Origin of the sequence: [Actinomadura] parvosata subsp. kistnae (genome assembly GCF_900323885.1) — a bacterium.
Classification (GTDB): domain Bacteria; phylum Actinomycetota; class Actinomycetes; order Streptosporangiales; family Streptosporangiaceae; genus Nonomuraea; species Nonomuraea composti.
In genome coordinates, this window is the sequence record NZ_OOHJ01000036.1 from 1 (window position 1) to 115343 (window position 115343).

96 protein-coding genes and 3 pseudogenes (1 of these 99 running past the window's edge) are annotated in these 115343 nt (G+C 73.4%); 48 read left to right on the plus strand and 51 right to left on the minus strand.

Features of this window, described 5'->3' with window-relative positions; genetic code table 11:
• Positions 1-82: 82 nt before the first annotated feature.
• Positions 83-1165 (minus strand): Dot/Icm T4SS effector Zinc-dependent metalloprotease LegP, encoded by a 1083-nt coding sequence (legP, locus tag KIS93_RS62250; RefSeq protein ID WP_155127974.1) that lies wholly within the window; start codon positions 1163-1165, stop codon positions 83-85.
• 307 nt (positions 1166-1472) lie between these two features.
• Between legP and KIS93_RS62255 the strand changes: the two genes are divergently transcribed.
• Positions 1473-2084 (plus strand): SAM-dependent methyltransferase, encoded by a 612-nt coding sequence (locus tag KIS93_RS62255; protein ID WP_080046929.1) that lies wholly within the window; start codon positions 1473-1475, stop codon positions 2082-2084.
• A gap of 18 nt (positions 2085-2102) precedes the next feature.
• On the opposite strand, the gene KIS93_RS62260 is transcribed toward KIS93_RS62255, so the two are convergent.
• The gene (locus KIS93_RS62260; RefSeq protein ID WP_155127977.1) at positions 2103-3032 is read right to left on the minus strand and encodes a D-alanyl-D-alanine carboxypeptidase family protein; all 930 of its coding nucleotides are present in this window, start codon (positions 3030-3032) and stop codon (positions 2103-2105) included.
• A 110-nt stretch (positions 3033-3142) separates the two neighbouring features.
• Here KIS93_RS62260 and KIS93_RS62265 point away from each other — a divergent pair, with 110 nt between their 5' ends.
• The 8 genes from KIS93_RS62265 to ptsP all read left to right on the plus strand — a co-directional run bounded on the left by KIS93_RS62265 (position 3143) and on the right by ptsP (position 9740).
• Entirely contained in the window at positions 3143-3904 is a 762-nt protein-coding gene (locus tag KIS93_RS62265; protein ID WP_080040376.1) for a DeoR/GlpR family DNA-binding transcription regulator, read from the plus strand.
• Positions 3901-4869 (plus strand): 1-phosphofructokinase, encoded by a 969-nt coding sequence (gene pfkB, locus KIS93_RS62270; RefSeq protein WP_080040377.1) that lies wholly within the window; start codon positions 3901-3903, stop codon positions 4867-4869. The genes KIS93_RS62265 and pfkB overlap by 4 nt, the downstream gene beginning before the upstream one ends.
• Before the next feature lie 64 nt (positions 4870-4933).
• A complete protein-coding gene (gene mtlA / locus KIS93_RS62275; protein WP_080040378.1) occupies positions 4934-6034 on the plus strand; it encodes a mannitol-specific PTS transporter subunit IIC in 1101 nt (366 codons plus the stop codon).
• A 3-nt stretch (positions 6035-6037) separates the two neighbouring features.
• Positions 6038-6346, plus strand: a complete 309-nt coding sequence (locus KIS93_RS62280; RefSeq protein WP_080040379.1) for a PTS sugar transporter subunit IIBC family protein — start codon at positions 6038-6040, stop codon at positions 6344-6346.
• Positions 6339-6767: a PTS mannitol transporter subunit IIA gene (locus KIS93_RS62285; RefSeq protein WP_080040380.1), complete on the plus strand. Its 429-nt coding sequence runs from the start codon at positions 6339-6341 to the stop codon at positions 6765-6767. Before KIS93_RS62280 ends, KIS93_RS62285 begins: the two co-directional genes overlap by 8 nt.
• Complete coding sequence (locus tag KIS93_RS62290; RefSeq protein WP_080040381.1) at positions 6764-7768, plus strand: zinc-dependent dehydrogenase; 1005 nt, start codon at positions 6764-6766, stop codon at positions 7766-7768. The genes KIS93_RS62285 and KIS93_RS62290 overlap by 4 nt, the downstream gene beginning before the upstream one ends.
• A 12-nt stretch (positions 7769-7780) precedes the next feature.
• Complete coding sequence (locus KIS93_RS62295; RefSeq protein ID WP_080040382.1) at positions 7781-8062, plus strand: HPr family phosphocarrier protein; 282 nt, start codon at positions 7781-7783, stop codon at positions 8060-8062.
• Between the two features lie 91 nt (positions 8063-8153).
• Entirely contained in the window at positions 8154-9740 is a 1587-nt protein-coding gene (gene ptsP / locus KIS93_RS62300; RefSeq protein WP_230466327.1) for a phosphoenolpyruvate--protein phosphotransferase, read from the plus strand.
• A 24-nt stretch (positions 9741-9764) separates the two neighbouring features.
• On the opposite strand, the gene KIS93_RS62305 is transcribed toward ptsP, so the two are convergent.
• Positions 9765-12254, minus strand: coding sequence for an ATP-dependent Clp protease ATP-binding subunit (locus KIS93_RS62305; RefSeq protein WP_080040384.1), 2490 nt, complete (start codon positions 12252-12254; stop codon positions 9765-9767).
• 84 nt (positions 12255-12338) lie between these two features.
• The gene (locus KIS93_RS62310) at positions 12339-12980 is read right to left on the minus strand and encodes an SDR family oxidoreductase (RefSeq protein WP_080040385.1); all 642 of its coding nucleotides are present in this window, start codon (positions 12978-12980) and stop codon (positions 12339-12341) included.
• Between the two features lie 23 nt (positions 12981-13003).
• Between KIS93_RS62310 and KIS93_RS62315 the strand changes: the two genes are divergently transcribed.
• Together KIS93_RS62315 and gndA are read left to right on the plus strand one after the other, a co-directional pair.
• The gene (locus tag KIS93_RS62315; protein ID WP_080040386.1) at positions 13004-13696 is read left to right on the plus strand and encodes an HAD family hydrolase; all 693 of its coding nucleotides are present in this window, start codon (positions 13004-13006) and stop codon (positions 13694-13696) included.
• Between the two features lie 101 nt (positions 13697-13797).
• Complete coding sequence (gndA, locus tag KIS93_RS62320; protein ID WP_080040387.1) at positions 13798-15222, plus strand: NADP-dependent phosphogluconate dehydrogenase; 1425 nt, start codon at positions 13798-13800, stop codon at positions 15220-15222.
• Positions 15223-15253: 31 nt separating this feature from the next.
• Here gndA and KIS93_RS62325 read toward each other — a convergent pair whose 3' ends face one another.
• A complete protein-coding gene (locus KIS93_RS62325) occupies positions 15254-16018 on the minus strand; it encodes an acyl-CoA thioesterase domain-containing protein (protein WP_230466328.1) in 765 nt (254 codons plus the stop codon).
• A 106-nt stretch (positions 16019-16124) separates the two neighbouring features.
• A complete protein-coding gene (locus KIS93_RS62330) occupies positions 16125-17063 on the minus strand; it encodes a helix-turn-helix transcriptional regulator (RefSeq protein ID WP_080040388.1) in 939 nt (312 codons plus the stop codon).
• A 50-nt stretch (positions 17064-17113) separates the two neighbouring features.
• Here KIS93_RS62330 and KIS93_RS62335 point away from each other — a divergent pair, with 50 nt between their 5' ends.
• The 4 genes and pseudogenes from KIS93_RS62335 to KIS93_RS62350 form a co-directional block, all read left to right on the plus strand.
• Positions 17114-18208: an epoxide hydrolase family protein gene (locus KIS93_RS62335; protein WP_155127980.1), complete on the plus strand. Its 1095-nt coding sequence runs from the start codon at positions 17114-17116 to the stop codon at positions 18206-18208.
• Between the two features lie 54 nt (positions 18209-18262).
• Entirely contained in the window at positions 18263-18694 is a 432-nt protein-coding gene (locus tag KIS93_RS62340; protein ID WP_080040390.1) for a type II toxin-antitoxin system PemK/MazF family toxin, read from the plus strand.
• Between the two features lie 37 nt (positions 18695-18731).
• A complete protein-coding gene (locus tag KIS93_RS62345) occupies positions 18732-19052 on the plus strand; it encodes a hypothetical protein (protein ID WP_080040391.1) in 321 nt (106 codons plus the stop codon).
• Positions 19053-19414: 362 nt separating this feature from the next.
• A pseudogene (locus tag KIS93_RS62350) lies at positions 19415-20080 on the plus strand (aminoglycoside phosphotransferase family protein); the annotation flags it as partial.
• Here KIS93_RS62350 and KIS93_RS62355 read toward each other — a convergent pair.
• Complete coding sequence (locus KIS93_RS62355; protein ID WP_230466329.1) at positions 19998-21065, minus strand: hypothetical protein; 1068 nt, start codon at positions 21063-21065, stop codon at positions 19998-20000. The pseudogene KIS93_RS62350 and the gene KIS93_RS62355 sit on opposite strands and share 83 nt — an antisense overlap.
• A gap of 59 nt (positions 21066-21124) precedes the next feature.
• Between KIS93_RS62355 and KIS93_RS62360 the strand changes: the two genes are divergently transcribed.
• Entirely contained in the window at positions 21125-21601 is a 477-nt protein-coding gene (locus KIS93_RS62360; protein WP_080040392.1) for a MarR family winged helix-turn-helix transcriptional regulator, read from the plus strand.
• Between the two features lie 49 nt (positions 21602-21650).
• On the opposite strand, the gene KIS93_RS62365 is transcribed toward KIS93_RS62360, so the two are convergent.
• Both KIS93_RS62365 and KIS93_RS62370 read right to left on the minus strand, forming a co-directional pair.
• The gene (locus KIS93_RS62365) at positions 21651-22991 is read right to left on the minus strand and encodes a 6-phospho-beta-glucosidase (RefSeq protein ID WP_080040393.1); all 1341 of its coding nucleotides are present in this window, start codon (positions 22989-22991) and stop codon (positions 21651-21653) included.
• A 23-nt stretch (positions 22992-23014) separates the two neighbouring features.
• Positions 23015-23773 carry a DeoR/GlpR family DNA-binding transcription regulator gene (locus KIS93_RS62370; RefSeq protein WP_080040394.1) on the minus strand — a complete coding sequence of 253 codons (759 nt, stop codon included), beginning with the start codon at positions 23771-23773 and terminating at the stop codon, positions 23015-23017.
• A gap of 111 nt (positions 23774-23884) precedes the next feature.
• Here KIS93_RS62370 and KIS93_RS62375 point away from each other — a divergent pair, with 111 nt between their 5' ends.
• Genes KIS93_RS62375 through KIS93_RS67155 form a run of 5 tightly spaced genes read left to right on the plus strand, consistent with a single transcriptional unit; the run spans position 23885 to position 31406 of the window.
• On the plus strand, positions 23885-25120 hold the full coding sequence (locus KIS93_RS62375) for a carbohydrate kinase family protein (protein WP_080040395.1): 1236 nt from the start codon (positions 23885-23887) through the stop codon (positions 25118-25120).
• Between the two features lie 4 nt (positions 25121-25124).
• On the plus strand, positions 25125-26513 hold the full coding sequence (locus tag KIS93_RS62380; protein ID WP_230466330.1) for an extracellular solute-binding protein: 1389 nt from the start codon (positions 25125-25127) through the stop codon (positions 26511-26513).
• A gap of 2 nt (positions 26514-26515) precedes the next feature.
• Entirely contained in the window at positions 26516-27394 is an 879-nt protein-coding gene (locus KIS93_RS62385; protein WP_080040397.1) for a carbohydrate ABC transporter permease, read from the plus strand.
• 13 nt (positions 27395-27407) lie between these two features.
• Positions 27408-28208: a carbohydrate ABC transporter permease gene (locus KIS93_RS68210; RefSeq protein WP_080040398.1), complete on the plus strand. Its 801-nt coding sequence runs from the start codon at positions 27408-27410 to the stop codon at positions 28206-28208.
• Positions 28209-28223: 15 nt separating this feature from the next.
• Positions 28224-31406 (plus strand): sugar-binding protein, encoded by a 3183-nt coding sequence (locus KIS93_RS67155; RefSeq protein WP_246005578.1) that lies wholly within the window; start codon positions 28224-28226, stop codon positions 31404-31406.
• 136 nt (positions 31407-31542) lie between these two features.
• Here the strand turns inward: KIS93_RS67155 and KIS93_RS62405 are convergent, their stop codons facing one another.
• The 3 genes from KIS93_RS62405 to KIS93_RS62415 all read right to left on the minus strand — a co-directional run bounded on the left by KIS93_RS62405 (position 31543) and on the right by KIS93_RS62415 (position 35059).
• Complete coding sequence (locus tag KIS93_RS62405; protein ID WP_155127983.1) at positions 31543-31695, minus strand: hypothetical protein; 153 nt, start codon at positions 31693-31695, stop codon at positions 31543-31545.
• Positions 31696-32077: 382 nt separating this feature from the next.
• Positions 32078-34219, minus strand: coding sequence for a prolyl oligopeptidase family serine peptidase (locus KIS93_RS62410; protein WP_186405192.1), 2142 nt, complete (start codon positions 34217-34219; stop codon positions 32078-32080).
• Between the two features lie 39 nt (positions 34220-34258).
• Positions 34259-35059 carry a MerR family transcriptional regulator gene (locus tag KIS93_RS62415; RefSeq protein WP_080040401.1) on the minus strand — a complete coding sequence of 267 codons (801 nt, stop codon included), beginning with the start codon at positions 35057-35059 and terminating at the stop codon, positions 34259-34261.
• A gap of 165 nt (positions 35060-35224) precedes the next feature.
• Between KIS93_RS62415 and KIS93_RS62420 the strand changes: the two genes are divergently transcribed.
• The 3 genes from KIS93_RS62420 (at position 35225) to KIS93_RS62430 (ending at position 37694) form a co-directional block, all read left to right on the plus strand.
• Positions 35225-36157, plus strand: a complete 933-nt coding sequence (locus KIS93_RS62420; protein ID WP_222108202.1) for a zinc metalloprotease — start codon at positions 35225-35227, stop codon at positions 36155-36157.
• A gap of 120 nt (positions 36158-36277) precedes the next feature.
• A complete protein-coding gene (locus KIS93_RS62425) occupies positions 36278-37165 on the plus strand; it encodes an AfsR/SARP family transcriptional regulator (protein WP_080040403.1) in 888 nt (295 codons plus the stop codon).
• Between the two features lie 103 nt (positions 37166-37268).
• On the plus strand, positions 37269-37694 hold the full coding sequence (locus KIS93_RS62430; RefSeq protein WP_155127988.1) for a hypothetical protein: 426 nt from the start codon (positions 37269-37271) through the stop codon (positions 37692-37694).
• Positions 37695-37707: 13 nt separating this feature from the next.
• Here the strand turns inward: KIS93_RS62430 and KIS93_RS62435 are convergent, their stop codons facing one another.
• The gene (locus KIS93_RS62435) at positions 37708-38619 is read right to left on the minus strand and encodes a hypothetical protein (RefSeq protein WP_080040405.1); all 912 of its coding nucleotides are present in this window, start codon (positions 38617-38619) and stop codon (positions 37708-37710) included.
• A gap of 148 nt (positions 38620-38767) precedes the next feature.
• Here KIS93_RS62435 and KIS93_RS62440 point away from each other — a divergent pair, with 148 nt between their 5' ends.
• Positions 38768-40000 carry an NAD(P)/FAD-dependent oxidoreductase gene (locus KIS93_RS62440; protein ID WP_080040406.1) on the plus strand — a complete coding sequence of 411 codons (1233 nt, stop codon included), beginning with the start codon at positions 38768-38770 and terminating at the stop codon, positions 39998-40000.
• 93 nt (positions 40001-40093) lie between these two features.
• Positions 40094-40933, plus strand: a complete 840-nt coding sequence (locus KIS93_RS62445; protein ID WP_246005579.1) for a DUF3152 domain-containing protein — start codon at positions 40094-40096, stop codon at positions 40931-40933.
• Here the strand turns inward: KIS93_RS62445 and KIS93_RS62450 are convergent.
• Entirely contained in the window at positions 40822-41394 is a 573-nt protein-coding gene (locus KIS93_RS62450; protein ID WP_222108203.1) for a TetR/AcrR family transcriptional regulator, read from the minus strand. The two genes, KIS93_RS62445 and KIS93_RS62450, sit on opposite strands and share 112 nt — an antisense overlap.
• Positions 41395-41517: 123 nt before the next feature.
• On the opposite strand from KIS93_RS62450, the gene KIS93_RS62455 reads away from it, so the two are divergent.
• The 3 genes from KIS93_RS62455 to KIS93_RS62465 all read left to right on the plus strand — a co-directional run bounded on the left by KIS93_RS62455 (position 41518) and on the right by KIS93_RS62465 (position 44598).
• Positions 41518-42306 (plus strand): SDR family oxidoreductase, encoded by a 789-nt coding sequence (locus tag KIS93_RS62455; RefSeq protein WP_080040408.1) that lies wholly within the window; start codon positions 41518-41520, stop codon positions 42304-42306.
• Between the two features lie 91 nt (positions 42307-42397).
• Positions 42398-43519 (plus strand): MBL fold metallo-hydrolase, encoded by a 1122-nt coding sequence (locus KIS93_RS62460; protein WP_080040409.1) that lies wholly within the window; start codon positions 42398-42400, stop codon positions 43517-43519.
• A gap of 26 nt (positions 43520-43545) precedes the next feature.
• Entirely contained in the window at positions 43546-44598 is a 1053-nt protein-coding gene (locus tag KIS93_RS62465; protein ID WP_230466332.1) for a pirin family protein, read from the plus strand.
• 340 nt (positions 44599-44938) lie between these two features.
• On the opposite strand, the gene KIS93_RS62470 is transcribed toward KIS93_RS62465, so the two are convergent.
• The 6 genes from KIS93_RS62470 to KIS93_RS62495 all read right to left on the minus strand — a co-directional run bounded on the left by KIS93_RS62470 (position 44939) and on the right by KIS93_RS62495 (position 55061).
• The gene (locus KIS93_RS62470) at positions 44939-47689 is read right to left on the minus strand and encodes a serine/threonine-protein kinase (protein ID WP_080040410.1); all 2751 of its coding nucleotides are present in this window, start codon (positions 47687-47689) and stop codon (positions 44939-44941) included.
• 281 nt (positions 47690-47970) lie between these two features.
• The gene (locus KIS93_RS62475; RefSeq protein WP_080040411.1) at positions 47971-48924 is read right to left on the minus strand and encodes an ABC transporter permease; all 954 of its coding nucleotides are present in this window, start codon (positions 48922-48924) and stop codon (positions 47971-47973) included.
• Complete coding sequence (locus KIS93_RS62480) at positions 48921-49892, minus strand: ABC transporter permease (protein ID WP_080040412.1); 972 nt, start codon at positions 49890-49892, stop codon at positions 48921-48923. The genes KIS93_RS62475 and KIS93_RS62480 overlap by 4 nt, the downstream gene beginning before the upstream one ends.
• Positions 49885-51414 (minus strand): sugar ABC transporter ATP-binding protein, encoded by a 1530-nt coding sequence (locus KIS93_RS62485; RefSeq protein ID WP_080040413.1) that lies wholly within the window; start codon positions 51412-51414, stop codon positions 49885-49887. Before KIS93_RS62485 ends, KIS93_RS62480 begins: the two co-directional genes overlap by 8 nt.
• A 1-nt stretch (position 51415) precedes the next feature.
• Entirely contained in the window at positions 51416-52483 is a 1068-nt protein-coding gene (locus KIS93_RS62490) for an ABC transporter substrate-binding protein (protein ID WP_080040414.1), read from the minus strand.
• A gap of 61 nt (positions 52484-52544) precedes the next feature.
• Positions 52545-55061 carry a PA14 domain-containing protein gene (locus KIS93_RS62495; protein WP_222108204.1) on the minus strand — a complete coding sequence of 839 codons (2517 nt, stop codon included), beginning with the start codon at positions 55059-55061 and terminating at the stop codon, positions 52545-52547.
• Between the two features lie 163 nt (positions 55062-55224).
• On the opposite strand from KIS93_RS62495, the gene KIS93_RS62500 reads away from it, so the two are divergent.
• From KIS93_RS62500 to KIS93_RS68690, 3 genes are all read left to right on the plus strand, one after another.
• Positions 55225-56025 (plus strand): DeoR/GlpR family DNA-binding transcription regulator, encoded by an 801-nt coding sequence (locus KIS93_RS62500; RefSeq protein WP_222108205.1) that lies wholly within the window; start codon positions 55225-55227, stop codon positions 56023-56025.
• A 65-nt stretch (positions 56026-56090) separates the two neighbouring features.
• Positions 56091-57584, plus strand: a complete 1494-nt coding sequence (locus tag KIS93_RS62505; protein WP_230466333.1) for a sugar ABC transporter ATP-binding protein — start codon at positions 56091-56093, stop codon at positions 57582-57584.
• Positions 57585-57632: 48 nt separating this feature from the next.
• Positions 57633-58865 carry a glycosyltransferase family 2 protein gene (locus KIS93_RS68690; RefSeq protein ID WP_222108206.1) on the plus strand — a complete coding sequence of 411 codons (1233 nt, stop codon included), beginning with the start codon at positions 57633-57635 and terminating at the stop codon, positions 58863-58865.
• Here KIS93_RS68690 and KIS93_RS68695 read toward each other — a convergent pair.
• Positions 58829-58951: pseudogene (locus tag KIS93_RS68695) on the minus strand (hypothetical protein); the annotation flags it as partial. The gene KIS93_RS68690 and the pseudogene KIS93_RS68695 overlap by 37 nt on opposite strands.
• A 153-nt stretch (positions 58952-59104) precedes the next feature.
• Between KIS93_RS68695 and KIS93_RS62520 the strand changes: the two are divergent.
• Entirely contained in the window at positions 59105-59845 is a 741-nt protein-coding gene (locus tag KIS93_RS62520) for a class I SAM-dependent DNA methyltransferase (protein ID WP_080040416.1), read from the plus strand.
• Between the two features lie 6 nt (positions 59846-59851).
• Here the strand turns inward: KIS93_RS62520 and KIS93_RS62525 are convergent, their stop codons facing one another.
• From KIS93_RS62525 to KIS93_RS62550, 6 genes are all read right to left on the minus strand, one after another.
• On the minus strand, positions 59852-60967 hold the full coding sequence (locus KIS93_RS62525; RefSeq protein ID WP_080040417.1) for an iron-containing redox enzyme family protein: 1116 nt from the start codon (positions 60965-60967) through the stop codon (positions 59852-59854).
• Positions 60968-61094: 127 nt separating this feature from the next.
• Positions 61095-62057, minus strand: coding sequence for a coiled-coil domain-containing protein (locus tag KIS93_RS62530; RefSeq protein WP_230466334.1), 963 nt, complete (start codon positions 62055-62057; stop codon positions 61095-61097).
• Positions 62058-62149: 92 nt separating this feature from the next.
• Positions 62150-63850, minus strand: coding sequence for a serine/threonine-protein kinase (locus KIS93_RS62535; RefSeq protein WP_080040419.1), 1701 nt, complete (start codon positions 63848-63850; stop codon positions 62150-62152).
• A 138-nt stretch (positions 63851-63988) separates the two neighbouring features.
• A complete protein-coding gene (locus tag KIS93_RS62540) occupies positions 63989-65047 on the minus strand; it encodes an NAD(P)-binding domain-containing protein (protein ID WP_080040420.1) in 1059 nt (352 codons plus the stop codon).
• 43 nt (positions 65048-65090) lie between these two features.
• Positions 65091-66113, minus strand: a complete 1023-nt coding sequence (locus KIS93_RS62545; protein WP_080040421.1) for a LacI family DNA-binding transcriptional regulator — start codon at positions 66111-66113, stop codon at positions 65091-65093.
• Positions 66097-68529, minus strand: coding sequence for a beta-xylosidase/alpha-l-arabinosidase (locus tag KIS93_RS62550; protein WP_080040422.1), 2433 nt, complete (start codon positions 68527-68529; stop codon positions 66097-66099). The genes KIS93_RS62545 and KIS93_RS62550 overlap by 17 nt, the downstream gene beginning before the upstream one ends.
• Before the next feature lie 409 nt (positions 68530-68938).
• Here KIS93_RS62550 and KIS93_RS62555 point away from each other — a divergent pair, with 409 nt between their 5' ends.
• From KIS93_RS62555 to KIS93_RS62565, 3 genes are read left to right on the plus strand one after another with little or no spacing between them, the layout of a single operon-like run.
• Positions 68939-70264, plus strand: a complete 1326-nt coding sequence (locus KIS93_RS62555) for an extracellular solute-binding protein (protein WP_080040423.1) — start codon at positions 68939-68941, stop codon at positions 70262-70264.
• Positions 70261-71172: a carbohydrate ABC transporter permease gene (locus KIS93_RS62560; protein WP_080040424.1), complete on the plus strand. Its 912-nt coding sequence runs from the start codon at positions 70261-70263 to the stop codon at positions 71170-71172. Before KIS93_RS62555 ends, KIS93_RS62560 begins: the two co-directional genes overlap by 4 nt.
• 3 nt (positions 71173-71175) lie before the next feature.
• Positions 71176-72078: a carbohydrate ABC transporter permease gene (locus tag KIS93_RS62565; RefSeq protein WP_080040425.1), complete on the plus strand. Its 903-nt coding sequence runs from the start codon at positions 71176-71178 to the stop codon at positions 72076-72078.
• Here the strand turns inward: KIS93_RS62565 and KIS93_RS62570 are convergent.
• Positions 72056-72844, minus strand: coding sequence for a phosphotransferase (locus KIS93_RS62570; RefSeq protein ID WP_155127994.1), 789 nt, complete (start codon positions 72842-72844; stop codon positions 72056-72058). The genes KIS93_RS62565 and KIS93_RS62570 overlap by 23 nt on opposite strands.
• Before the next feature lie 101 nt (positions 72845-72945).
• Here KIS93_RS62570 and KIS93_RS62575 point away from each other — a divergent pair, with 101 nt between their 5' ends.
• Both KIS93_RS62575 and KIS93_RS62580 read left to right on the plus strand, forming a co-directional pair.
• On the plus strand, positions 72946-73671 hold the full coding sequence (locus KIS93_RS62575) for a response regulator transcription factor (RefSeq protein ID WP_080040426.1): 726 nt from the start codon (positions 72946-72948) through the stop codon (positions 73669-73671).
• The gene (locus KIS93_RS62580; RefSeq protein ID WP_080040427.1) at positions 73668-75269 is read left to right on the plus strand and encodes a HAMP domain-containing sensor histidine kinase; all 1602 of its coding nucleotides are present in this window, start codon (positions 73668-73670) and stop codon (positions 75267-75269) included. The genes KIS93_RS62575 and KIS93_RS62580 overlap by 4 nt, the downstream gene beginning before the upstream one ends.
• 131 nt (positions 75270-75400) lie before the next feature.
• Here KIS93_RS62580 and KIS93_RS62585 read toward each other — a convergent pair whose 3' ends face one another.
• The 4 genes from KIS93_RS62585 to KIS93_RS62600 all read right to left on the minus strand — a co-directional run bounded on the left by KIS93_RS62585 (position 75401) and on the right by KIS93_RS62600 (position 78273).
• Positions 75401-75550: a hypothetical protein gene (locus KIS93_RS62585; RefSeq protein WP_155127997.1), complete on the minus strand. Its 150-nt coding sequence runs from the start codon at positions 75548-75550 to the stop codon at positions 75401-75403.
• Between the two features lie 236 nt (positions 75551-75786).
• Complete coding sequence (locus KIS93_RS62590) at positions 75787-76734, minus strand: hypothetical protein (RefSeq protein WP_186405193.1); 948 nt, start codon at positions 76732-76734, stop codon at positions 75787-75789.
• A 2-nt stretch (positions 76735-76736) separates the two neighbouring features.
• Positions 76737-77504, minus strand: a complete 768-nt coding sequence (locus KIS93_RS62595; protein ID WP_186405194.1) for a bestrophin-like domain — start codon at positions 77502-77504, stop codon at positions 76737-76739.
• Positions 77505-78114: 610 nt separating this feature from the next.
• Positions 78115-78273 carry a hypothetical protein gene (locus KIS93_RS62600; protein ID WP_155128000.1) on the minus strand — a complete coding sequence of 53 codons (159 nt, stop codon included), beginning with the start codon at positions 78271-78273 and terminating at the stop codon, positions 78115-78117.
• A gap of 164 nt (positions 78274-78437) precedes the next feature.
• On the opposite strand from KIS93_RS62600, the gene KIS93_RS62605 reads away from it, so the two are divergent.
• From KIS93_RS62605 to menC, 6 genes are all read left to right on the plus strand, one after another.
• The gene (locus KIS93_RS62605) at positions 78438-81299 is read left to right on the plus strand and encodes an ATP-binding protein (protein WP_186405195.1); all 2862 of its coding nucleotides are present in this window, start codon (positions 78438-78440) and stop codon (positions 81297-81299) included.
• Between the two features lie 138 nt (positions 81300-81437).
• A complete protein-coding gene (locus KIS93_RS67170) occupies positions 81438-82046 on the plus strand; it encodes a cation:proton antiporter domain-containing protein (RefSeq protein WP_246005580.1) in 609 nt (202 codons plus the stop codon).
• Entirely contained in the window at positions 81995-83017 is a 1023-nt protein-coding gene (locus KIS93_RS62610; protein ID WP_246005581.1) for a cation:proton antiporter domain-containing protein, read from the plus strand. The genes KIS93_RS67170 and KIS93_RS62610 overlap by 52 nt, the downstream gene beginning before the upstream one ends.
• Positions 83018-83095: 78 nt before the next feature.
• On the plus strand, positions 83096-83647 hold the full coding sequence (locus KIS93_RS62615; protein ID WP_080040431.1) for an acyclic terpene utilization AtuA family protein: 552 nt from the start codon (positions 83096-83098) through the stop codon (positions 83645-83647).
• A 126-nt stretch (positions 83648-83773) separates the two neighbouring features.
• Positions 83774-84517, plus strand: a complete 744-nt coding sequence (locus KIS93_RS62620) for a GNAT family N-acetyltransferase (protein WP_080040432.1) — start codon at positions 83774-83776, stop codon at positions 84515-84517.
• Entirely contained in the window at positions 84514-85614 is a 1101-nt protein-coding gene (gene menC / locus KIS93_RS62625; protein ID WP_186405196.1) for an o-succinylbenzoate synthase, read from the plus strand. The genes KIS93_RS62620 and menC overlap by 4 nt, the downstream gene beginning before the upstream one ends.
• Here menC and KIS93_RS62630 read toward each other — a convergent pair.
• The 10 genes and pseudogenes from KIS93_RS62630 to KIS93_RS64275 all read right to left on the minus strand — a co-directional run bounded on the left by KIS93_RS62630 (position 85604) and on the right by KIS93_RS64275 (position 95978).
• On the minus strand, positions 85604-86269 hold the full coding sequence (locus tag KIS93_RS62630) for an ABC transporter ATP-binding protein (RefSeq protein ID WP_080040433.1): 666 nt from the start codon (positions 86267-86269) through the stop codon (positions 85604-85606). The genes menC and KIS93_RS62630 overlap by 11 nt on opposite strands.
• Positions 86269-88320, minus strand: a complete 2052-nt coding sequence (locus tag KIS93_RS62635) for a dipeptide/oligopeptide/nickel ABC transporter permease/ATP-binding protein (RefSeq protein WP_246005582.1) — start codon at positions 88318-88320, stop codon at positions 86269-86271. The genes KIS93_RS62630 and KIS93_RS62635 overlap by 1 nt, the downstream gene beginning before the upstream one ends.
• Entirely contained in the window at positions 88317-89258 is a 942-nt protein-coding gene (locus KIS93_RS62640; RefSeq protein ID WP_230466337.1) for an ABC transporter permease, read from the minus strand. Before KIS93_RS62640 ends, KIS93_RS62635 begins: the two co-directional genes overlap by 4 nt.
• Positions 89259-90833: an ABC transporter substrate-binding protein gene (locus tag KIS93_RS62645; protein ID WP_155128003.1), complete on the minus strand. Its 1575-nt coding sequence runs from the start codon at positions 90831-90833 to the stop codon at positions 89259-89261.
• 91 nt (positions 90834-90924) lie between these two features.
• A complete protein-coding gene (locus KIS93_RS62650; protein ID WP_335673951.1) occupies positions 90925-91335 on the minus strand; it encodes a PucR family transcriptional regulator in 411 nt (136 codons plus the stop codon).
• Between the two features lie 3 nt (positions 91336-91338).
• A pseudogene (locus KIS93_RS68700) lies at positions 91339-91524 on the minus strand (PucR family transcriptional regulator); the annotation flags it as partial.
• Positions 91440-92753 (minus strand): CdaR family protein, encoded by a 1314-nt coding sequence (locus KIS93_RS67175; protein WP_246005583.1) that lies wholly within the window; start codon positions 92751-92753, stop codon positions 91440-91442. The gene KIS93_RS67175 and the pseudogene KIS93_RS68700, both read right to left, overlap by 85 nt.
• A gap of 62 nt (positions 92754-92815) precedes the next feature.
• Positions 92816-94126 carry a serine hydrolase domain-containing protein gene (locus KIS93_RS64265; protein ID WP_230466338.1) on the minus strand — a complete coding sequence of 437 codons (1311 nt, stop codon included), beginning with the start codon at positions 94124-94126 and terminating at the stop codon, positions 92816-92818.
• Positions 94090-95736, minus strand: a complete 1647-nt coding sequence (locus tag KIS93_RS64270; RefSeq protein ID WP_222108207.1) for a S9 family peptidase — start codon at positions 95734-95736, stop codon at positions 94090-94092. The genes KIS93_RS64265 and KIS93_RS64270 overlap by 37 nt, the downstream gene beginning before the upstream one ends.
• On the minus strand, positions 95676-95978 hold the full coding sequence (locus KIS93_RS64275; protein WP_222108208.1) for a hypothetical protein: 303 nt from the start codon (positions 95976-95978) through the stop codon (positions 95676-95678). Before KIS93_RS64275 ends, KIS93_RS64270 begins: the two co-directional genes overlap by 61 nt.
• 190 nt (positions 95979-96168) lie before the next feature.
• Between KIS93_RS64275 and KIS93_RS62660 the strand changes: the two genes are divergently transcribed.
• Both KIS93_RS62660 and tuf read left to right on the plus strand, forming a co-directional pair.
• The gene (locus KIS93_RS62660; RefSeq protein WP_080040435.1) at positions 96169-97464 is read left to right on the plus strand and encodes a UDP-glucose dehydrogenase family protein; all 1296 of its coding nucleotides are present in this window, start codon (positions 96169-96171) and stop codon (positions 97462-97464) included.
• A gap of 224 nt (positions 97465-97688) precedes the next feature.
• Positions 97689-98861 carry an elongation factor Tu gene (tuf, locus tag KIS93_RS62665; protein WP_080040436.1) on the plus strand — a complete coding sequence of 391 codons (1173 nt, stop codon included), beginning with the start codon at positions 97689-97691 and terminating at the stop codon, positions 98859-98861.
• Between the two features lie 48 nt (positions 98862-98909).
• Here the strand turns inward: tuf and KIS93_RS62670 are convergent, their stop codons facing one another.
• From KIS93_RS62670 to KIS93_RS62685, 4 genes are all read right to left on the minus strand, one after another.
• The gene (locus KIS93_RS62670; RefSeq protein ID WP_080040437.1) at positions 98910-101699 is read right to left on the minus strand and encodes a glycoside hydrolase family 2 TIM barrel-domain containing protein; all 2790 of its coding nucleotides are present in this window, start codon (positions 101697-101699) and stop codon (positions 98910-98912) included.
• A 167-nt stretch (positions 101700-101866) separates the two neighbouring features.
• Entirely contained in the window at positions 101867-103138 is a 1272-nt protein-coding gene (locus tag KIS93_RS62675) for a M20 metallopeptidase family protein (protein ID WP_222108209.1), read from the minus strand.
• A gap of 136 nt (positions 103139-103274) precedes the next feature.
• Entirely contained in the window at positions 103275-104417 is a 1143-nt protein-coding gene (locus tag KIS93_RS62680; RefSeq protein WP_080040439.1) for an amidohydrolase family protein, read from the minus strand.
• A 90-nt stretch (positions 104418-104507) separates the two neighbouring features.
• Entirely contained in the window at positions 104508-107906 is a 3399-nt protein-coding gene (locus KIS93_RS62685; protein WP_230466340.1) for a phosphodiester glycosidase family protein, read from the minus strand.
• 105 nt (positions 107907-108011) lie between these two features.
• Between KIS93_RS62685 and KIS93_RS62690 the strand changes: the two genes are divergently transcribed.
• The gene (locus tag KIS93_RS62690; protein WP_080040440.1) at positions 108012-109175 is read left to right on the plus strand and encodes a cytochrome P450; all 1164 of its coding nucleotides are present in this window, start codon (positions 108012-108014) and stop codon (positions 109173-109175) included.
• 6 nt (positions 109176-109181) lie between these two features.
• Here KIS93_RS62690 and KIS93_RS62695 read toward each other — a convergent pair whose 3' ends face one another.
• Genes KIS93_RS62695 through KIS93_RS62715 form a run of 5 tightly spaced genes read right to left on the minus strand, consistent with a single transcriptional unit; the run spans position 109182 to position 114656 of the window.
• A complete protein-coding gene (locus KIS93_RS62695) occupies positions 109182-110717 on the minus strand; it encodes a hypothetical protein (RefSeq protein WP_186405198.1) in 1536 nt (511 codons plus the stop codon).
• The gene (locus tag KIS93_RS62700) at positions 110618-111484 is read right to left on the minus strand and encodes a hypothetical protein (RefSeq protein ID WP_186405199.1); all 867 of its coding nucleotides are present in this window, start codon (positions 111482-111484) and stop codon (positions 110618-110620) included. The genes KIS93_RS62695 and KIS93_RS62700 overlap by 100 nt, the downstream gene beginning before the upstream one ends.
• Before the next feature lie 59 nt (positions 111485-111543).
• Positions 111544-112395 carry a sugar ABC transporter permease gene (locus KIS93_RS62705; RefSeq protein WP_230466341.1) on the minus strand — a complete coding sequence of 284 codons (852 nt, stop codon included), beginning with the start codon at positions 112393-112395 and terminating at the stop codon, positions 111544-111546.
• Positions 112392-113366, minus strand: a complete 975-nt coding sequence (locus KIS93_RS62710; protein WP_080040443.1) for a carbohydrate ABC transporter permease — start codon at positions 113364-113366, stop codon at positions 112392-112394. The genes KIS93_RS62705 and KIS93_RS62710 overlap by 4 nt, the downstream gene beginning before the upstream one ends.
• Positions 113367-113369: 3 nt before the next feature.
• Positions 113370-114656 (minus strand): extracellular solute-binding protein, encoded by a 1287-nt coding sequence (locus KIS93_RS62715; RefSeq protein WP_080040444.1) that lies wholly within the window; start codon positions 114654-114656, stop codon positions 113370-113372.
• Positions 114657-115022: 366 nt separating this feature from the next.
• Between KIS93_RS62715 and pulA the strand changes: the two genes are divergently transcribed.
• A protein-coding gene (gene pulA, locus KIS93_RS62720; RefSeq protein ID WP_230466342.1) for a pullulanase-type alpha-1,6-glucosidase crosses the window boundary here: on the plus strand, positions 115023-115343 show its beginning. 2361 nt of this gene lie beyond the right edge of the window; the window shows 321 of its 2682 coding nt (coding positions 1-321); it begins with the start codon at positions 115023-115025; its stop codon lies beyond the right edge, outside the window.

Consider the following 115343-nt stretch of genomic DNA (forward strand, 5'->3'; position numbering starts at 1 on the left):
CCCGCGTCGATGGCGTCGGCCCATTCGGTCGTCCCTGCCTGATCGGTGGGGATCACGGAACGTCCTCCTCTCTCAAGTGCCCTCAGGTGGCGCTGAGGCTCCAGCCGAGCACGTCGTAACGCGCCTCGATCTCGATCTGCCCCGATGTCAGGTTGGTGATCGCCAGGAAGTACTTGAGCAGCCCGCCGGACTGCCGGGTGACCTGGACGTTCCACGAGACCTGCGCGGGGCCGTCGACGACCGGGGCCGTGGGGGCGACGGTCCAGATGACGTACCACTGCGCGGGCCAGCTGTGGGTGAACCACCGGCTGGTCGCGAACGCCTCGATCTTGGCGGAGAACTGCGTGCCGGAGAAGCGGGCCGTCGGCTCGAGGTTGCTGTACATGGTGCGCACGGCCCGGCAGTCGCCCGGGCTCAGCCCCTGCCGCTGCCCGATCTCGACGTTCTGCAGCGGCACGATCGTGTCCTGGCCGTTGCTGGAGAACGCCCAGCGCGGGTAGTGCATGATCGAGTGGTAGTCGTAGGAGCCGACGTCGTCGCCGTCGGTGATGTGCTGGTTGAAGTTGTGCGCCTGGGCTTGCAGGATGTTCTGCCAGTTGATGCGGACGAACTGGTCGCGGTCCTCGCGGCTCTGCTCGTGCCACAGGCCCGTCGCGTGCCCGATCTCGTGGATGGTGGAGCCGGTGTCGCAGCCGCCCTCGAGGGTGATGTTCTGCTGCCCGGTGGTCCGGCCGACCGCGGAGCTGCAGCCGGTGCCCGGCCGGAACATCACGAAGTCGGGGAACTGCGCCTGGTTGGCGGCGGTCCGGCGGACGAACCGGATCCGGGTATTGCGCTCCCAGTGCGCGATGGCGTCGGTGACCCGGCCCTGGTTCGGCAGGGCGGGGTCGATGTCGTACGGCACCGTGCCGTTCGGCCAGCGGAACTGCGTGCCGGGGATGATGACCCCCGCCTGCTCCTCGGCCACCGCGGCGTTCTCCACGTCGCCCGGGCCGATCAGGGCGAGCTCGATGTCCCCCTCGAAGAGCGGGCGCCCGTCGACCATCGTGTACTGGACGGCTTTCGGCCCTTTCGTGGCCAGCCGCACCAGCCCCGTCTCGACCGTCGGACCGACATGGAATTGACCGAACCCCATCGTTTGCTGTGCGCCATTGTTTTCTGGCATGCGGCCTCCTTGTGATGGCGCGGTGCACGTGCGACGCGAAAAGAGACCAGGCCGTTCCGGAATGGCCGCGCGGAATGCCCGGGACCGTTGCCTCAATTTCCCCGCCGCAGCTCTGACCTGCTCCGCCATGATGTACCCGGGCTGATAGGCGGTCAAGGGGCCGCGTGCCGTCCCCATAATGATTTTTCCCGGACGAGCGGCGAGAATGATCGCCGCCCCCCGCATACGGCATATTGAGCGGTGGGCGGAATGTTCATGATGCCGGAATACTTGCTCTTTTCCCCGATCTTCGCGAGGATCGGTGATCATGACGCGACAGGATTGGATGCAGTGGCACGACGCCTACGACGAGCCGGGCTCCTCACTGAAGGATCGCCTCGACGTCGTCCGCGCGTGGGTGGGCAGGGCGCTCGACGAGGGCGCGTCGCGCGTGGTCAGCATGTGCGCCGGGCAAGGGCGCGACCTGCTGCCGGTGCTCGCCGCGCACCCCAGGCGCGGCCAGGTGCGGGCCCGGCTGGTCGAACTGGACGAGCGCATCGCCGCCACCGCCCGGGCCGCCGCCCCCGAGGGGGTCGAGGTGGTGTGCGGGGACGCGTCCGTCACCGACGCGTACGCGGGCGCCGTCCCGGCGGACCTGGTGCTGGCCTGCGGCATCTTCGGGAACATCACCGACGACGACATCCGCCGCACGGCCGCCACCCTGCCGCGGCTCTGCGCTCCTGGCGCGATGGTGATCTGGACCAGGGGCCGGCACGCGCCCGACCTGGTGCCGGCGATCTGCGGGTGGTTCGAGGAGTGCGGGTTCGAGCGGGTGGCCGTCGAGGGCGAGGGCACGAAGTACGGGATCGGCGTGCACCGCTACGCCGGGCCGCCGGTGGCGCTGGAGCCCGGCACGCGGATGTTCACTTTCGTCCGTTAGCCGCCGCGGTGGTCGCGGTCAGCGGGTGACGGTGCGGTACAGGTCGCGGGTGAGCGTGGTGGTGCGCTTGACCGAGGAGCTCCACGTGCCGCCCGCCGGGTGTGCCGTGAGCACCGCCATGATGTAGCGGTCGCCCTGACCCACGAGGCCGGTCGTGTGCAGGACGGGGCGGCCGTAGTCGGGGACGCCCGAGCCGGTGGCGTGCTGGGCGATCCACGAGATGGGAGCCCCGATCGCCTTGGCGTCGCTCGTGTAGGAGAACACCGCCGGGCTCGTGTTGCGGGACGCGGCCGTCGCCGTTCTGGCGTCGCACCTGACCGGCGGCGTCGTGCCGAAGCCCGACCAGCCCTGCTTGACCGCCCACGGCCGGGGCACGCCGTCGGGGATGCCGAAGGTCTGGTCGAAGCCGTCGGTGCCGCACGGCGTGGAGCGGCGCAGGTGGCCGAGGATGGTGTCGCGGACCCGGGGCTCGGCCCGGTCGAGCAGGTAGCGGTAGGTGCGCACGATGTCGTACGCGCTCAGCGAGGTGTAGCCCCAGAACCCGGGCTTGGAGGCGGGCGGCGGCGCCGTGTCGGACAGGCCGAGCCGGCGGGCCTGCCGCACGATGATCTGCCCCTTGCCGAGGCGGTCCCAGAAGGCGGAGGCGGCGTCGTCGTCGCTGGAGCGCAGCATGACCTTCAGCAGCCTGGCGTCGGCGGCGGGCACGCTCGTGCGCCCCTCCAGGTAGTCGATCGCGATGAGGATCTTGACGACGGAGGCGGAGCGGTACTTCCGGTGCGCGTTGCGGGTGGCGACGATCTTGCCGGCCTGCCGGTCGAAGACCACCCAGGCCGCGGTCGTGCCGGCGGGGACCCGAGGGGGCGCGTCGGCACGGGTGGCGGCGTGGGTGGCGGCGTGGGCGGGGGCCGCCAGGGCGGCCACGGCGATGGGGACGACGGCCAGGGGCATGATTCGCACCCGCTATAACTACCAGATTTCGCCGGCCCACCCTTGACCAACCAACGAAAACGGGTATAAACACAGAAGAAACCAACCCGAAACGGCGGTGAACCAACATCATGTACGCCGAGGAGCGGCAGCAGGAGATCCTGCGGAGAGCGCGGGCCTCGGGCCGCGTCGACGTGGTGACGCTGGCCGCCGAGCTCGACGTGACCACCGAGACGATTCGCCGCGACCTGACGGCGCTGGAGCGGGCGGGCGTGCTGCGCCGCGTGCACGGGGGCGCGATCCCTGTGGAGCGGCTGGGGTTCGAGCCCGCGCTGGCCACCCGCGACGAGGTCATGACGGCCGAGAAGGAGCGCATCGCGAAGGCGGCGCTGGCCGAGCTGCCCGAGGACGGGTCCGTGATCATCGACGCGGGCACCACGACGGGCCGCCTGGTGCAGGTGCTGCCCGCCGACCGGGAGCTGACCGTCGTGGTCAACTCCCCGCCGCTGGCCACCGTGCTGGCCGCCCGCCCCAACCTGCACGTGATCATGCTGGGCGGCCGGGTGCGCGGCAAGACCCTCGCCACGGTCGACGACTGGGCGCTGCGCCCGCTGGCCTACCTCAACGTGGACGTGGCGTTCATGGCCACCAACGGCTGCTCGGCGACGCGCGGCCTGACCACGCCCGACCCGGCCGAGGCGGCGATCAAGCGGGCCATGGTCAAGGCGGCGCAGCGCAGCGTGCTGCTGGCCGACCACACGAAGTTCGGCGACACGTACCTGTCCACGTTCGCCGAGCTGAGCGAGATCGACGTGGTGATCACCGACACCGGGCTGGACGCGTCGCTGGCCGCCGACCTGGCGGCGGCCGGGCCGGAGGTGATCAGGGCGTGATCCTCACCCTGACGCTCAACCCGAGCCTCGACCGCACGATCGAGATCGCCTCCCTCGATCGGGGCGCGGTGATCCGCGCCGCCGCCGCGCACCTCGACCCCGGCGGCAAGGGCGTGAACGTCTCGCGCGCCCTGCTGGCCAACGCCGTCACCAGCCGCGCCGTGGTCCCGTACGGCGGCGACGAGGGCAGGCAGCTCATCCGCCTGCTGGCCGCCGAGGGCCTCGACATGGTCACCGTCCCGGTGACGGGCCGCACCCGCTCGAACGTCACGCTCGCCGAGCCCGACGGCACCATCACCAAGATCAACGAGCCGGGCACCGCGCTGTCGCCCGCCGAGCTCGACACGGTCGCCGAGGCCGTGCTGGCCGCCGCCCACTCCGGCGGGCACGAGGCCGACTGGGTGGTGGCGTCGGGGAGCCTGCCGCCCGAGGTGCCCTCCGACGTGTACGCGCGGCTGTGCCGCAGGTTCGCCGGCGCGGGCATCCACGTGGCCGTCGACACCAGCGGCCCCGCGCTGTCCTGCGCGCTCGGCGCCGCGCCCGCCCTGGTCAAGCCGAACCTGGAGGAGCTGTCGGCGGCGACCGGCATGCCGATCCGCTGCCTGGGCGACGTGGCCGGGGCGGCGGCCAAGCTGCGGGCGGCCGGGGCGCGTACCGTGCTGGCCAGCCTCGGCGCCGACGGCGCGGTGCTCGTCGAGGACGGCGGCAGCTGGTACGGCGAGGCGGCCGTGACCGAGCCGCGCAGCTCCGTCGGCGCGGGCGACGCCATGCTGGCCGGCTTCCTCGCCGCGGGCGGCCACGGCCCGGAAGCCCTCCGGCAGGCGCTGGCCTGGGGCGCCGCCGCCGTCCGCCTGCCCGGCAGCCGCATGCCGGGGCCGGGCGACATCGACCTCGACGCCGTCACCGTCGGCCTGCCCGACCCCGAACGCCCGCTCTCGACCGCCCTGCCCGCCCCCCTCACCTGACCCTCCCGACCCCGGCGTTTCCCCACAGAAAGCGGCTGCTCGACCCCCCAGAAGGAGCACGTCCATGGCCGACACCTACACCCCTCCGGTCACCGGGACCGGAGTCAAGGCCACCATCCAGCGCATCGGCGGCCATCTGGCCGGCATGATCATGCCGAACATCGGCGCGTTCATCGCCTGGGGCCTGATCACCGCCCTGTTCATCCCGACCGGCTGGCTGCCCAACGAGTCGCTGGCGAAGATGGTCGGCCCGATCATCGGCACCCTGCTCCCGGTCCTCATCGCCTACACCGGCGGCCGGATGGTGCACGGGCAGCGCGGGGCGGTCGTCGGCGCGGTGGCGGTGATGGGCGTCGTGGTGGGCACCGAGTCCCCGATGTTCCTCGGCGCCATGATCATCGGCCCGCTCACCGCCCTGATCCTGAAATATGTGGACAGGTTCACGGAGGAGCGGACCAAGGCCGGGTTCGAGATGCTGGTGGACAACTTCTCCGCAGGCATCGTGGGCGGCGCGATGGCCGTCGTCGGCTTCTACGGCATCGGCCCGATCGTCCAGGCCGTCACCACCGCCGCCGGCAACGCCGTCGAATGGCTGATCACCAACAACCTGCTGCCGATCGCCTCCGTGCTGATCGAGCCGGCCAAGGTGCTGTTCCTCAACAACGCCATCAACCACGGCGTGCTGAGCCCGCTCGGCGTGGCCGAGGCCGCCGAGTCGGGCAAGTCGATCCTGTTCATGCTGGAGTCGAACCCGGGTCCGGGCCTCGGCCTGCTCCTGGCGTTCCTGCTGTTCGGCCCGCGCGCCATGCGGCCGAGCACGCCCGCCGCGATGATCATCCACTTCTTCGGCGGCATCCACGAGATCTACTTCCCGTACGTCCTCATGAAGCCCCGCCTCATCCTGGCCGTGATCGCGGGCGGCGCCGCCGGCGTGTTCACGTTCATGGTCACCGGCGCCGGGCTGGTCGCCACGCCCTCGCCCGGCAGCATCTTCGCCTACCTCGCGGTCACCCCGAAGGGCGGCTGGCTCGGCTCCAGCCTGGGGATCCTCGTGGCGACCGGCGTGAGCTTCGCCGTCGCCGCCGTCCTGCTGGGCTTCGGCAGGGGCGAGAAGGCCGAAGCGGCCGAGACGGAACCCATCGCTGAAACCACCAAGGAGAGCTGAGCCATGGCAGGCATCGACAGCAAGGACATCCGTAAGGTCATCGTGGCCTGCGACGCGGGCATGGGCAGCAGCGTCATGCTCGCCTCCACGCTCAAGAAGCAGCTCAAGGGCACCGGCGTGACCGTCGAGCACACCCCGGTCAACTCCATCCCGGACGACGCCGACGTGATCCTCTGCCACGCGGGCCTGGCCGCACGTGCGAAGGCGGCCGCTCCGGGGAAGGTACTGGTGTCGTTCCAGATCTTCCTCGGCGACCCGGCGGTGACCCGGCTGGTGAACACCATCAAGAACGGCGGCACGGTCGATGCGTGACGACCTGCTCGACCCGCGCGCCGTGCTGCTGCACGAGAGCGCCCCCGACCGCGAGGCGGCCGTGCGCCGCTGCGGCCGGGCGCTGGCCGACGTGGGCGCGGTCGCCGAGCCGTACGTCGAGGCGATGCTGGAGCGCGAGCGCTCCCTGTCCACGTACGTCGGCGAGGGCGTCGCCATCCCGCACGGCACGAACGCCTCCAAGGGGGACGTCCTGCGCGACGCCATCTGCGTGGTCCGCTTCCCCGGCGGAGTCGACTGGGACGGCGAGCACGTCACGCTGTGCGTCGGCATCGCCGCCAAAGACAACGGTCACGTGCCGCTGCTCGCGGCGCTGGCCGAGATCCTGCTCGACCCCGACCGGGCGCGGGCACTGCGCGAGGCCACCGAGGTCTCTGACGTGATCAAGGAGTTGACGGCATGAAGGTCGCGCGTTTCCACGCGCCCGGCGACATCAGGATCGAGGACGCCCCCGAGCCGGTCGCCGGCCCCGGCGAGCTGAAGATCCGCGTACGCAACTGCTCCACCTGCGGCACCGACGCGAAGATCTACAAGTTCGGCCACCACCACATCGTGCCGCCGCGCGTGATGGGCCACGAGATCGCCGGCGAGGTGGTCGACACGGGCGCCCGGGTGCAGGTGATCGCCGCCATCCCGTGCGGCACCTGCCCCGACTGCCTGGCCGGCCGCCGCACGGTGTGCCCGAACCAGGAGTCGATGGGCTACCACTACGACGGCGGGTTCGCCGAATACATGATCATCCCGGCGAAGGTGCTGGCCGTGGACGGCGTCAACGCCATCCCCGACGGCGTCGGCTTCGCGGAGGCGTCGGTGGCCGAGCCGCTGGCGTGCGTGCTCAACGGCCAGACGCTGGCCCGCGTCGGCCCCGGCGACGACGTCGTCGTGATGGGCGCCGGCCCGATCGGCTGCCTGCACGTCCGGCTGGCGCGGGCGCGCGGCGCCAACAGGGTCTTCCTCGTGGACGTCAACGCCGAACGCCTCGCGATGGCCGCCGAGCTCGTCCGTCCCGACGCGGCCATCGACGCCGACCCCGTCGAGCAGGTGCTGAAGCTGACCGGCGGCCGCGGCGCCGACGTGGTGATCACGGCGGCGGCGTCGGGCGCGGCACAGGAGCAGGCGGTGCGCATGGCCGCCCGCCAGGGGCGCGTCAGCTTCTTCGGCGGGCTGCCCAAGGACGATCCGATCATCTCGCTCGACTCGAACCTCGTGCACTACCGGGAGCTGACCATCGTCGGCGCGAACGGCTCCAGCCCCGCCCACAACGCCGAGGCGCTGCGGCTGGTGGCCGAGGGCGCCGTACCGGTGTCGGACCTCATCACCCACCGGCTGCCGCTGCCGCGCGTGCTGGACGGGATCGACCTGGTCAGCCGGGGCGCGGCCATCAAGGTCACCATCGAACCCTAGGAGGAGGGCGTCATGGCGCAGCGAACGGTGGTCGTGGCCTCGGCCAGCGGCCTGCACGCGCGGCCGGCGAAGCTGTTCGTGCAGGCGGCGGTGAAGGCGGGGGTGCCGGTGACGATCCGGGCCGGGGAGAAGGCGGTGCCGGCCAAGAGCATGCTCGGGGTGCTGTCGCTCGGCGTCGTCCAGGGCACGGAGGTCACGCTGGAGGCGGACGGGCCGGGGGCGGAGGAGGCGCTGGACACGCTGGCCGCGCTGCTGTCCCGCGACCTGGACGCGGAAGAGGCCCTCGATGCCTGACCGCAGCCGGGGGGAAAGGCCACCGACGCCTGACCGCGGCCCGAGGCCCCCGGCGTCTGACGGCGGACCCTGGGAGGGGGCCGCCGGGCGGTTGAGCGGGCTCGGGGTCAGCCAGGGGCGGGCGGCCGGGCCGATGATCCGGCTGGCCGACCCGCCCGAGCTGCCCGCCCCGCGCCCCGTCGCCGACCCGGGCGCCGAGGCGGCCACCGTGGCGAAGGCGCTGGAGGCGGTGGCCGCCGAGCTGAACCGGCGGGCGCTGGCGGCCGGCGGCGAGGCGGCCGAGATCCTGGAGGCCCTCGCCATGATCGCCGAGGACCCGATGCTGCTGGAGGAGGCCGAGCGGCTCACCGGCGACGGCCACGACGCCGCCCACGCCCTCGACGCCGCCTTCGCCAAGCACCGCGAGGCCCTGGCCGCGCTCGGCGGCTACCTGGGCGAGCGGGCCGCCGACCTCGACGACCTCAGGCACCGCGCGATCGCCGCCGCGCTCGGCCTCCCCATGCCGGGCCTGCCCTCCCCCGGCCATCCGTACGTGCTGGTCGCCACCGACCTCTCCCCCGCCGACACGGCCGGTCTCGGCCCCGACGTGCTGGCCCTGGTCACCGAGCACGGCGGCCCCACCAGCCACACGGCGATCCTGGCCAGAGGCAGAGGGCTGCCCGCCGTCGTGGCCTGCGCGGGCATCATGGACCTGGCCGACGGCACGGTGATCGGCGTGGACGGCGGCACCGGCGAGATCGCGATCGGCCTCACCGAGAGTGAGACGGCCGAGGTCGGCCAGGTGGAGGACGCCCGCAGGGCCCGCCTCAGGACGAGCCGCGGCCCGGGCCGGACCGCCGACGGGCACCCGGTGCGGCTGCTGCTCAACATCGGCTCGGCCGCCGACCTGGAGCGGGACGCGGCGCAGGCCGACGCCGAGGGGGTGGGGCTGTTCAGGACCGAGTTCCTGTTCCTCGACCGCAAGCAGGCGCCGTCGTTCGAGGAGCAGGTCGCGGCGTACGCCGACGTGTTCTCCGGCACTGAGCACGTGGTGGTGCGCACGCTCGACGCCGGCACCGACAAGCCGCTGCCCTTCCTCGGCCTGCCGCAGGAGCAGAACCCGGCGCTGGGCGTGCGCGGCCTGCGCGTGGACCGGCTGCTGCCCGGCGTCCTCGACACCCAGCTCGACGCGATCGCCGAGGCGGCCCGCCGCACCGGCGCCGAGCCGTGGGTGATGGCCCCCATGGTCACCACCGTCGGCGAGGCGAGCGACTTCGCCCGGCGCGCCCGCGCCAGGGGCATCGGGCGGGTGGGCGTGATGGTGGAGGTGCCGGCGGCGGCCCTGCGCGCGGGCCGGCTGCTGCAGGAGGTCGACTTCCTCAGCATCGGCACGAACGACCTGGCCCAGTACACCTTCGCCGCCGACCGCCAGCACTCCGCCCTCGCCGACCTCCTGGACCCGCGCCAGCCCGCCCTGCTGGAGCTGATCGCGCTGTGCGCGGAGGCGGGCCGGCGGGCGGGCAAGCCGGTCGGGGTGTGCGGCGAGGCGGCGGGCGACCCGCTGCTCGCGCCGCTGCTGGTGGGGCTGGGCGTGACGAGCCTGTCCATGGCGCCGGTGTGCGTGCCGGCGGTCAGGGAGGCGCTCGCGGGCCTCACGCTGGACGAGTGCCGCGACCGCGCCCAGGCCGCCCTCGACTGACGACGGCGGCGCGCAGCGGGCGGGTCAGGTGGCGGGTTCGGGGTTGTGGGCGCGCAGGCGGAGCCGGTCGTCCTCCACGTCCACCGTCACCTTCCCGTGCTCGGCCACCTCCCCGGTGAGCAGCATCGTGGACAGCCGGTTGTCCAGCTCCCGCTGCACCGTCCGCCGCAGCGGCCGGGCGCCGAACTCGGGCTGGTAGCCGCGCCCGGCCAGCCAGTCCTTGGCCGCGTCGGTGACCTCCAGCGTCACGTCCTGGCCGCGCAGCCGCTGCCGGGTGCGCTCCAGGAGCAGGTCGACGATCTGGCGGAGCTGGTCGCGTTCGAGCCGCTTGAAGACGATCGTCTCGTCGATGCGGTTGAGCAGCTCGGGCCGCAGGGAGCGCCGCAGCAGGTCCATGACCTGCCGCTCGATGTCGCCGGTGGCCTCCAGGATGAGCTGGGCGCCGATGTTGCTGGTCATGATGACGATGGTGTTGGTGAAGTCGACGGTGCGGCCCTGCCCGTCGGTGAGGCGGCCGTCGTCGAGCATCTGCAGCAGGATGTTCATGACGTCGGGGTGGGCCTTCTCGATCTCGTCGAGCAGGATCACGCCGTGGGGGCGGCGCCGCACGGCCTCGGTGAGCTGCCCGGCCTCCTCGTAGCCGACGTATCCGGGCGGCGCGCCGATGAGCCGGGAGACGGTGTGCCGCTCCTGGAACTCGCTCATGTCGATGCGCACCATGTGGTCCTCGCCGCCGAACAGCGCCGCCGCGAGGGCTCTGGCCAGCTCGGTCTTGCCGACCCCGGTGGGCCCGAGGAACAGGAAGCTGCCGATCGGGCGGTTCGGGTCGGACAGGCCGGCCCGGGCGCGGCGGACGGCCTCCGCGATGGCGGTGACGGCCTCGCCCTGGCCGATGACGCGCTCGTGCAGGTGCTCCTCCAGCCGCATGAGGCGGTCGCGCTCCTGCTCGGTGAGCTGGGTGACGGGGATGCCGGTGCGCCGGGAGACGACCTCGGCGATGTCCTCCACCATCACCTGGGGTGCCTCGTCGGTGCCGTGCCTGGCCCGCTCCAGCTCGGGGCGGAGCTTGTCGATCTGGGTGGTCAGCTCCTTGGCGCGGTCGAAGTCGTCGCGGGAGACGGCCTGGTCCTTGTCGCGGCGCAGCGCGTCGAGGCGTTCCTCCAGCTCCCGTACGTCGCTGCCGGGCGTGCGGGAGCGCAGCCGGACCCGGGCCGATGCCTGGTCGACGAGGTCGATGGCCTTGTCGGGCAGGAACCGGTCGGAGATGTAGCGGTCCGACAGGGCGGCCGCGGCGTGCAGCGCCTCGTCGGTGATGCGGACCTGGTGGTGCGCCTCGTACGCGTCGCGCAGCCCGGCCAGGATCTCGACCGTCTGCTCGACGGTGGGCTCGGGGACGAGGATCGGCTGGAAGCGGCGTTCGAGTGCGGCGTCCTTCTCGATGTTCTTGCGGTACTCGTCGATGGTGGTGGCGGCCACGACGTGCAGCTCGCCGCGGGCGAGGGCGGGCTTGAGGATGTTGGCGGCGTCCATGCCGCCCTCGGCGGAGCCGGCGCCGACCAGGGTGTGGACCTCGTCGATGAAGACGACGATCTCGTCGGCGTGCGCCCGCACCTCGTCGATGACCTTCTTGATGCGTTCCTCGAACTCACCCCGGTACTTGGAGCCGGCGACCATGCCGGTCAGGTCGAGCGCGACGACGCGGCGGTCCTTGAGCGTGTCGGGGACGCTGCCGTTCACGATGCGCTGGGCGATGCCCTCGACGATCGCGGTCTTGCCGACGCCGGGCTCGCCGATCAGGCACGGGTTGTTCTTGGTGCGCCGCGACAGCACCTCGATGCACTGCTCGATCTCGTCCTCGCGGCCCACGACCGGGTCGATGCGGCCCTGCCGGGCCTCCTCGGTGAGGTCGCGGCCGTACTCGTCGAGCGAGGGGGTGTCGGTGGCGCGGCGGCCGTCGCCGCTCCCGACGGGTCCGGACATCAGGGCCTGTTGCAGCTCGTTCGCCGAGACGCCCTGCTCGCGCAGGAGGCGGGCGGCGGTGGAGTCGGGGTTGGCGGCCAGCGCGAGCAGCAGGTGCTCGGGGCCGATGTACGACGACTGGAGGGCCCGCGAGATGCGCTGGGCGTCGAGGATGGCCCGTTTGGTGGCCGGGGACAGCGTGGCCGGCGGCTCCGTGGCCTCGCCGGGCCCGGCGGTGGCGTCGATGCGGTCGCGCAGCCGCCCCGTGTCCACGCCCGCGGCGCGCAGCAGCGCCTGCCCGGTGCCGGTGTCGATCAGCGCGTCGAGCAGGTCGAGCACGTCGAGGTCGGCGGCGCCGCGCTGCCCGGCGCCCTCGACGGCCCGGCTCAGCACCTCCCTCGCCTCGGCGCTGAGCAGCTTGCCGACGTCGACCCGCTGGATGCCGGGCCGGGACGGCGGCCAGCCCTCCATCCCGCCGAACACCCGGCCGGTGAGCTCCTCGAACCCGCGGAACGGGTCCCCGCCGAAGAACGATCTGAACGGCATGTCCGACATAACGTGTCCCCCTCGTGCTCAGGGGACATCTAGCCGCCGCCACCGCCCATCATTGCCAGCAATCGGCAAAGCCTTGCGCGGGCCTCACTCCGTCGCGACGAGGTCGATGATCGGCGTGTCGCCGGAGACGAGCTCCAGCGTGCGCCGCGCCGTTCCGGGGTTCTCCAGCAGCGCCATGATGACGGCGGCCACGTCGTCGCGCGGCACCGCGCCCGGCGGCACCTCGGGGGCCAGCCGCACCAGCCCGGTGCCGGGCTCGTCGGTCAGGCGGCCCGGCCGCAGGATCGTCCAGGCCAGGTCGCGGGCGCGCAGGTCCTCCTCGGCCTCGGTCTTGGCCCTGATGTAGGCGGCCCACACCTCGTCGCGGCCGGGCGCGGGCGGCTTGCCGGCCCCCATCGAGGAGATCTGGATGAAGCGCCGCACGCCGGCCCGCTCGGCCGCGTCGGCGAGCAGCACGGACGCGCCCCGGTCGACGGTGTCCTTGCGTGCCGCGCCGCTGCCGGGGCCCGCGCCGGCGGCGAAGACGACCGCGTCGGCGCCCTCGACGATCCGGGTGACCTCCTCGACGCTCGCCCGCTCCAGGTCGCACAGCACGGCCTCGGCCCCGGTCGCCTCGACGTCGGCGACGTGCGCCGGATTGCGTACGATGCCGACCGCCCCCGACTTGAGCCGGGCGGCCAGCCGCAGCGCGATCTTGCCGTGTCCCCCCGCGATGATGATCCGCATGGGAGTCATGGTGTCATGGACGCATGCACGACTTCCCGGAGGCACCCACGCCCGCGTTCCTGTTCGACCTCGACGGCACCCTGATCGACAGCGTCTACCAGCACGTGGTGGCCTGGCGGCAGGCACTGTCCGGGATGGGCATCGACCTGTCGGTGTGGCGCATCCACCGCCGCATCGGCATGAGCGGCGGGCTGTTCGTCAGCGCGCTGCTGCGCGAGACCGGGCTCAAGCTGACCCGGGAGCAGATCGACGAGCTGCAGACCCACCATGCCGACGCCTACGAGCAGCAGGTCCACTCGGTCAAGCCGCTGCCCGGCGCGACGGAGCTGCTGGGCGAGCTGACCGCGCGCGGCGTCCCGTGGGCGATCTGCACCAGCGGGTACGCCCGCACCGCCCGCCTCGCGCTCGGCATGCTGGACCTGCCGGAGGACACCCCGATGGTGACGCGTGACCTGGTGCGGCGGGCCAAGCCCGACCCCGACCTGTTCCTCGCCGGAGCGGCGCTGGTGCGGGTGGACCCGGCGCACGCCATGGTGGTGGGCGACAGCGTGTGGGACCTGCTGGCCGCCCGCCGGGCCGGCGCGCTCGGCATCGGGCTGCTGTCCGGCGGGTATGGCAGGGACGAGCTGGAGCGGGCGGGCGCGTTCCGCGTGTACGCCGACCCGGCGGACATGCTGGACCGCCTCGACGAGCTCGGCGTCCGCCAGAGCGACTGATCAGGACGACTGAGCAGGGCGACTGAGCAGGGTCACCGTCACGGGAATATCCCCGCGAACCCCCGAGCTGGATCATGCGTATTCCCCGAAGAGGAGCTGAGATGGACTTGGCAGACATCGGCGTCACCGGTCTGGCGACCATGGGGCGCAACCTGGCCAGGAACCTGGCCAGGCACGGCTACGCGGTGGCCGTGCACAACCGCTCGCACGGCCGTACCGAGCAGCTGGTGAAGGAGTTCGGCGGCGAGGGCACGTTCATCCCGTCGGAGGACCTCGCCGCGTTCGTGGCGTCGCTGAAGCGGCCGCGGCGCGCGATCATCATGGTGAAGGCGGGCGCCGGCACCGACGCGGTGATCGACCAGCTCGCCGACCTGATGGAGCCCGGCGACATGATCGTCGATGGCGGCAACGCGCACTTCGAGGACACGCGGCGGCGCGAGGCGGCGCTGCGCGAGCGCGGCCTGCACTTCGTCGGCACCGGCATCTCCGGCGGCGAGGAGGGCGCGCTGAACGGCCCGAGCATCATGCCGGGCGGCTCGAAGGAGTCGTGGGAGGCGCTGGGCCCGATCCTCCAGGACATCGCGGCCAAGGTCGACGGCGTGCCGTGCTCGGTGCACGTGGGCCCCGACGGCGCCGGGCACTTCGTGAAGATGGTGCACAACGGCATCGAGTACTCCGACATGCAGCTCATCGCGGAGTCGTACGACCTGCTGCGGCAGGCTCTGGGCGCGACGCCGGCGGAGCTGGCCGAGGTGTTCAGGGAGTGGAACCGCGGCGAGCTCGACTCCTACCTGATCGAGATCACCGCCGAGGTGCTCGACCAGGTGGACGCCGAGACGGGCAAGCCGTTCGTGGACCTCGTGGTGGACCAGGCGGAGCAGAAGGGCACCGGCCGCTGGACCGTGCAGAGCGCCCTCGACCTGGGCGTGCCGGTGACGGGCATCGCGGAGGCCACGTTCGCGCGGGCGCTGTCGGGCCACCCGGAGCAGCGGGCCGCGGCGCGCTCGCTGGCCGGCCCCGACCTGTCCGGGGTCGGCGGGCGCGAGCTGATCGAGGACGTGCGGCAGGCCCTGTACGCCTCCAAGATCGTCGCCTACGCGCAGGGCTTCGACCAGATGGCGGCGGCCTCAAAGGAGTACGGCTGGGACCTCGACCTGGGCGCCATGGCCACGATCTGGCGGGGCGGGTGCATCATCAGGGCCAAGTTCCTCGACCGGATCAGGGCGGCCTACGACGCGAACCCGAACCTGCCGACGCTGCTGGCCGACCCGACGTTCGCGGGCGCGCTGGAGGCGGCGCAGGAGTCGTGGCGGCGCGTGGTGACGACGGCGGTGCAGATCGGCGTGCCGACGCCCGGCTTCTCCTCGGCCCTGGCCTACTACGACGGGCTGCGCCGCGACCGCCTCCCGGCGGCGCTGGTGCAGGGACTGCGCGACTTCTTCGGCGCGCACACCTACCGGCGGGTGGACAAGGAGGGCACCTTCCACACCGACTGGTCCGGCGACCGTACGGAGCGGCCGGCGTAGCCCCCGTCCGTCAGCAGGTCCGCCTGAAGAGTCAGCGCCCGCCGATCACCGGGTTGGCGAGCGCGGTGACCACGCAGAAGCCGAGCGGGCCGGCGGTGTCGTGCATGGTCACCTGGCCGGTCGCGACGCCGTCGGCGCTCACGTGCCCGGTGGCCTCGACCCCGATCAGGTCGCTCTCGGGGAGCCTGGCCAGCGTCAGCGTGTAGTCGGCGTTGATGAAGCGCAGGCCGCCGGGCTGGGTGTTGGCGAGCGGGCTGGCGAAGTCGGCGGCCAGCGCGGCGCGGACGAACGGGGTCAGCGGCTCGTCGTCCACCAGCGGGTGCTTCTCGCGCATCCAGGCGCGCCCCGGCGCGGCGAAGGGCGTCACCCACCACAGGTCGAACGGCGGGCGCCAGCCGTCGCCCTCGACCGGCGGCGCGGCGGGCGGCGCCTCGTCCCAGGCGGGCGTGACGAGCGAGCGCTCACCGTCGGGCTGCTCGCTCTCGCGCAGCAGCACCGCGCTCGCGCGCGCGATCACGCCCTGCTCGGTGGAGAGCACGGCGTCGGCCACCCGGATCCGGCGGCCGTTCCTGACCAGCGTGGTCTCGACGGTGACGGGCAGCATCGGGCTGTTGCGGAACAGGTCGACGGTCAGGCGGGCGAAGCGCAGGCCGGGCTCGGCGTGGTGCTCTTCGAGGCTGCGGGCGGCCAGCCCGCCGAGCAGGCGGCCGTGGAGCATGTCGGGGGACCAGGGGCCTCGGGCGTGCGGAGCGGGGACGAGCTCGTCCCGCTTGCGCGTGAAGAACGCTGACGTCACAGAACGATATTCTAGTCAGAGATCGGCGCTCCCGTCAGCGGCCGGCAGTCCGGGCAGCGGCCGGCAATTCGGACAGCGGCCGGCTCTTCAGACGGTGATCGGCCTTTTAGACGGCGCTCAGGCGGCTGCCGAGCGCGCGCAGCCGTTCCTTCAGCTCGACCGGCTCCAGCACCTCGAAGTCCACGTCGAGGAAGGCCACGACGACGGCCATCGTGTGCGGGTCGTCGCCGCGCAGGGTCAGCAGGCACCGCTCGCCGTCCAGCGGCTCGACGGTGCCGGAGACCCGGCCCGCCACCCGCTCGGCGGGCGCGTGCAGCAGGAAGCGGGCCTCGACCGGCCACATCTCGTGCGCCAGCCGGCGCTGCACCCACGCGGCCACGTCGGGCTCGGGCGGCTCGCGCGGCGCGAAGCGGGGGCCGTTGGGGGTGCGCAGGCGCATCCGGTCGGCGCGGAAGGTGCGCCAGTCGCGGCGGTCGGTGTCCCACGCGACGAGGTACCAGCGGTTGCCCTTGCTGACCAGCCCGTACGGCTCCGCGCTGCGGCAGGCGGCCACGCCGTCGTGACCGGTGTAGTCGAAGCGCAGCTGCTCGCGGTCGCGGCAGGCGGCGGCGACGCGGGTCAGCACCTCGGCGTCCACCGTGGGGCCCTCCCGGTTGATCCGCACCGTGTGGGTCTGCAGCGTGTTGACCCGGTGGCGAAGGCGGGCCGGCAGCACCTGCTCCAGCTTGGCCAGCGCGCGCAGCGAGGTCTCCTCGATGCCGGTCACGGTGCCGTTCGCCGCCGTCCGCAGCCCCACCGCGACCGCCACGGCCTCCTCGTCGTCGAGCAGCAGCGGCGGCAGGTCGGCGCCCGCGGCCAGGCGGTAGCCGCCCGCCACGCCCGGCGCCGAGTGCACCGGGTAGCCGAGGGCGCGCAGCCGCTCCACATCGCGCCGCACCGTCCTCGGGGCCACGCCCAGCCGCTCCGCCAGGTCGGCGCTCGACCAGTCGCGCCGGGTCTGCAGGAGGGACAGCAGGCGCAGGAGTCGCGCGGACGTGTGCAGCACGCGTCCATTGTGGCCCGTAACTGGCCGCGATGCCGCCTACCGTGCTCCGCATGAACCCCTTCGTCATCGACATTCCCCAGGACCGGCTCGACGACCTGCGCGAGCGCCTGGAGCGCACCATCTGGCCCCATGCGATCGAGGACAGCGCCTGGTCGTACGGGGTGCCGCCGCGGGCGGTGCGCGAGCTGGCCGCGTACTGGCTCGACGGCTACTCCTGGCGCGCCCACGAGGCGCGGCTGAACGCGCTGCCGCAGTACACGACCGAGATCGACGGGCAGCCCGTGCACTTCGCGCACGTCCGCTCGGCCCGCCCCGGCGCGCTGCCGCTGCTGCTCACGCACGGCTGGCCCAGCACGTTCGCCGACTTCGCGCGGGTGGCCGGGCCGCTCAGCGCGGACTTCCACCTCATCATCCCGTCCATCCCCGGCTTCGCCTTCTCCGGGCCCACCCGCACCCCCGGCTGGGGCGTGCGGCGGGTGGCCGCCGCGTGGATCACGCTGATGGACCGGCTCGGGTACGACCGGTTCGGCGTGCAGGGCGGCGACTTCGGCTCGCTCATCTCGGCCGCCGTCGCCAGGGCCGCCCCCGGCCGGGTCGCCGGGGTGCACCTGAACGCCTCGGTGACCGCGTTCCCCACCGACGACCTGTCCGGGCTGACGGAGGAGGAGCGGGCGCGCGCCGCCGGCGTCGCCGAGTGGCAGGAGCACTCCGGATACGCCGTCATCCAGGGCACCCGGCCGCAGACCCTCGCCTACGCCCTCACCGACTCCCCCGCCGGGCTGCTCGCCTGGAACCTCGACGCGTTCGCCTCCTGGGGCCAGGACGACGGCGGGCTCTCCCCCGACGACATCCTCACCAACGTGGCCATCTACTGGTTCACCGGCACCGCGGGCACCGCCGGCCGCCTCTACAAGGAGAGCGCCCCCGACTGGGCGCCGCCCGCCGCACCCGACCCGACGCCCACCGGGATCGCCGTCTTCCCCGGCGACACCACCGTGCGGCGCTACGCCGAGCAGGTGCACAACGTGGTGCACTGGTCGGAGCCGCCGCGCGGCGGCCACTACGCCGCGCTCCAGGCGCCCGACCTGTTCGCCGCGGACGTGCGGACGTTCTTCACCGGGCCGGGCCTGACGGGCCGGGCCTGACGCGCTTTCCTGTCCGGCTTTCCTGCCGGGCGGCGGGTCCGTATGCTCCGGTGGATGCGCGATCTAGGAGAGGACCCCCGGCCGGTCCGGGGAGCGGTACGCGAGATCCACTCACTGCGGGAGGCCGTCACCCTGGCCTACTCCCCCGACCTCGACGGCCTGGCCGACCCCGGGGAGATCGTCTGGGCGTGGGTCCCGTACGAGGAGGACCCGTCCCGGGGCAAGGACCGGCCGCTGCTGGTCGTGGGCCGCACGGGCCGCCGGCTGCTCGCCATGATGCTCTCCAGCAAGGGCGACGACGGGCCCGACTGGCTGGAACTCGGCGCGTGGGGCCGCGACGGGCGGGTGTCGTACCTGCGGCTGGACCGGGTGTTCGTGCTGGACGAGGACGACATCAGGCGCGAGGGCGCGGTGCTCGACGGCGACCGGTTCGCCCGGGTCGCGGCCCGGCTCATGAAGACGCACGGCTGGGGTGCGGACCGGTGAGGCTCACGCCGCAGGACGCACGGGCGGGGGCGGACCGGTGAGGCTCACGCCGCGGGCGCGCTCGTTCGTGGCCGGGCTGCTGGTGGCCAACAGCGCTCCACACCTGGCCACCGCCGTCACCGGGCACCGCCACCTGACGCCACTGGCCGGGCGCGGCTCCGGACCGGCGGTCAACCTGCTGTGGGGCGCGGCCAACCTGGCCGGCGGGCTGGCGCTGCTGCGCTCGGCGGCCCGGGCCGAGCGGCCCGGCGACACGTGGGACTCCCGGCTGGTCGCCTTCGAGAGCGGCTGCGTGACGTTCGCCGCGTGGATGGCGCTCACGGAACGGTTCTTCCCGATGAACCACGGCGAGTCTTGACCGGGACGGCTCTTCCCCGCGCCTCGCGGCGGGTCGTGAGAGGTCCCCGCCGGTGATCCGGGTGCCGGAGGCGTTCGCGCAGGCGACGGTCGAGCGGGAGGGCCAGGCCGGCGCGGACTGGGTGGCCGCGCTGCCCGGGATCGTGGCGGAGCTGCTGGAGCGGTGGGCGTGCGTGCCCGGCGGCGAGGTGCGGCACGGCGGCGTCGGCGTGATCGTGCCCGTGCGGCGGGCGGGCGGCGACGACGCCGTGGTCAAGGCCGTGATCAAGGTGTCGTTCCCGCACCCCGGCAACGTGCACGAGCCGGACGCCTTCGCCGCCTGGCGCGGGCGCGGCGCCGTCCGGCTGTTCGAGCGCCGACGAGCGCTACGCCATGCTGCTGGAGCGGGCGCGCCCGGCCACCCTCGCGGAGTGCGGCGACGTGGAGGAGATGGTGACGGTGGCGGGGCGGCTCAGCCGCCGGCTGGCGATCCCCGCGCCGCCCGGCCTGCCCCGGCTGCGCGAGCAGGCCGGCGAGTGGGAGGAGGAGCTGCTCAAGGACGCCGCGGAGCTGCCGCACGCGCTGCCCGCCCATGTGGTCGGGGCCGCCGTGGCCACCGCCCGGGAGCTGGGCCCCGCGCAGCCGGACCTCCTCGTGCACGGCGACCTGCACCCCAGGAACATCCTGCGGGCCGATCGGGAGCCGTGGCTGGCCGTCGATCCCAAGGGGCACGTGGGAGATCCCGCCTACGACGGCGGCACGCTGCTGAAGGCGCTCGCACTCAGGCTCGTGGAGACCGGCGACCTGGCCGCGGCCGTGCGCCGCGCTCTCGACGGCTTCGCGGAGGCGGCCGGGCTGGATCGCGGGCGGGTGGGGCGGTGGGCGCAGTTCCACGCCGTGCGGGCCGGGTTCTGGGGCCGGCGCCACGGGTTCCGCCTCGCGCGCGGCGGCCCCGGCCTGGACCGGCTCACCCGCCTCGCGGACCGCCTGGCCGAGCTGCTGACGGAGCCCCTGCCGACGCCTCCGGCGAAGCGGCCGCGGGCGTCCTGAAGAACGCGGCGACGCGCAGGCCGAGCCAGATCAGCAGGGCGAGCACGCCCACCAGCAGGTACTCGATGACGGGGATCCTGACGATCTCGCCCGCCGCGCCGGCGAGCTCGCCGCGCAACCCGTACACGAGCATGACGGCGCCGGCGTAGCAGGCGGCCAGCACCCACCGGACGGCGGCCGGCAGGCCGAGGCCGTGCATCTGGGTGACGACGAACACCCCCAGGAAGCCGAACAGGAACATCGGCCAGATCCCGCCGGGGCCCGAGGTCATGACGGCCACCAGCGTGCCGTGCACGGCGACGGTCGCCTCCAGGGTGAACGTCCACCAGCGGTTGGTGTGCGCCCTGGTCAGGAAGAGCGAGCCCTGGAGGAGCAGCAGGAACATGTAGAAGAAGCCGATCAGGTGGCCGGAGGTGGCCTCGGCCGGGTGGTACCAGAAGGTGTAGACGGCGGCCCAGCTGAACAGGTAGCCGTGGTAGCGGCGGGCCAGGTCCACGACGGCCCGGCCGAGCGGCACGGGCCTGCCGAGGAGGAGTCCGCGCCGCCGGTTCTCCATGAGCAGCACGACGACGAGCAGCAGGATCACCGAGCCCTGGGAGCTGTAGATGGACACGTCCTGCGCCAGCCCGTCGTAGAACAGGTGGGTCTGCAGGACGTGCAGGGCGACGAAGCCGGTGTTCACGGCGAGGGCGGCGACGTTGACCGGGTGCAGGCCGTTCGTGTAGCGGCGGACCCTGGTCTGCGCGTAGTGGATCAGCCACCAGAACGCGAGCTGGTGGGCCGCGTAGCCGAGCCAGGCCGACAGGCGGGTCCACAGGGTGGGGTGCGGGAGCTTCCAGTAGTACCAGGACGCGCCCTGGTCGGGCAGCAGCTCGACGCCCCGCAGCCGCCCGCCGAGCAGCCAGATCAGGCCCGTCATGGCCGCGCTTGCCGCCACGCCGATGAGCAGGGCGCGGCCCGCGCCGACGTTCCGCAGCGCCGTCATGGGGGCTCCGTCCAGGTATTTCCATCATGGAATGTTTCTGTCATGGAATGATAATCGGCATGACGGACGAAGGGGACGCGCCCGGCGCGTTCGAACTGATGGTGATGATGCGGGCGCTGAACGTGGAAAGCGACCGGTTCGCCGAGCGCTTCGCCGCGCAGCACGGGCTGCACCGCACGGACCTCAACGCCCTCGTCGTCATCCTCGACGCGGCCCGCGCCGGCACGCCGCTCACCCCGGGCGGCCTCGGCGCCGCGCTCAACCTCAGCCCGCCCGCCACCACCGCCCTGATCGACCGGCTGGAGCAGGCCGGGCACGTCGAGCGGCGGCGCAGCGCCACCGACCGGCGCAAGGTCGAGGTCACGCTGAACGAGCAGGCCGCCCGGCTGGCCCGCCGCTTCTTCGCCCCGCTCGGACGCCACCTGACGGAGGCGATCGAGACGTTCACGGACGAGGAGCGGCAGGTCATCGGGCGCTTCCTCGACCTCGGCATCAAGGCGACGGCCGCGGCCAGGGCGGAGACGGCTTCCCGATGAGCACGACCGTCGTCACGTGCGGCACGCGGGGCCTCGGCCCCTGCCGCGGTCAGGACGGGAAGACGGCGGCCAGTTCGGGGATGCGGGCGCGGTAGCCGTCGAGGAGCCGCTGCCCCGTGCTGACCGAGTCCACCAGCGGGTGCAGCGCGAACGCCGCCACCGCCAGCCGCGACGACCCCGTCAGCGCCGCTTCGACGGCCGTCTGCTCCACGGCCTTGACCTGCTGCATCAGCCCCAGGAAGCGCCCGGGCGGGGCGCCGGCGGCCAGGGGCCGCACGCCGGCGCCGTCCACCATGCAGGGGATCTCCACGACGGCGTCCGGCGGCAGCCCCGTCACCGCCGTGCCGTTGCGCACGTTGAGGATCATGGTGGCGGGCTCGCCGCGCGCGATCGCGGCCATGAGCGCCAGCGCGATGCCTTCGTACCCGCCCGCCTCCAGGTCGGCCGCCGACCGCTCGCCGGCGCCGGTGGCGTCGCGCTCCTCCGCCATGTACGAGGTGTCGCGCTCCTTGCGGGCCCGCGCCCACGCGTCCGGCGCCTCGGCGGGCCGGGCCAGGGCGGCGGCGTAGAAGCGGTCCTGCTGCTCGACCAGCGACTCCCCCCGGGTGCGCCCCGAGGTCGACGCCACCGCTTCCCGGGTGAAGTAGTAGTAGTACAGGTACTCGTTCGGCAGCGCCCCCAGCGTCCGCACCCAGTCGGGCCCGAGCAGGCGGGCCTCCTCGACCTGCCGCAGCAGGGCGTCGTCGGCGAGCAGCCGGGGCAGCACGTCGCGCCCCTCGTACGTCAGGCCGCGCAGCCAGCCGAGGTGGTTGAGCCCCACATAGTCGGGCGAGACGCGGCCGGGGTCGAGCCCGAGCGCGGCGGCGGCCCGCCGGACCAGCCCGATGGGCGAGTCGCAGATGCCGACGACGCGGTCGCCGAGCACCCGCTGCATCGCCTCGGTGATCATGCCGGCGGGGTTGGTGAAGTTGATCACCCAGGCGCCGGGGGCGAGCGCGGCGACGCGTTCGGCGACGTGGACCGCGACCGGCACCGTGCGCAGCCCGAAGGCGACGCCGCCGGGCCCGGTGGTCTCCTGCCCGAGCAGGCCCAGCTCCAGCGCCACCCGCTCGTCGGCGACGCGGCCCGCCAGCCCGCCGACGCGGATGGCGGAGAAGACGAAGGCGGCGTCACGCAGCGCGGAGTCGAGGTCGGTCGTGGTGCGGACGAGGGGCGGGTCGTCGTGGCCGGCGGCCAGGCCGCGCAGCACGTGGGAGACGGCCTCCAGCCGCTCGGGCGAGACGTCGTACAGCACCACCTCCCGCACCCGCGGCTCGGCGGTGTCGCGCAGCAGCGCGCCGTACACCAGCGGGACGCGGAACCCTCCGCCGCCGAGAACGGCCAGCCTCATCCTCTCCCCTTACGTCCGAACCTTCACGCGAGCAGCACCTCGACGCCGGCGGCGGTGCAGGCGCGCAGCGTGGCCTCGTCGGCGCCGTCGTTGGTGACGAGCACGTCGATGTCCTCGGGCCCGCACACCCGCAGCGCGCCGGTGCCGGGGAACTTGTGCCGGTCGACGAGCAGCACGACCTGCCCGGCGGCGGCCATCATCGCGCGCTTGAGCGGCACCTCGGCCAGCGTGGTGTCGACGAGCTGCCCGTCGGGGCGCACCCCGCTGGCGCCCAGGAACACGCGGTCGGCCACCACCTGCCCGAGCGCGGCCTCGGTCAGCACCCCGACCAGCGAGTGGTAGGGCCGCCGCACCATGCCGCCGAGCAGCAGCAGCTCCACGTCGGGGTCGGTGCGCAGCACGTCGAGGACGGCGAGGCTGGAGGTGACGACGGTGACGCGGCGCCCGCGCAGCCGCCGGGCCAGCCGCATCGTGGTGGTGCCGATGTCGAGCAGGACCACGTCGCCGTCGGCGACGAGCCGGGCGGCGCGGGCGGCGACCGCCTCCTTGTCCTGCCCGTCGGTGCCGGCCACCTCCGCGAACGGCCGGTCGGTGTCGGCGTCGGCGCAGGGCAGCGCGCCGCCGCGCACCCGGCGCAGCGTGCCGTCGCGGTCGAGCACCTCGAGGTCCCTGCGGATGGTGGACGGGCTCACGCCGAGCTGACTGGCCAGATCACGCACGCTCGTGGCGCCCGACGTGCGGACGCGGCGCATGATCTCGGCATGCCGGAGGCGCTGGAGCACAGCGGGATCCTATCAGTCAAATTCGCGCAGAAGTGAGCATCGCACCCTTGAAGTGTTCGAGCAAACGTGCAAGATTGCGCACAACCGGTGTGTCGAGGAGGTCTTGCTCTCGTGTCTGCCCAGGCGTACGACCCTCTCGCCGGCGAGCGCACCCCGGAGGGTCCGCAGTTCGACGTGTTCCTGGCCGGGACTGTCTTCCTGGACATCATCTTCACCGGCCTGCCGGCGATGCCCGCGGCCGGCACGGAGATCTGGGCGGAGGGCATGGGCTCCTGCCCGGGCGGCATCGCGAACCTGGCCATCGCGACCAGCAGGCTGGGGCTGCGCACGTCGCTGGCGGCCGCGTTCGGCGACGACGACTACGGCGACTTCTGCTGGCGCACGCTGGAGCAGCAGGAGGCGGTGGACCTGTCGAGGTCCAGGCGGTTCGAGCACTGGCACTCGCCGGTGACGGTGTCCATGGCGGTCGACCGCGACCGCAGCATGGTCACGCACGGCCATCCCGCCCCGATGCCGGCCTCCGAGATGATCGGCAAGCCGCCCCGCTCCCGCGCGGTGATCGTGAGCCTGTCGGCGGAGGAGCCGCTGGGCGAGCCCGGCAGCGCGTGCAACTGGGCGGAGCTGGCGCACCGCGAGGGCTCGCTCATCTTCGCCGACGTCGGCTGGGACCCGTCGGGCGTCTGGTCCCGCTCCGTGCTCGACCAGTTGGAGGTCTGCCACGCGTTCATGCCGAACGCGACCGAGGCCATGGCCTACACCGGCACCGAGACGCCGAGAGACGCGCTGTACGCGATCGCCGACAAGGTGCCGCTGGCCGTGGTGACCGACGGCGCCAACGGCGCCATGGCGATCGACTCGACGACGGGCGAGGAGGCGTTCGTGCCGGCGCCCCGGGTGACGGCGCTCGACCCGACGGGCGCGGGCGACGTGTTCGGCGCCGGCATCGTGCTCGGCACGCTGTGCCACTGGCCGCTGACCGACCGGCTGGCGTTCGCCGGGGTGTGCGCGGCGCTGGCGGTGCAGCAGTTCGGCGGCTCGCTGGCCGCGCCCGGCTGGGGCGACATCGCCGACTGGTGGCACGAGGTGCGGGCCGCCGCCGACCACAGTGGCGCCTACGGCACCGCGCTGGCCCGCCGCTACGCCTTCCTCGACCGGCTGGTGCCGTCGGTGCCGGTGGGGGCCGTGCGCCGCGCCGCCGCCACCATCGCCCGGTACGCCGACGTGGGCATGGCGCCGCCCGTACCGGGTAAGCGGCCGGACCGGACCGTGACCCACCCCGCCGCCGAGGCGCCCGCCCTGGAGGACGGGGGCCCGGATGCGCCGCGCGCGCCCGTGCAGAAGGAGTAAGCCGTTGACCGTACAGAAGCGTCAGCCGCGCGGTGTCAGGGCGCTGGCCCTGCTCGCCGCGAGCGCCGTGGCCGCCTGCGCGGCCGGGTGCGCGCCCGGCTCCTCCGCCCCTCCCGCCGCCTCCTCCCCGCAGGCGAGCGCCACGGCCGTGCGCACCGACGCCGCCGGGCTCGGCAACGTCACCCTGACGGTCTGGGACCAGGAGGTGCGCGGCGGCCAGGCCGCCCAGATGGAGAAGCTGAACGCCGCCTTCCAGGCCAAGTACCCCAACATCAAGCTCAACCGGGTCTCCCGCTCCTTCGACGACCTGAACACCACGCTGCGCCTGGCCCTGAGCGGCAACGAGCCGCCGGACGTGGTGGAGGCCAACAACGGCCGCTCCTCCATGGGGGCGTTCGTCAAGGCGGGCCAGCTGCGTCCCCTCGACGCCTACGCGCAGGCGTACGGATGGAAGAGCCGCTACCCGGAGTCGGTGCTGCGGTACTCGCGCTACAGCGCCGACGGCAAGCTCTTCGGCGAGGGCAACCTGTACGGCCTGCCGCAGGTCGGCGAGGTCGTCGGCATCTTCTACAACGCCGCCAAGCTGAAAAAGCTCGGGCTGCGGCCGCCCAGGACGTGGGCCGAGTTCGAGACCGCCCTCGACCGGGCCAAGACGGGCGGCGAGGTGCCCCTGCAGTTCGGCAACCTCGACAAGTGGCCGGCCGTGCACGTGTTCGGCACCGTGCAGGGCCGCACCGTGCCGCCCTCCCAGATCGGCACGCTCGCCTTCGGCCGCAAGGGCGCCTCCTGGACCACGCCCGAGAACGTCAAGGCCGCCGAGCAGCTCGTGAGCTGGGTGGACAAGGGTTACTTCGCCAAGGGCTTCAACGGGCAGGGGTACGACGCGGCGTGGCAGGCGTTCGGCAAGGGCCAGGGCGTCTTCCTCATCGCGGGCACCTGGCTGCTGGCCGACCTGCGGAAGGCGCTCGGCGCGGACCTCGGGTTCATGCTGCCGCCCGGCGCCACGGCCGACGCCGCGCCGGTGGCGACCGGGGGCACCGGGCTGCCGTTCGCGATCACGGCCAAGAGCCCGCACCCCGACGCGGCGGCCGCGTACATCGACTTCATCACCAGCGAGGACGCGATGAAGGTGCTGACCGAGACCGGCAACCTGCCCGTCGCCGACACCGGCGAGCAGACGGTCGCCGACGGGCCGCAGCGGGAGGTGTTCACCGCGTTCGGGACGGTGACCGCCAAGGACGGGCTGGTGCCGTACCTCGACTACGCCACCCCCACCTTCGCCGACACGCTCGGCGCGGCCCTCCAGGATCTGCTGGCCAAGAAGGCGGCGCCCCGCGACTTCCTCGCCACGCTGGAGAAGGACTACAAGACCTTCGCCGAGAGCAACGGCTGAGGATGGCGGCACCCCCCGGCGAGCCCCGTCGCGTCGCCTACCTGTACCTGCTGCCCGCCTTCGCCGTCTATGCGGTGTTCCTGCTGTACCCGATCGGCCGGGCCGTGCAGATCTCCCTGTACGACTGGGACGGCCTGTCCCTCGGCACCTGGGCCGGCCTCGACAACTACGTGGCCATCGTCGCCGACGAGGGCCTGCGGGCCGCGTTCGGGCACGCCCTCGTCCTCATCGTCTTCTACGCCGCCGCGCCGCTGGTCATCGGCCTGGCGCTGGCCGCGATACTCAACCACGCCAAGGTGCGCGGGCTCGGCTTCTTCCGTACCGTCGTGTTCCTGCCGCAGGTCATCGCCATGGTCGTGGTGGCGGTCGCGTGGCGGCGCGTCTACGCCCCCGACGGCTCGCTCAACGCGCTGCTCGGCGCGCTCGGCCTCGACGCGCTGACGCGCGGCTGGCTGGGCGACTACACCTTCGCACTGCCGGCGGTGGGCGTGGTCGGCACCTGGTTCGAGACGGGGCTGGTGACCGTGCTGCTGCTGGCCGGGATGAGCCGCATCCCCCTGTCGCTGTACGAGGCGGCGCGCCTCGACGGGGCCGGGGCCGTGCGCGAGTTCTTCGCCGTCACGCTGCCGTCGGTGCGCGCGGAGATCGCGGTCGCGCTGACGCTGACGGTGATCGCCGCGCTGCGCACCTTCGACCTCGTGTACGTCACCACGCGCGGCGGCCCCGGCGACTCCACGTCCGTGCCGTCGTACGAGGTCTACCACCGGGCCTTCGGGCTGGGCCAGGTCGGCTCGGCGGCGGCCATCGGCGTCACGCTCACCGTCGTGATCTTCGTGATCTCGTTCGGGATCAACCGCTTCGCCGACAGGAGGACCTCGTGAACGGGAGGATCCGGTGATCTCGCGCGGGGAACGGGCGGCCAACTACATCATCCTGTCCCTCTTCGCCGCCTTCGCCCTCTACCCCGTCGTCGTCATCCTGGCCGCCGCGCTCGGCCCGGCCCGGCGCGGCGGCACCGCCGGGCTCGCCAACTTCGCCGCCGCCTGGGAGATCGGCCGGTTCGGCTCCTACCTGCGCACCAGCCTCGCCGTGTCGGTGTTCGTCGTGGTCGTCAGCGTCGTGCTGTCCATCATGAGCGGGTACGCGTTCGGCACCATGCGCTTCCGCGGCCGGTCCCTGCTGTTCTACCTGTTCATGCTCGGGATCATGATGCCGAGCGAGGCCGTCGCCGTGCCGCTCTACTTCGACCTACGCTCCCTCGGGCTGATCGACACGTTCTGGTCGATCTCGCTGCCGCAGGTGGCGCTGTCCGTGGCGTTCGGCACGTTCTGGATGCGGGCCTACTTCCTCGCCTCGAACCGCGCGATCGTCGAGGCGGCCCGCATCGACGGCGCGTCGAGCTGGCGCATCCTCTGGCAGGTCCTGCTGCCCGCCGCCCGGCCGGCCGTGGTCACGCTGACCGTGCTCGTGTTCATGTGGACGTGGAACGAGTTCCTCATCCCGCTCATCATGGTGACCAGCGAGTCGCTGCGGACCGCGCCCTTGGGACTGGCCTTCTTCCAGGGGCAGTACACCTCCGGGTTCACGCTGCTGGCGGCCGGCTCGGTCATCGTGGCCACGCCCGTCGTGATCTTCTACCTGTTCCTCCAGCGCCACTTCGTCCGCGGGCTGCTCCAGGGGGCGGTCCGCGAGTAAACCACCGGAGGTTCGATGCGTACCAGACCCGCCAGACCGGCGGCCGGGCCCACGGCCACCGCCCGCTCTCCGCTCGCGACCCGGGCGCTCGCCGCCGCGGCCGCACTCACGCTCACCCTCGCCCTCGCACCCACCACCCCCGCCGCCGCCGGCACCGGGGCCGCCGCGGCCGTGGACCTCGACGCCCTGTTCATCGGCGCCCACCCCGACGACGAGGCGTTCACCCTGTCCACGCTCGGCCAGTGGAACGAGGACCACGACGTCCGCACCGGCGTCGTCACCGTCACCAGGGGCGAGGGCGGCGGCAACGCCGTCGGCCCCGAGGAGGGCCCCGCGCTCGGGCTGCTGCGCGAGGCCGAGGAACGCTCGGCCGTCGGCAAGGCGGGCATCGGGGAGGTGTTCAACCTCGACGACGTCGACTTCTACTACACCGTCAGCGCGCCGCTGACCGACCAGGTGTGGGGCGGCGACACCCTGGAGAAGGTGGTCCGGCTCGTCCGCACGACCCGGCCCGAGATCCTGCTCACCATGGACCCGGCCCCCACCCCGGGCAACCACGGCAACCACCAGGAGGCCGCCCGGCTGGCCGTGGAGGCGTTCTACGCGGCGGCCGACCCGAAGAGGTTCCCCGAGCAGATCAGCCGGGAGGGACTGCGCCCGTTCGCGCCCGCCCGCCTGCTCACCGGCGGCGCCCGCGGCACCTCGCAGCCCGGCCCCGATTGCGCTTCGACCTTCCGCCCCACGAACCCCGCACAGAACGTCTACGGCGTGTGGAGCGGCCGCCCCTCGCCGAGCCGCGGCAAGACGTGGGCGGCCGTGGAACGCGACGCACAACGCGTCTACGCCTCCCAGGGCTGGGCCGGCTTCCCCGACGTACCGACCGACCCGGCCCAGCTCACCTGCGACTTCTTCACGCAGGTGGACGCGCGCGTCCCCTTCCCCGAGCCCGGCACCCCGGCCGCCGCCGCCCCGACCGCCATCCTCGACGGCGCCCTGACCAGGCCGAACGGCAGCGCCCCGCTCGGCACCCGGCTCAGCCTGCGCACCAGCACGTTCGACGTCCGCCCCGGCACGCCGTTCACCGTCGAGGTCACTGCCCAGGCACCACCCCGCGAACCCCTCGGCCGCTCCTCCGTCACCCTCCGCCTCCCCGAGGGCTGGAAGGCCGACCCGGCGAACGCGAACGACGCCCAGGCCACCAGCCCCGCGAACACACCCGACCCCCAGGCGAGCACCACGGACACACCTGAGGCACAGGCCAACACCACAGACACACCTGACGCACAGGCCAACACCACGGACACACCTGACGCACAGGCCAGCACGACGCAGACCTCCGGCGCACCCACTTCGCCAGACCCAACCGACCCCTCGCGCCCTGACCCCTCGCGCCCTGACCCCTCGCGCCCTGACCCCTCGCGCCCTGACCCCTCGCGCCCTGACCCCTCGCGCCCTGACTCCTCGCGCCCTGACCCCTCGCGCCCTGACCCCTCGCGCCCTGACCCCTCGCGCCCTGACTCCTCGATCTCTGGCTCTTCGCACTCGACCAGCACCCCAGCCTCAGCCGGCTCCCCGAGCCCCGGCTCCTCGCGCGCGGTCACGGCGCCGGGCACCATCGACCTGGGCAAGCTGTCGGCGGGGCGCAGCGGCACGGCGACGTTCACCGTGACGCCGCCCTCCCAGGCACCCCTGGGCCGCGCCCGCATCGGAGCCGTGCTGACGACAGAGCGCGGCGGCGGCTACACGGACCGGCAGGTCGAGGTCGGCCGCTCCGTACGGGCCGCACAGCAGCCCCTCCCCCAGGTGGCCCAGTTCGAGAAGTGGACCGGCGAGGTGGGCGTGCCGCAACTCCGCGGCCTGGTCACCCCCGTGCTCACCCTCCCGTCCGGCGGCACCCGGCAGGTCGGCGTCGTGGTCACGAACGTGAGCGACACGCCCCGCTCCGGCACCGTACGCATGGACCTCCCGCCAGGCTTCACCGCCGACCGCACCGAAGCCCCGTACACGAACCTCGCGGCGGGAGCCTCGACGACGCTCCCGTTCACCGTCACCAACGCCGACCCCACCCTGAAGACCTCGAACGAGGGCGGCGACTACACCTACACCCTCACCACCACCGCCGAGGACGGCACCACCACCAGCCGCCCCGCCCTCGAGCTGGTGCCCGCCACGTCGGTGCCGCAGGCGTCCGCCGCACCCACCGTGGACGGCGCCGAGTCCGACGGCGAGTACGGCGGCGCCGCCCTGGACATCTCCCGCCTCTGGGAGGGCACCGCGTGCTCCTCGGCGGCCGACTGCTCCGGCACGGCCAAGCTGACCTGGCACGACGACACCCTGTACGTGCTGGTGCACGTGCGTGACGACGTGCTCGGCACCCGCCTGGCGGCCTCCGACTGCAAGCGCCACTGGCGTACGGACTCGGTGGAGATCACCCTCGACCCGCGCGGCACGTCCGAGAACACCTCAACCACCTTCAAAACGGCCGTGCTCCCGGTGACCGCCGAAGGCCCGCCCTGCCACCTCCGCGACGCCGACAACCGCCAGGGCCCCGGCGAGGAGACCGCCCCGGGGATGCGGGTCGCCTCGAAGGTCTCGACCGGCGCGTACACGGTGGAGCTGTCCATCCCGATGGAGGTCCTGCCCGGCGCGGTCGACCCCGCCCACCTGGGCCTGAACATCCTCGTCTACGACTCCGACACCCAGGACAGAACCGGCCAGACCCGCATCGGCTGGTCGACGTGGGGCGGCGTCCAGGGCGACCCGTACCGCTGGGGCGTGGCCACCCTCCCCGGCTACCAGCCCCCACCCGACCGCCCCACCACCCCACCGACGCCGATCATCCCGAACACCGCCCTGTCCAGCCTCGACTCACCGCAGTCCCTGGAACAGTCGGTCCGCATCCACGTCCCACCCTCCGGCCCCGCCGCCCCACCCACCCAAACCGCCCACACCCTCGCGGCCTCCGCCGCTCGCGACACGGTCCGGGTCACCCTCCGCACCACCTCCCGCGGCGAGGCCCACCTGTTCGTCCGAGACACGCAGGGAACGGCAGGCAGCCGCGTCGTCAAAATCCCGACCAGGGGCACCACCACCGTCACCATCCCCCTGACCCGCCCCCTCAGCACCAACCCCACGGTGGTAACCGGCTGGCAGGCCCCCAACGGCGGAACAGCCGCCTCCCAGGTAGCAGTGCGATGACCACGGATTAGCCGCACCCAGGGCCGGGCAGCCCCACCGCAAGCCGCTCGAACGGGGCTGCCTGCCCACCAGCCGATCGAATGGGGCCGCCCGCCCACCAGCCGCCCCAGCCTCACGCCCATGCCCTCGCCCACGCTCAGTCGTCGTCGGACCGGTACGTGAGGATCAGAGCGACCAGGATGACGCCGGCCACCGCGATGCTGAACGCCTCCATCGAGATGAATGCCGCCCCCAGGCACACCACCCCCGCGGCAATGGACAGCACGACCACGAGCGTGTTCCGGCTCATCCGGGCTCGTTCCGGCTCAGGAGGCGGGACGACGGCGGTCAGCGGCAGCGGCTCCCATAAGATGCCGCATTCCGGACACTGCCACGGCTGGTGGCTCATGGAGTCGGGACGCATGCACTGGTGCTTCACTCGGCGCTTCCTCCGCGATCTCGTCACTGCCCGGGCTCCCCCGCCCCACCACAGGCGCCCACGGCCCGTACGGCGGGTTCTCTCGGCCGTACGGTAGAGCATCGGAACGACAGGACGATCACCGTCGAACCGCCTCGCCGAGGCGACACGCCCATCGGACCAGCTCACCGAGCCACGCGACCAGCCATGCTCCTCTCCCGTACGACCCGCCACGATCCTCCCCATGCGTCGCGCCGAAGCCCTTCCAGCGCGGTCAGCCTGTCACCGGAACCAGGCCCAGTTCGCGCATGACGAACGCCAACCAGTACGTCTGCTGCTCCACGATCGTGCTCCAGTTCGCCCCGCCGTGCCCCGCGCCCTCCCACACCCGCAGCAACACCGGATGGGAGGAGGTCGTGGCGGCCTGGGCGCGGGCGGCGAACTTGCGGGCGTGCCAGGCGGGGCAGCGGGGGTCGTTGGCGCCGGCGTCGAGGAGGATCGCCGGGTAGGGGGTGCCGGGCTCGATGTGGTGGTAGGGGGAGTAGGACATGAGGACGGGGGCGTCGGCGGGGTCGTTCGGGTTGCCGTATTCGGGGAGGGTCGCGGCGGTGCCGAGCGGGTCGCGGGCGACGCGCATCAGGTCGAGTTTCGGTGCCTGGCACACCGCCACCCGCCACAGCGCCGGCCGTTGGGTGGCGGCGACGGCGGCGAGCAGGCCGCCGTTGGAGGCGCCCTGCACGGCCAGCCGGTCGGGGGTGGTGATGCCGTCGGCGATGAGCTGGTGGGCGATGGCGTAGAGGTCGTCGAAGCTGTTCTGTTTGGCGTGCAGGCGGCCGGCCTCCCACCATTGGAGCCCGAACTCGCCGCCGCCGCGCACGTGGGCGTGCGCGTACACGCCGCCCGCCTCGACGAACGCCGCCACCGGGCCCAGGTAGGAGGCCAGCTCGGCGATGTTGAAGCCGCCGTAGGCGTGGATGAGGGTGGGGTGGGGGCGGGAGCGGTCGAGGTCGGCGCGGTGGACCAGGGTGCAGGGCACGGGGGTGCCGTCGGCGGAGGTGGCCAGGATGCGGGTGGTGACCAGCCCGGGCAGGGTGTGGCCGGCCCCTTGCAGCTTGGTGAGCGTGCCGGTGCGGAGGGCGTAGTGGTGGACCGTCGGGGACTGGGTGTAGGAGGTGTAGCCGAAGGTGATGGCGTCGTCGCAGCCGATGACCTGGTCCATCACGCCGAGGGCGACGACGCCCTGGGCGACCGAGCTGACCGTGCCGGGGCCCGGCAGCGGCACCTCGCCGACGTCTTCGCCGTCGAGGGTGAGGACGCGGATGCGGGAGACGATGCCGGACGGGGTGTCGGCCAGCTCGCCGAGCACCAGCCGGTCGCCCGCCTGCGTCACGCCGGTGAGCACGGAGTCGCTTCCGGGGATCAGCTCGCTCCAGGTGGCCTGGTCGCCGGGGGTGTCGAGCGGGATGCGGACGAGCCTGCCGCGCGGGGCGCCGGCCGTGGTGACGGCGAGGTAGGAGTCGCCGACGAGCACGCCCTTGTAGAGGTGCTCGGTGTCGGTGATGAACTCGCGCCACTGCCAGGACGGCTCGCCCTCGCCCTGCGGCTCGTCGAGGCGGGCCAGGAAGTGGGGCCGGGGCCGCAGGTGGTCGACCTGGAGGAGGGCCCATCGGCCGTCGCGGGAGATCTTGGGGATGGCGTACATGTGCGGGATGTCGAGTGGCTCGGGCTCGGTGGGCGGGGGCTGGCCGATGCGGTGGAAGAACAGCCGCCAGCGCAGCGGCGACGGCGGCGCGGGTTTCGCACCCGCACCGGGCGCGGCGGCGGCGGTGGCGGGCGGGGTGTGGTTGGCCATGTAGAAGAAGCCGGTGCAGTCGGGGAGCCAGGCGACCAGGCCGGGGCGTTGCTGGGGGACGCCGTCCAGCAGGACCTTGCCCGTGTCGATCTCGATGACCTTGAGCTCGGGCAGCTCCCGCCCCGACGCGTCGAGCGAGTACGCCAGCAGCCGCCCGTCAGGTGAGGGCTGCGGGCTCATGCGCAGCGGGGTGCCGTCGGTGGACAGCTCGTTGAGGTCGAGGACGGGCCGCCAGGGGCCGGTGACGTCGTCGGCCGTCTCGAGCACCATGAGGTCGCGCCCGTCGGGGACGCGGGCGCGGAACCATCGGGGGCCGTGGCGGACGGGGACCACGAGGTTGCGGGCGTCCATCTGCTCGACGAGCTCGCCGACGCGGGCGGCGAGGCGGTCGTAGTGGGGCCAGGCGTGCACGTAGGAGCGGGCCAGGTCGTCCTGGGCGCGCTGCCAGGCGGCCACGCCGTCGCCGTCGTCGTCCTCCAGCCATTGGTAGGGGTCGTCGAACACCAGCCCGCCGACCTCGTTGCGCTCCGGCCGCCGGGGGGCGGCGGGATAGGTGATGCTCATGGGGGTCCTTTCGGAGAAGAGGGATGAGGCCGGGCGCGGTCAGCCGCTCTCCAGCACCTTCCTGGCGCGCTGGAGGTAGTCGATGACGGCGGGCAGGTCGTCGGCCTCCAGCCACTCGATCTGGCGGCTGATCTCGGCGCTGAGCTGGGGGCCGGCCCTGCGCCACAGCGCCATGCCGGCGTTGGTGAGCTGCTCGTTGACCTCCCGGTCGCCCACCTGGAGGCCGGCCGCGAGGTCCGCCCAGCGCTGGGTCACCTCCTGCACGAGGGGGTCGTCGACGGGGGTGCCGGCCAGCATGAGCCGCCGGGCCTCGCGCAGCAGGGCGAGCCATTCGGTGCGGTAGTCGTCCATGCGGACCTGGCCGAGCTCGGCCCTGCGCCGCGCCAGATGGTCGCGCAGCTCCTGGTCGAAGTAGGACTCGTAGACGGAGTGCAGCTCCAGCGCGGCCATGACGCGTTCGGGGTCGGGCATGACGGCGTGGTCGAGCAGCTCCACCAGGCCGCCGATCCGCTCCCTGAGCTGCCCGATGCGGACGGCCTGGAGGTCGAGCTCGGCGAGCTGGGCGCCGAGCAGCGCGCGCAGCGCCGTGACGTCGTCGGCCGAGCGGTCGAGGACGCGGCCGATCTCCTCCAGCGTCAGGCCGAGGCCGCGCAGCGCTCGCACGCGGTAGAGCCGGCGCAGGTCGGCCTCGGTATAGCGGCGGTGGCCCGACGCGGTGCGCTCGCTCGCCGGGACCAGGCCGATCTCCTCGTAGTGGTAGAGCGTGCGGATGGTCACGCCGGTGGCCTTGGCCAGCTCACCGATGCTCCAGCGGCGCTCGCCGTCGTCGTTGCGGGTCACGGGTACGACGGTAGGACCTCCCGTGGCGGGAGGTTCAAGTCCTGACTCTCCGTGATTGAACGACTACGCAACGGGTAGGGGTGCAGAAAGCCAACACCCCAGCGGGGTGGTGCGGCGCCCCCATCCCCTGCCCCGACGCCCCCGCGCCATCGAAAGGGAGCCCCCGTGCCCAGAGCCGATCGTTGCGCGACCATGCCCGTCCACCACCAGCTCATCGCCTCCTCCCCCCGCTACGCGGTCGCGCTGGCCGCCATCGAGAACGAGACGTTCGCCAGGAAGAACGCCAGGACGGCGGCCCGTGAGGAGGTGGTGACGATCCCCGTCGTGGTCCACGTCGTCCACCACACCCCCGAGCAGAACATCGGACAGGAGCAGATCGACAGCCAGTTCAAGGTGCTGAACGAGGACTTCAGGCGGGCCAACCCCGACGTCGACAAGGTGCCCGAGGTGTGGAAGGACCTCGTGGCCGACGCGCGGCTGGAGTTCAAGCTCGCCGACACCGACCCGAACGGCAAGCCCACCTCGGGCGTCGTCCGCGTGGAGACCTCGGTCGAGTCGTTCGAGCCGGACCACGGCGTCAAGTACGGCGACCGGGGCGGCTCCGACGCCTGGCCCGCCGACCGCTACCTCAACCTGTGGGTGTGCGAGCTCAAGGGCGCGCTCGGGTACTCCACGTTCCCCGGCGGGCCCGCCGAGATCGACGGGGTCGTGATCCTGCACAGCGCGTTCGGCACCACCGGCACGGCCGCGGCCCCGTACGACGGCGGGCGTACCGCCACCCACGAGATCGGGCACTGGTTCAACCTGCGCCACATCTGGGGCGACGACGGCGACGGCTGCTCGGGCACCGACTTCGTCGACGACACCCCCAACCAGGGCGGCAACAACCGCGGCACCCCCGACTTCCCCAAGGTGAGCTGCGACAACGGGCCCAACGGCGACATGTTCATGAACTACATGGACTACGTGGACGACGCCGCCATGTTCATGTTCACGAAGGGGCAGTCGGAGCGCATGGACGCGGCGCTGGCCGGGCCGCGCTCGTCGTTCCTGTCGCCGCGGGTCAGGGAGAGCATGCGGCTCGGGACGTCCGTCTGAAGGCGGCCGGACACACGCCCTGAGGCGGTCCCCGGAGCGCGGCCGCTACGGCGTGCGGCGTAGCGGCGCGCGCGCCGAGCGGCGGATGCCCGGCCACGGGCGCGGCGCGACAGTGGACGCATGGACGGACGGATGCACCAGCGCACGGACCGGGACCAGTTGAGCATCGCGTTGCTCGGGCCTCTGGAGGTGCGGCGGGGCGGGGTGCCGGTCCGGATCACCGCCGGCAGGCTGCGGGCGTTGCTGGCCGTGCTGGCGGTGTCCGCGGGTGAGGCGGTGACCGTGGAGCGGCTGGCGCTGGCCCTGTGGGGGGACGAGCTGCCGGGGAACGCGCGGCGCAGCGTGCAGACGTACGTGACGCGCCTGCGCCGGGCGATCGGGCGGGCGGCGATCCGCACGACGCCGGACGGTTACCTGCTGGACGTCGATCCCGGGCAGGTGGACGTGCCGCGTTTCCGCGCGCTGGTGGCCGAGGCGGGCCGGGCGCGCGGGACGGCGGCGGAGCGGTCCCTGGTGGAGGAGGCGGGCCGGCTGTGGCGCGGCACGCCGTTCGAGGGGGTCGGCTCCGACTGGCTGCGCGCGGCCGTCACGCCGGCGTTGCAGGAGCTGCACCTGAGCGCGGTGGAGCGGCGGGTCGATCTGGGGCTGGCCGAGGGCCGGCACGGCGAGCTGGTCGCCGAGCTGCTGGGGCTGGCGGCCGGGCATCCGCTGCGGGAGTCGTTGTGGGGGCGGCTGCTCGTGGTGCTGGGGGCGTGCGGGCGGCAGGCCGAGGCTCTGGCCCTGTACGAGCGGCTGCGCCGCCGCCTGGCCGACGAGCTGGGCACCGACCCTTCGCCGGAGCTGCGCCGCATCCACGCCTCCCTGCTGCGAGCCGGCCCGCGTCCTCGCGGGACGGCCGGCGTGGCGGTGTTCACGGGCGTCGTGGAGCCGCGCACCGAGCTGTTCGTGGTCTCCGGGACGGCCGGCGAGGGCCGCGGGTTCCTGGCGCTCGTGTGGAGCCCGGTGTAACCGCGGGCACAGGCAGGCGGGTGACCTCCGTTCAGGATGGGTGATCGGAATCCCCCTCACACAACGGAAAGGTGATGTCGTGCGCCTGCTCGCAGGTTTGACGATGACTGCCGTGCTCGCCGCCGGGCTGCTGGCCGCCTCGCCCGCCTCCGCGGCCGAGGCCGTGCCGTTCGCGGCGGACTCGGGCGACACGTGCCGCCGCGGGGTCGCGGAGGGCACGCTCGAACGGTACGACGGCCCCGTCCTGCATCCCGCCGTCGACGTCGAAGGCATACTCTCCGACGAGGCACTGCCGACGATCTGCTTCCCCGACGACATGCACTCCACGGTCACGTTCAGCGGCTACCGGGGTGCCGATCTCGTGGACTCCGAGACGTACAAGGCGGATGACGAGCAGGTCAAGTTCGCCTTCGAGCTGTCGAACGGGTTGCTGAGCATCGACCGGGTGGTCGTGCAGGTGTGCCGGTTCAGCAACTCGCCCGTGGGGATCAGCTACTGCGGCAAGGCGCAGGAGTACAAGATCCCCTGAGCGTACCCCCAGGTCAGGGTGCGGGCGTCACGATGAGGGCGCCGGGCGGCCCTTCGGGGAAGACCCAGACGTGCCGGCCCGCCGCGATCATCAGCGCGGGCGGCGCGTCCAGCCCCAGCCTGACCACGCGCAGCGCGGCGCCGGCGGCCGGGGCCAGGACGAACAGGTCACGGCCGCCGCCCGCCAGCACCCCGTTCGCGCACACCAGGAACGGCACCGGCCCCTCCGGCGCCCGCACGAGCCGGCCCGGTTCGCCCGACCACGCCGACACCCGCAGCAGCCCGCCCGTCACGCTGATCCACAGGGATCCGGCGCAGACGGTCATGGCGCCGCGCCGGCGCCGTCCGAGATCCACCTCCTGGGGGCCGCCGCGCAGCACGTCGTCGCGCTTCGACGTCCACCACAGGCGCTCGCCCTCGACGGCGCACGCGTCGAGCGCGGGCAGCTCCAGCGGCTCCCCCAGCTCTCCGGGCCCGGTCAGGCGGCGGGCGACGCCGTCGCCGACGGCCCAGATCGCGCCGCCGCCCGCGACCACCCGGCCCTCGAACGGGGCGGCGGCGACGGGCCCGCCGGACGCGTCGAGCCAGTGGACGCGGTCCCGCGCGGCGCCCGCCAACATACCGCCGGACAGCGGGCCGTCCCTGTGCAGGGTCTGCCCCGGTGACCCCGCGAACGACCTGGGCACCACCACGGTCTCGGCGAGCGTGCCCGGCACCGCGCCGACGGCGGGCACCGTGCCGGGCACCGCCGCCAGCGAACGCAGCGCCGGCGGCTCCCGGCTCAGCAGCGTGCCGCCCTCCAGGAGGCGGCCCGACGGCGTGTAGACGCGTACCCCGTCGTCCGCCGCGCACCAGACGGTCGAGCCGTCGGAGGCGACCGCGCGGACCGGGTGCGGCAGCTCGATCCTGGTGACCGCGACGTCCATGCGCTGAGAGTAGACCCGCGCAGGACCGGCCGGACAGTCATGATCCGGATCCCGTCCCAGGCACGGGGAGTACGGCGGCGGGTAAACCGCGCGGCAAGTGCAGGATCCGGTCGTCGGCGCAGGTCACCCCTGATGCGATCATTTGTCCATGCGTGCAGTGGTGATCGGGAGCGGCATCGTGGGGGCCGGCGCGGCCTACCACCTGAGCCGCCGGGGCGCGGCGGTGACGGTGGTGGACGCCTGCTGCCAGGGCGGGGCGACGCAGGCGGGCGCGGGCATCGTGTGCCCGTGGGTGGACCATCCGGAGGACGACGACTGGTACCGCCTGACCCGCGAGGGCGCCCGCGCCTACCCGGCGCTGGTCGAGGAGCTGGGCGAGGACATCGGGTACGCCAAGGTGGGCGCGCTGCTGGTGGCCGAGGACCCGGTGGACCTGGAGCCGGTGCGCACGCTGCTGCGCCGCCGCCACGCCGAGGCCCCCGAGATGGGCGACGTGGTGGACGTGGACACGCCGACCGAGCTGTTCCCGCCGCTGTCCGACGGCCTGAGCGCGCTGCTCGTGCCGGGCGCCGCCCGGGTGGACGGCCGCTCGGTGCGCGACGCGCTGCTGCGGGCCGCCGCGGCGCGGGGCGCGCGGCTCCGTACGGGCATCGCGACGCTCACCGGGGACGGCGAGGTGCTGGTGTACCAGGCGGACACCGAGCACGGCACCCGGTGGAGCCCGGCCGTCGCGGCCGCCGCGGCGGGCTCCGGGGCGGATGGGAGCGAGGCCACGTCGTGGCGGCAGTCCGCGCCGCTCGCCTCCGCCCCGGAGCCCGCCGCGCCCGCGAGCCCGGAGGCGTTGCGGCTGACCGGCGAGGGCGTCCCCGTCGAGGCGGACGTGGTGATCGTGGCCGCCGGCGCGTGGACCGGCGAGGTGTGCCGGCCGCTCGGCGTCGAGCTGCCGGTCTTCCCCCGGCGCGGCCAGATCCTGCACGCCACCATGGAGGGCGTGGACACGGCGTGGTGGCCGATCATCCTGCCCAGGATCGGCCCGTACCTGCTGGGGTTCCCCGACTCGCGCGTGGTGGTGGGCGCGACGGTCGAGGACGTCGGGTTCTCGCCGCGGATCACCATGGGCGGCCTGGACGAGGTGATCGAGGCGGGGCTGCGGGTGGCGCCCGGGCTGTTCAACGCGACGGTCACGGAGACCAGGGTCGGGCTGCGGCCCGTGTACGCCCCGGGCCGGGCGCTGATCGGGCCGCTGAGCGAGCGGGTCGTGGTCGCCACGGGTCTGAGCGCGTACGGGCTGACGGCGGGGCCGTTCACGGGCGAGATCGCGGCGGCGCTCGCGCTCGGCGAGACCCCACCCATCGACATCGCCCCTTATGCGCCCGCGTAAATCGGACTTTCAATACCCCCGACCCCTTTAGCGGGGCAAGCGGCAACGTAGCATCGGATACCTCCCCACCGTTGACGACGTGGGGAGGCCGCCTTGCCGCTGCTCGCACTGCTCCTGCTGCTGCTCCTGGCCGCCGCCGGCTGCGCCACGAGCCCGCCCGCGGCACCCCGGCGCCTGCCGTCCGCTCCGCCTCGGAGCGCGATTCCGCCCAAGCCGCTCGCGCCCGGCCGGGAGAAGGTGCGGGTCCCGCACTCGGCCTCGGGCCGTTACGCGGTCGTCCGGGGCGGGGCGCCCGCGCGGCGGGGTCGTGGCGAGGTGGTGCGGTACCTGGTCGAGGTGGAGCGCGGGCTGCCGTTCGACCCGGCGGAGTTCGCCGCCGAGGTGCATCGCACGCTCAACGACGTGCGCGGCTGGGGCCGCTTCGAGCGGGTGGACCGGGGGCCGGTGCGGGTGCGGGTCGCGCTGTCCAGCCCCGGCCTGACGATCCGCCAGTGCCTGCCGTTGCGTACGGGCGGCGAGCTGTCCTGCTGGAACGGCCGCCGCTCCGTCATCAACGCGCTGCGCTGGGCCGAGGGCGTCCCGCAGTACGGCGGCGACCTGACCGCCTACCGGCGCTACCTGATCAGCCACGAGGTCGGCCACGGCCTCGGCCATCACCATCGCCGCTGCCCAGGCCCGGGCGGCCGGCTCCGGTCATGGTGCAGCAGTCAAAGTCGCTGGGCCGCTGCCGGCCGAACCCGTGGCCGTTCCCCCACCGGGGCCCGGACAAGCGCTGACCAGCACCTTCACAGGCCGCGCGCGGCACCCTTCCAGCGCCGGCGCTACAGGCCCTGCCCCGCGCCGACCCCGCGCAGCAGCGTGTCGACCAGGCGGGTGGCCATGGCGTCGGGGTCGCCCTCGCGGTCCTGCGCGGCCTCGTGGCACAGCGCGTAGTAGACCCGCTTGGCCCAGACCACGTCCACGTCGGCCCGCAGCACCCCCGCGTCCTGGGCCCTCCTGAACAGCTCCTCGCAGCGCCGCTCCACGTCGGAGTGCACCCTGGCCACCTCGGGGTCGTCGGACAGGGCGCGGCTCATCGCGAAGCCCCAGTCGATCTTCACGCGGAGCACGTTGGCGGTGGCCTGGTAGAGCGCGACCAGCGGCGGCGTGCTGTCGGTGTGCGCGGCGTCCATCGCCTCGGCGAACTGCCGGGTGGCCCACGCCGCCATCGCGTCCACCAGCGCCTCGCGGGAGGCGAAGCGCCGGTGCACGGTCGTGCGCGCCACCCCGGCCGCCTCGGCGATCTGCTCCATGGTGGCCGCCGGGTTCCTGCTGAGCACGCGTTCGGCGGCCTCCAGGATCGCGCGCACCGTGCGCTCTGCGTCGGACCGCAGCGCTCGCGTCGTCTCACTCACACCTCACAGGGTACGGCATCGTCCCCTTTATCCCCGAACTTGCGTCATCGATGTTGCAGGTTCTAGATTAACGGCGACATCGCCGACGCGACTGATCGTCGCGACTGATGAAGGAGATCCGTCATGGACATGCGACTCACCGGCAAGACCGCCGTGGTGACCGGCGCGAGCAGGGGCATCGGGCTCGCCGTGGTGCGGGCGCTGGTCGCCGAGGGCATGCGGGTCGCCGCCGCCTCGCGCACCGTCACCCCCGAGCTGAAGGAGACCGGCGCGGTCATCCTGACCGCCGACCTGTCCACCCCCGAGGGGCCCGCCGAGGTGATCGAGCGGGCCACGGCCGAGCTGGGCGACCTCGACGTGCTGGTCAACAACGTGGGCGGCGGCGACTCGGGCACGGAGCTGGTCGGCGGGTTCCTGACCGTCAGCGACGAGGTGTGGCGCGAGGTCCACGACCTCAACCTGCTCAGCGCCGTGCGCGCCACCCGCGCCGCCCTGCCGAGCCTCCTGCGGCGGGGCGGCGCGGTGGTCAACATCTCGTCGAACGGCGCGCGCATGCCGGCCGTCGGCCCGATCGCGTACACGACCGCCAAGGCCGCGCTGACCGCCTTCGGCAAGGCCCTGGCGGAGGAGTTCGGCCCGCAGGGCGTGCGGGTCAACACCGTCTCGCCCGGCGCGGTGCTCACCGCGATGTGGGAGTCCCCCAGCGGCTACGGCGCCGCGGTGGCCGAGGCCCACGGCGTGGAGCACGAGCGGTTCCTGGCGGGGCTGCCGTCGAACGCCGGAATGACGACCGGTAGGTTCATCCAACCGGACGAGGTCGCCGCTCTGGTGACATGGCTGGCATCGCCGCACGCCGCAAGCGTCTGCGGCGCCGACTACGTCATCGATGGAGGGGCGATCAAGACCGTCTGACCTATCGCGATATATCGTAGAAAACGGGAACACCGGGGAGTCCCGTCCGGTTGGGACGGGACAGACGAGACATTCCAGGGGAGAGTGGGCGATGGCAGGATTGCGGACGGCACGGCGGATCCTGGTGGGCGGCGCGACCCTCGCCGCGGCCGGGTGGGCACTGCGCGAGGTGCCCGCCGAGCTGGGCGTGCGACCCTTGACGTCAGGACCGGAGCGAGCGGCGCGGATCCGGCGCTCGCCGCAGTTCAGGGACGGCACGTTCGTGAACACGATGCCCGAGCGGACCACCCTCGTCAGCGGCCCGCCCGTCGGGCTGCTCGGCGAGCTGGCCAAGGACAAGGAGCAGCGCCGGCCCGCCGGCCTGGTCCCGATGCGCGTCCCGCCGTCCACCTCGCCACCCGCCGACGGGGTGCGCGCCATCTGGTACGGCCACGCCTCCACGCTCGTGGAGATCGAGGGCAAGAGGGTGCTGTTCGACCCGGTGTGGAGCAAGCGCCCCTCCCCCTCGCAGCTCGTCGGCCCCAAGCGGCACCACCCTGTGCCGGTCGCGCTGGGCGAGCTGCCCCAGGTGGACGCCATCGCCATCTCCCACGACCACTACGACCACCTCGACATGGCCACCGTGCGCTCCCTGACCCGCACCCAGAAGGCGCCGTTCCTGGTGCCGCTGGGCATCGGGGCGCACCTAGAGCGGTGGGGCGTGCCCGCCTACCGGATCATCGAGCTCGACTGGGACGAAGAGGCCGAGGCCGGCGGGCTGCGCTTCGTCGCCACCGCCGCCCGCCACTTCTCCGGCCGCTCCCTCACCCGCAACGACACGCTGTGGGGCTCCTGGGTCGTCGCGGGCAAGACCAGGCGCGTCTTCTACGCGGGCGACTCCGGCTACTTCGAGGGCTACCGCGGCATCGGCTCCGCCCACGGCCCGTTCGACCTGACGCTGATGCCGATCGGCGCCTACAGCCCGGCCTGGCCCGACATCCACATGACCCCCGAAGAGGCCGTCAACGCCCACCTCGACCTGGGCGGAAAGCTGCTGCTGCCGGTCCACTGGGCCACCTTCACGCTCGCCCTGCACCCGTGGGCCGAGCCGGTGGAACGGCTGTGGCGGGAGGCCAAGGCCCGCGACGTCAAGATCGCCGTACCCCGCCCCGGCGAGGCCGTCGACGCCTCGGCCGCTCCGGCGGTCGAGGGCTGGTGGGAAATGCTGCACTGACGTTCCCGGCGCGTACAGTCTTTGCCGTGAGCAACCTGGAGCTTGACCCTCGCGAGATCCACTGCGGCACCGCCGCCAGTGCCGGTGACAATGCCGACGCCAGCGCTGGCGGCAGCGCTGGCGGCAGCGCCGCTGCCGACGCTGGTGCCGGTGCCAGTGAGGCCGGCGCCGGTGCTAGTGGCACCAGGGCCGACGGTGGTGCCGTCCGCGAAGTGCTGGAAGGGCGCGAGGTGCTGGAAGGGCGCGAGGTGCCGCTCGGCGGGCCGCGCGCGATGGCCGTCAGCAGGACGCTGCCCGGCGTCCACCGGCGCATGATCGGCGCCTGGTGCTTCGTGGACGCCTACGGCCCGCAGCGGGCCACGATGCGGGTGCCGCCGCACCCGCACACCGGGCTGCAGACGGTGAGCTGGCTGGTCGCGGGCGAGGTACTGCACCGCGACAGCCTGGGCACCCTCCAGGAGATCCGCCCCGGCCAGCTCAACCTCATGACCGCCGGCCGGGGCATCTCCCACTCCGAGGAGTCGCCCGAGACGGTGCTGCACGGGGTACAGCTGTGGGTGGCGCTGCCGGAGGCGTCCCGGCACGTCGAGCCCGGCTTCGAGCACCACCCCACGCTGCCGGTGCTGTCGGGGCCCGGCTTCGAGGCGACCGTCGTCATGGGAACGCTCGGCGGTGTCACCTCACCCGCCACCGCCTACAGCCCCCTCGTCGGAGCCGAGATCGCGGTCGAAGGGTCCTGCGAGGTGCCGGTGAACCCGGCGTTCGAGCACGGCCTGCTCCTGCTCGACGGCGAGATGACCGAGGTGGAGCGAGGGCCGCTGGTGTACCTGCCGCCCGGCCGCTCCGGCGTGCGGCTGTCGGGCCGCGGTCGGGTGCTGCTGATCGGCGGGGAGCCGTTCGGCGAGGAACTCGTCATGTGGTGGAACTTCGTCGGACGCTCCCACGACGAGATCGCCGCCTTCCGCAAGGAATGGATGGAGGGCGAGACCTTCGGCACCGTCGAGGGCTTCGACGGCGCGCCCCTCCCCGCCCCCATCCTCCCCGGCACCCGCCTCAAGCCACGGGGCCGGGTCCGCTAGCCGCGACGAGCATCCCGCCCCTGGCCGCGGCCGACGTTCCGAACGCTGTTGGCGGCCGGTATCCCGGCGCCAGTCGCGGCAGGCGTCCGGCCCCTATCGCGGCCGGTGTCCTGGACCGTAGTCGCGGCCAGTGTTGCGGGGGCTGGTTGCGGACAGTGTTCCGAGCGCTGATTGCGCTGGTGTTTCGGGCGCCGGTTGCGGGCAGGCATGCCGAACGTGATCGCGGCCGATGTTCCAGACCCTGATCGCCGTCGGCGTGCCGAACCCTGGCCGTGGCAGGCATTCCGGACCCTGGTCGCGGCCGATCTTCCGGGCCCTGATTGCGGCCGGTGTTGTGGGGCTAGTTGCGGCGGGTGAAGGTGTAGATCATGTCGAGGTCGGGGGCGCCGGTCGGCACGTCGGCCATCGTTCGTACCGCCGCGCCGTCGAAGTCGATCACCTGCACCTGCTGGTGGCCGCTGCCGCCGCCCCGGTTCACCCAGCAGACCAGGTGGTTCTCGTCGTACCACGTGGCCATGCCGTAGCAGGGCGTCACGACGCGTATCACCTCGGCGCCGGTCGCCGACTCGTAGACGCAGCTGTTGCCGTTGCCGAGCCCTGGGCAGTCGGTGACGAACCGCTTGCCCGACGGCGAGAACATCATGTCGGCGATGCCCCCGCCCACGTTCGGCACGCTACGCACGCGCCGGCCATCGGCGTCGAAGAAGCGCAGCGTCTGCTGCTGGGCGTCGAGGGCCAGGGCCACCACGCCCACGTCGTTGTGGTCGAAGCCGTACCTGATGTCCTTCAGCGAGCCTTCGCGCAGGGACGCGAGCGTGGCCTCCCGCTTGATCACGTCCACGATGGCGAAACCCGTGGACTGCCAGGTGTCGCCCGACGGCTTGCCGACGTTGACGAGCACGCGGGTGCTGTCGCGCGACCACGCCTGTACGTACGCGCTGAGCGGCTCCTTCGAGGTACGGATCTCGAACCGCTGGGCCGTCACCTTGTCGGTGATCTCCACGCTGTCGTAACCGTCCACATAGGTCTTGCCACGCTGGGCCAGGTAGCGGCCGTCCGGTGAGAGCATGCTCTCCCACATGTTCTTGAAGGGCGTGAAGGAGCCGGTGAGGGAGTCGCGCGTGTAGTACACCCAGTCGCCGGACTTGGCGTCCTTGAGGAGGTATGTGGTGAGCTTGATCGGGTCGGCAGGGCTCTCGTAGATGGTGGCGGTGGTGTCGGGAAGCCGGACGCTGGTCAGGCCCGCCGTGGGGATCGGGGACGAACTCGGGCTCGGGCTCGGTGTCGCCGGGATGGACGTGAGCCGGGTCGGCTGCGCCAGGGGGTCGGCCGGCCGGTTGACGACGGTGACCACGACGACGGCGATGGCCGCGAGCAGCGCCACGGCCGCGACACTCGCGCCGATCACCCAGTTCCTCCCGCTGCGGCGCGGCGGCGGCTGCGGGGACGGCCAGGTCGCCTGCCGCCCGAACTCCGACCCACCGGGCGGCTGGTAGGACGGTGGCTGGAAGGCGGGCGCCTGGTAGGGAGACGAAGGCGCTTGGAAGCCGGGCGCTTGAAAAGCGGGCGGCTGCGTCTGCTGCCCGAAGCCAGGCGCGCCACCTGGCACCTGCGCACCCGGCGCGCCGCTCGGAGGGAGCGGCTCCGCGGAGAGCGACGCGAACGCGGACGCCGCCCCGGACGGCGGCGACCACAAGACCGCTGGCTGAGGCTGCGGGCCTGAGCCCGCAAGCTGCGGCCCCGAGTTCGGAGCCGACGAGCCGGGAAGCTGTGGCTCCGAGCCCGGCATGCCGCCCGGCGCCTGTGCGCCCGGCGCGCCGCTCGGCGGGGGCCACTCCGCGGAGGGCGGTGCGAATGCAGGCGCTGCCCCGGACGGCGGCGACCACAAGGCCGCCGGCTGAGACTGCGGGCCTGAGCCCGGAAGCTGCGGCCCCGAACTCGAAGCCGACGAGCCCGGAAACTGCGGGCCGGTGCCTGGAGCAGGCGCGCCCGGAAGCTGCGGCTCCGAGCCGGGAGCCGACGGGCCCGGAAGCTGCGGCTCCGAGACCGGCATGCCGCCTGGCGCCTGTGCGCCCGGCGCGCTGCTCGGCGGGGGCCACTCCGCGGAGGGTGGCGCGAACGCGGGCGCCGCCTCGGACGGCGGCGACCACGAGGCCGCTGGTTGCGGGTGCGGCCCCGAGGCTGGTGTGCTGTCCGCACAGGGCGGGGGCGTGCTCGGGGGTTGCCATGGTGGCTGGCGGGGGCCGCCGGCCAGGGAGGATGCCTGGGGGGTGGGTGCGGGGGTGGGTCCCGGTTGTTCCAAAAGGCGGACGAGCACCTGTTCGGCCGTTGGGCGGAGAGCGGGGTCCTTGGAGAGGCAGGCGGTGGCAATGTCGTGGAGGGGGGTGGGGAGGTCGGTGAGGTGAGGTGGGGTGTGCAGGACTCGTTGGATGATGTCCGGGACGGTTGCGGCGTCGAACGGGCCGCTTCCGGTGGCCGCGAACACCATCGTGGCGGCCCACGCGAACAGGTCGGCCGCCGGCCCGATCGGGTGGTCGAGGATTTGCTCGGGTGCCATGAAGGCGGGTGTGCCCACCGGCATGGAGGTGATGGTCGAGGTCGCGTCCAGTGCTCTGGCGATGCCGAAGTCGATCACTCGGGGGCCTTCCGCGCCGAGGATGACGTTGGCGGGGCTGAAGTCGCGGTGCACGATGCCGGCCTGGTGGACGGCGGCGAGGGCGGTGGCGGTGCCGACGGCCAGGCGGCGCAGGGAGGCTCCGGTGCGGGGGCCCTGCTCGGCGACGGCTCGGGCGAGGGACGGGCCGTCCACGTACTCGCTGATGATGTAGGGCCGTTCCTCGTGCACGCCGGTGGCCAGGACGCGTGCGGTGCAGAAGGGTGCTACGCGCTGTGCGACCGCCGTTTCCCTGGCGAAGCGTTCGGCCGCCACCGCGTCGCCGGCCAGGTGGGGGCGCAGCCACTTGATCGCGACCCGTTCGCCTTGGTCGTTCACCCCCAGGTAGACGACGCCCTGCCCACCCTCTCCCAGACGTGCGCGTACTTCGTGGCCTCCGAGAACGGCGGGGTCTCCTGCTCTCAGCTCAGTCGGCATATGCGCAGTATGGGCGTTGTGAGTTGCAGCCCGCTTTCACGTGCTGACCGGCGATGGCGCTCCAAGGTGAAGGGTTGCTCCCGGGCGACGGGCGCCTCGCGGTGAAGGGTGCCGGCAGAGTGAAGGGTGCCGGCAGAGTGAAGGGTGCCGGCAGAGCGAAGGGTGCCGCAGAGCGAAGGGTGCCTCGCAGTGAAGGGTTGCTCCACGGCACAAGGTGCTTCTCCGGAGGGGCTCCACGGCACAAGGCGCTTCTCCGCGAAGGGCTGTCCCACGGCCGAGGGTCAAGTGAGGCGTTGGGCCTTGCTCAGCAACCTCTGCGCCACCACCACGAGTGCCAGGAAAGCACCGCTGACCACCTGCTGGAAGGCGGAGGTGAGGCTGCCGACCTGGTTGATGATGCTCTGGATGACGCCCAGCAGCAGCACCCCGGCCACCGACCCGCTGATGCCGCCGGCGCCGCCGGTCAGGAGGGTGCCGCCGATGACGACGGCGGCGATGGCGTCGAGTTCGAGGCCGATGCCGAGGATGGTCACGCCGGAGGAGAGGCGGGCGGCGTTGAGTGCGCCGGCGAGGCCGGCGAGCAGGCCGGACATGACGTACACGTACACCTTGGTGCGGGCGACGGGCACGCCCATGAGCGCGGCGGCCTGCTCGTTGCCGCCGATGGCGTAGACGTTCTGGCCGAAGCCGGTGCGCTGGAGCAGCACCATGGCGGCCAGGGCGAGGGCGATGGTGACGTAGACGGGGTAGGACAGGCCGAGGAGCTCGTTCTGGCCGAGGGCGGCGAAGGTGCGGTCCTCGACGAGGTACGTGGTGGCGCCCTCGTCGGAGATGGCCAGCATGAGGCCGCGCACGCCGAGGAGCCCGGCGAGGGTGACGATGAACGGCGCCATCCCGGTCCGGGCGATCACCAGGCCCTGGAGCAGCCCCACGATCCCGCAGACGGCCAGCGGCAGCAGCAGGGCGGCGAGCAGCCCGTGGCGGGAGCCGTAGGCGGCGAGCACGCCGCCGAGGACGAACAGCGAGCCGACGGACAGGTCGATGCCGCCGCTGATGATGACGAACGTCATGCCGATCGCGATGATCGCGAGGAAGGAGGAGGACACGACGACGCTGGCGGCGTTGGCCGGGGTGGCGAAGGAGTCGAAGGCCAGGCTGCCGACGATCACCAGCAGCCCGAGCACCATGACGGCGCCGTGCTGCTGGAGCAGGCGGCTGGTCTGCTCGCGGTTCATCTCGTGCCCCGCTTCCTGGTGGCGTAGACGGCGGCCAGGATGATGACCGCCTGGACCATCTGGGTCCACGACTGCGGCAGGTTGTGCTTGATCAGCGTGGCCGCGAGGAGCTGCATGAGCAGCGCGCCCATGACGGTGCTGAGCACCCGGATGCGGCCGCCGGTCAGGGGGGTGCCGCCGACGACGACGGCGGTGATCGCCGACAGCTCGATGAACAGGCCGAGCGAGGTGGGGTCGCTGGCCTGGAGCCGGGCGGTGGCGAGCACGCCGGCCAGGGCGGCGAGCAGGCCGGAGATCACGTACACGGTGAGCAGCACCCGCTTGACGGGCAGGCCGGACAGCTCGCTGGCGGAGCGGTTGCCGCCGATGGCGACGACCTGCCGGCCGAACGTGGTGCGCCGCACCACGAACAGCACGATGACGGTCAGGGCCGCCGCGATGAGCACGATGACCGGGATCCCGGCGACGGAGCTGCTGCCGAGGGCGATGAGGCCGGGGTTGCGGAACTCGACGAGCTGCGGCACGAGCACGTTGGCCAGGCCGCGCACGCCGACGAGCAGCGCGAGGGTCGCGACGATGGGCTGCACGCCGACGTAGGCGACCAGTGCCCCGCCCGCGGCTCCGACGACGGCGCCGCCGATGACGGCGACGATGAGGGCGGGCAGCCAGCCGTATCCGAGGTAGAGCACGGTGAGGGCGGCGGCCAGCGCCATCACGGAGCCGACGGACAGGTCGATGCCCTGGGTGCCGATCACGAGCGCCATGCCCAGCGAGACGATCACGATGGGGGTGACCTGGACGAGCTGGGTGCGGAAGTTGGAGGCGTCCAGGAAGTGGGGGGTGAACAGCACGTTGAACAGCAGGAGCGCCAGGACGGCGGCGTACACGCCGTAGTCCTGCACCCAGGCGTAGACCTGTGGCTTGCGCACGGCGACCCGGCCGCCCTGCCTGGATGTCAGCTCAGCCATCGGCCTGCTCCGCGATCGTGGCCATGATCCTCTCCTCGGTCACCTCGTCGCCCGACAGCTCGCCCACGACCGCGCCCTCGCGCAGCACGAGGATGCGGTCGGCGCCCTCGACCAGCTCCTCCAAATCGGAGGAGATCAGCAGCACGCCCAGCCCTTCTTCGGCCAGCTCGTCGATGAGCGCCTGCACCTCGGCCTTGGCGCCGACGTCGATGCCGCGGGTGGGCTCGTCCAGCAGCAGCACCTTGGGGCGCACGGCCAGCCAGCGGGCCAGCAGGACCTTTTGCTGGTTGCCGCCGGACAGCTCGGAGACGAGCTGGTGGGGTGAGGCGGCCTTGATCCTCAGCCGCCGCATGAAGATCTCGACCACCCGGTCGATCTTCGCCTCGGACACGACGCCCGCCCGGCCGAGGGCGGGCAGCGCGGCCAGGGCGATGTTCTCGCGCACGGACAGGGTGGGGATGATGCCCTCCGCCTTGCGGTCCTCCGGCAGGAGGCTGACGCCGGCCCTGATCGCGGCGGCGGTCGAGCCGGCCCGCAGGGGCGCGCCGGCCACGAGCACCTGCCCGCCGTCCAGCGGCAGCGCGCCGACGATGGCCTTGGCCGTCTCGGTACGCCCGGCGCCGAGCAGGCCGCCGAGCCCGACCACCTCGCCCGGCCGGACGCTGACGTCCACGCCGTCGAGGACGTGCCGCCGGGTCAGGCCGCGCGCCTCGACGACCGGGGCCTGCCCGTTGCGGTGCGGCTCGCCCGCGTGGTCGCGGGAGAAGCTGGTCAGGCCGTCGGAGCGGACCTCGTTCAGGTCGCGGCCGAGCATGAGCGAGATCAGTTTGAGCCGTTCCAGCTCGGCCAGCGGCCCGGTGTGGGCGAGGCGGCCGTCGCGCAGCACGGTCACCCGGTCGCACACCTGGTAGAGCTCGTCGAGGCGGTGGCTGACGTACATGACGGCGATGCCGCGCTCGCGCAGCTTCCTGATCACCCCGAACAGCGTCTCGACCTCGCGCGGCTCCAGCGACGAGGTGGGCTCGTCCATGATGACCACGCGGGCGTCGACGGACACGGCCCGCGCGAGGGCGACCATCTGCTGCGCGCCCACGCCGAGGGTGCGCAGCGGGCGGCGGACATCGGTGTCGACGCCGTAGCCGGCCAGCACGCGTTCGGCCTCGCCGTACATGGCGGCGGCGTCGATCACGCCGAACCTGCCGCGCGGCTCGCGGCCGAGCAGCAGGTTGCGGGCCACCGACATCATGGGGACGAGGTTGACCTCCTGGTAGATCGTCTGGATGCCGGCGCGCTGGGCCTCCATGGGGGTGGCGAAGGCGGCGGGGCCGCCCTGGTAGCGCAGCTCGCCGCCGTCCGGCCGGTAGACGCCGGTGAAGACCTTGATCAGGGTGGACTTGCCCGCGCCGTTCTCGCCGACCAGCGCGTGCACCTCGCCCGGGCGCAGGGCGAGGGACACGTCGTCGAGGGCGAGCACGCCGGGGAAGCGTTTGCTGATCCCCTTGGCCTCGAGTACGGCTTCCAACTCAGTACGCCTCACCGAGGGAGTCCTTGGCGTTCTCGCCGGTGTAGTCCCGGTCGGAGATGATCACCTTGTCGGGGATGGCCGCGCCGTCGAGGAACTTCTGAGCGGTCTCGAAGGCGAGGGGGCCGAAGCGCGGGTTCGACTCGATGACCGCGTACAGCCAGCCGTCGGCGATGCCCTGGACGGCGCTGCGGGTGCCGTCCACCGAGACGATCTTGATGGTGCCGGGCTCCTTGCCGGCGCCCTTGAGCGCGGTGACCGCGCCGAGCGCCATCTCGTCGTTCTCGGCGTAGATGCCGTTGATGTCGGGGTTGGACTGGATGAGCTGCTCGGTGACCTGCTGTCCCTTCTCGCGGGCGAACTCGCCGGTCTGCTCGAAGGAGATCGTGATGCCGGGCGCCTTCTCCTTGACGCGGTCCTTGAAGCCGTTCGTCCGCTCGGTGGTGACGTTGTTGCCGGGCGCGCCGAGCAAAATAGCGACCTTGCCCTTGCCGCCGAGCGCCTCGATCATCCGGTCGGCGGCGCGCTTGCCCTGCTCGTAGAAGTCGGAGCCGATGAACGTCAGGTAGTCGCTGCACGCCTTGGCGTTGATCTTGCGGTCGACGGTGATGATGGGGATCTTCTTGGCCGCGGCCTGCTGGAGCACCGGCTCCCAGCCGTCGGAGTTGAGCGGCGCGATGACGAGGAGCTGCACGCCTTGGGCGATGAGCTGCTGCACGTCGGTGATCTGCTTGGAGAACTGCGACTGGGCGTTGGTGACCTTGAGGTTGGTGATGCCCAGCTTGGCGGCCTCGTCCTTGATGGACTTGGTCTCGGCGATGCGGAACGGGTTGGCCTCCTTCTCCGACTGGGAGAAGCCGACCACGGCCGTCTTGAGGTCGAACTTCGTGCCGCCGAACTGCTGCAGCGTGCAGGTCGGGCCGGCGGAGCCGCTGGGGCTCTGGACGACCTGCTGCCCGGCGGTGCCGGTGGCGGCGGGCGCGGCCTGCGGCTCCTCCGCCTTGGCGCAGGCCGCCGCGGTGAGGAGGACGGCCAGGGCCAGGGCGGCCGTCCGGAGGTGGGGGGTCATCGCGGGTCCTTCCTATCAGGTGCCGCGCCCGGGGCACGAGGGCCCCGGGCGCGGCGGTGGATCAGCTGCAGGTGGGGTTGATCGCGCTCGTGAGCGCCTTGTGGGCGTCGTGGACGCGCTTGACGTCGGGCTTGGTGATCGCCCTGTCGTACGTCATGAGGCCGTTGATCTCGGTCTCGACGTCGGTCGTCTGGGTGTAGATCGCGGCGCTGAGCTGCTCACAGGCGTGCAGCTTCTCCAGCTCCTTGACCATGCCCACGTAACGGGTGGTCAGGGACTCGGGGTCGGGCTCGACCGCGTAGCCCCAGCCGCCGCCGGACCAGGTGTGGCCGACGATGGGCAGGGCCAGGCCGCCGTACTCGCCGATCACGTTGGCCCGGCTGCCGGACGGTTTGCCCGGGTTGCCGGGGCCCGGGTAGATGTGGAAGTCCTTGACGTCGCCGTTGCCGCCGTCCACGGCGCCGCAGCAGTTGACGCCGCTCATGTTGTTGACCAGGCGCGAGGGGTCCCAGCTCTTGACCAGGTTGGCGATGCGCGCCTGGTCGTACTGGCCCCAGCCCTCGTTGAACGGCACCCACATGATCACCGAGGGGCTGCTGCGGTGCTGGTCCACCATCTCCTTCAGCTCGGCCTCGAACTGCGGCCGGTCGGTGGTCTTGAACGCGGCCGGCATGTCCTGCCAGACCAGCAGGCCGAGCTTGTCGGCGTGGTAGTACCAGCGGTCGGACTCGACCTTGGTGTGCTTGCGCACCGCGTTGAAGCCGAGCGCCTTGGTCTGCTCCAGGTCGTAGCGCAGGGCCTCGTCGGTCGGCGGGGTGTAGATGCCGTCGGGCCAGAAGCCCTGGTCGAGCGGGCCGATCTGGAAGACGGGCCGCCCGTTGAGCAGCATCCGCCAGCCGGAGACGGAGATGGAGCGCATCCCGAAGTACGACTCCACCTTGTCGTTCTTGAGCCGGACCTCCAGGTCGTACAGGTGCGGGTCGTCGGGCGACCACAACTTCGGGTTCGGGACGGGCAGGCGCAGCTCCTTGCCGGTCTCGCCGCGCACAGTGCCGACGATCCGGCCGCCGTCCCTGGCGGTCACGGTGGCGGTGCCGGGCGAGCCGTGCACGGTCACGTACAGGGCCTGGCCGCGCAGGTCGGGCTCGGTGTCCACGCGCTCGATGTGGTCCTTGGCGACCGGCTCGATCCAGACGGTCTGCCAGATGCCGGACGCCGAGGTGTACCAGATGCCGCTCGGGCTGAGCCGCTGCTTGCCGATGGCCTGGGCGCCCTCGTCGGTCGGGTCGAACACGCCGACCACCAGCTCCTGCCGGCCGGAGCCCTTGAGCGCGTCGGTGACGTCGGCGCTGATCCGGTCGTAGCCGCCCTTGTGGGTGGCGACCTGCTTGCCGTTGACGTAGACGGTGGCGTCCCAGTCGACGGCGTCGAGGTGCAGCATCAGGCGCTCGCCGCGCCAGCCGCGCGGCACCTCGAACGTCCTGCGGTACCACATGCGCTCCTCGTGCCGCCCGATCCCGGACAGCTGCGACTCCACCGGGTACGGCACCACGATCTTCTCGGCCAGGTCCTTGCCGATCGGCGCCGCCTCGCCCTCCTTGGCCGGCGCGAACTGCCAGATGCCGTTGAGGCTGCGCCAGCGCTCGCGGGCGAGCTGCGGCCTCGGGTACTCGGGCAGCGGGTTGTTCCTGTCGACCTGGTCGGCCCACTTCGTCTTGAGCACGTACGTGGAGGCGTTGACGACGTGCGCGAACGGGTAGGCGGGCAGCGGGGTGCCGTCGGCGTAGGTGATGCCGCCGTTGCCGTCGTAGGAGGTGCGCACGGTGCTGCCCGCCTTCGCGGGGACCTGCGCGCCCAGCTTGAGCTCGACGGTCTCGGGGCTCTTCTGCGTCGCGGAGGTGACCGGCCAGGCGGCGGCGCCGACGGTGACGGCGAGCTTGCGCGCGGCGTCGGCGGGCAGCGCGGCGAGCGGCTTGGCGTAGGTCAGGGTGACGAGGTCGCCGGTGGTGTTGAGCCGGGCGTCGTACGGGCCGTCCGGCTGGAAGTCGGCGGGCACGGTCAGCGCCTCCATGGGCACGACGGCCTTGGGCTGGCTGGGGCTCTGCCAGCGCAGCCGCAGGTTGGCGCCGCCGTAGTGCTCGAAGTACTCGACCTTGATGTCGTACTTCTTGTTCGCCTCAAGGGCGATGGGGGTGCCGACCTGCTCCTTGTCCCAGTCGTCCACCCAGTGGTCGATGACCGGCTGCCCGTTCACCCAGAGGCGGAAGCCGTTGTCGCCGATCATGGAGAAGGTGTAGGTCTCGGAGTACTTGGGGGTGATCTGTCCCGTCCATCGGACGGTGACGTCGTCCTCCCGGCCGGTCAGCAGCTTGAACGTGGGGTTCAGGTCGGCGAGGTCCAGGTTCGGGTCGATGATGCTCGCCTTGAGCTCGGCGAAGTCGAACGTGCCCGCCGCCGAGGCGAGGTAGTAGTCGCCGCGCAGCCCGTTCCGCTCGGGAAGGGCTGCCGAGGCGGGGGCCGGCATCTGCCATAACACGGACATCAGTACGGCCAGCAGCAACGCGAGGCGCTTACGCACGGGGGGTCCTTTCGCAACGCAGCCGATCAGGTTCGGACAGCTTTTGACCCTGACACGCTCCAAAGTAAGCACCAGCGGACGCAGCCGGTCAAGATTTCCGATCAGATTCGTTCTCGTTCGGTCAGAGGTGAACGCGCCGGTCGCGATCGACTATGATCGGGTCGTGAGCGACACGCAGAGTGACGGACGCAGGCCCGTGTTCGCCGCCGAGCGCCGGCAGCGCATCCTGGAGCTGGTGCGTGCCAACGGCGCCGTGTCGCTGCGCGAGCTGGCGCAGGCGGTGCACTCCTCCGAGGTGACCGTCCGCCGCGACCTGCGCGCGCTGGAGTCGGAGGGCCTGCTCAACCGCCACCACGGCGGCGCCACCCTGCCCGGCGAGCTGTCGCGCGAGGCCGGCTACGCGCACAAGGTGTCGCTGGAGGCGGCCGAGAAGGGCGCCATCGCCGACCTGGCCGGCGCGCTCGTCGAGGACGGCGACGCCATCGTGATCGGCCCCGGCACCACCACACAGGAGTTCGCCCGCCGCCTGACCAGGCACGCCGAGCTGGCCGTGGTCACCAACTCGCTGCTGGTCGCCCAGGTGCTGGCCGGCTCGCCGCGCATCGAGGTGATGCTCACCGGCGGCACGCTGCGCGGCCCGATCCTGGCCCTGGTGGGCAGCGCGGCCGAGCAGTCGCTGGCCGGGCTCCGGGTGCGCCGCGCGTTCATCTCCGGCAACGGGCTGACCGCCGAGCGCGGCCTGTCCACCCCCAACATGCAGGTGGCCGGCGTCGACCGGGCACTGGCGGCGGCGGCGGAGGAGGTCGTGGTGCTGGCCGACCACACCAAGGTCGGCGTCGACACGATGGTGCAGACCGTGCCGCCCGACCGCATCGACCACCTGGTCACCGACGACGCCGCGCCCCGCGACGTGCTCGACGACCTGAGCGCGCGGGGCGTTCGCCTGCACGTCGCCCAGTTCTGATCGAATGTGACAGTGCCGTTACTGGATTGTTTCCTTTCTCGACCACGATCGAGGCGGAGGCAACCGTGCTACAGGTCGCTGGCGTTCTCAAGGCGTTCCAGGGTGTCACCGCCCTCGACCACGTCACCATGTCCGTGCGCACCGGCGAGGTGCACGCCCTGGTCGGGGGCAACGGCGCGGGCAAGTCCACGCTCGTGAAGGTGCTGTCGGGCGTGCACCAGCCCGACGCGGGCGAGCTGCGCCTGCTGGGCGAGCCCGTCAGGTTCGCCGGGCCCGCCGACGCCCGGCGGGCCGGGATCGCCACCATCCACCAGGAGACGAACCTGGTGCCGACGATGAGCGTGGCCCGCAACCTGCTGCTGGGCAGGGAGCCGCGCAACCGCCTCGGGCTGATCGACGCCGGGGCCGTGCACGCCCGCGCCGAGGAGGTGCTGGCCGCGTACGGGCTGGAGGTGGACGTGCGCCGCCCGCTCGGCTCGCTCGGCGAGGGCGCCTGCCAGATCGTGGCGCTGGCCCGGGCCGCCTCCGCCGACGCCCGCCTGGTCATCATGGACGAGCCCACCACCGCGCTCGACCACGCCGAGCTGCGGACCCTGTTCGCGGCCGTGGCCCGGCTGCGCGAGCAGGGCCGCTCGGTCATCTACGTCACCCACCGCATGGAGGAGCTGTACGGGATCTGCGACCGCGTCACCGTGCTGCGCGAGGGCCGCGTCGTGCACACCGGCCCGCTGGCCGGGCTCGACCGGCTGCGGCTGGTCTCGCTCATGCTCGGCCGGCCCTTCCACCACCCGGCTGGGGCCGCGCCGCAGGCGGGCGAGCCGGACGTGCCCGCCGACGCGCCCGTCCTGGAGGCCAAGGGGCTGACCCGCCACCACATGCTGGACGGGGTGTCGCTGGAGATGCGGGCCGGCGAGGTCGTCGGCCTCGGCGGGCTGCTCGGCGCCGGCCGCAGCGAGACCGCGCGCGCCATCGCCGGCGCGCTGCCGGTGGACGCCGGCCAGGTCACCGTGGCGGGCGCGCGGGCCCGCAAGTGGTCGGTCAGGAGCGCCGTACGCGCCGGGATCGGCCTCGTGCCGGAGAACAGGAGGACCGAGGGCATCGTGCCGACCCTGTCGGTACGCGACAACATCGCCCTGGCCGCGCTGCCCCGCCTGTCCCGGGCCGGCATCGTGTCCGACACGCAGGTCGACAGCATCGTGGCCACGTTCATGCGGCGGCTCGGCATCAAGGCCGTCTCGCCCCGCCAGCCGGCCGGCGAGCTGTCGGGCGGCAACCAGCAGAAGGTGCTGCTGGCCCGCTGGCTGGCCATGCACCCCAAGGTGCTGCTGCTCGACGAGCCCACCAGGGGCGTGGACGTGGCGACCAAGCTGGAGATGCAGGCGCTGCTCGACGAGCTGGCCGTGGACGGCCTGGCCATCCTGCTCATCTCCTCCGACGTGGCCGAGCTGGTCGAGAACTGCGACAGCGTCGTCGTGCTACGCGACGGCGCCATCACCGAGCAGCTCACCGGCCCCGAGGTCACCGAGGACCGCCTGCTGGCCGCCCTCGCCAAGGACTAGCGCGCCCCCGTACGGGCAGGTCGTCAGGGGGAACGGGGGCCAGCCTGCATGATCGACTACGTGCTCCCCCTGCGCTGGGAGGACGACTCCGGCCTCGGGGAGCTGACCGCCTACCTGCGCGAGGTGAGCCGGCACGCGCGGGTGATCGTCGTGGACGGCTCACCCCAGGAGCTGTTCGAGCGGCACGCCGCCGCCTGGCGCGGCCTGGCCGCGCACGTCAGACCGGCCGCCGACCTGCGCTTCGCCAACGGCAAGGTGAACGGCGTGCTGACCGGCCTGCGGCTGGCCCGGGCCGAGCACGTCGTCATCGCCGACGACGACGTCCGCCACGACGAGCGCACCCTGGCCAGGATCGACGCCCTCCTCGGCGAAGCCGAGCTGGTCCGCCCGCAGAACTACTTCGACCCCTCCCCGTGGCACGCCCTCTGGGACACCGCGAGGACCCTGCTCAACCGCGGCCTCGGCGCCGACTACCCCGGCACGTTCGGCGTGCGCCGCTCGTTCTTCCACCACATGGGCGGCTACGACGGGGACGTGCTGTTCGAGAACCTCGAGCTGATCCGCACCGTGCGCGCGCACGGCGGGCGCGAGCTGCGGCCGCTCGACCTGTACGTGCCGCGCCGGCCTCCCGACGCCCGGCGCTTCTGGAGCCAGCGCGTCCGGCAGGCGTACGACGACCTGGCGCAGCCCTGGCGGATGGCGCTGTTCCTGCCCGTGCTGCCCGCGCTGGCCGCCTGCGCGGTGCGGCGCCGCTGCGCTCCCGTGGCCGCCGGCGCCGGCGCGGCCGTGGCGCTGGCGGAGCTGGGGCGGCGGCGGGCGGGCGGCCGGCGCGTCTTTCCCGCCACGGCGCCGCTGTTCGCGCCCGTCTGGGTCCTGGAGCGGGCCACCTGCGGCTGGCTCGCCCTGGGGGCGGCGCTGTGCGGCGGCGTCCCGTACGCCGGGCGCCGGCTACGCCGCGCGGCCCACTCCGCCCGCTCACTGCGCCGGGCGGCCGGCTCCGCACGGCCGTCGCTCTTCGCCCGCGCGCTGCGTGGCGCAGCCCGATCCGCGCGGTCGTCGCTGCGCCGCGCAGCCCGATCCCCGCGGCCGTCGCTGCGCGCCGCAGCCCGCTCCGTGCGGTCGTCGCTCCGGATGGTTCAGTCAGGGCGGCGGTCGGGCTCGCTGGAGGCGCGGAAGCCGGTCGCCTTGTGCGAGCCGTCGCAGAACGGCTTCGTCGACGAACGCCCGCAGCGGCACAGCGCGACGGTCGCCCGGCCCGCGGGGATCACCTCCCCGTCCTGAGTCACCAGCTCGAACGGGCCCCGCACCAGCAGCGGCCCGTCCTCGCACGGCGTCACCGTCACCCTGACATCCCCCTGATGCGACATGCCTGTCCTCCTTCCCCGCGCGAACCCCGCTTCACCTGCGGGATTGGCGCGCGGGCCGGCCGGGTAACAGAACCGGTGCCCCCGCCGTCACTCGCGAGGAGCCGCCGTGCGCCGATCGTCCCGCCCGTCCCGCTCAGGCGCAGGAGGCCGGTGATGGCCCCCGCGTTCGACCCGTCGGCGTACGGGCGGAGCATCTCCGACATCTACGACGCCACGGTGGAGCACCTGCCCACCGACGCCACCGTGGAGCAGTTGCGGCTGCTGGCCGGCGACGGGCCCGTGCTGGAGTTCGGCATCGGCACGGGCCGGCTGGCGCTGCCGCTGGCCGAGCGCGGGCTGGAGGTGGCCGGCATCGACGGCTCGCCCGACATGGTGGAGGTGCTGCGGGCCAAGCCCGGCGGCGAGCACCTGCGGGTGGCCGTGGGCGACTTCGCCACCACCCGGGTCGAGGGCCGGTTCAGCCTGGTCGCGCTCACCACGAACACGATCTTCGCGCTGCCCTCGCAGGACGCCCAGGTCGCCTGCTTCCGCAACGCCGCCGCGCACCTGCGGCCGGGCGGCCGGTTCGTGGTGGAGGCGTGGGTGCCGGACCTGGCGGCCTTCCACCGGGGCGCGTTCCTGCGGCTGCTGTCGCTCGGCGAGGACGTGGTGGTCGCGGAGGCGGCCAGGATCTCGCCCGCCGAGCAGCACATGGCGACCACCAAGATCCGGCTGACCGGTGAGGGGGTGCGGCTGCTGCCCGCCAACCACCGCTACGCCTGGCCGGCCGAGCTGGACCTGATGGCCCGGCTGGCGGGGATGGAGCGCGAGCACCGGTGGGCCGACTGGCACCGCGCGCCGTTCGGGGACGACAGCCGCACCCACGTCACCGTCTACCGCCTCCCGGCGGACTGACGGCGGTCATCGCGGGACGCGGGCGACCGCGGGCCGGTCGCGGGCCGGCTCGGCGGGCCGGCCGTCCAGCGGGCCGGCCAGCGAGGTGATCCCCTGTTCCCAGCGGGCCAGGACGTGGCCCGCCCACCGACGTTCCAGCTCCAGCGCGCAGGCGGCCCCGTACAGGACGTCCCCGGCGGCGGACAGGTGCGCGGCGGCGAAGGCGCCGCACAGGTCGTGCGCGGCGATCTGCTCGTGCACGGCGTCGGCCTGCACGTGCTCGTCGTAGAAGCGGACGGCGTCGGCGTCGCCGCCGAGCCGGCGCAGCGCGTCGCCGTAGCGGCGGTTGGGCAGGGACGAGGTCATCTCCAGCGCGGCCAGGTGCCCGACCAGGGCGCCGCGCAGCCGCCGGTGCAGGCCGAACAGCGACATGACGTTGGAGATGGCGAGCGTGACGCCCGGGACGCGGTCCAGGTAGGCGCCGTAGGAGTCGTCGAGGCCCAGGCCGCGCAGGGTGGCGCGGAACAGCTCGGAGTGCATGCGCTCGCGGCGGCCGCCGCCGTACTCGTCGGACTGGATCTCCACCAGCGCCGCCTTCGGGCCGCCCGCCAGCCGGGGGATCGCCCACGTGTGCGGGTCGGCCTCCTTCAGGTGGTAGATCGAGCGGTGGATGACGAACTCCTCGAACTGGCGGCGGTCGGCGCGGCGGGCCAGGTACCCGGACAGCGACGGGCCGTCGTCGGCGGCGACCAGCTCGTTGAGCGCGCGCCGCACCCCGTGCGGCCCGTCCAGGGGCGGGCGCGGCACGGCCCGGGCGAGCGCCTGCTCGAAGCGGGCCTCCAGCAGCGCCCGCGCAGCCAGCAGCGACGGCTCCCACTCCCACTGGTCGTCCACGTCGTCGAAGCCCTGGTAGTGCAGCTCGTAGCAGGCGAACAGGGCGAGCTGGAAGTCGTCGTCACCCAGCACGGCATCCCCTCGCAGGGCGTCGCCCAGCACCGCGTCCCCTGGCAGGGCGTCGCCCAGCACCCCGTCCCCTGGGAGGGCGGCGCGCAGGGCCGTCCCCAGGGCGTGCTCCGCGGGCGGGCGGGTCAGGTGGGGGAAGAGCGTCGCGGTGATGGGCCCGCGCGGCGCAGGAAGTCTCATCGCGGGCTCCTGCCCGCCGCCTTCTCCCCCGCGCGGCAGTGTCCTTGACCGGCAGCAGCCGTTCTCACGAGTGCCCCCCTTCTCGCTCCCTGCGAGTGCCCTCGGGCGGGCGGCGCAAACCCGCAGGTCAGTAGACCGAGATGTGCGGGTGGTCGTAGTGGTTGGCGGTGGTGCCGCCCCGGTCGGACATGGTGCGCCAGGAGCCGGTCCTGACGTGCCAGATCCGCTGCCGGTAGATGACGTACATGATGCCGAGCCGCCGGGCGTTCTTGATCGCCCAGGCGGCGATCTCGTCGCCGCGCCGCTGCTCGGCGGGCGAGGGGAACGAGCCGCCCCGGCTGAGCATGAAGTCGCAGGCCCGCCCGAGCGGGTGCTCCCCGCCGTCCTGGATGGCGCGGTAGCAGCCGATCCCGTACGGCACCTCGAACCGCTCCTGGATGAGCTTCTTGACCAGGGCCATCCGGGGCGTGATGTTGTCGGCCCCCTGGGGGAGCTGCGGGACCCAGGTGCCGTCGGGCCGCCGGATGCCGGGCGCGGTGTAGAGCAGGTCGATCCTGTCCTTGATCTTCTCGATCTGCTTCTCGGCCTTCTTCTTGCGTTCCTCCAGGTCGCCGAGCGTGCGCTCCAGCTCCTCGGCGCGGGCGGCGGCCTCCTGCTCGGCCTGCTTGCGCGCGTCCCTGACCTGGGCGTAGCCGCGCAGCATGGCCTCCTCCTCGTCGATCACCTGCTGGGTGAGGGCCATGCGGCTGAGCAGGGTGGAGGGGTCCTGGCCGCCGCCGAGCAGCGCCATCGGGCCGGGGTCGCCGCCCATGTAGCGGGCGACGGCCATGGCGCGCAGCTCGGTGGAGTGGCGGTCGTAGACGTCCTGGGCGGCGGCCAGCTTCTCGCGGGCGGCCTTCTCGGCCCGCTCGGCCTTCTGGTGGGCGACGCGGCTGTTGTAGTAGTCGGTGATGAGCTGGTCGGAGCCCTTCTGCAGGCTCGCCAGCTCCTTCTTGAGCTGCTTGACACTTGGCTTGGGCTCGGCCACGGCGGGAGCTGCGGCGAGCACGATCACCGCGACGATCACGGCGGCGGGGGACGCAACCGCCACGCTTCTCCTTAGCCCGAGCCGCAGGGCAGGTTCCGGTCATGGAGAAATCAGGCCCGGGGGATGCCCTCTATTCGACGCACGATAGTAGAGGATCACCCGTCCTCGTGCGCAACTTCCGGCTTTTCCGCTTGGCGGCGTCTGCGTACCCGGCGGGCCACGATCTGCCGGCCGGCCAGCGCCGATCCGGGCACCAGCACGAGGCCCAGGAGGCTGGAGCCGAGGCCGAGGCCGACGTCGGCGTCCACCAGCTTGTCGCCGTCGCCGCCGAGCAGCGGCAGGCCGAGCGACACGCTGACCGAGACCGAGATCAGCGGCTCCTTCACCTTGGTGGGGGCCAGGTCGGGCGCGCGGGTCGTCGGGGCCTGCGTGGTGGCGGGCGGGTCGTCGTCCTTGGGCGGCGGGTTCTCGCTGGAGGGGTCGTCGCGGGGCGGGCTCTCGGGGCGCGAGGTGGCGGGCGGCCGGGTGGCCGGGCGGGTGGTCGGGCGGGTGGTCGGCGACGGCGCTCCCGTGCTGGTCGGCCGCTCGGTGGGGGCCCTGGTCGGCTCACGGGTGGGGTCGCCGGTAGGCCGCTCCCCGCTCGGTGAAGGCCGGGGGGCCGGCGGCTCCCCGTACGTGATCGGCGGCGTCACCACGATCGGCTCCTCCGGCGTGGGCACCGGCGGCGTCGTCGGCGTCCCGGGGGTCGGCGAGCCGGGCACCATCGTGGGCGGCCCGCTGGACGGCCCGCTGGACGGCAGGGCGAGGGGCGGGCCCGACGTGGCGGGCGGCAGCGCCGTGCCGCTCTCCGGCTCCGGCCCGCCGCCCAGGATCACGAACGCCGACGCCACCGCTGCCGCGGTCGCCAGCACGAGCCCGCCGGTCACGGCCAGCTTGCTCACGGGCGAGAGCACGTTGTGGAACAGGGTCGTGGCGGTGCCGGCGTCGGTGACCGCCTGCGGCCTGGGCAGCAGCGCGGCCAGCGGCAGCGTGAGGATGCCGAGGCCGGTGCGCCCGCGCAGCTCCCAGTCCTCCCCGTACGCGGCGCGCGCGGCCTCCTCCATCTCGGCGAGGAACGCCTGAGCCGACTCGGGCCGCTCGGCGGGGTCCTTGGCCAGGCCGTGCTCGACCAGCGGGCGCAGCGGCTCCTCGACGTCGTCCAGCGGGGGCGGCACGTGCTGGTGCTGGTAGGCCAGGGCGGCGACGTTCTCGGCGTGGAAGGCGCGGTGGCCGGTCAGGCACTCGTAGAAGACGAGGGCGGCGGCGTACACGTCGGTCTGCGGCCCGGCGGGGGCGTCGTCCCACTGCTCGGGCGCCATGTAGGAGGGGGTGCCGGACAGCTCGGCGGTCTCGCCGACGTGGGCGGCCACGCCGAAGTCGACGAGCTTGCTGTCGCCGTCCTGGGTGATCAGGACGTTCTCGGGCTTGAAGTCGCGGTGCACGACGCCGTGCCGGTGCGCCTCGGCCAGGCCGAGCAGCGCCCCCTTCAGCACGGTGAGCGCGGCCTCGGGGCCGGTGGCGCCCTCGTGCTCCAGCAGCCGCCGCAGCGTGACGCCCTCCACCAGCTCCATGATGATGGCGGCGTCGTCGCCGGTCTCGGCGTAGTCGAGCACGCGGGCGGTGTGCGGGCTGTCGATCTCTTTGATGACCAGGGCTTCGGAGCGGAAGCGGGTCAGGAAGGCGGTGTCGTGGCGTAAGGCGTCGGATAAGTGCTTGACGGCGACGGCCAGGCCGTCGGAGTCGCGGACGGCGAGCATCACCCGGCCGGTCCCGCCGTGGCCGAGTTCCCGGATCTCCGTGTAGCCGGGAACCTCCATGCTGGGACCTCCTGACCGGATATAGATCCTGATGTCGGGACGCTATCCCGGCGTCACCGCTCGTGTCGAGTCCCTTCGCGCGAGTAACCGGAACCGTGCCACAATCGGCATGTCTACTATGCGGGCTAGGAGGAAAGCTCAGGCGGCGAGGCGGCCGGACAGGAGGGCGCGCACGTTGCGGGCGGCCTCGCGGCCGGCCCGGTTGGCGCCGATCGTGCTGGCCGAGGGGCCGTAGCCGACGAGCTGGAGGCGGGGCTCCTTCACCACCTGGGTGCCGTCCACGCGGATGCCGCCGCCCGGCTCGCGCAGGCGCAGCGGGGCGAGGTGGTCGAGGGCGGCGCGGAAGCCGGTGGCCCAGATGATCACGTCGGCGGGCACGCGGGTGCCGTCGTCCCACGCCACGCCGTCCTCGGTGACGCGGCCGAACATCGGCAGCCGGTGCAGCGCACCCTTGTCCATCGCCTCCCGGACGACGGTGCTGTAGGTCAGGCCGGTCACGCTCACGACGCTCTGCGGCGGCAGGCCCGCGCGGACGCGGGACTCGACCATGGCCACGGCCGCGCGCCTGGCCTCCGTCCCGAAGTCGTCGTCGCGGAAGACGGGCGGCCGGCGGGTGACCCACACCGTGGCGGCGGCCACCCCGGCCAGCTCCGACAGCACGTGCATCGCCGACGCCCCGCCGCCGACCACGACCACGCGGCGCCCCGCGAACTCCCGCGGCCCCCGGTAGGCGGCGTAGTGGAGCTGCCGGCCACGGAAGCCGGCGGCTCCCGGGTAGTACGGCCAGTACGGGCGCGTCCACGTGCCGGTCGCGTTGACCACGGCCCTGGCCTGCCACTCCCCCGCGTCCGTCTCGACCGCCAGCCGCCCCCGCGCGCCCTCGCGCACGGCGGTGACCCGCACCGGGCGCACCACGCGCAGGCCGGTCGCGCTCTCGTAGGAGGCGTAGTACGCGGGCACCACCTCGGCGGCCGGGCGCCCGGGCTCCCCGCCCGCCTCCTGCCGCCCCAGGCCGGGCAGGTCGAAGACGCCGTGCACCTTCTCCATGGTCAGCGTGGGCGAGCGGTGCCGCCAGGCCCCGCCCGGGCCGTGGCCGGCGTCCAGGACGACCGGCTCGATGCCGTACCTGCGCAGGAAGTACGCGCTCGACAGGCCCGCCTGCCCGGCGCCGATCACCACGGCCTCGCTCAGCTCCACGTCAGGCTGCAACCGTGATCGGCCGCCGCCTCTTCCCTGGAGCTCAGCCGCGATCGGGCACCGGCGCGGTCGAGCCGCGCACGACCAGCTCGGTGGCCAGCTCCACGTGGTGGGAGTCGACCTTCTCCCCGGCCGCCAGCCGCAGCGCCGTGCGCAGGGCGACCCCGCCCATCTCCCGCAGCGGCTGCCGGACGGTCGTCAGCGGCGGCGAGGTGAGCTGCGCGATCTGGGTGTCGTCGAACCCCACGATGCTCAGGTCCTCGGGGATGCGCAGCCCGCGCGCCCGCGCCGCCTCCATGACCCCCACGGCCACCTCGTCGCAGCCGGCGAAGATCGCCGTCGGGGCGTGCGGCAGGTCGAGCACCGCCGCCCCGCTCGCCATGCCGTCGTGGTAGCGGAAGTGCCCGGACCGGACGTATCCGGGTAGCACCGGCGCCCCCTCCGCCTCCATCGCCGCCCGGTAGCCGTGCAGCCGCGCCTGGTTGCAGGCCGCGGCGGGGGGCCCGCCGATGTAGGCGATGCGGCGGTGCCCGAGCGAGAGCAGGTGCTGGGTGGCGGACAGGCCGCCGGCGAAGTTGGTGGAGCCGATGCTGGTGACGCGGGTGCGCGGCAGGTTGAGCGGGTCGATGAGCACGAGCGGCAGCCGCGCCCTGGCCAGCGCGGCGGGCTGCCCGGAGGTGAGCTCGCCGGTGACGGCGATCAGCGCCCGCCGCCCGGCGGCCACGAGCTGGCGGGCCCAGGCGGTGGTGCGGGCGGTGCCGCTCCTGATGCTGACGACGATCCCGATGCCGGCCTCCGCGCCCGCCGCCACCGCGCCCTGGATGATCTCGGTCGAGTACGCGTTGAGGTCGGCGTCGAACTGCAGCTCCACCGTGGCCAGCCCCGGCGGCTCGCGGCGCGGCGCCGGAGCGACGTAGTCGTGCTGCTGCAGCAGCGACTGCACGAGCGAACGGGTCGCGGGCGAGACGTCGCTGCGGCCGTTGAGCACCTTGGAGACGGTCGCGACCGACACTCCGGCGGAGGCCGCGACCGTGGCCAGCGTGGCGCGTCTAGGACTGGATGGCATCCGCACCCCCTCGCCCCCGCACCTCTGCGGGAGTGACGAGCCGCCGGTCGTGGCCGACGTGCCTGGCCGGGCCGGTCAATCGTACGACGCCGCGGCACGGCAGGTCCGCCGCCGACGTGCCGGCCAGCACCTCGACGTCGCCGGGCTCGACGACGCGGCGCAGGTCGCGGCCGGTGAAGGCGGTGCGGTCGGCGTGCACGAGGAAGGCCACCTCGGCGCTCTCGCCCGGCTCCAGCCGGACCCGCGCGTAACCGGTGAGCTGCCGCACGGGCCTGGTGACCTGGGCCAGGAGGTCGTGCAGGTAGAGCTGGACGACCTCTTCCCCGGCCCGGCCGCCGGTGTTGCGGACGGTGACGGTCGCGGTGAACTCGCCGTCGGTGGGCACCTCCTCGGCGCTCAGCCGCAGGCCGGTGACCTCGAAGGTGGTGTAGGAGGCGCCGTAGCCGAAAGGGAACAGCGGCGTCGGGTCGAGGTTGCTGATGCCGTGGCTGTCGGTGCCCAGCGGCGGCTGCAGGTACGTGCCCGGCTGCCCGCCCGGGTGGCGCGGGATCTGCACCGGCAGGCGGCCGACCGGCTGGACCCGGCCGGACAGCACGCCGGCGATGGCCGCGCCGCCCTCCTCGCCGGGCATGAACGCCTGGACCAGCGCGGCGGCGTGCTCGTGGATCTCGCCCAGCGCGTACGGGCGGCCCGAGACGACGACCACGACCAGCGGCGTGCCGGTGGCGGCCAGCTCGGCCAGCAGGTCGGCCTGCACGCCGGGCAGCCGCAGGTCCTCGGCGTCGCAGCCCTCGCCCGACGTGCCGTGCCCGAACAGGCCGGCCAGGTCGCCCACGACGGCCACGCACACGTCGGCGTCGCGGGCGGCCGCCACGGCGTCGGCGAAGCCCGAGCGGTCGTCGCCGCGCACGTCGCAGCCCTTCGCGTAGCGGATCTCCGACTGGGGCAGCTCGGCGGTGAGCGCGTCGAGCACGGTGGGCGCCTCGATGCCCAGGCCGAGGCCGGGGTGGCGGGGCAGCACGTGGTTGGGGAAGGCGTAGCAGCCCATGAACGTGCGGGGGTCGTGCGCGGCGGGCCCGACCAGCGCCACCCGGCGCGGTGCCGTGCCGCCGTGCTCCTCCAGGAGGGGCAGCGCGGTGCCCGCGTCGAGGAGGATGATCGACCGTTCGGCCAGCTCTCTGGCCAGGGCCCGGTTGGCGGGCGAGTCGAGGTCCACGGACTCGGCGCCGGCGACGGAGCCCTCCGGCGTCCAGCCGGGGTCGAGCAGCCCGAGCTGGGCCTTCTGGGTGAGCAGGCGGCGCACCGCCCGGTCGACGACGGCCTCCGGCAGCTCGCCGCGCCGCACCCGCTCGGCCAGGTGCTGCCCGAAGCCGAGCGTGTCGGGCAGCTCGACGTCGATGCCCGCGCCGAGCGCGAGCACGCCCGCCTCCTCGTGATCGGCGGCGACCAGGTGCATGCTGGCCAGGAACGGCACGGCCCAGTAGTCGGAGACGACGGTGCCGGTGAACCCCCACTCCTCGCGCAGCACCTCGGTCAGCAGCCACGGGTCGGCCCCGGCGGGGACGCCGTCCACGTCGGCGTAGGAGTTCATCACCGAGCGGGCGCCGCCCAGCGCGATGGCGGTCTCGAACGGCGGCAGGATCATGTCCATCAGCTCGCGCCGGCCCATCGGCACGGGCCCGTGGTTGCGGGCGGCGCGCGAGGCGGAGTAGCCGGCGAAGTGCTTGAGGGTGGCGATGACGCCGGCGCTCTCCAGGCCGCGCACGTAGGCGGCGCCGAGCGTGGCGACGACGTACGGGTCCTCGCCCATGGTCTCCTCGACCCGCCCCCACCGGTAGTCGCGCACCACGTCGAGGACGGGCGACAGCCCCTGGTGCACGCCCACGGCCCGCATGTCGCGGCCGATCGCGGCGGCCATCCGCTCGACGAGCCCGGGGTCGAACGTGGCGGCCCAGGCGATGGCCGCCGGGTAGACGGTGGCGCCGTAGGCGGTGAAGCCGGTCAGGCACTCCTCGTGCACGATGGCGGGGATGCCGAGCCTGGACGCCGCGACGACGGCGTGCTGCTGGCGGACGACCTCGGCCGCGCCCTGTGCCGGGGTGACCGGGGCGCTGCCGTGCACGCGGGTCAGGTGGCCGAGCCCATGGCGGACCGCCTCCTCGAGCGGCACGGTGCCGGAGGCGGCGAACACGTCCTGCATCGGCGCCACGTTCAGCGGTTCGGCGCCGGGCTCGGGCTCCGGCTCGTCACCGGAGCTCATGTCGTTGCCGAGCCACCGGCTGCCGAGCTGGCCGATCTTCTCCTCAAGGGTCATCTCGGCAAGGAGGGCTTCGACTCGGTCGGCCACGGCGAGCGCCGGGTCCTGCCACGGGCGCACTGCCCGCTCCGCCGTCGGGGTCCGATCAAGAGCCGTCATGTGGTGCGCTCCTTAAAGAGGTGCTGTGCTGCCGCAAGTTTTCGAAATGTTTCGACACCGATGGGCAACCTCCGCGCAAGCCTTCCGCTCTGGCACGGAGCAGGTGAAGACTGGCGGAAAGTTACCTTACACGTGGGCTCCAGGAAATCCACCCGTTTCCTGATCGACAAGGTCTTGACACCCTTATTGCCGAAACCTAGATTGGCGAACCCCGCGGTCATGTCGAAAATGTTTCGATGAGCTGACTTTAGGAGGAGTGGAAAGTGGCATCGCGAGATGCCGATCCACGACCGCCGGCCATCGAGTCCGATGATCAACGCGCCGCGACCCCAGCCCGCGGCATACAAGTACGGAGATCAGCGTGGAGTCCAGGACAACCTCTCGCCGCAATTTCCTCAGCCTCGTCTCCATGGGTGTCCCCCTAGGAGCAGCACTGGCCGCCTGTGGCGGCACGGGGCCCACCCAGACCGGCGCCGGTGGCGGCTCGGGCAACGCCACCGCCAGCACGGGTGGCGGCGGCGGTAAAAGTGCCACGTACTGGTACCTGTCGACGCAGCCGCAGGAGGGCGTGCGCACCAGGACCGTCGAGCGGCACAACAAGGCCAACCCCAACGGGACGATCCAGGGCACGACGTTCCAGAACGACGCGTACAAGACGAAGATCAAGACGGCCATCGGCGCCGGCCAGGCCCCCACCCTCATCTGGGGCTGGGGCGGCGGCACCCTGCGCAGCTACGTGCAGGCGGGCCAGGTCGAGGACCTGACCTCGTGGTTCGACCAGAACCAGGCCGTGAAGGACAAGCTGTTCCCGTCCTCCTTCGGCGCGGCCACCATCGACGGCAAGATCTACGCGATGCCGTGCGAGACGCTGCAGCCCATCGTCCTCTACTACGACAAGCGGGCCTTCGACAAGATCGGCGCGCAGCCGCCCCAGACGTGGGGCGACATCCTGGACCTGGTGCCCAAGTTCAACGCCAAGGGCATCGCCCCGTTCTCCCTCGGCGGCCAGTCCCGCTGGACGAACATGATGTGGCTGGAGTTCCTGTTCGACCGCCTGGGCGGCCCCGAGATCTTCCAGGCCGTCTTCGACGGCGAGAAGGACGCCTGGAACAACCCGCTCGCCATCCAGGCGCTGGGCGAGGTGCAGAAGCTGGTCAAGGCCAACGGTTTCGTCAAGGGCTTCTCCTCCATCACCGCCGACTCCAACGCCGACCAGGCGCTGCTCTACACCGGCAAGGCCGCGATGATGCTCCACGGCGGCTGGACGTACGGCAGCATGTCGACCGACGGCGGCGACTTCGTCTCCGGCGGCAACCTCGGCTACATGAACTTCCCGCCGATCGACGGCGGCAAGGGCGACCCCGGCAACACCGTCGGCAACCCCGGCCAGTACATCTCGATCTCCTCCAAGGCCACGCCGGAGCAGAAGGAGATCGCCAAGAAGTTCTTCGCCGGCGCGCTGATCGACCAGACCGCGGTCAAGGAGTGGGTCGGCACGGGCGCCGTCCCGATCATCAAGGGCGCGGACGCCGAGTTCGCCGCCTCCAAGGACAAGGACTTCCTGACCTTCGTCTACAACATCGCCGTCAACGCCAAGTCCTTCGCCCAGTCGTGGGACCAGGCGCTCAGCCCGACGGCCGCCGAGGTGCTGCTGGACAACATCTCGAAGCTGTTCCAGCTGTCGATCTCGCCGCAGGAGTTCGCCACGAACATGAACGCGGTCATCGGCAAGTGAGCGCGGTCACGACCACCGCCAGGCCCGCCTCCCGGGCGGGCCGTGGCGGCTCACTCGGGTGGATGACCGTCCCGGCGCTGGTGTTCTTCCTCGGGTTCGCCGTCATCCCGCTGATCGGCGTGCTCGCGCTGAGCTTCGCGCAGTGGGACGGGCTCGGCGAGATCGGCGTCGCCGGGTTCGCCAACTGGGGCGCGATCCTGAGCGACCCCGGCCTGCCGCACGCGCTGTGGATCACCTTCCTCGTCATGGCCGTGTCGTGGGCGGTCCAGACACCGGCCAGTATCCTCATGGGGGCGTTCCTGGCCGGGCACCAGCGTTACCGGGCGGTCCTGTCGGTGGTGTTCTTCATCCCGCTGCTGCTCAGCTCCGCGGCGCTGGCGATCACGTACAAGGCGCTGCTCGACCCGAACTTCGGGCTCGGCGCGGGTCTCGGGATCCCCCTCCTCGTCCAGGACTGGCTGGGTGACCCGGTGCTCGCCTTCGGCGTGGTGATCTTCGTGGTGTCCTGGCAGTACATCCCGTTCCACTCGCTCATCTACCAGGGCGGCGTCCGGCAGATCCCGCGCTCGATGTACGAGGCCGCGGAGCTGGACGGAGCGGGCCGGGTGCGCAGGTTCTTCAGCATCACGCTGCCGCAGCTCAAGTACACGATCATCACGTCGTCGACGCTGATGGTGGTCGGCTCGCTGACCCTGTTCGACCTGATCTTCGTGCTGACCGCGGGCGGCCCCGGCGACGCGACCCGGGTGCTCGCGCTCGACATGTACAAGCGCGGTTTCCAGGCCAACCTCATGGGCCCGGCCAGCGTGATCGCGGTCATCCTCGTCCTCGTCGGTCTCGCCCTGTCGCTGCTGCTGCGCCGGCTCGGCGGGCGCGACTCCGGCCACAGCCAGCTCGAAGGGGCCTGACGCATGACGACCGTCCCCACGAGGGCGCCGCAGAGCACCGCCGCCGCCAAGAGCGACCCCCGCCACCGCCGCAACGTCAGGCGCAGCAAGGAACGGCCGAACTACCTGGCCGGCCTGACCAGCGTCCTGTGGCTGGTGATCGTCGTGGTGCCGATCTACTGGATCGTCATCACGAGCTTCAAGTCGCAGTCGAACTACTACCAGGAGAACCCGTTCGCGCCGCCGGCCGAGCCGACGCTGGCGAACTACCGGCTGGTCATCGAGTCCGACTTCGTCCAGTACTTCATCAACAGCGTGATCGCCACGATCGGCGCCGTGGTGCCGGCCGTCGCGGTCAGCTTCATGGCGGCGTACGCGATCGTGCGCGGCCGCCGCAGCCGCCTGCTGCGCTGGACGAACTCGCTGTTCCTGATGGGCCTGGCCATCCCGCTGCAGGCGACGATCATCCCGATCTACCTGATCATCATCCAGCTCGGTCTGTACGACTCGCTGATGGCGCTGATCCTGCCGTCGATCGCGTTCGCCATCCCCCTGTCGGTGCTGGTCCTGTCGAACTTCATCAGGGACGTGCCGAAGGAGCTGTTCGACTCGATGCGGATCGACGGCGCGACCGAGCGCGGGATGCTGTGGCGGCTGGCGTTCCCGCTGACCCGGCCCGCCGTGGTCACGGTGACGATCTACAACTCGCTGCAGATCTGGAACGGGTTCTTGCTGCCGCTGGTGCTCACGCAGAGCCCCGGCAAGCGCACGCTGCCGCTGGCGCTGTGGTCCTTCCAGGGCCAGTACAGCATCAACGTGCCCGCCGTGCTGGCCTCCGTCGTGCTGACCACGCTGCCCATCCTCATCCTGTACGTGGTGGGCCGCCGCCAGCTCCTCAGCGGCCTCACCGTGGGCTTCGGCAAGTGAGCTCGAAAATGAGAGCGCTCTCGCTGCGGCGCAGGTGCTCCATGTTCATCTCGTAGAAGCGGTCGTCCCCGCGGGCGACGTGGCCGGCGAAGGCCGCGTCGCCCGCGGCGGCCCGTTCCCGCATGAACCGCACCAGGTGCTCCAGCCGCTTGACCGCGGTCTCCACCAGCGCCGCCCGGTCGTCCGCGCCGAGCCCGTACGCGTCGGCGAACAACCGCAGCCGCCGCGCCTGCTCCCCCACCGGGATCCCGTCGCCGTCACCGGGATCGTGCAACGGCACGAACCGGTAGGCCGCGTACGCCACGTCCCACACGCGCGGCCCCGGGTGCGCCGTGTCGAAGTCGATGAACGCGACCGGCCCGCCCCGCCGGAACACGCAGTTGTACGGCGCCACGTCCCCGTGGCAGATCACCGCGGCCGGCTCCACCGGCGGGAAGTACCATTCGCCCGCGCGGGAGCAGCCCACGGTCGCGTCGTGGTAGCCGCGCAGCAGCCGGGCCACGCCCGCCAGCGCCTCGTCCGTGCGCACCCAGCCCGGCAGCGGGTAGCCGGCCGTCTCCCCCGGCACGAAGTCGAGGACCTCCCGCCCCCGCTCGTCGAGCCCGTGGCAGCGCGGCGCGCCGGCGAACCCCTGGGCCTCCAGGTGCCGCAGCAGCCGGTGCACGGCCGGGGTCCACGGGCCCGCCGGACGGCGTACGGTGGCGCCGGCCCGTACCACGTGGTTGACGCCCCCGCCCGCCAGCACCACTTCCTCGTTCTCCGGCACCGCACCTCCTTGATCGCGCCGGGACAGTGTGCCACGCGACCTTCAGCCCACGCGCCCCCTTTTCTCACCGGACTCCCAGGCAGACCGGGTAGAACAGGCGGATGGACGCTCCGCCGAGACTCCCTGTGGTGCTCGTCGTCGACGACGAGCCCAACATCCGCGAGCTGCTGCTCGACGCCCTGGAGCTGAACGGGTTCGAGGTGCGCACGGCCGCCTCGGGCACGCAGGCGCTGGAGTCCGTCCGCCGCGAGCCCCCCGACATCATCCTGCTGGACGTGATGCTGCCGGACCTCGACGGGTTCGCCGTGGCGCAGCGGCTGCGGCCGGACGGCGGCGGGCCGCCGGTGCTGTTCCTGACCGCCCGCGACACGGTGGCCGACCGGATCGCGGGGCTGTCGGCGGGGGGCGACGACTACGTGACGAAACCGTTCAGCCTGGAGGAGGTGGTGCTGCGCATCCGCGCCATCCTGCGCCGCACCGGCCCGCGCGCGGACGCCGCCGACGACGACGGGCTGCTCCGCTACGCCGACCTGGAGCTGGACGAGGAGACGCACGTCGTGCGGCGCGGCGGGCGGCGCGTCCACCTGTCGCCCACCGAGTTCGCGCTGCTGCGCTACCTGATGATCAACGCGGAGCGGGTGGTGAGCAAGTCGCAGATCCTCGACCGGGTGTGGAGCGCGGGGTTCGGGGCGGACAGCCGGATCGTGGAGTCGTACATCAGCTACCTGCGGCGCAAGATCGACGCCGAGGGGGCGCCGCTGATCCACACGCTGCGCGGCGTCGGCTACTCCCTGCGCGACCACACCCTTCTGGACCGCCGCCGATGACCGCGCGGGGAGCCGGGCGGGACACCGGGCGGGGCGCGGCGCGGGGTGCCGGGCGGGCGTGGCCGTTGCGGCATCGGCTGCTGGCGGCGCTGCTCGGGCTTTCGGCGGCGGCGCTGGCCGTGTTCGCGGCGGCCGGGGTGCTGCTGCTCGACCGCTCTCTGCTGTCCCGCGTGGACACGCAGCTCACCGAGTTCGCCACGAACTTCCGCAAGGGGCCGCCGCCGGGCGCGCCGGTGCCGCCGCCCCGGGACGACGTGGAGCTGCCCACCCAGTTCCGCCTGGCTATCTACAGCCCGTCGGGCACCGTGGTCCGCCGCCTGCCCGGCTCCAGCTCCGGCTCCGGCGACGGTGGCGGTGACGGTGGCGGTGGCGGCCCGGTCGTGCCCGCGAGCGCGATCGCCGACCCGCCGCCCGCCCCGTTCACCGTGCCGGACGGGGCGGGCGCGGGCGAGTGGCGCACCATCGTGGTCCGCCTGCCGGACGGCGACCGGGCCGCCGTGTCGATCTCCCTGGAGTCGAACCGCAGCACCGTACGGCAGCTCCTGCTCATCGAGGCGGCGGCGGGCGCGCTGGTGCTGGTCCTGCTCGGCGCGGTGGCGCTGGCCGTGGTGCGGTTGGGCCTGCGCCCGCTGACCAGGATGGAGCGGACGGCCGCCGCGATCGCGGCGGGCGAGCTGGACCGGCGCGTGTCCGACTGCGACCCGCGCACCGAGACCGGCCGGCTCGGCAACGCGCTGAACGTCATGCTCGGCCGCCTCAGCGAGGCCCTGCGCCAGCGGGAACGCTCCGAGCGCCGGCTGCGCCGCTTCCTCGCCGACGCCTCGCACGAGCTACGCACGCCGCTGACGTCCATCAGGGGCTTCGCCGAGCTGTACCGGCACGGGCGCAGCGAGCCCGACCCCGCGGTGGCCAGGATCCTGCGCCGCATCGAGGGCGAGGCGGAGCGGATGGGCGTCCTGGTGGACGACCTGCTGCTGCTCGCCCGGCTGGACCAGGAGCGGGCACTCGACCTGACGGAGGTGGACCCGCACGTCATCGCGGCCGACGTGGTGCACGGGGCGCGCGCCCGCGACCCGGAGCGGGCCGTCGAGCTGGTGCCGCCGCACCGGCCGGTGCGGATGCTCGCCGACGAGCACCGCCTGCACCGCGTCCTGTCCAACCTGGTCGGCAACGCCCTCGCCCACACCCCTCCGGAGGCGTCGGTCCGGGTGGTCGTCCGCCACGCCTCGAACCCCTCGACCCCCTCCGACTCCTCGGCACCCTGGCCCCTGTCGGAGCCCGTGCCGCACGACAGCACGGCGGGTGGCGGGGCGGAGGCGGTCGCGGTCGCGGGGGGTGAGGTGATCGGGGAGAGCGTGGTGATCGAGGTGTGCGACGACGGGCCGGGGATCGAGCCCGAGCACCTGCCGCACGTCTTCGACCGCTTCTACCGCACCGACGCGGCCCGCTCCCGCGCCGGCGGCGGCACCGGCCTCGGGCTGGCGATCGCGGCGGCGCTGGTGGAGGCGCACGACGGCCGCATCGAGGCACGCAGCCGCCCCGGCCACGGCACGTGCTTCCGCGTGGTGCTCCCGCTGCGCGGCCCGCGCGGCGCCTGACCCGTCCCCTCCCGTTAACCACCGATCCGGGCGGCGTTCACACATTATTCCCAGGTTGTTGCTGTCCCATATGGCTGACACGGAAGGAGAGCCATGCTGCGTAGATTTCGCAGACGTACCGTCTCCGCAGGTCAGCCCGCACTCCCCGAGGAGGGCAGGGCGGGAACCGCGGCACCAGAGCCGACCAGCCCGCCCGGACCGGTCAGCCCGGTCAGCCCGGTCAGCCCTCGCGCGCCGGGCGGGACGGGGCGGGCGGGCCGGGAGGCATGCGGATGGGGCACGCGCTGAAGGACAAGTTCCTCAAGGACGCCGGCTTAAGAAGCTCTACGAGCAGCAGTACGCCGCCCTATACCGCAAGCTCCTGGCCGGCGGCACCGCCACGGGGCTGCTGGAGCGGGCGGTGGCGGCGTACGAGCTGAACGAGGGCGCCGACACCGCCAAGGCCAGGCAGGAGGCGGCTACCCTGCGCGAGACCCTGGAGACCCGCGCGAAGGCGCTCAGCTCGCTCGCCTCGTGATCAGCGGCGCGCCCGGAACGCCACGGCGGTCGTGGAGGTGATCGCGGTCACCAGCACGACGGTGAGCAGGACGGTGTTCAGCGGGTTGCGGCGGCGGGCGGGTGGCTCGGCACGCTGGACGTGCCGCCGTACCGACGGGGTGCTGCTCGGGGTGGGCGCCGGGCTCGGTGACGGCTGCGCGCGGGGCGGCGCCACGGGCGCGGCGGCGGGCGGGGCGGCGGGCGGGGCGACTTCCCTGGGCACCGCCCGCGGCTCGCGGCGCGGGCACTCCCCCAGCACGACCCCGCCCGCGCACACGCCGTCGGGGTAGACCGTCACGTGCGGCACCGTCACCTCGGGCGTGGCCCGCCGCTTGGCGCGCGGCATCGAGATCGACACCTTGGGGTCGGGCGAGCGCCGCGTGGACACCCGGGGCACCTTCACGGTGGGCCCCACGGTGACCCGCTTGGGGGGCGCGGGCCGGCGTACGGACACGCGCGGCACGGGCCGCGGCGACGGCACGCGCCCCACCTTCGGCCCCGGCACCGCCCGCGGCACGGGCCGCGGCGAAGGCACCCGCCCAGCCGCCGGCACCGCTCTCGGTGACGGCACCCGCCCAGCCATCGGCACCGCCGCACCCTGCCCGGCCACCGGCACGGCCGCGGCTCGGGCGGCCACCACCGGCACTGCCGGCACCCGCGCGGCCGTCACCGGTGGCGCGGCCACCCGCCGGGCCGTCGCCCGCGATGCGGGGACGTGTGCGGCCATCGCCCGTGGTGCGGGCACCTGTGCGGCCATCGCCTGCGGCATCGGGCCGGCCATCGCGTGTGGGGCCGCGGCCTGCTCGGCCGAGGGGGCGAGCCACCGGTCGGGGTCGGCGGCGGCGAAGCCGGCGGCGGCGGTGAGGGCGAGGGTGACGGTGAGGGCGAGGGTGGCGGCGAGCAGGAGGGGCGCGCGTCGGACGCCCACGGTCACATCCCCCCGCCGATCCGCGTGAACTCCTGCAGCGCCTCGCGGAACGCCTCGGGCCCCACGGCCAGCGGCCCGTCGAAGGCGCGGGAGATGTCCCACGTCAGGTAGGTGCCGAACCCGATCAGCGCCGCCGTGGCCACCAGCGGCAGCAGTGCCAGCCCCCGTGGCCGGGCCCCGGCGAGGAACGGGAAGACGATGACCAGCACCCCGGTGAGGATGGTGAGCAGCAGCAGACCGTCGGGTGGCGTGGCGGCGGCGTCGGCGGTGCGCTGGGCGCGGGCGGTGGAGATGGCGCTGATGTGCTCCAGGACGCTCGCCTTGGCGTCCTCCTCCTCGTTGTCGTGTGTCTGCAGGGCGTTGACCCGGGCGCGCAGGTCGTCCATGCGCTCGTCGCCGACGGGGTGCATGTGCCCGCCGGCCATGAGCGGCCACTCGTCCTTGGCCACGAACGCCACGTAGTCGCGCAGCGATCTGCGCACCTCGTCGGGCGCGGAGCCGGGCAGCCCGGACGCGGCCCAGTAGGCGTCGACGGAGGCCTGGCTCTCGGCGTGGGTGTTGAGCCTGGCGGCGTCGGCGGTGGTCCACGGGACGATGATCGCGATGGCGAACACCAGCAGGAACATGGCCGACAACATCGCGCCGGCGTGCGCGGCGGACGGCCCGCTGGGGTCGCGGTCCTCCCCGGCTCCCTTCACCCGCCGGAACACCAGCGCCATGAGCGCCACCGCGCCCATCGCCGCCAAGATCGAGAGTGTGTACGCCACCATGAAGATCTCCCGGATCTCTTTCGGATACGCAGTGTCACATTACTATCACACAGCGCAATGATGGCGTGAGGCCCTGAAAGGTAAAGTCCCGGGCAAGCGACACGGCCGGGCCCGGCGTCGCGCGGCCCCGTGATCCGCGCGACCCCGGCCCCGGCCGGCGAGCTCCGCACCTGGGCGATCGGGCCGGGCGATCGGGCCCGGACGATCGGGCCCGGGATCGAGCCCGGACGCTTCAGGAGCGGAGCCCGCGGCGGACCGCCGGGGAGCCGCCGCCGCGGGCGTGTGAGCGGGCGTCCGATCACCGCGTGGCACAGTCGCGGTGAGCACCGCTACAGGCGCGTCCTCCAGGAGAGCGAGGTGACGGGGGGTGAGGTGACCGGGACGGCCGCCGCATGGCTACGTGCGGGACCGCCCCGGTACGGCCGCCGGACCCGGCGCCGGCATGGCGAGGACCGGCGCGGCGGCGTGGCAGCTGCTCCACGGGGCCGACGGACACCCCCCCTGCGCGGCGAAGACCCGGCCGTCCCTCCGCGAACGGCCTGGAGGTCTTCACCTGCGCCCCTCCCACGGGGGACGCCTCACATCCTGGGGCATTCCCGCTCGCAGCGCTTCAGGGTCCGTCCCAGGGATTACCCCTGGAGCGCGGCGATTCGAGCACGCTCAGCAGCTCCAGCCATCCGTGGAAGGGCTCGGACCGGTCGCAGCCCTCCCGCGTCACCAGCCCGTGGACCCCGTCCGTGCCGTACTCCAGATCGACGATGAACCGCATCAGGCCTCCCGGCTCACCGCGAGCCTAGGAATCCTGCCCCGGGACCGCACCTGGGGATAACCCCTGATTTTCGGGCGGGCTCTGGACACATGGACAGGCATGTCTCCACCGGAGGTCTCGACACGGCCCGCGAACCTGGGATACCCAGGATGCGGAGGGTCGTCATGGCTGAGGCGATCGCGATGTTCGTCGGGCGGGACGCCGAGCTCCGCTGCCTGCGGGAGGAGTTCGAGCGGGCCCGTGCGGGCCTGCCCAGGCTCGTGGTGGTGGAGGGGCCTGCGGGGATCGGGAAGACGACTTTGGTCCACCGGTTCCTGGAGGGGTGCGGGCCGGCGGACGTGCTGTTCACCGATGGTGACGAGGGCGAGAAGCTGCTGCCGTACGGGACGTTGACGAGGTTGTTCGGCGGCCCGGCCGGGCTGCCGGAGCGGCTGACGGAGCTGGGGCTGGGCCTGGGGTCCGGGCCGGACGGGCAGTCCCGGTTGCCCGATTCGCTGGCGGTCCGGGCGGCCCTGCCCGATCCGCTGGCCGTGGGCGCGGCGCTGCCGGACGCGCCGCCGTTCAGGGCGGCGCTGCCGGATCCGCTGGCGGTCGGGGCGGCGCTGCTCGACGTGGTGACGGAGCGGCAGCGCAGCGAGCCGCTCTGCCTGGTCGTGGACGACGTGCACTGGGCCGACGAGCCGACGCTGCGGGCGCTGACGTTCTGCCTGCGCCGGCTGCGCGTGGACCGGGTGCTGGCGGTGCTCATGCTGCGCGACGCGGCCGCGCTGGCGGGGCCGGAGGGGCTGCTGCGGCTGGTCGCCGCCGACCACACGCGCCGGCTGCGGCTGTCGGGGCTGGGCGCTCCCGAGGTGGGGGCGATGGTCGGCGAGCTGGGCGGCGCGCCGGTGTCGCAGCGCGGCCTGGCCCGGCTGGTCGAGCACACCGAGGGCGTGCCGCTGCACCTGCGCGCGCTGCTGGAGGAGGTGCCCGCGGCGGCCCTGGACGATCTGGGCCAGCCGTTGCCGGCGCCGCGCTCGTACGGGCTGCTGGTGCTGGGGAAGGTGGCGCGGTGCGGGCCGGCGGCGCGGGAGCTGATCAGCGCGGTGAGCGTGCTGGGCCTGTCGTGCCCGCTGCACCTGGCGGCCAGGGTGGCCGCGGTGGAGGAGCCGCTGCAGGCGCTGGAGCAGGCGGTGCGCGAGGGCGTGCTGCTGGAACGCTCCTCCGCGCGCGGCCCGCTGGCGGCGTTCGCGCATCCTCTGGACCGGGCGGCCGTCTACCGCGACCTCGGCCCGGCGCACCGCTCGGCGCTGCACGCGCGGGCCGCGCTGGTCGCGGAGGGCGAGCAGGCGCGGCTGCGGCACCGCATCGAGGCGGTGGCCGGCCCGAGCCCGGAGCTGGCCGCCGAGCTGGCGGAGCTGGGCCGCACGCAGGTACGGCTGGGCGCGTTCGGCAGCGCGGCCGAGCACCTGAAGGCGGCGGCGGAGCTGTCGGGCGATCCGGCTCCGCTGGCGGCGGAGGCGGTGGAGGCGCTGCTGCTCGACGGGCGGGTGGAGGAGGCGGCCCGGCTGACCGCGAGCCTGCCCGAGCGGGCGCACGCGGCGGTCCGCGGCTACGCGCTGGGCCATCTGGCGATGGTGCGCGGCCAGATCGAGGAGGCGCGCGCGCACCTGGTCACCGCGTGGGAGCGGGCCGGCGCGCCCGAGTCGGGGCTGGCCGCGCGGGCGGCGCAGCAGCTCGCCATGCTCTGCCTGGTCAAGGCGGAGGGCAGGCAGGCGGCCCGGTGGGCGGAGCGCGCCAGGAACTCCCCCGGCTACCGCTTCAGCATCGACTACAACCGGTACACGCTGCTGGCCGGGCTGGGCGTCTCCGGCCAGATCGACGCCGCCCTGGCCGCCACGACCGACCTGCCCGCGCCGTCGTCGGCGTCGATCGCGGAGCTGGACGCGCTGCTCGGCCGCGGGGTGCTGCGCACGTGCAGCGACGACCTGCCGGGCGGGCTGGCCGACCTGTCGGGCGCGGTCGCGGCGTGCGGCGAGCGCTCAGTGCCCTTCCGCATGCTGGCCATGGCGATGCTGGGGCAGGCCGAGTACCGCGCCGGCCGCTGGGACGACGCGGGCCTGCACGCCGAGACCGCCGCCTCGGTGGCCGACGACGCCGACCAGCGGTGGCTCTCGCCGGTCTGCCACGCGGTGGCCGCGCTCGTGCCGGCCGCCCGTGGCGACTGGCCGGCGGCCGAGGCGCACGTGGCGGCGGCCCTGTCGGCGAGCCAGGGCGCGGGTGTGGACGCGGTGGCCTCGCTGGCGTACGCGTGCAGCGCCGCCGCGCACCTCGCCACCGCCCGGGGCGACCACGTCCGGACGGTGGAGGCGCTGGAGCCGCTGGTGTCGGTGAAGGTGCACGACATCGTGTACGAGCCCGGCATCGTGCAGTGGCTCGACCTGCTGATCGACGCCCTGGTGGCCCTCGGCGAGCAGGACCGGGCCGAGCTGCAGCTGGCCGGGATGGAGCGGCTGGCGGGGCGGCGCGGCAGGCGTTCGGCGATGGCGGCGGCGGCCCGCTGCCGGGGCGGCCTGCACGCGGCCCGGCACGAGAACGACCTGGCCGAGGCCGCCTTCACCACCGGCCTGGCCCAGGCGGGCATGGCGGGGCTGCCGTTCGACGAGGCGCGGCTGCGGCTGGCGTACGGGCGGTTCCTGCGCAGGCTGGGCCGGCGCCGGCAGGCGCAGACGCAGCTCGACCTGGGGCTGGCGCTGTTCGCCCGGCTGGGCGCGCTGCCGTACGTGGACCGGTGCGAGCGGGAGCTGAGCGCGTGCGGGCTGCCGCGCGCCGAGTCGGGGGCCGCGCCGCTGCTGCGGCTGACGCCCCAGGAGCAGGCGGTGGCGCGGCTGGTGGCGACCGGGATGACGAACCGGCAGGTGGCCAGGGAGCTGGTGCTGAGCGTGAAGACGATCGAGTACCACCTGGGGAACGCGTTCGCGAAGCTGGGGGTCAGCTCGCGGGTGGCGCTCACCACCAAGATCCAGTCAGGCGCGGACGGCGGCTGAGCGGGCCCCTTGGGTGCCTTCCGGGCGCTGACCGGGGACGATCGGGCGCCAGCAGGGGGCTGACCGGGTTTCCTGACCTTCTGTCGGGCGGCCGGGAAGGAGCGGTTAGGCTGGTGCCGACGATGATCAGGGGGCGTCGTGGACCAGTTCGTGCTGCTCATGCTGGTGGGGCTGGGCGCCCTGGTCACGGTCCCGCTGGGCGAGCGGCTGGGGCTGCCGCCGCCGGTGCTGATGACGTTGCTGGGCATCCTGCTGGCCGTCCTGCCCTTCGTCCCCGACGTGGACGTCCCGCCCGGCATCGTGCTGCCGCTGCTGCTGCCCCCGCTGCTGTACGCGGCGGTGCAGCGCACGTCGTGGCGCCAGTTCGCGGCCAACTGGCAGCCGATCTTCCTGCTGGCCGTGGCGCTGGTGTTCGTGACGACGGCGGCCGTGGCGGGGGCGGCGCACGTGCTGGTGCCGGGGCTGCCGCTGGCGGCGGCCGTGGCGCTGGGCGCGCTGGTGGCGCCGCCCGACCCGGTCGCGGCCACGGCGGTGGCGGGCCGGCTGGGGCTGCCCCGGCGCATGGTGTCGCTGCTCGAAGGCGAGGGGCTGTTCAACGACGTGACCGCGATCGTGCTCTACCACGTGGCGATCGCGGCGGTGGTGACCGGCTCGTTCTCCTGGCCGGGGCGCTGGCCGAGTTCGTGCTGTCGGCGGTGGTGGCCGTGCTGGTGGGGCTGGCGCTGGGCTGGCTGGGCGGGCGGCTGATGGCGTTGCTGGGCGACGCGACGTTGCAGGTGGGGCTGTCGCTGCTGGTGCCGTTCGCGGCCTACGCGCTGGCCGACGAGTGGCGCGGCTCGGGCGTGCTGGCGGTGCTGACCAGCGCGTTCTACCTGAGTGATCGCATGGCTGACGCCGACGACGTGTTCGGCAGGTTCGCCTCCACGACGTTCTGGCAGGTCGTGGACACGCTCGTGACCGGGGTGGCGTTCGGGCTGATCGGGCTGGAGCTGCACGCGGTGTTCGGCACCGTGCACGGGCGGCTCGTGACCGTGCTCGGCTGGAGCGCGGCCGTGGTCGCGGTCGTGGTGCTCGTCCGGCTGCTGTGGCTGCTCCCGGCCGCGTGGCTGGCGCGGAAGGTGGGCCGGGGCGGCGACACCGAGGTCCCGCTGAGCTGGCGCGAGACCGTGGTGATGTGGTGGGCCGGCATGCGCGGGGTGGCGTCGGTGGCGCTCGCGCTGGCCATCCCGCTTCAGGCGGACGACGGCACGCCGTTCCCCCAGCGGGCGGTCATCGTGTTCGTCGCGTTCGCCGTCATCCTGACCACGCTCATCGCGCAGGGGCTGACGCTGCCGTGGCTGGTGACGCGGCTCGGGGTCAAGGCCGACACGGCGGCCGAGCGGGAGCTGGAGAAGCGCCTGGCCCTGCGGGCCGCCAAGGCTGCCAAGCGGCGGCTGCGGGAGATCGACGAGGCCGAGGAGCTGCCCGAGGACGTCGTCGAGGTGCTCAACAGGCGCATGCTCGACCTGGGCTTGCGGATCAGCCCCGAGGTGGCTGACGAGGAGCGGCGGGAGGCGTTCGAGCAGCGGGCGCGGCGGGTCAGGCTGATGCGGCGGGTGCAGGCGGAGATGATGTCGGCGGCCCGGCAGGCGGTGCTGGAGGCGCGGCGCGACCCCAGCGCCGACCCGGTGGTGGTGTCGCGGGTGCTGCGGCAACTCGACGCCAGGAGCCTGCGATGACGCGCCTGTCCCTGTTCCACGGCACCCTCAAGCGAGTGACGGTGTGTGACGGTTCGCGGCAAAGGGTAGTCAATAGACATGCTGCGTATCGGCACGTGGAGGTCTCCCGCGTCGGTCGATGTCATCGCCTGCGGCTGGCACGACGACGGTCCCGGCCCGCTCGGCACGGGCATCAAGCTCATCTACGACATGTCGGGCCCGGCGCCGCACCTGCCCGGGCTCAAGGTCGGCGCCCTGGTCGCACGGAGCACGGAAGAGATCGCCGAGCTGCTGGTGCAGGGCATGGACGTCGTCCTCACCGCGCCCGGCGGCTGCCCCGCCGCGCCGGTGGTGGCGGCCGGCATCTGGCACTACGGCTGGACCCGCCACGATCGCGGGGCCCTGGCCGGGGCGACCGTGGCGGGGCTGGCGCTGGCGGCGCAGCCCGGCCCGTGCGTGGTGGAGATCTGGCGCGACGGGCGCAGCTCGCTCGACGGCGACGTGACGGCGGCGGCGGTCCGCGCCGACCTGGCCGACCGCTTCGCAGGAGGCCGCTACCGCACGCCCGAGGTGACGGTGCCGCTGGAGTCGGTACGACTGAGCCAGGTGGCGCCGAGCCGGGTCCGCATCGCGCTGGCCGCCGCCATCTGACCGGTCCCCGCGACGGTGACAGTGGGCGGTGCGACGAAAAGGCGCGCCGTCTTGGTGGTCCACGACGAATCCGCACGCCCCGCGATGGCATAACGTCGCAGGGGATCGTGACGGAAAGGGCAGGCTGTGGTCGAGGTCAGAGAACTCCACGAGATGGCGGAGCTCGAACGCGTGGACGCGCTGTTCGACGACATCTGGCAGTTCGGCCCCGGCGCGCCGCCCATCACGATCGAGCTGATGCGGGCGCTGTCGCACGCGGGCGGCTACGTCGCCGGCGCCTTCGACGGCGAGCGGCTGGTCGGCGCCTCGGTGGGTTTCCTGGCGGCCGGCCGCGCGCTGCACTCGCACGTCACGGGCGCGACCCTGCGCGGCGCCGGGCTGGAGCTCAAGCTGCACCAGCGCCGCTGGGCGCTCGAACGCGGGCTGGAGCGCATCACCTGGACCTACGACCCCCTCGTGCGCCGCAACGCGCACTTCAACCTGGCCAAGCTGGGCGCCCGGCCGGTGGAGTACCTGCCGTGCTTCTACGGGGTCCTCGACGACGCGATCAACCAGGGCGACGAGACGGACCGGCTGCTCGCCTCCTGGCCGCTGGCCGCACCCCCCGTGCGGGCCGATCGCCCGGTTCCGGACGACGTGGTGGTGGCGCTGGCCGACGAGGGCGGGCGGCCGGTGACGGCGTCCGTGGCCGGTGCCCGTACGGTGCTGGTGGCGGTCCCCGAGGACGTCGAGGGGCTGCGGCGGGCCGACCCGGGCGCGGGCAAGGCGTGGCGGCACGCCGTCCGCGAGGTGCTCGGGGGTCTGATGGCGGAGGGCCACGCGGTCACGGGGTTCTCCGGGAAGCGGTACTACGTAGTGGAGAGAGCGTGAAGATCACTGGAGTCGAGCTGCGGCGGATCGCGATGCCGCTGGTGGCGCCGTTCCGCACCTCGTTCGGCACGGAGACGGCCCGCGACGTGCTGCTCGTGCGGGTCGTGACGCCCGACGCGGAGGGCTGGGGCGAGTGCGTGGCCATGTCCGAGCCGCTCTACTCCTCCGAGTACGTGGACGGCGCCGCCGAGGTGATCCGCCGCTTCCTGCTGCCCGCGCTGCCGAAGAACGTCGGCGCGTACGACGTGGGCCGCGCCCTGGAGCCCATCAAGGGGCACCGCATGGCCAAGGCGGCGCTGGAGACGGCGGTGCTCGACGCGCAGCTCAGGGCGTCGGGCGAGTCGTTCGCCCACTTCCTCGGCGCGGCCAGGACGCGCGTGCCGTGCGGGGTGTCGGTCGGCATCATGGACTCCGTCCCGCAGCTCCTCGACGCGGTCGCGGGCTACCTCGACGAGGGGTACGTCCGGATCAAGCTGAAGATCGAGCCCGGCTGGGACGTCGAGCCGGTCCGGGCCGTGCGCGAGCGGTTCGGCGACGACGTGCTGCTCCAGGTCGACGCGAACGCCGCCTACTCCCTCACCGACGCGCCCCGCCTGGCCAAGCTCGACGCGTTCGACCTGCTGCTGATCGAGCAGCCGCTCGCCAACGACGACCTGGTCCAGCACGCCAAGCTGGCGCAGCGGATCAGGACGCCCATCTGCCTCGACGAGTCGATCGAGTCGGCCGAGCACGCCGCCGCCGCGATCGCGCTCGGCTCGTGCTCGATCGTCAACATCAAGCCCGGCCGGATCGGCGGCTACCTGGAGGCGCGGCGCATCCACGACCTGTGCCGGGCCAACGGCGTCGCCGTGTGGTGCGGCGGCATGCTGGAGACGGGCCTCGGCCGGGCGGCCAACGTGGCGCTGGCCGCCCTGCCCGGCTTCACCCTGCCCGGCGACACCTCGGGCTCGCGCCGCTACTTCGCGACCGACGTGACCGAGCCGTTCGAGCTGGTGGATGGCCACCTGGAGGTGCCCGCAGGGCCGGGGCTCGGGGTCGAGCCGATCCCGGCCGTGCTGGACGAGGTGACGACCGCCACGGAGTGGATCACCCTCTGAGCCTCGGGACCGCGGCCAGCAGGGCCCGCGTGTACTCATGGGCGGGCTCGCCGACGACCTGCTCGGCGGGCCCCGCCTCGACCAGCCGGCCCCGGTGCATGACGGCGACGACGTCGGCCACGTACCGGACGACGGCCAGGTTGTGCGAGATGAACAGCATCGTCAGCCCCAGCTCGTCGCGCAGCCCCCGGATCAGGTTGAGCACGGCGGCCTGCACGGACACGTCCAGCGCGCTGGTGATCTCGTCGGCCACGAGCAGGCCGGGGTCGCCGCCCAGCGCGCGGGCGATCGCGACGCGCTGGCGCTGGCCGCCCGACAGCTCGCGCGGGTAGCGGCCGGCCAGCTCGGCGGGCAGCCGGACCAGCCCGAGCAGCCGCTCGACCTCCCCCGGCCCGGCGCCTTCGGCGATCGTGCGGGCGACGGTCATGCGGGGGTTCAGCGACGCGTACGGGTCCTGGAAGACCATCTGCGTGCGGCGCGCGCCCTCCACCGTGCCCGTGTGGGGCACGAGCCCGCACACCGCCCTGGCCAGCGACGACTTGCCCGACCCCGACTCGCCGACGAGGCCGACGATCCGGCCGTCCGGGATCTCCAGCGTGACGTCGTCCACGGCGGTGAAGCGGCCGTAACGCACGCTCAGGTTTCTGATGATCATTACGCCTCCCAGCAGGCGACCCGCTGCCCGGCGCCGCGGGCGGCGAGCTCGGGCCGGTCGCTCTCGCATCGTGCGGTGGCCAGGGCGCAGCGCGGGGCGAACGCGCAGCCCGGGCCGACGTCCGCCGGGCCCGGCTGCGCGCCGGGGATGCCGGCCAGCGGCCGCTCGCGGTCGGTGTCCAGGTCGGGCAGCGAGGCGATGAGCGCCTTCGTGTACGGGTGCGCGGCCCCGCCCGCCAGCCGGCCCGCGGGCAGCTCCTCCACGACGCGCCCCGCGTACATGACCACGACCCGGTCGCACAGCTCCCCCACCACGGCGATGTCGTGGGAGATGAACAGGGTCGCCGCGCCCGTCTCGTCCACCACCTCGCGCAGCAGCCGCAGGATCTGCCGCTGCACGGTCACGTCCAGCGCGGTCGTGGGCTCGTCGGCGACGATCAGGCGCGGCGTGCCCATGAGGCCCATGGCGATGACGGCGCGCTGCCGCATGCCGCCCGACAGCTCGTGCGGGTGCCGCCCGGCCAGCCGCTCCGGCTCGGGCAGGTGGACGTGGCCGAGGCGGTCCACGGCGCGGCGGCGGGCCTCGGCGCGGCTCGCGCCCTCGTGCACGACGGCCACCTCGGCGAGCTGCCCGCCCACCTTGAGCGCCGGGTTGAGCGCGGCCAGCGGGTCCTGGAACACCATGGCGAGCGCGGTGCCCAGCTCCCGGTCCGACAGCGTGGCCACGTCCCGGCCGCCGAGCCGCAGCGCCCCGTACGTGACCGTCCCCGGGTACGGCACCAGCCCGCCTATCGCGGCGGCGGTCAGGCTCTTGCCGCTGCCCGACTCGCCCACCAGGCCGACGATCTCGCCGGGCGCCACGCTCAGGGACACCTCCCGTACGGGAGTGAGGCCGCCGGGGAAGGCGACCGTCAGGTCCCGCACCTCCAGCACCGCGCCGGGGTCCGGCTCGCCGGGCGGCGCGGCGGCCGGGGCCGGGGCCGGCGCACCGGTCGCGGACGTGCGGGCGGCGGCCCTGGCCAGGGCGTCGCCCAGCAGGTTGAAGCCGATCCCGGCCAGCGCGATCGCGGCGGCCGGGCCGAGCGCCACCTCCGGCGTGACGTAGATGCGCGGGAACCCGTCGAACAGCAGCCGCCCCCAGTCGTACTGCGGCGGCTGCACGCCCAGCCCCAGGAACGACATGCCCGCCAGGCCGAGCAGCGCGCCGCCGAACGCCTGGGCGAGGTTGAGTATGAGCGGCTCGGCGATGTTCGGCAGCACGTGCCTGGTCAGGATGCGGCGGCGGGGCACGCCCAGCATGCGGGCCGCCGCCACGTAGTCCGCCCCCGCGACCCGGGCGGCCAGCGTCTGGGTGAGCCGGGCGAAACCGGGCGCGATGGCCGCCCCGATCCCGAGCACCGCGCCACGCGCGCCCAGCCCGGTCACGACCGCCGTGAACATCGCCAGCAGCAGCCCCGGGAACGCCACCAGCGCGTTGACCGTGGCCGTGACCAGCCGGGCGGCCCGCCTGGGCAGCACCGACGGCAACGTCCCCAGCACGACGCCCGCCACGGCGCCGACGAGCGTGGCGGCCAGGGCCAGCAGCAACGAGTAACGCCCCGCCACCAGCACCCTGGCCAGCAGGTCGCGCCCCAGGTTGTCGGTGCCCAGGGGATGCTCGGGGCTCGCGCCCTGGAGGATGGCGGCGGCATCGATCCGACCCGCCGCCTCCCCCCAGACCAGCGGCCCCACTACGGCCAGCACCACCATCCCGGCCACGATCACCACCCCGCCCACCCCGGACGCGCCGAGCCGCCTGACCCACCCGAACCGTCCCGCGCGCGATGGCCCCGGGTCCGGAGACCCGCCGCCTCGCAACCACCGGCCCCGCACCGGCCCGCCGACGCGCGACCGCCCACCCGCCTCCGGCTTGCGGCCCTGCGGCGGGCTTGACGACACCGGGCCGTGCCCATCGGGCACGCCCGCGAGCGGTGAGCCGGGCACGGGAGACGTGCCCGGCGCAGGCGACATGCCCGGCACAGGTGGGTCGGTGCTGGGGGGTGGGGTCATCATGCCTCCTTGATCGCGGACGTCGGGTCGAGCGCCCCGAGTGCCAGATCGACCGCGAGGTTCACCACCAGCACGATCGCCCCGTAGACGAGGATCACGCCCTGGGCCACCGGATAGTCCTTCTGCGTGATCGACTCGACGATCTTGAGGCCGAGCCCGGGCCAGGCGAACACGTACTCGACCAGGACCCCGCCCGCGATGAGCGAGGTCAGCAGCAGGCCGCCGACGGTCAGGGTGGCGGTGAGGGTGTTGGGCAGGACGTGCCGCAGGTGCAGCCGCCCGGCGGGCAGGCGTTTGGCGCGGGCCAGCCGCACGTAGTCCTTGCCGAGCTCGCGCAGCGTCTCCACGCGCGTGATGCGGGCGATCATGGCGGCCGGTCCGATGGCGAGCGCGACGACGGGCAGCACGTACGTGGCGGGCCCGGCCATGCCGGCGGGCGGGAACCAGCCGAGCCCGATGGCGAGCACGGCGACGAGCCCGATGGCGTACAGGAACTCGGGCAGGGCCACGGCGGCGCCGGTGGCGGCGCTGAAGGCGAGGTCGGTGCCGCGGTTGCGGCCGTTCTCGGTGCGGACGGCCGTCCACATGCCGAGGGGGACGGCCACGAGCAGGGCGAGGGCGGTGGCGAGGAGGGCCAGGGCGAGGGTGTTGGGCAGGCGGGTCAGGATGACGTCGCCGACGGGCTCCCCCGTCAGAAACGATGTCCCAAAATTTCCGGACAGGACGTGGGTGGCGTACGTGAAGAGCTGCTCCGGCAGCGGCCGGTCGAGCCCGAGCGCCGCCCGCCGCGCCGCCACCAGCTCCACGGGCGCGGCGGGCCCCAGCGAGGTACGTACCGGATCGCCGGGAATGAGATGCACCATCGCGAACGACGCCACCATCAGCACCACCAGCGACACCAGGAACCGCACGACCCGCCGCACCCCGGCGCGGGCGCCCACTCAGCCGCCCTGCCCGAGCCGGATCGACGTGGCCACGAACAGCCCGCCGACCTGCTCGTACGTGGCGCCCTTGGCCGCCTGCAGCACGGTCGTCTCCGTCACCGGCACCAGGTCCGCGCTCTCGAACAACGCCGACTCGGCCTCCAGCCACTGCGCGCAGCCCTCGGCGGCCGGTTTCAGGCTCGCCTCGGCGACGAGCTTCTCGTACCGGTCGTTGGACAGGTGCGCGAAGTTGGCGCCCTTGGGGGCGGCCGGGCCGGACAGGAAGCCGACGAGCTGGCTGGGCAGCGGGACGCCGATGGGCAGCCAGACGACGTCCCAGTCCTGGGTGGCGTTCAGGGACTCCGACAGCTTGGTGTCGATGACGCCGTTCAGCTTCACCTCGGCCCCGGCCTTGCGCCAGGCGGCGGCCAGGTACTCGGCGGCGGCCTGCGTGCCGGCGCCGCGCGTGGTCGCGTACAGGTAGCGCAGGGTCAGCCGCTCGCCGTCCTTGACGCGCACGCCGTCGGGGCCCGCCCGCCAGCCGGCCGCGTCGAGCGCCGCGGCGGCGGCCGCCGGGTCGTGGGCGGGCACGTGCCCGGTGACGGTGTCGCCCTGGCAGGGCCGTGGCGGCAGGACGAGGCCCGTGGGCGTCTTGCCGGTGCCGCCGGAGGCGATGCCGGCCAGCTCCTTCAGGTCGACAGCCTGGGTGAGGGCCTTGCGGACGGCCGGGTCGGCGGTGGGGCGGTCCTCGCCCTGGTGGTAGAAGAACTCGCCGTTGGCCTCCGAGACGGCCTTCTTCCCGATGCCGGGCGTGGCCTCCAGGCGGGCACGGTCGGGGCCGTAGAGGGTGGCGCCGTTGATGGTGCCGGAGATGAGCAGGTTCGCGGCGGTCTGCTCGTTCGGTACGACCTTCAGCACCACGGTCTCCGGCGCGTCCTTGATGGTGGAGCCGGGCCGGCCCCAGGCGTACTCGCGGCGCACCTTGAACGTGTAGTGGTCGCCCGGCACGGCCTCCGTGAGCTTGTAGGGGCCGCTGCCGGAGGTGCCGCGGGCCAGCAGCGAGCGGTCCTTCAGCCCCTTGCCGCACACCACGAAGATCAGCCGGGTGCTCTCCAGGATGAAGCTGAACGGCTTCGGCATCGACAGCGTCACCGTCCCGGCCGCGTCGTCGGCCGTGGCCTTCATGCCGGTCGGCATCAGCACGCCGTAGATGGGCGACTTGGTGGCCGGGTCGGCGATGTGGTTGACGCTCGCGGCCACGTCGGAGGGTGTGACGCGGGCGCCGTCGGAGCAGGTGGCGTCCTTGCGCAGGGTGAAGGTGACCCTGTCCGGCTCCACCGCCCACTTCTCCGCCAGGCCCGGCACCACTTTGCCGTCGGCCGTGACGCCCGTCAGGGTGTCGTAGGCGAGCGAGAGCGTCGTGATGGTGACGCCCAGCACGCCCGTCGCCGGGTCGAGGACGCCGGGGTCGGACGGGAGCGCGTACGTGAACGTGCCGCCCCCGGTCGGCGCGGCGCCCCCTCCTCCCGTTCCTCCGCAGGCGGCGGCGAGCAGGGCGAGCGCGGTCAGGGCCGCCGCGCGTGGTGTTCTCATGTGGCTCTCCAGGCAGCGTGGGGGGAGAGCACCACCCTTGCCGCTCGGCGGGGCCCGTTCTTCGTGCCCGGTCACGAAAAAGCCGGGCGGGCTAGTGCCGGCGGCCGAAGATCCGGAGCTGGAGCTGCACGGTGAGGCGGGCGTCGGGGTCGTCGAGGTCGAGGCCGCCGATCTCGGCCAGGCGCTTGAGCCGGTAGCGGAAGGTGTTGGGGTGCACGTGCACGCGGGCCGCGGCCACGCTCACGTCGCCGAACGCGTCGAGATACGCCTCCAGCGTCGCGGCCAGCTCGGTGCCGTGCTCGGCGTCGTGGTCGAGCAGCCTCCGGTAGGGGCCGGTCGGCGCCTGCTCCTCGGCGGCGGCCACGTCGGCGACCTGGAGCAGCAGCGACTCGAAGTGCACCTCCGAGTATCCGGCGGCCCGGCCCGCCACGCCCCGGGTGCGCAGCACGCGCAGCGCCCGGTCGGCGTCGGCCCGCGACCGGGCGACCTGGGCGAGGCTCATCGCCAGGCGGCCGACGCCGATGTTGGCGGCGTGCCGGGGGCCGACCCTGGCCAGGAAGCTCTCGGCCACCCGCACGGCTCTGGCCTCCTCGTCGCCGCCTGGGGTCATGGGCAGCACCGCGTACGCGACCGAGCCGACGAGCGCGGCGGCGGCCTTGGGGTGGATCGCGGCGACGTGCAACGCCAGCGCGTCACAGAAGCGCTGCCGGTCGCTTTCGGCCCGCGCGCTCTCGGCCGCGTGATCGGCCCCCTGCTCGGCCCCCTGCTCGGCCACCTGCTCGGCCACCTGGCCGCCGGCCCCCGGACGCCACCTCCGCCCGCGCCCCGGGGCACGCCCTCACCGGCGCCTCCGCCCGCCCTTCTGCCGGCGCCCCCGCCGCGGCTGCGGGGCGCGCTCGGGGTGGCGGAGGCGGAGGCGGAGGCGGTGGCGGTGGCGGGGGTGCCGGTAAGGGCGGTGGCGGAGGCGGTGGCGGAGGGTGGGGTGGTGAGCTGGGCGGCCAGGACGCAGAGGCGGGTGGTGGCGATGCCGAGCCGGCCGGCCGCCTCCGCCGCGTCCGCGCCGCCGGCCAGCACCGTGGACAGCAGGTCGGCGCGCAGCCGGCGCTGGGTGTCGGCGCCGGCCCGCTCGTGCAGCAGCCGCAGCGCCACGATCTTGGCGGCGTCGGACAGCGCCCGCCGCCGCTGCGCGTTGAGCGGGTCGCGCACGGCCACCCAGATCGAGCCGAGGATCTCGTCGCCCGCCCGCACCGCGACGGCCTCCCGGTTGATCGGGCTGCCGTCGTCGAGCTCGATGTGGATCGGCTCCTGGCTCTGGTAGAGCCGCCTGAAGACGCCCTGCTCGTCGAGCAGGCGCAGGTAGCGTTCGGGCACCTGGCGGCCGAGCACGGTCTCGACGCGGCCCCGGTCGGCTTCGTCCTGCCGCCCCGAGTAGGCGAGGACGCGGGAGGAGCGGTCTTCGATCGTGACGGGCGCGTCGAGCAGCGCGCACACGGCGTTGGCCAGGGAGAACAGGTCGCCGTGCGCGCCCTCGCCCGGCTCGGCCAGCTCCCCCTCGGCCAGCAGCGAGCGCAGCAGCGCCGCCACCTGCGCCCAGGAGGCGGCCCTGGTCAGGCCGAGCACGGCGACGCCGGTCTCCCGCACGGCGGCGCGTACCCGCTCGTCCACGTCGACCGGCAGCTTCACCACGACGCCCGCCGCGTGCGGGGCGCGGGCGAGCAGCCCGCAGATGTCGGCGGCGCCTTGGACGCCGACGGCGAGCAGGATCGCGCCCGCGGGCACGATCAGCTCGTCGAGCGGGTCGTAGATGTGCACGCCGGTCACCTCGGCGTCGAGGCCGCCGGGCGAGGCGGCCACGTCGAGGACGGTGGTGCCGAGGTCGTGGATGATCCGCCCGAGACTGGCGCGTGGGCGGTCCCTCATGGCATCAAGATAGTCCACGCCGCGCCCCGCCCGGACGGGACAACTTCAGGGGTGGCGGGCGGTCAGCCGGCCTTGGGGGTGGCGCGGGCGCCCATGTGCACGTACGGGGAGCCGTCGGGCAGCTCGTAGAAGACGGCGGACATCCAGTCGGGCGAGCCGCCGAGCTTGAACAGGAACGTGTTCTGGTCCACGGGGACCATCGGGCTCTCCTCGGGCGGCTGCAGGGCGGCCAGCGCCCCGGTGGCCTCGTACCGCAGCCACGGCTCGCCGTCCCTGACGGACACCGTGATCAGGGCGCCGGCCCGCTCGTAGCGGCCCGCGTGGCGGGCGAGGTCCACCTCGGCAGGTGTCGCGGGCGGGACCGGCGCGGGCGGCACGGTGAGGCCGTCGAGCTCGGCGAACAGCTCGGCGCCGAGCGCCCGCGTGAAGGCGTTGGCGTGGCCGCCGTTGGCGGCGGCGCAGACGACGGTGCCGGTCTCGGGCACGACCCAGAGGATGGCGTGCTGGCCGATGGTGTTGCCGGCGTGGGAGATGACGCGCTTGCCGTCCCATTCGTCCACGATCCAGCCGAGGCCCCACTGGCGGCCGAGGCCGTCCGGGTTGGGGACGTCCACCTGCGGCTCCCACATCACGCGGGGGTCGTCGAGCAGGCCGCCCTCCAGGTGGGCCCGCCCGAAGGCCACCACGTCGGCGGGGCCGGCGCAGATGAGCCCGGCGGGCCCCATGCCGCGCATGAGCCCCCACTGCGGGGCGGGCGCGCCCTCCACGTGGCCCATCGCGGCGCGGAAGCGCAGCACGTCCTCGGGCAGGGTCCAGGTGTGGGTGAGGCCGAGCGGCTCGGCGATCTCCTCGCGGATCAGGTCGTCCCAGCGCTTGCCCGCCAGCTTCTCCGCGACGCGGCCCGCGATGACGAACCCGGAGTTGCAGTAGGAGTGGGTGACGCCGAGCGGGTGGTTCTGGGCCAGGTCGGCGCACGCCTCGACGTACTGGGCCACGCAGTCGTCGCCGCGCCCGGTGTCGAGGAACAGGTCGCCGTCGATGCCGCTGGTGTGCGTGAGCAGGTGGCGGATGGTGACGGTCTTGCTCACCTCGGGGTCGGCCACCTGGAAGCCCGGCAGCACCTCGGCGACCGGGGTGTCGAGGGTGAGCCGGCCCCGCTCGATCTCGCGCATGAGCAGGGTGGCGGTCCACACCTTGGTGACCGAGCCGATCTGGAAGAGGCTGTCGGTGGTCGCCTCGACGCCGGTGGCGACGTTCAGCGTGCCGGCGGCGGCCTCGTGCAGTTCCCCTTCGTGCAGGTACGCCAGCGCCGCGCCGGGCACCTCGTACTCGGCGATCAGCTCCGCGAGCCGCCGGCCCATTGCTCCAGCCACGCGATCATCCTTTCGTTGTAGTCGTAGCGGTGTGAGGGCCGGCCGCCGCCCTGGAACAGATGGCCGGCCCCCGGGTAGCGCACGAGCTCGACGGGCACCCGCCGCTCCCGCAGCGCGGCGAACCACTGCTCCGACTGGCCGACGGGGCAGCGGTCGTCGCTCTCGCCGTGCAGGAGGAGGGTGGGCGCGGTGACCTCGCCCACGTGGGTGAGCGGCGACTGGGCGGCCAGGTCGCCGGGGCACTCGTACGCCTTGAGCGCGAGCCCCATGTCGGACGTGCCGCTCATGCTGGTGAGATCGGTGACGGCGCCGCCGGCCACGGCCGCCTTGAACCTGCCGGTCACGCCGGTCAGCCAGCACGTCATGTAGCCGCCGTAGCTGTAGCCGGTGACCGCCAGCCGGTGGGGGTCGGCGACGCCCTCGGCGACCAGGGCATCCACGGCGGCGAGGAAGTCCTGCGTGTCGGCGAGCCCCCACGCGCCGACGGCGGCGGTGTAGAACGCCTCGCCGTAGCCGTCGCTGCCGCGCGGGTTGATCGCCAGCACGGTCCAGCCGCGGGCGGCCAGCACCTGGCGGTAGACGCGGAAGGCGTCGAGCACGGGAGCCCAGGCGTTGTGGGGGCCGCCGTGCACGTCGAGCAGGAGCGGGCCGGGGGTGGTGGCGTTCGCGTCGCGCCAGACGAAGCCCTCGATCTCGGTGCCGTCGGGGGCGGTGAACGTGCGGCGTTCCGGCACGTACAGGTCCACCCCGGCGGGCGCGTGGTCGGTGAGCCGCCGCGCGGTCGTCGCGCCGGGCTCCAGCAGGTAGACGTCGCCGGCGCTGCGCGGGGTCGCGGCCACGTACGCGACGCGGCCGGCCGCGGTGCTCACACCCGCGACGCCGGCGTCCTCCGGCACGATCTTGGCCGCGAGCTCGTCGCCCCTGATGCGGTACAGGTGGGTGTGGCCGCCGTCGCGGGCGCAGAACACGAGGTCGTCGCCGAGCAGCGCCGGGGAGGCGCCCGGGTAGCCGGGGTGGCCGGTCATCACGTTGCGGTCGAGGCCGATCTCGATCTCGGCGGCGCCGCCGGGGCCGAGCGCGTACAGGCGGACGTGCCCGACGGGGCCGCCCTTCAGCGCGGCGGCGACCAGCCGCCCGCCGAGCCACCACACGCCGCCGACCAGCAGCTCGGGACCGCTCAGCCGCTCAAGCTCACCCCCGCCTGCCAGGTGGGGAAGCGTGACGCTGTAGGCGGCGCCGCCCGGCCGCAGGTCGCGGTCGGCGTCGAGGTCGGTCACGAACGCCAGCCGCGTCCCGTCCGGCGACCACGACGGCTCGCCCGCGTGGAAGTCGCCCTCGGTGACCTGGACGCTCTCCCCCGAGGCGACGTCCACCACGAACAGGTGCGTGGTGACCCCGCGCAGCAGCCCGCTCCCGTCGGCCTTGTAGTCGAGCCGCCGCACCACGACGGGCGCGTCCAGGTCGGGCGCGGGCCCGGCGGGGCCGGCGTAGGCGATTCGGGTGCCGTCCGGCGACCAGCGGGCGGGCCCGGCGCCGAGCGGCGCGTCCGTCACCACGTACGGCTCGCCGCCGTCCATGGGCAGCAGGTGGAGCTGCGGCCGCCCGTCCACGGGCCGCAGGAACGCCAGCGTGCGCCCGTCGGGGGACCAGCGGGGAGCGCTGCCCTGCGCCAGCCGGCGCGGCTCGGCCCGGGCGCGGCCAGCCAGATCTCGGTCCGGTTCTCGTCGGCCGCCACGTCGGTGGTGGTGAGCGTGTACGCGACCGCGCCGCCGTCGGGGCGCAGCGCCGGATCGGCGGGCACGGCGAAACGGTGGAGATCGTCCAGACCCATGGGTGGCAGGTGCGCTGGCATATCCGCACCGTAGGGCATACTCACCGGGTCTGCTTCGGTCTGCCGGACGAACGGCGGCCCCCGCGTTGTGCCACCCGCCAACCGGGTCGAGGACAATGTGGGTGAGGACGTTAAGGTGTGAAGATCCTCCGCCGGTTTCGGCACCTCACTTCCCGAGGTACGCGGCGTTCGCGAGATTGGATGGTCAACGATGGTTGGCAAGCCGGAACGGCAGGTGGCCGTGTTCGGTGCCGGGTACATCGGTCTGGTGACCGGTGCCTGCCTCGCCGAGCTGGGGCACCGGGTGGTGGTCCGTGACATCGATCCTGAGAAGGTCGCCCTGTTGCGCTCCGGCGACGTGCCGATCTACGAGCCGGGCCTCGGCGACATGATCGTCAGGAACAAGGAGCGGCTGACCTTCACCCTGGATCTGGAGGAGGCCCTCGGCGGCGCCGAGATCGCGTACGTGTGCGTCGACACCCCGCCCTCGGCCTCGGGCGATGCGGACCTGTCGCGCATCTGGGCGGTGGTGCGGTCGCTGGAGGGCGCCACGCACCTGAAGGCGGTGGTGGTCAAGTCGACCGTGCCGGTCGGCACGGGCGCGCGGGTGCGTTCCGCGCTCGACGCGGCGGGCCTGGCGCACGTCGGCTACGCCGCCAACCCCGAGTTCACCGCCGAGGGCCGTGCGGTCACCGACTTCATGCGGCCCGACCGCATCGTCATCGGCGCGAGCGACGAGGCGACCGCGCAGCTCATCGCCGACCTGCACGACGGCGTCGAGGGCCCGGTCGTGGTGATGGACGTGCGCTCGGCCGAGATGGTCAAGCTCGCCTCCAACGCGCTGCTCGCCACCAAGATCAGCTTCATCAACGAGATCGCCACCCTGTGCGAGAAGACCGGCGCCGACGTCGAGGAGGTGGCCCGCGCGGTCGGCCTCGACCATCGCCTCGGCCCCCACTTCCTGCGCCCCGGCATCGGCTGGGGCGGCTCCTGCTTCCCGAAGGACTCCGAGGCGCTGCGGCAGCTGGCCAGCAACACCGGCTACCACCTGCAGCTCCTGTCGGCCGTGATCGAGGTCAACAACCTGCAGAAGCGGCGGGCGATCCAGAAGCTGAAGGACGAGCTGGGCACGCTGGCGGGCATGCGGGTGGCGCTGCTCGGGCTGACGTTCAAGCCGGGCACCGACGACATGCGCGAGGCGACCAGCACGGTGCTGGCCTCGCGGCTGCTGGCCGAGGGCGCCGAGGTGCGCTGCTGGGACCCGATGGCCCGGCCCGGCGAGGTCGAGCCGTGGGTCTCCACCACCCGCCACGCGACGCCGGAGGAGGCGATGGCGGGGGCCGACGCGGTGATCCTGGTCACCGAGTGGCCGCAGCTCAAGGAGGTCGACTGGGCGCGGGCGGGCGCGGCGATGCGGCGGCCGGTGCTCTTCGACGGCCGTAACCTGCTGGATCCGGCGGCGATGCGGGCGCTCGGCTACACGTACATGAGCGTCGGCAGGCCGTAGCCCCCTCACGGAATAATCCGTTGCGGTGCGGTGCTGATGACCGCACCATGTTCCTCATGTTCCCGTACGCGCGCCTCGCGACGCCCGCAGCCTCGCTGCCGGGCTCGTTCGCGTGCGACGGCCTGGAGCGCTGACCTCTCCTCGTGAATCCCGGGTGACCCGGCGGGGGGAGGTCGACGACCCTGACGGGTCACCGAAGATCCAGGTTCTGGGAAAGGGAACCGATGGCCAAGCAGGCCTACGTACGCAACAAGCCGCATCTCAACATCGGCACGATGGGGCACGTCGACCACGGCAAGACCACGCTGACCGCCGCGATCACCAAGGTCCTGGCGCAGCGCGGGCAGGCCACGTACACGCCGTTCGAGCGGATCGACCGGACGCCGGAGGAGGCGTCCAGGGGCATCACGATCAACATCTCGCACGTCGAGTACGAGACCGCCACCCGCCACTACGCGCACGTGGACATGCCGGGGCACGCCGACTACGTGAAGAACATGATCACGGGGGCGGCGCAGCTCGACGGCGCGATCCTCGTCGTGTCCGCGCACGACGGCATCATGCCGCAGACCAGGGAGCACGTGCTGCTCGCCAAGCGGGTCGGCGTCGAGCACCTGGTCGTCGCCGTCAACAAGGCCGACGGCGCCGACCCCGAGCTGACCGACCTGGTCGAGCTGGAGCTGCAGGACCTGCTCGCCGAGCACGGCTACCAGGGCGTCCCGATGGTGCGGGTGTCCGGGCTGCGGGCGCTGGAGGGCGACCCGGTCTGGACGGCGTCCGTCGAGGCGCTGCTCGACGCGGTGGACACGCACATCCCCGTGCCGGTGCGGTACGTGGACGCGCCGTTCCTGATGCCGGTCGAGAACGTGCTGACGGTCACCGGCCGGGGCACGGTCGTCACCGGCGCCATCGAGCGGGGCACGGTGCGGATCGGCGATGCGGTCGAGGCGGTCGGGTTCGGCGACGGGTTCTCCGCCGTCGTGACGGGGGTGGAGACGTTCGGCAAGACGATGGAGCGCGGCGAGGCCGGCGACAACGCCGCCGTGCTGCTGCGCGGGGTGCGGCGCGAGCAGGTGCGGCGGGGCATGGTCCTGGCCGCGCCGGGCACGCAGCGCGCCCGCGACCGCTTCACCGCCCGGGTCTACCTCCTGACGCCGGAGGAGGGCGGGCGGCGGCGGCCGGTCACGTCGGGGTACCGGCCGCAGTTCTACCTGCGGACCACTGACGTGCCGGGCGAGGTCGTCCTGCCGGGCGCCGACGCCGTGCCGGGTGAGACCGTCGAGGTGACGGTCGAGCTGGGCAAGGCCGTCGCCGTCGAGCCGGGGCTCGGCTTCGCGATCCGCGAGGGCGGGCTCACGGTCGGCGCGGGCACGGTCCTGACCGTCCCCGACGCCTGACGCCCCCGTGGTGCGGGACCGTTCATCACGGTCCCGCACCGCTGTGGATCACGGCTGGTCGAAGCGGACCCGGAGGGTGGCGCGGCGGGCCATCAGGTCGTAGGCCGGCAGCGGGCCAGGACCGCACGTGGCCGTGCCGATGCCCTGGTGGGCGAGGTCCAGGTGCACGTACACCCGCTCCCCCGCCACCAGGTCGGGCCGGTGGCGGGCGGCGGCCAGCTCCAGCGCGCTCCACCGCCGCACGGTCAGCCCGAACACCGGCTCGCCCGACACCCGGAACCCGCCCAGCTCGGCCCACCGCACGTCGGCGCGGTGCCCGTTCTCCTGCGGGTACACGTACGGCGTCTGCATCGACTCCACCGTGGCCGACCAGCGCCCCATCCGGGCGGCCATGCCGGTGTCCGGGTAGGCCTCCCCCGGCCCGAGGCCGAACCACGTCACCTGGTCGACGGCCGGGCCGGGCAGCGACATCGTGACGCCGAGCCGCGGGATCGGGTCGCGCCAGTTCCCCTCCGGCTCGATGTCGAGGAGCAGCCGCAGCCCGCCGTCGAACGTCCACCGGTACGTCGCCACCATCCCGAGGTCGGTGGCGGCCGGCGCGACCCGCGTCCGGACGACCAGCTCGTCGCCGACGGAGATGTCGTCCACCCGGTGCGTGAGCCGGTGCAGGCCGAGCCCGCGCCACCGCTCCTCCAGGCCGGCGGCCCGGTCGTTGTCGGTGGGGGCGCGCCACAGGTCGAGCCGGGGCCCGTCCACCTCCGTGCCGAACAGCCGGACGAGCCGCCCGGTCGCCGCGTCGAACGCGCACCCGCCGACGACCAGCTCGCCGCCCTCGCCGGGCGTGACAGGGTTGAACGCCACGGTCGCCACGTGCTCCCACGGCTCGGTGCGGGCCAGCAGCGCCTGACCCCACGCCACCTCGTGCCCGGCGGGCGCCCACGGCAGGTCCTCGGCCAGCACCGCCCGTACCGTCAGCCAGCGCTCACCCACCGGGCCTTCCGGCAGCTCGGGCAGCTTGCACTCGCCGCCCGCCGCGGGCACGTCGAGCGGCAGCTCGGCCAGGCTCTCGCCCTCCACCTGCACGGTCGCGGTGAACCTCAGGTGCGACAGGTCCGTGAAGCCGTAGTGGTTGACGACCCGCACCACCCCGTCGCCGAACTCGAAGCGGACCGGCTCGAACACCTTCTTCAGGTCGATCAGCCCGGGCGACGGCGTCCGGTCGGGGAAGACGAGCCCGTCGACGACGAAGTTCCCGTCGTGCAGGGGCTCGCCGAAGTCGCCGCCGTACGCGTACTCGTACGCGGGATGCGCCAGCCCGTGGTCGATCCACTCCCAGATGAACCCGCCCGCCAGCCGCGGATACCGCTCGAACAGCTCCTGGTACTCGGCCAGCCCGCCGGGCCCGTTGCCCATGGCGTGCGCGTACTCGCACTGCATGAACGGCATGCCGCGCCGCCGCGCGTCGAGCTCGGGGTCGTCGAGCGGGTCCTCCTCGCGCCGGCCGATGGCCTCGACCTCGGCGTGGGAGGCGTACATGCGGGAGTAGACGTCCGTGTGCGCGCACGAGCGGTCGCCCTCGTAGTGCAGCGGCCTGGACGGGTCGCGCTCGCGGGCCCAGTCGGCCATGACGGCGAGGTTGCGGCCGACGCCCGCCTCGTTGCCGAGCGACCACATGATGACGCTCGGGTGGTTCTTGTCCCGCTCGACCATGCGGCGCATGCGGTCGAGCAGCGCGTCGGCGTAGCGCGGGTCGTCGGTGGGGTTGGCGCGCCAGCCGACCTCGCCGAAGCCGTGCGTCTCCAGGTCGCACTCGTCGATCACCCACAGGCCCAGCTCGTCGCACAGATCGAGGAAGCCGGGGTGCGGCGGGTAGTGGCTGGTCCGCACGGCGTTGACGTTGTGCTGCTTCATCAGCAGCACGTCCTCGCGCATGGTCTCGTACGGCACCGCGCGCCCGCGCTCCGGGTGGAACTCGTGCCGGTTGACGCCCTTGAACAGCAGCGGGCGGCCGTTGGCCATGAGCACGCCGTCCTCGATGGAGATCGTGCGGAAGCCGACGCGCAGCCGCACCGTCTCCTCGGGGCCGCGCACCACGGCCTCGTACAGGCGCGGCGTCTCCGCCGTCCACGGCTCCACGTCCACCGTGACCTCGGCGCCCGGCTCCAGCCCGTCGATGCCCAGCTCGGGGACGCCGAGCGGGCCCGGCCCTTCGAGGTAGCTCAGCGTGCCGCGGCCGTCCCGGTAGGAGGCGCGGACGTAGACGTCGGCGGTGGAGCGGGTGAGGGTCACGTCGCGGAAGATGCCGGGCAGCCACCACATGTCCTGGTCCTCCAGGTACGTGGCGGCCGACCACTGGTGCACCCGCACGGCCAGCACGTTGCGGCCGGGGCGCAGGTACGGGCCCGCGTCGTACTCGACGGGCAACCGGCTGCCGGTCGAGAAGCCCAGCTCGTGGCCGTTCAGCCAGACCCGCGCGAACGAGTCCACCCCCTCGAACCGCAACCGGCCGCCCGTCCAGCCCTCGGGCAGGTCGAAGGCGCGACGGTAGTCGCCGGTCGGGTTCTCGTCGGGGACGCGGGGCGGGTCGATGGGGATGGGGTAGACGACGTTGGTGTAGGCGGGGGCGCCGTGCCCGTGCAGGACCCAGTGCGACGGGACGGGCAGGTCGTCCCACGCGGCGTCGTCGTAGTCGGGGTGGATGAAGTCGTCGGGGACGTCGGCGACGGGCGAGAGGCGGAACCGCCACGTGCCGTTGAGGTCGAGGGCCGCAGCGTCGGAGCGGAGTGCCGCCCTGGGCTCGAGCCGGCCAGAACCGGGGGAGAAAGTTTCGAGATCCATCGCCGCTGAGCCTAGAGGTTCGGGTGGGTTCCGTCAGTGATGGGTTCGGTGTCCGCCCCGGTTCACTCGCCTGACCCCGCCGCGCGCCCCGCTTCACGCCCCCGACCCTGCCCCGCCCTCCGCGCGTGCCTCGCCCTCCGGGCGTGGGCCGGCCGCGCCGGAGCGCGTCATCCGGCGGGGGCTCGGCACGGAGCCGGGCGGCTGGACACGACGCCGGGGACGGCCGCGAGGTAGCCGGCCAGCAGCGCCTCCGCGACCGCGCCCACGGCGGAGTCGGCGGGCAGGAAGGCCGGGCTGTGCAGGCCGCTCTCGGTGTCCACGCCCACGAACATCATCAGCGACGCCGCCACGTCCCCGTAACGGGCGAAGTCGTCGGCCCCGCACGAGCGCAGCTCGTCGTTCACCTCCCAGCCCTGCTCCCGCAGCAGCTCCCCGGTCCGCGCCGCCAGCCGAGGGTCGTTGACCAGCACCGGCTCCCCGGGGAAGATCTCGACCACCGCGTTGCACCCGTACGCCCTGGCGGTGTCCTCGGCGACCTGCGTGAACCGGCGGTAGAGCCGTTCGCGCCACTCCTGCGACATGGTCCGCAACGTGCCCCGCGCCACGGCCTCGCCCGGGATGGCGTTGGGCGCGGTGCCGGCGTTGACCGTGCCGAAGGTCACCACGGTCGGCGCCATCGGGTCGGCGGCCCTGCTGACGAGCTGCTGCGCGGCCACGATCACCTGGGCCATGGCGAGGACGGGGTCGCGGGTGAGGTGCGGGTACGCCGCGTGCCCCTCGCTCCCCTTGACGATCACCTTGAACTCGTCGGACGCGGCGTTCACCGGCCCGGGAGTGCAGGCGATCGTCCCCTCGCGCAGCACCGGCTGGACGTGGGCGCCGATCATGGCCCGCACGTCGTGCCTGCCGAGCACGCCGGAGGCCACCACGTCGAGCGCCCCGGAGGGGAACGTCTCCTCGCGCGGCTGCAACACGGCGAGCAGCGGCACGAGCCCTTCCGCGTTCCCTTGGGAGGCGATGGCGCGGGTGAGTGCCACCACGGCGGCCAGGTGCACGTCGTGGCCGCAGGCGTGCATGGCGCCGTTGACGGCCGCCCACGGCACGCCGGTGCGCTCCACGATCGGCAGCGCGTCCAGCTCGCCCCGCACCCCCACCGCCGGCCCCGGCCCGCCGACCCGCAGCACCGCGCCCGTGGTGGCCACGTGCTCGACCGCGCTGCCAGGCAGGTCGGCGGGCAGGTCGGCGGGCAGGGCGGCGAGCACCCGCCGCAGCGTCGGCCCTTCCTCTCCGGACACGTTGGGCGCGGCGTGCAGCTCCCGCCGCAACGCCACCGCCGCCGGCAGCTCCCGCCGCAGGGCCGCCCGCAGCGCCGCGCGCAGCTCCGCCCCCGGTGCCCCCTGCACGCCCGTCATCCGACCGTCGATGCTCGTCCCCGTCATGACCTCCCCAAACGTCCGTAGCTTCCCCCGGCGGAGCCGTGCCGAGCCCGCCCGAACCGATCGGGCCCGCGCTCAGACCAGGCTCAAACTGTTATGTGTGCCCCCGTCACCGCCACTCAAGCCCGGAATCCCCTTTTCACCCCAACCCGTAAACCCGCCGGGCGTTCTCGACTCCCACCATGGTCGCCACCCGCACCGCCTGCCCCGTGGACCACTCGCCGTCGGCCACGAACCCGCCCAGCACCCGCGCCATCGCCCGCCGCCAGAGCACCGCCCCCAGGTGGTGCAGCTCGGCCGGCCCGAACGCGTCGGAGGAGTAGAGCAGCTTCGCGAACGGCGCCACCTCAAGGCTCTCGGCCACCAGCGCCACGCTGCGCGCCCCGGTGTGGTTGACGCCGAGCCCCACGTCGAAGAACACGTTCGGGTACGCCTGCGCCAGGAAGCCCGCATGCCGCTGGTACGGATAGCAGTGCAGCAGCATGAGGGGCACCCCGGTCGGCTCGGCCAGCTCGATCAGCCCGCGCAGCAGCAGCGGGTCGGCCCGCCGCAGGTCCACGTCCGTGTCGCCGTACCCGATGTGGAGCTGCAGCGGCAGCCCGCGCTCCAGGCCCGTCCAGATGAGGTGCCGCACGAGCACGGGGTCGCTCAGCCGCCCGCCCCCGGCGGCGAACCACCGCCCGGCCGCGTCGGCGACCTCGGCGGGCGAGGGGGGCGCGGGGTCGAAGTCGAGCCCGCACCGGTAGGCGGCCACGCTCTTGAGTCCGCGCGCCGTACGCGTCCGCTCCTCCAGCGCGTCGGCGAACCGCCCGGCGAACGCGTCGGCCGCGCATCCGGCGGCCACCTGCTCGGCCACGCTCTCCAGCCGCACCACCTCGTCGGCGGGCGCCCCGCATGCCTCGGCCATCCCGGAAGGGCCGAGCAGTTCCTCGGCCCGGTAGCCGGTCTCGACGAGCAGGTGCCCGAGCCCGGCGGCCCCGAGCAGCAGCCGGTTGACCTCGGCGGCGCCGAGCCTGGCGCGCCTGGCCAGGTACTCCTCGGGCGTGCAGAAGGGGTCGAGCCCGAGCACGGGCGCGCAGTGGCGGAGGATGGCGTGCCCGAGCTGGGAGTCGAACTGCGTCATCCAGCCGGGCACGGGCCGGCCGGACTCGGTGATCAGCTCCTCGAACGCCCTGCGCGACAGGTCGTGCGCCGTCGCGCCGTGCACGTGGTGGTCCACCAGCGGCAGCTCCTCGACGGCCCGGGCGAGCCCGGCCGGCACGAGGTCGTACTCCATGGTCATCGGCGCTCCTCCCCCGCTCTCGTACCCCTGCCCCCGGACGCGGACACGCCGAAGGCCCCGCGCGGGAACGCGGGGCCTGGTGAAAGAGCGTCAGGCGGCGGCCTTGGCGGTCAGCGCCACCTGGGCCCGCTCGGTGACGCCGCTGACCGTGACGGCCACCGTCACCTGGCCGGGCCGCAGCGCCGTCAGCGTGCCGGACTCGGGGTCGAGGACGGCGACGTGCCAGGGCTTGGCCGTCTTGCGCGGGCCGACGTGCAGGTTCGGGGAGCCGGACCAGGTGGCCGACACCGGGTAGGCGGCGGGCACCGTGCGGGTGCCCTGCTTGACCGAGGCCGTGACCGGGGCGGGCGTGCCGACCGCGACGGTGGCGGGGGCGGTGAGGGTGAGGTCGTCCACGTGCGGGCGCACCTGGGTGCCGATCCAGTCGGGCGCGTCGGCGAACCAGTTGCGCTTGACGTGCTCGGCCTCGGCGCGGGTCACGGGGTCGACGCCCCACAGCGACCAGCCGGTGAACCCGCCGTCGTCGGGGGCGGTGGCGGGGTTCTTGCCGGAGTTGCCGTTGATGACGTACGGCACCGCGTCCACGTGCTCGGCGTGGAAGGTCCCGACGTGCGCCCCGATGAACGCGGCGCCCTTGCCGGTGGTGCGCTGGAAGTCGGCCAGCCAGCCCTCGACGAGCGCGGCCTCCTTGCGGTCGCCGAGCTGGCTGCCCTTGCCGGGCGTGGGGTCGCGCGGCGGCACGTGGAACAGGACGGCGACGGACCCGATCGAGCCGTTCTCCGCCGCGTCGTCCAGGAGGGAGCGCAGCCGGGCGACCTGCTCGTAGCCGCCGCCTCTGAGGGTGAGGCGGGAGGTGTCGAGAGTGATGAAGCGGGTGCCCTTGTGGTCGAAGGTCTGGTACGTGTCGCCGAAGACGGCCCGGAAGTTGTCGATCTTGCCGCCCATGACCTCATGGTTGCCCGGAACGTAGTGATATTTCACCGTTCCGCCGAGCTCTTCGTCGAGGATCTTCTTCGCCAGCGCGAAGTCCTCCGGCGACGCCTCGTCCACCAGGTCACCGTTGATCACCAGGAAGTCCGGCCGGGCGGCCTTGATCTCCCGGAGGGTGCGGCGCGCGTTCCTCACGATGTCGCTGTCCGGGTCCCTGGCCACGAACTGCGCGTCCGACATGACCGCGAACCGCCACGGCATCCCCGCCACCTCGTTCCTGACCACGGGGTCGGCCACCTTCGGCGCCGCCGGGGCCGAGACCGACGGCGGCACCTTGGCGACCAGCCCGTCGATGAGGATCTCGTTGGTGTACTTCACGTCGGCCTTGGTCTCGGCCACGTAGAAGCGCCGCAACTTCAGCGGGTAGTTCACGCCGGGAGGCACGGTGAACTCGACGTACTTCCAGCCGGTCCACGTCATGTATGGGCCGCGCAGGATCTGCGACTGCCCGAGCGCGTCGTAGAACTCCAGGCTCGGCCACTCGCCCTTGCCGGTGGAGTTGATCCACAGCCCGAACGCCTGCGGCTGCCCCTCGACCACGATCTGCTGCGGCGGGCTGGCGTAGGCGGCCCGCGTGGCGGTGGAGGTGGTGAAGTCGTAGGACAGCTTGAGCCCGCCCCCGCTCTGCCCGGGGGCCGCCGACAGCGAGCCGGTGGCGCGGGCGGCGGCGAACGTCCAGGAGGCGGCGTCCTCGAAGTCGGCGACCGGCTTCGACTCGAACCCGACCGTCACCGGCACGGCGGTGCTGATCGTGCCGACCTTGGCGGTGATCAGGCCGGAGCCGGTGGCCCGCTTCGCCTTGACCGTGAAAGAGCCGTGCTCGGCGGCGGTGACCTCGAACAGGCTCTTGTCGTAGTCGAGCGTGAGGTCACCCGGCTCGATGGGCGCGGAGTTGCCGTTGCGGTCGTAACCGACGACGCCGAACGTGGCGGTGCCGCCCTCGCCGGCCATGCCGAGCCGGTCGGCGGTGGCGCCGAGCCGCGCCAGCGGCTGCAGCACGGTCAGCTCGATCGTGCCCTTGGCCTGGCCGCGCGAGGCGGTGACGGTGGTGGTGCCGGGCACCAGGGCGTGGAAGCGGCCGTCGCGGATGACGCCGTGCACGGCCGGGTTCGCCCGCCACGACGGGGTGCCGGCCGCCGGGCCGTACGTCTCGTCGTAGCCGGCGGCGGTCAGCCGCCTGGTCAGGCCGGGGAAGACGCGGTCGGGGCGGCCGCCGACGACGGGCCCGACGCCGGGCGCCCTGGCCGGGTCGCTGGCGGTCTCCAGCCAGAAGCCCTTGAGCTTGCCGCTGCCCTCGGGCGCGTAGAGCGCCAGGCCGTTGGGCACGTGCCGCTCGCCGCCGTCGGACGGGCTGTTCTCCACCTGCACGTCGGCGGAGCCGGGCTCGCGGGCCAGCATGGTCGAGGAGCCGCCGCCGTCGAGGTTCAGCGCGTTGGCGGCGCCGAGGTCCACCATCATGGCGGCCAGCTCGTTCAGCGTGACGCCGCGGCTGTCGGCCTGGCGGCCGTCCACGGTCAGCAGGTACATCTTCCTGCCGTCCGCCGAGAAGCCGACCGCGGTGCGCGGGTGGGCGGCCGTGTCGGTCGAGTTCTGGACGACGCCGTCCTTGACGAGCAGCTGGTTGCCGCCCACGGCGGCCTTGACCGGGCCGCCCTCGGAGGGTTTCGGCTGGTAGGCCACGTCCACCTTGTCGCCGGGCTTCAGGGCCGACAGGGCGGCGGCGCCGGCGTCGCGGCCGAGCAGGATGGTGGTGCCGGCGGGGATCGGGCCGGTGCCGGCCGAGCCGCGTACCTCGGAGACGACGCCGTTCACCAGCACGACCTCGGCGACGGACGTGGCGCCCTCGACGGCGCGGGCCCGCGTGTAGGAGCCCCAGAGCGGCGTGAACAGCCCCACGCCGTCGCGCTGGACGATCTGGTTGAACTGGGTGAGCTTGACCGGCGCGCCTCCGGCCGGGGTGGCGGTGCCCTCGAAGTACATCTTGAGCACGCGGCCGAGCCCGTCGCCGTCGATGGCGACGGCGTTCTCGTGCCCGGACACCGGCGACTGGATCAGCGTGCCGTTCTGCACGCCGATGCCCTGGGCGGCGCCGGAGTTGTTGATGTCGAAGAAGTCGCCGTTGACGGCCGCGACCGCGCGCGAGCGCTTCGCGGGCCCGGACAGCGGCTCGGTCTTGGACACCTCGCCGGAGAAGACGTAGTCGGCCTTCGCGCTGCCGAGGTCGGCGGTCATGGCGTCCGCGCGCAGCCAGCCGAGCGCGTCGTAGGTGTCGAACGAGGTCAGCGAGATGCCCGGCGCCACCGGCCGGGTCTTCTTGGCCGTCTCCAGCCGCTGCGGCACGGCGGCGGTCGGGGCGAGCAGCGTGGAGGCGGCCGGGTAGGACGACGCCGTCTCCAGCGCGTCCTCTGCGGGAGGGGCGGGATCGGCCTGCGCGGGCGCGCTGAGGGCCATGGGGCCTAACACGAGCGCGGCGGCGGCCAGCAATCGGAGGGTCTGCACGACCGAACTCAATCGCCCATGGATATAACTTTCAAGACTTAAGGGTGAACTAAAAGATAATTTCAGATCTTGTCCGCCTCCCGCCTCGCGTCCCACGATGGGGACGTGGATCGAGAGGCGCTCTACCGCGACCCGTATCCCGTCTACGCCCGGGCCCGCGCGGCTCCCGGCCTGACTTTCTCCGACGAGCTGGACGCCTGGCTGGTCGCCCGGTACGCCGACGTGCGCGAGGTGCTGAGCAGGCCCGGCGACTTCTCCTCCCAGGGCGCCCTGCGCCCCGACGTGCTGCCGGGCCCGCGCGCGTTCGCGGAGCTGGCCGGCGCGCCCGGCGGGGCGCCGGTGGTGCTGAGCACCGACGGCGAAGCGCACACCCGCTACCGCAAGCCGTTGACCAGGGGCCTGTCCCCCGCCCGGGTGGCGGCGGCGCTCCCCTTCGTCCGCACCACGGCGGCCGGCCTGCTCGCCTCGTTCGCCCGGGCGGGACAGGCCGAGTGGATGGCCGCCTACGCCAGGCCCCTGCCCGCCGCCGTCATCGGCCACCTGCTCGGCCTCGACCCGGCCGACGTGCCCGGCGCCGTGCGGGCCGGGCACCGCGCCGAGGAGCTGCTGTTCACCCCCATGCCCGAGGACGAGCAGGTCGCCGCCGCCCGCGAGGTGGCCGCCCTGCGGCACCTGCTGGACCGCCACGCCCGCGCCTCACTGGCCAGGGACAACCTCGCCGGCGACCTGGCCCGCGCCCTCACCGACCCGAACGAGGTCGTCTCGAACACCGAGAACCTGCTGCTCGCCGGCCACCTCACCACGACGGCGCTGCTCGGCACCGTCGTGCACCACCTGCTGCGCGACCGCCGCCAGTGGGAGCTGCTGCGCGCGCGGCCCGACCTGGTGCCGGCCGCGATCGAGGAGGCGGCCAGGTACGAGGCGCCGGTGCAGGGCTTCCGCCGCACGGTCACCCGGCCGCTGACCCTGTCGGGCACGAAGCTGGCCGCGGGCGAGACGGTGTTCGTCTCGTTCGGCTCGGCGGGGCGGGACGCGACGGTGTTCGACCGGCCGGACACGTTCGACATCACGCGGGAGCCGGTGCGGCACCTGTCGTTCGGGCACGGGGTGCACGGCTGCCCGGGCGCGCTGCTGGCCCGCGAGCAGCTCAGGATCACGCTGGAGCTGCTCGTGCGCGAGCTGCCCGGCCTGCGCCTGGCCGGCGAGGACGTCACCATGGCGGCCACGCTCATCCACCGCGCCCCCGAGCGGCTCCACCTCGTGTGGTGAACCCGCTCAGGCGGCGGGTTTGACCGAGACGAGCCCGGCCAGCGCCGTGTCATAGGACGGTTCGAGCCAGTAGCCGGAGTGCCATCGCGTCTCCGGCAGCGGCTCGCCCGGCCCCGGCCGCGCCGGATCCCAGCAGAACCGGTCGACCGCGTCGCGCTCCCCGCCCGCCAGCGGATCGACCCGCCGGAAGACGGGCCCGCCGATCGGGTCGCTCAGCCGGTACAGGTTGCACCAGCTCACCCGCTCCCGTACGGCGGACAGCCCGGCGTCGCCGAAGTAGGCGGGGAAGAACGGCGCGTACAGGCGGCGCAGCGGCGAGCCGTGAGTGAGCAGCCGCACCCGGGCCCGCAGCACGTCGCCGAGCTGCGGCACCAGGGCGGCCACGAGCACGCTGCCCTGGCTGTGCCCGGACAGCACGACCTGGTCGCGATCGGTGGGGGCGAGCACGCCGACGCGGGCCATGAGCTCGGGGACGACCCTCTCGGTGTAGCAGGGCGGCGACAAGGGGTGGACGGCGCGCGGCCAGAACGTGCAGATGTCCCACAGGATGCCGACCGTCCTGCGCAGCCGCGTGTCACTGTACGTGCGCCGCCCGACCGCCACCAGCGCCACCACGACCGCCACCATGGCCCAGCTCCCGGCGGTGGCGAGCAGCCCGGCCGGCCCGCCGTCGGGCGTGAACAGCCCCAGCCAGTAGCCGGCGCTCGCGGCGGCGGACCCGGCGACCCCGATGCCGGTCAGCACGCCCAGCACGAGCCCGGCGCGGTCGGTCAGCCCGGCCAGCGCCCACGTGCGCGCGACCACCCGGGCGTCGTCGCGTTCGAGATAGTACGGCTTGAGCTCCGGCGCCAGCCGCCGCGCCTGCGCCCGCGCGATCAGCCACAGCGCGACCGCCACGAGCACGAGCCCGGCCAGGAGCAGCGGCACGAGCCCGGCCGTCCACCAGACGGGCTCGTCGAGGAACAGCTTGCCGCCGACCGGCCCCGGCGCGGACGGGCCGGCGGGCACGCCGAAGAACCCGGCGGTCCAGAACAGCAGGCCGAGCGCCATCACGTTGGCGCTGCCCGCCGCCACCATCAGCACCACCCAAGCGGCCAGCCCGCCCAGCGCCCGCCGCTCCCGCGGCCGCTCCATGCGGGCCAGCACGAACGTGGTGACCAGGGTGAACGCGCCCAGCCCGACGGTGACCGCGTATTGGAACGCTCCAATGCCGATGCCGGGCAGCCACCAGGCGCGTGTGCCGTCCGTACGGGCGGGCATCCCCGCCAGGGCCGCGCCGATCGTGGCGAGGAACGCCAGCGGCGCGGCCACCCGCAGCACGTGGCAGGCGGCCGTCAGCCACCCGGGCGTGCGCTGTCCGGTGTGCGGGTCGAGCCTGCGGGCGATCCCCGGGAGGGTGGCCAGCACGGCGGCGGCGAGCATCACGCCCGCGTCGGCCACGGTCAGCGCGAGCCCGGTGGCCGTGCCGGCGAACGGCGCCGCGACGGCCGCGGCGATGGAGGCGATCGAGAAGGCGACGTGCACGACCCGCAGCCGCCACACGGGCGCGGCCCCGTGCCACATCCTCGACCGCGCCAGCAGGGCCGGGCCGCGCGCCCCGGCTTCGGCGGCGCCGCATCGGCTCCCGGCGCCGCCGCGCCGCCCGCCCCGGCCCCCGGCGGTGTCGTGCCGTGCGCGCCGGTCGCGGGTGGCGCCGCGCGCTCGTCGCGCAGCCAGGTGCGCCGGGCCAGCCCCCACAGCAGCACCACGACCAGCAGCGGCACCAGCGCGGTGACGGCCAGCCGTCTGGACGGCTCGTCGCCCCACAGCTCGCCCAGCCAGCGCACCCACCACGGCGCCGTGTCGTAGGTGCAGGCCCGGCCGGCCGCGGTGCACTGCCAGCCGACGAGATCGACGGCGGCCCGGGTGACGGCCCCGACGAGCGTGCCGGTGAGCAGCAGCCCGAACAGCCGCTGCGCCGCCTCGGTCACGTGCCGCAGCCGCACGCCGCGCGCGGGCCTGGGCAGCATGAAGTAGGACAGGTTCGCCAGCGAGAACGGCAGCAGGAGCAGCCACAGCGCGATGGCCCGGCCGCCGGAGGTGAGGTTGCCCCACGCGTACGCCTCGCGCCGCCGCACGCCGGGCACGTCGGCGTGCGGGCCGGACGGCGGCCCGCCCGCCCACCAGCGCCGGTAGAACCCGGTGGTGCCGTCGCCCGCGACGAGCCGGGGGTGCGGATGGTCGAGCGTGCCGGCCGGGGGCGTGCCGGAGACGCCGTGCACGCGCAGCTCGGTCACGCCCCCGCGGGTCTCGTCCAGGAATCCGTCCACGTCACCAGGATCCTGCGTCAACCCCGATTACGCAAAGTGACTGTTCGATTACCTCCAGCTCAGGACTTCGTCGCGCCGGCCGTGAGCCCGGTGATCAGGTGCCGCTGCACCAGCAGGAACACCACGCCCGCCGGGATGGCGATGAGCACCGCAGAAGCCGTCATCAGCCCCCAGTCGGACCAGTGCTGGCCGATGAACTGCTGCAGCCCCACCCCGAGCGTGCGCTTGTCCTCCTGCGACATGAACACGGTGGCGTAGCCGACCTCGCCCCAGGCGGTCATGAAGCAGTAGAACGCGGTCACCGCGATGCCCGGCCGCGACAGCGGCAGCACCACCCGCCAGAACGTGCCGAACGGCGTCAGCCCGTCGACCATCCCGGCCTGGTCGATCTCGATGGGCACGGTGTCGAAGTAGCTCTTCATCATCCACGCGCAGAACGGCACCGCGATCGTCATGTACGCGATCATCAGGCCCGGGATCTGGTTCAGCAGCCCGAGCCCGGCCATCAGGTTGTACAGCGGCACGATGAGGATGGCCACCGGGAACATCTGCGTGATCAGCAGCAGCCACATCACCGACCGGTGGCCGGGGAAGCGGAACCGGCTGACCGCGTACCCGGTGGTGGCCGCGAGGAACACGCCCAGCACCATGGTCAGCCCGGCCGTCAGCACGCTGTTGAGCAGCCAGCGCGGGAACTCGGTCTGCGTCAGCACCCGCGTGTAGTTGTCCAGCGAGGGGTGGTCGAACAGGCGCAGCTCGGCCGACAGCCAGCCGTCGCGCGGCTTGAGCGAGGTCAGCACCAGCCACACGACCGGGAACAGGGACACGGCCACGGCCAGCAGCAGCCCCGCGTGCAGGCCGGCGGAGGCCAGCGGGCCGCGCTCGCCGCGCCGCCGCGTTCGCGCGCTCACCACGGGCCTCCTTCACCGCGGAGGGTACGCCGGTAGCCGACGGCCAGCACCACCAGCATGGCCAGGATGATCACACCCCAGGCCGCCGACCCGGAGTAGTCGCGGATCCCGGTGAACGCCTCGCGGAAGGCATAGGTGACCAGGATCTCCGTCTCGCTGCCCGGGCCGCCCCGCGTGACCAGGAAGATGATCGGGAACATGTTGAACGTCCAGATCGTGCCGAGCAGCACGACCGTGCTCGACACCTGGCTCAACCCCGGCAGCGTGATCGCCCTGAACCGCTGCCAGGCGCTCGCGCCGTCCACCTCGGCCGCCTCGTACAGCTCGGCCGGGATCGACTGCAGCCCGCCGAGCAGGGCGACCATCATGAACGGCACGCCGATCCACACGTTCACCGCGATGACCGCGATCTTCGCCGTGGTGGGGTCGTCCAGCCAGCCGACGCCGCCCAGCCCGGCCAGCTTGAGGAAGCCGTTGATCACGCCGTAGTCGCTGTTGTAGAGGTAGCGCCAGATGAAGGCGGCCACGAACGCGGGCACCGCCCACGGCAGGATCAGCAGCACCCGGTAGACCGAGCGGAAGCGCAGGCGGCGGTTGAGCATCACGGCCAGGCCCAGGCCGATGCCGTAGTGCAGGGCGACGCAGACCACCGTCCAGATGACCGTCCACAGCAGCTTGTCCCAGAACAGGCCGCTGGTCAGGATCCGCGCGTAGTTCTCCAGGCCGACGAACTCGTAGGTGGAGGGGATGACGTTCACGCCGATGGTGCGGCCGATGTTGGCCTCGGTGGCGTCCGTCAGCGACAGGTAGACGCCGCGCGCCAGCGGCCAGCCGATCAGCACCAGCATCACCACGAGCACGGGCGCCACCATCGCCCAGGCGTACCAGTGGGCGCCGGCCGAGCGCCGCCGCGCGCGGCGGCCGCGGGTGACCTCACCCGTGGCCGCCGCCTTACGGGTCGAGACCGTCACCGGTCAGCTCCAGTCCTTCATGATCCCGCGATACTGCTCGTCGACGCCTTTGAGCATGTCCGCGGGGCCCGACTTGCCGCCGACCAGCGCCTGGTAGCCCTCCAGCAGCGGCTGGAAGAGCTGGCCGCCCTCGGGGATCCAGGGGCGCGGCACCGCCGTGTCCATGATCGGCTTGAACACCGCGACGTCCGGGTTGCCCTGCACGTCCGGATCGGCGTAGGCGGAGGTGCGGGTGGGCAGCAGGCTGATCTCCTTGGCGATCTTCGCCTGCGCCTCGGTGGTGGTCATGAAGCGCACGAACTCGTACGCGGCCGGGATGTTCTTGGAGCCGGCGTAGATGGCCAGGTTCCAGCCGCCGGTGGGTGCCGCCGCCTTGACCGAGCCCGCCGGGACCGGCGCGATGCCCAGGTTCTTCTTGTCCTTGAACTCCTTGCCCTGGTAGATCTCCGACAGCGCCCACGGCCCGTTGTAGATCATGGCCGCCTTGCCCTCCTTGAGCGCGGTCATGGCGTTGGCGTAGCTCTCGGTGGTGGCGGGCTTGGGCGCGGCGCCCGAGCTGATCAGGTCGGCCACGGTCTCCATGGCCTTCACGTTCGCCGGGGAGTTGACCACGATCTTCTTGTTGGCCACGTCGAGCAGGTCGCCGCCCTCGCCGTACATGAAGGGCAGCAGGAAGTAGGAGTCGACGTTCAGCGCCAGGCCCGCGGCGCCGGTCTTGGCCTTGACGTCGAGCGCGGTCTGCTTCAGCTCGGCGATCGTCCTGGGCGGCTCCTCGTGCCCGGCCTCCTTCAGCAGGCGCTTGTTGTAGATCAGCGCGAGCGTGTCGGTGACCTGCGGCACCGCGTACGTCTTGCCGTTGAACTTGGTGCTGCTCAGCGGCCCCGGCAGGAAGTCGTCAGGCTTGTCGACGGCGCGGGTGCCGTCGAGCGGCTGCAGGTAGCCCAGCGACGCGAACTGTGACGTCCACGCCACCTCCGACCGGATCACGTCGGGGGCGCCGCTGCCGGCCTGGGCGGCCGTCTGGAACTGGTTCTGCGCCTGGTCCGAGGGCACGTTCACATAGTTGACCTTGACCTGCGGGTACTTCGCCTGGAACTCCTTGATCAACGCCTGGAACGTCGGCCCCTCGCTGTCGGGACGCGTCGTGTCCCACCACGTCACCTCGCCGCTCACCTTCGACGGGTCGGAGACCTGCGTGGGGGGCGCGGCGGTCCCACCCCCGCCGCCGCCACAGGCGGAGACCGCCAGGACGCACGCCACGGCCGCCGCGAACGGTAAGAATCGTCGCATGTCCTTCTCCTCACAGCTCGGTCGGAGGTCGGAGTAAGCCGGAGGTTACGCCGACGTGACGCCCATCTCCAGATGGCGGCGAAAGGTTTCCGCAAGTTGTTACATTTGATCCTTCCCCGCCGAAATCCCCGCGCTTGTCGGCGTTTGCGCTGCTCACGGCTCCGCACGCGAGGCCGCGCCCCATTGTGAACGCTGGACGCCCGCACGTCAGCTGCCCCGCCCGCCAGGATGCGGTTTACCCGCTTTCGGAAATTTCCTGAAGGCTTGCAAAGATCGGCCGGGTACGGCCGCCGCGCATCACCGGGCGCCGGGGCGGGAACCATGAGCGTGGGAGCCGGGTCCGAGGGGGCGAAGAGCCTGAGCGAGATGACGCACAACGGTGACGCGCCGGGCGGCGGTCTTCGCGAGGCCAGGGCCTGCTGGATCGACCGGGACACCGTCGTCTGGCCGCAGGCGGAGCCGTCCCGGCGGCACTTCCTCGCCTGGAGCCCCGACGGCGGCATCACCTGCGACGGCGGCGACCTGACCGGCGACCCGCGGCTCATCCGGCTCGCGCCCGGCACGCTCAGCGAGGAGCAGCGGCGCGCGTGGCCGCACCTGGCCGCGCACCCCGCGCTGAAGGTGGACCCGCGCGACGCCGGGCTCGTCCGCGACGCGCTGCGCGGCCAGGTCGTCGCCGTGCGGCGG

Bases quoted from the DNA above. Each gene is read 5' to 3' on its own strand.
- KIS93_RS62305 (WP_080040384.1), bottom strand. From the start codon at position 12,254: ATGTCGGACATGCCGTTCAGATCGTTCTTCGGCGGGGACCCGTTCCGC.
- KIS93_RS62255 (WP_080046929.1), top strand. From the start codon at position 1,473: ATGACGCGACAGGATTGGATGCAGTGGCACGACGCCTACGACGAGCCG.
- KIS93_RS62555 (WP_080040423.1), top strand. From the start codon at position 68,939: ATGGGTGTCCCCCTAGGAGCAGCACTGGCCGCCTGTGGCGGCACGGGG.
- KIS93_RS62575 (WP_080040426.1), top strand. From the start codon at position 72,946: ATGGACGCTCCGCCGAGACTCCCTGTGGTGCTCGTCGTCGACGACGAG.
- KIS93_RS62405 (WP_155127983.1), bottom strand. From the start codon at position 31,695: ATGAGCCGGAACACGCTCGTGGTCGTGCTGTCCATTGCCGCGGGGGTG.
- KIS93_RS62385 (WP_080040397.1), top strand. From the start codon at position 26,516: ATGGCGGCACCCCCCGGCGAGCCCCGTCGCGTCGCCTACCTGTACCTG.
- KIS93_RS62480 (WP_080040412.1), bottom strand. From the start codon at position 49,892: ATGGCTGAGCTGACATCCAGGCAGGGCGGCCGGGTCGCCGTGCGCAAG.
- KIS93_RS62550 (WP_080040422.1), bottom strand. From the start codon at position 68,529: ATGACGGCTCTTGATCGGACCCCGACGGCGGAGCGGGCAGTGCGCCCG.
- KIS93_RS62460 (WP_080040409.1), top strand. From the start codon at position 42,398: ATGGCAGGATTGCGGACGGCACGGCGGATCCTGGTGGGCGGCGCGACC.
- KIS93_RS62365 (WP_080040393.1), bottom strand. From the start codon at position 22,991: ATGAGGCTGGCCGTTCTCGGCGGCGGAGGGTTCCGCGTCCCGCTGGTG.
- KIS93_RS68690 (WP_222108206.1), top strand. From the start codon at position 57,633: ATGATCGACTACGTGCTCCCCCTGCGCTGGGAGGACGACTCCGGCCTC.
- KIS93_RS62315 (WP_080040386.1), top strand. From the start codon at position 13,004: ATGCACGACTTCCCGGAGGCACCCACGCCCGCGTTCCTGTTCGACCTC.
- KIS93_RS62285 (WP_080040380.1), top strand. From the start codon at position 6,339: ATGCGTGACGACCTGCTCGACCCGCGCGCCGTGCTGCTGCACGAGAGC.
- KIS93_RS62645 (WP_155128003.1), bottom strand. From the start codon at position 90,833: ATGAGAACACCACGCGCGGCGGCCCTGACCGCGCTCGCCCTGCTCGCC.
- KIS93_RS62535 (WP_080040419.1), bottom strand. From the start codon at position 63,850: ATGGAGGTTCCCGGCTACACGGAGATCCGGGAACTCGGCCACGGCGGG.
- KIS93_RS62675 (WP_222108209.1), bottom strand. From the start codon at position 103,138: ATGACGGGGACGAGCATCGACGGTCGGATGACGGGCGTGCAGGGGGCA.
- KIS93_RS62410 (WP_186405192.1), bottom strand. From the start codon at position 34,219: ATGAGCATCACCTATCCCGCCGCCCCCCGGCGGCCGGAGCGCAACGAG.
- KIS93_RS62335 (WP_155127980.1), top strand. From the start codon at position 17,114: ATGAACCCCTTCGTCATCGACATTCCCCAGGACCGGCTCGACGACCTG.
- KIS93_RS62565 (WP_080040425.1), top strand. From the start codon at position 71,176: ATGACGACCGTCCCCACGAGGGCGCCGCAGAGCACCGCCGCCGCCAAG.
- KIS93_RS62425 (WP_080040403.1), top strand. From the start codon at position 36,278: ATGGACGGACGGATGCACCAGCGCACGGACCGGGACCAGTTGAGCATC.
- KIS93_RS62475 (WP_080040411.1), bottom strand. From the start codon at position 48,924: ATGAACCGCGAGCAGACCAGCCGCCTGCTCCAGCAGCACGGCGCCGTC.
- KIS93_RS62430 (WP_155127988.1), top strand. From the start codon at position 37,269: ATGACTGCCGTGCTCGCCGCCGGGCTGCTGGCCGCCTCGCCCGCCTCC.
- KIS93_RS62580 (WP_080040427.1), top strand. From the start codon at position 73,668: ATGACCGCGCGGGGAGCCGGGCGGGACACCGGGCGGGGCGCGGCGCGG.
- KIS93_RS62455 (WP_080040408.1), top strand. From the start codon at position 41,518: ATGGACATGCGACTCACCGGCAAGACCGCCGTGGTGACCGGCGCGAGC.
- KIS93_RS62280 (WP_080040379.1), top strand. From the start codon at position 6,038: ATGGCAGGCATCGACAGCAAGGACATCCGTAAGGTCATCGTGGCCTGC.
- KIS93_RS62435 (WP_080040405.1), bottom strand. From the start codon at position 38,619: ATGGACGTCGCGGTCACCAGGATCGAGCTGCCGCACCCGGTCCGCGCG.
- KIS93_RS62595 (WP_186405194.1), bottom strand. From the start codon at position 77,504: ATGGTGGCGTACACACTCTCGATCTTGGCGGCGATGGGCGCGGTGGCG.
- KIS93_RS62630 (WP_080040433.1), bottom strand. From the start codon at position 86,269: ATGATCATCAGAAACCTGAGCGTGCGTTACGGCCGCTTCACCGCCGTG.
- KIS93_RS62265 (WP_080040376.1), top strand. From the start codon at position 3,143: ATGTACGCCGAGGAGCGGCAGCAGGAGATCCTGCGGAGAGCGCGGGCC.
- KIS93_RS62680 (WP_080040439.1), bottom strand. From the start codon at position 104,417: ATGACCATGGAGTACGACCTCGTGCCGGCCGGGCTCGCCCGGGCCGTC.
- KIS93_RS62310 (WP_080040385.1), bottom strand. From the start codon at position 12,980: ATGCGGATCATCATCGCGGGGGGACACGGCAAGATCGCGCTGCGGCTG.
- KIS93_RS62600 (WP_155128000.1), bottom strand. From the start codon at position 78,273: ATGCGGTTCATCGTCGATCTGGAGTACGGCACGGACGGGGTCCACGGG.
- KIS93_RS62260 (WP_155127977.1), bottom strand. From the start codon at position 3,032: ATGCCCCTGGCCGTCGTCCCCATCGCCGTGGCCGCCCTGGCGGCCCCC.
- KIS93_RS62715 (WP_080040444.1), bottom strand. From the start codon at position 114,656: ATGCGACGATTCTTACCGTTCGCGGCGGCCGTGGCGTGCGTCCTGGCG.
- KIS93_RS62290 (WP_080040381.1), top strand. From the start codon at position 6,764: ATGAAGGTCGCGCGTTTCCACGCGCCCGGCGACATCAGGATCGAGGAC.
- KIS93_RS62355 (WP_230466329.1), bottom strand. From the start codon at position 21,065: ATGACGGCGCTGCGGAACGTCGGCGCGGGCCGCGCCCTGCTCATCGGC.
- KIS93_RS62670 (WP_080040437.1), bottom strand. From the start codon at position 101,699: ATGGATCTCGAAACTTTCTCCCCCGGTTCTGGCCGGCTCGAGCCCAGG.
- KIS93_RS62545 (WP_080040421.1), bottom strand. From the start codon at position 66,113: ATGCCATCCAGTCCTAGACGCGCCACGCTGGCCACGGTCGCGGCCTCC.
- KIS93_RS62340 (WP_080040390.1), top strand. From the start codon at position 18,263: ATGCGCGATCTAGGAGAGGACCCCCGGCCGGTCCGGGGAGCGGTACGC.
- KIS93_RS62635 (WP_246005582.1), bottom strand. From the start codon at position 88,320: ATGATGACCCCACCCCCCAGCACCGACCCACCTGTGCCGGGCATGTCG.
- KIS93_RS67175 (WP_246005583.1), bottom strand. From the start codon at position 92,753: ATGAGGGACCGCCCACGCGCCAGTCTCGGGCGGATCATCCACGACCTC.
- KIS93_RS62660 (WP_080040435.1), top strand. From the start codon at position 96,169: ATGGTTGGCAAGCCGGAACGGCAGGTGGCCGTGTTCGGTGCCGGGTAC.
- KIS93_RS62295 (WP_080040382.1), top strand. From the start codon at position 7,781: ATGGCGCAGCGAACGGTGGTCGTGGCCTCGGCCAGCGGCCTGCACGCG.
- legP (WP_155127974.1), bottom strand. From the start codon at position 1,165: ATGCCAGAAAACAATGGCGCACAGCAAACGATGGGGTTCGGTCAATTC.
- KIS93_RS62650 (WP_335673951.1), bottom strand. From the start codon at position 91,335: ATGAGCCTCGCCCAGGTCGCCCGGTCGCGGGCCGACGCCGACCGGGCG.
- KIS93_RS62490 (WP_080040414.1), bottom strand. From the start codon at position 52,483: ATGACCCCCCACCTCCGGACGGCCGCCCTGGCCCTGGCCGTCCTCCTC.
- KIS93_RS62360 (WP_080040392.1), top strand. From the start codon at position 21,125: ATGACGGACGAAGGGGACGCGCCCGGCGCGTTCGAACTGATGGTGATG.
- KIS93_RS62605 (WP_186405195.1), top strand. From the start codon at position 78,438: ATGGCTGAGGCGATCGCGATGTTCGTCGGGCGGGACGCCGAGCTCCGC.
- KIS93_RS62525 (WP_080040417.1), bottom strand. From the start codon at position 60,967: ATGAGACTTCCTGCGCCGCGCGGGCCCATCACCGCGACGCTCTTCCCC.
- KIS93_RS62440 (WP_080040406.1), top strand. From the start codon at position 38,768: ATGCGTGCAGTGGTGATCGGGAGCGGCATCGTGGGGGCCGGCGCGGCC.
- mtlA (WP_080040378.1), top strand. From the start codon at position 4,934: ATGGCCGACACCTACACCCCTCCGGTCACCGGGACCGGAGTCAAGGCC.
- KIS93_RS62520 (WP_080040416.1), top strand. From the start codon at position 59,105: ATGGCCCCCGCGTTCGACCCGTCGGCGTACGGGCGGAGCATCTCCGAC.
- KIS93_RS62470 (WP_080040410.1), bottom strand. From the start codon at position 47,689: ATGCCGACTGAGCTGAGAGCAGGAGACCCCGCCGTTCTCGGAGGCCAC.
- tuf (WP_080040436.1), top strand. From the start codon at position 97,689: ATGGCCAAGCAGGCCTACGTACGCAACAAGCCGCATCTCAACATCGGC.
- KIS93_RS64275 (WP_222108208.1), bottom strand. From the start codon at position 95,978: ATGCCAGCGCACCTGCCACCCATGGGTCTGGACGATCTCCACCGTTTC.
- gndA (WP_080040387.1), top strand. From the start codon at position 13,798: ATGGACTTGGCAGACATCGGCGTCACCGGTCTGGCGACCATGGGGCGC.
- KIS93_RS62615 (WP_080040431.1), top strand. From the start codon at position 83,096: ATGCTGCGTATCGGCACGTGGAGGTCTCCCGCGTCGGTCGATGTCATC.
- KIS93_RS67155 (WP_246005578.1), top strand. From the start codon at position 28,224: ATGCGTACCAGACCCGCCAGACCGGCGGCCGGGCCCACGGCCACCGCC.